The 114,687-nt window shown below is 70.4% G+C and carries 105 protein-coding genes and 1 pseudogene (2 of these 106 only partly in view); 61 read left to right on the forward strand and 45 right to left on the reverse strand.

What is annotated here, in order from left to right; translation table 11 throughout:
• Positions 1-44, forward strand: the 3' end of a protein-coding gene (locus tag OG943_RS08565; protein ID WP_328609161.1) for a macrolide family glycosyltransferase. It extends 1,138 nt beyond the left edge of the window; 44 of the gene's 1,182 nt are visible here — the last part of the coding sequence; its start codon lies off the left edge, out of view; it ends in the stop codon at positions 42-44.
• Position 45: 1 nt separating this feature from the next.
• On the opposite strand, the gene OG943_RS08570 is transcribed toward OG943_RS08565, so the two are convergent.
• Both OG943_RS08570 and OG943_RS08575 read right to left on the reverse strand, forming a co-directional pair.
• A complete protein-coding gene (locus tag OG943_RS08570; protein ID WP_328609162.1) occupies positions 46-777 on the reverse strand; it encodes an SDR family oxidoreductase in 732 nt (243 codons plus the stop codon).
• Between the two features lie 101 nt (positions 778-878).
• Entirely contained in the window at positions 879-1,688 is an 810-nt protein-coding gene (locus OG943_RS08575; protein ID WP_328609163.1) for a helix-turn-helix domain-containing protein, read from the reverse strand.
• 117 nt (positions 1,689-1,805) lie between these two features.
• On the opposite strand from OG943_RS08575, the gene OG943_RS08580 reads away from it, so the two are divergent.
• On the forward strand, positions 1,806-2,165 hold the full coding sequence (locus OG943_RS08580) for a nuclear transport factor 2 family protein (protein WP_328609164.1): 360 nt from the start codon (positions 1,806-1,808) through the stop codon (positions 2,163-2,165).
• Positions 2,166-2,168: 3 nt separating this feature from the next.
• Here OG943_RS08580 and OG943_RS08585 read toward each other — a convergent pair whose 3' ends face one another.
• Genes OG943_RS08585 through OG943_RS08600 form a run of 4 tightly spaced genes read right to left on the reverse strand, consistent with a single transcriptional unit; the run spans position 2,169 to position 5,544 of the window.
• Positions 2,169-3,251 (reverse strand): FAD-dependent oxidoreductase, encoded by a 1,083-nt coding sequence (locus OG943_RS08585; RefSeq protein WP_328609165.1) that lies wholly within the window; start codon positions 3,249-3,251, stop codon positions 2,169-2,171.
• Positions 3,248-4,327 carry an FAD-dependent oxidoreductase gene (locus OG943_RS08590; RefSeq protein ID WP_328609166.1) on the reverse strand — a complete coding sequence of 360 codons (1,080 nt, stop codon included), beginning with the start codon at positions 4,325-4,327 and terminating at the stop codon, positions 3,248-3,250. The genes OG943_RS08585 and OG943_RS08590 overlap by 4 nt, the downstream gene beginning before the upstream one ends.
• Positions 4,328-4,369: 42 nt before the next feature.
• On the reverse strand, positions 4,370-5,110 hold the full coding sequence (locus tag OG943_RS08595) for an SDR family NAD(P)-dependent oxidoreductase (protein WP_328609167.1): 741 nt from the start codon (positions 5,108-5,110) through the stop codon (positions 4,370-4,372).
• On the reverse strand, positions 5,107-5,544 hold the full coding sequence (locus tag OG943_RS08600) for a nitroreductase/quinone reductase family protein (RefSeq protein WP_328609168.1): 438 nt from the start codon (positions 5,542-5,544) through the stop codon (positions 5,107-5,109). The genes OG943_RS08595 and OG943_RS08600 overlap by 4 nt, the downstream gene beginning before the upstream one ends.
• 98 nt (positions 5,545-5,642) lie before the next feature.
• On the opposite strand from OG943_RS08600, the gene OG943_RS08605 reads away from it, so the two are divergent.
• Positions 5,643-6,230, forward strand: a complete 588-nt coding sequence (locus OG943_RS08605) for a TetR/AcrR family transcriptional regulator (RefSeq protein ID WP_328609169.1) — start codon at positions 5,643-5,645, stop codon at positions 6,228-6,230.
• Positions 6,231-6,245: 15 nt separating this feature from the next.
• Here OG943_RS08605 and OG943_RS08610 read toward each other — a convergent pair whose 3' ends face one another.
• A complete protein-coding gene (locus OG943_RS08610; protein WP_328609170.1) occupies positions 6,246-6,701 on the reverse strand; it encodes an NUDIX hydrolase in 456 nt (151 codons plus the stop codon).
• A gap of 133 nt (positions 6,702-6,834) precedes the next feature.
• Between OG943_RS08610 and OG943_RS08615 the strand changes: the two genes are divergently transcribed.
• The 8 genes from OG943_RS08615 to OG943_RS08650 all read left to right on the forward strand — a co-directional run bounded on the left by OG943_RS08615 (position 6,835) and on the right by OG943_RS08650 (position 14,097).
• Entirely contained in the window at positions 6,835-7,608 is a 774-nt protein-coding gene (locus OG943_RS08615) for a GntR family transcriptional regulator (protein WP_328609171.1), read from the forward strand.
• 90 nt (positions 7,609-7,698) lie between these two features.
• Complete coding sequence (gene tmpA, locus OG943_RS08620) at positions 7,699-8,790, forward strand: 2-trimethylaminoethylphosphonate dioxygenase (RefSeq protein WP_328609172.1); 1,092 nt, start codon at positions 7,699-7,701, stop codon at positions 8,788-8,790.
• Positions 8,787-9,359, forward strand: coding sequence for a phosphonate degradation HD-domain oxygenase (locus tag OG943_RS08625; RefSeq protein WP_328609173.1), 573 nt, complete (start codon positions 8,787-8,789; stop codon positions 9,357-9,359). The genes tmpA and OG943_RS08625 overlap by 4 nt, the downstream gene beginning before the upstream one ends.
• 9 nt (positions 9,360-9,368) lie before the next feature.
• The gene (locus OG943_RS08630) at positions 9,369-10,019 is read left to right on the forward strand and encodes a class I SAM-dependent DNA methyltransferase (protein ID WP_328609174.1); all 651 of its coding nucleotides are present in this window, start codon (positions 9,369-9,371) and stop codon (positions 10,017-10,019) included.
• A gap of 144 nt (positions 10,020-10,163) precedes the next feature.
• Positions 10,164-11,264 carry a sensor histidine kinase gene (locus OG943_RS08635; protein WP_328609175.1) on the forward strand — a complete coding sequence of 367 codons (1,101 nt, stop codon included), beginning with the start codon at positions 10,164-10,166 and terminating at the stop codon, positions 11,262-11,264.
• On the forward strand, positions 11,257-12,366 hold the full coding sequence (locus tag OG943_RS08640) for a hypothetical protein (RefSeq protein WP_328609176.1): 1,110 nt from the start codon (positions 11,257-11,259) through the stop codon (positions 12,364-12,366). The genes OG943_RS08635 and OG943_RS08640 overlap by 8 nt, the downstream gene beginning before the upstream one ends.
• Positions 12,348-13,007: a response regulator gene (locus OG943_RS08645; protein WP_328609177.1), complete on the forward strand. Its 660-nt coding sequence runs from the start codon at positions 12,348-12,350 to the stop codon at positions 13,005-13,007. Before OG943_RS08640 ends, OG943_RS08645 begins: the two co-directional genes overlap by 19 nt.
• 295 nt (positions 13,008-13,302) lie before the next feature.
• Positions 13,303-14,097, forward strand: coding sequence for a GNAT family N-acetyltransferase (locus OG943_RS08650; RefSeq protein WP_328609178.1), 795 nt, complete (start codon positions 13,303-13,305; stop codon positions 14,095-14,097).
• A 42-nt stretch (positions 14,098-14,139) separates the two neighbouring features.
• Here the strand turns inward: OG943_RS08650 and OG943_RS08655 are convergent, their stop codons facing one another.
• Genes OG943_RS08655 through OG943_RS08670 form a run of 4 tightly spaced genes read right to left on the reverse strand, consistent with a single transcriptional unit; the run spans position 14,140 to position 18,801 of the window.
• Entirely contained in the window at positions 14,140-14,874 is a 735-nt protein-coding gene (locus OG943_RS08655) for an ABC transporter ATP-binding protein (protein ID WP_328609179.1), read from the reverse strand.
• Positions 14,871-16,682, reverse strand: a complete 1,812-nt coding sequence (locus tag OG943_RS08660) for a branched-chain amino acid ABC transporter ATP-binding protein/permease (protein ID WP_328609180.1) — start codon at positions 16,680-16,682, stop codon at positions 14,871-14,873. Before OG943_RS08660 ends, OG943_RS08655 begins: the two co-directional genes overlap by 4 nt.
• Entirely contained in the window at positions 16,679-17,563 is an 885-nt protein-coding gene (locus OG943_RS08665; RefSeq protein WP_328609181.1) for a branched-chain amino acid ABC transporter permease, read from the reverse strand. Before OG943_RS08665 ends, OG943_RS08660 begins: the two co-directional genes overlap by 4 nt.
• A gap of 14 nt (positions 17,564-17,577) precedes the next feature.
• A complete protein-coding gene (locus OG943_RS08670; RefSeq protein ID WP_328609182.1) occupies positions 17,578-18,801 on the reverse strand; it encodes an amino acid ABC transporter substrate-binding protein in 1,224 nt (407 codons plus the stop codon).
• Positions 18,802-18,916: 115 nt separating this feature from the next.
• Here OG943_RS08670 and OG943_RS08675 point away from each other — a divergent pair, with 115 nt between their 5' ends.
• On the forward strand, positions 18,917-19,831 hold the full coding sequence (locus OG943_RS08675; protein ID WP_328609183.1) for a LysR family transcriptional regulator: 915 nt from the start codon (positions 18,917-18,919) through the stop codon (positions 19,829-19,831).
• 38 nt (positions 19,832-19,869) lie between these two features.
• Here OG943_RS08675 and OG943_RS08680 read toward each other — a convergent pair whose 3' ends face one another.
• Positions 19,870-20,334, reverse strand: a complete 465-nt coding sequence (locus OG943_RS08680; protein ID WP_328609184.1) for a MarR family winged helix-turn-helix transcriptional regulator — start codon at positions 20,332-20,334, stop codon at positions 19,870-19,872.
• A 182-nt stretch (positions 20,335-20,516) separates the two neighbouring features.
• Here OG943_RS08680 and OG943_RS08685 point away from each other — a divergent pair, with 182 nt between their 5' ends.
• Genes OG943_RS08685 through OG943_RS08705 form a run of 5 tightly spaced genes read left to right on the forward strand, consistent with a single transcriptional unit; the run spans position 20,517 to position 24,893 of the window.
• On the forward strand, positions 20,517-21,692 hold the full coding sequence (locus OG943_RS08685) for a DUF5624 domain-containing protein (protein ID WP_328609185.1): 1,176 nt from the start codon (positions 20,517-20,519) through the stop codon (positions 21,690-21,692).
• A gap of 13 nt (positions 21,693-21,705) precedes the next feature.
• Positions 21,706-22,509, forward strand: coding sequence for an HpcH/HpaI aldolase family protein (locus tag OG943_RS08690; protein ID WP_328609186.1), 804 nt, complete (start codon positions 21,706-21,708; stop codon positions 22,507-22,509).
• Between the two features lie 19 nt (positions 22,510-22,528).
• Entirely contained in the window at positions 22,529-23,404 is an 876-nt protein-coding gene (locus tag OG943_RS08695) for an amidohydrolase family protein (protein ID WP_328609187.1), read from the forward strand.
• Between the two features lie 4 nt (positions 23,405-23,408).
• Positions 23,409-23,762 (forward strand): DoxX family protein, encoded by a 354-nt coding sequence (locus OG943_RS08700; RefSeq protein ID WP_328609188.1) that lies wholly within the window; start codon positions 23,409-23,411, stop codon positions 23,760-23,762.
• A gap of 45 nt (positions 23,763-23,807) precedes the next feature.
• The gene (locus tag OG943_RS08705; RefSeq protein ID WP_328609189.1) at positions 23,808-24,893 is read left to right on the forward strand and encodes a hypothetical protein; all 1,086 of its coding nucleotides are present in this window, start codon (positions 23,808-23,810) and stop codon (positions 24,891-24,893) included.
• Between the two features lie 13 nt (positions 24,894-24,906).
• Here the strand turns inward: OG943_RS08705 and OG943_RS08710 are convergent, their stop codons facing one another.
• Both OG943_RS08710 and OG943_RS08715 read right to left on the reverse strand, forming a co-directional pair.
• Entirely contained in the window at positions 24,907-26,499 is a 1,593-nt protein-coding gene (locus OG943_RS08710) for an AMP-binding protein (protein ID WP_328609190.1), read from the reverse strand.
• Positions 26,499-27,371 carry an SDR family oxidoreductase gene (locus OG943_RS08715; RefSeq protein WP_328609191.1) on the reverse strand — a complete coding sequence of 291 codons (873 nt, stop codon included), beginning with the start codon at positions 27,369-27,371 and terminating at the stop codon, positions 26,499-26,501. The genes OG943_RS08710 and OG943_RS08715 overlap by 1 nt, the downstream gene beginning before the upstream one ends.
• 262 nt (positions 27,372-27,633) lie before the next feature.
• Here OG943_RS08715 and OG943_RS08720 point away from each other — a divergent pair, with 262 nt between their 5' ends.
• Positions 27,634-28,809: a PucR family transcriptional regulator gene (locus OG943_RS08720; RefSeq protein WP_328609192.1), complete on the forward strand. Its 1,176-nt coding sequence runs from the start codon at positions 27,634-27,636 to the stop codon at positions 28,807-28,809.
• A 7-nt stretch (positions 28,810-28,816) separates the two neighbouring features.
• Here the strand turns inward: OG943_RS08720 and OG943_RS08725 are convergent, their stop codons facing one another.
• Positions 28,817-29,803 carry an SMP-30/gluconolactonase/LRE family protein gene (locus OG943_RS08725; RefSeq protein WP_328609193.1) on the reverse strand — a complete coding sequence of 329 codons (987 nt, stop codon included), beginning with the start codon at positions 29,801-29,803 and terminating at the stop codon, positions 28,817-28,819.
• Positions 29,804-30,124: 321 nt separating this feature from the next.
• On the opposite strand from OG943_RS08725, the gene OG943_RS08730 reads away from it, so the two are divergent.
• A complete protein-coding gene (locus tag OG943_RS08730; protein ID WP_328609194.1) occupies positions 30,125-30,523 on the forward strand; it encodes a winged helix-turn-helix transcriptional regulator in 399 nt (132 codons plus the stop codon).
• Between the two features lie 36 nt (positions 30,524-30,559).
• Here the strand turns inward: OG943_RS08730 and OG943_RS08735 are convergent, their stop codons facing one another.
• The gene (locus tag OG943_RS08735; RefSeq protein WP_328609195.1) at positions 30,560-31,846 is read right to left on the reverse strand and encodes a hypothetical protein; all 1,287 of its coding nucleotides are present in this window, start codon (positions 31,844-31,846) and stop codon (positions 30,560-30,562) included.
• A gap of 134 nt (positions 31,847-31,980) precedes the next feature.
• Positions 31,981-32,913, reverse strand: a complete 933-nt coding sequence (locus tag OG943_RS08740; RefSeq protein ID WP_328609196.1) for a LysR family transcriptional regulator — start codon at positions 32,911-32,913, stop codon at positions 31,981-31,983.
• Between the two features lie 529 nt (positions 32,914-33,442).
• Between OG943_RS08740 and OG943_RS08745 the strand changes: the two genes are divergently transcribed.
• Positions 33,443-34,375, forward strand: a complete 933-nt coding sequence (locus OG943_RS08745; protein WP_328612032.1) for an NADP-dependent oxidoreductase — start codon at positions 33,443-33,445, stop codon at positions 34,373-34,375.
• Positions 34,376-34,532: 157 nt separating this feature from the next.
• Here the strand turns inward: OG943_RS08745 and OG943_RS08750 are convergent, their stop codons facing one another.
• Positions 34,533-34,997: a MarR family winged helix-turn-helix transcriptional regulator gene (locus OG943_RS08750; RefSeq protein WP_328609197.1), complete on the reverse strand. Its 465-nt coding sequence runs from the start codon at positions 34,995-34,997 to the stop codon at positions 34,533-34,535.
• A 126-nt stretch (positions 34,998-35,123) separates the two neighbouring features.
• Here OG943_RS08750 and OG943_RS08755 point away from each other — a divergent pair, with 126 nt between their 5' ends.
• The 5 genes from OG943_RS08755 (at position 35,124) to OG943_RS08775 (ending at position 47,982) form a co-directional block, all read left to right on the forward strand.
• Positions 35,124-35,693, forward strand: coding sequence for an NADPH-dependent FMN reductase (locus OG943_RS08755; protein WP_328609198.1), 570 nt, complete (start codon positions 35,124-35,126; stop codon positions 35,691-35,693).
• 33 nt (positions 35,694-35,726) lie between these two features.
• Positions 35,727-36,608: an NAD(P)-dependent oxidoreductase gene (locus tag OG943_RS08760; protein ID WP_328609199.1), complete on the forward strand. Its 882-nt coding sequence runs from the start codon at positions 35,727-35,729 to the stop codon at positions 36,606-36,608.
• Positions 36,609-36,951: 343 nt separating this feature from the next.
• Positions 36,952-39,342 (forward strand): HAD-IC family P-type ATPase, encoded by a 2,391-nt coding sequence (locus OG943_RS08765; RefSeq protein WP_328609200.1) that lies wholly within the window; start codon positions 36,952-36,954, stop codon positions 39,340-39,342.
• Positions 39,343-39,521: 179 nt separating this feature from the next.
• Complete coding sequence (locus OG943_RS08770; protein WP_328609201.1) at positions 39,522-44,363, forward strand: DUF6531 domain-containing protein; 4,842 nt, start codon at positions 39,522-39,524, stop codon at positions 44,361-44,363.
• Positions 44,364-44,544: 181 nt separating this feature from the next.
• Complete coding sequence (locus OG943_RS08775; RefSeq protein WP_328609202.1) at positions 44,545-47,982, forward strand: tetratricopeptide repeat protein; 3,438 nt, start codon at positions 44,545-44,547, stop codon at positions 47,980-47,982.
• A gap of 6 nt (positions 47,983-47,988) precedes the next feature.
• Here the strand turns inward: OG943_RS08775 and OG943_RS08780 are convergent, their stop codons facing one another.
• Together OG943_RS08780 and OG943_RS08785 are read right to left on the reverse strand one after the other, a co-directional pair.
• Complete coding sequence (locus OG943_RS08780) at positions 47,989-49,635, reverse strand: L-lactate permease (RefSeq protein ID WP_328609203.1); 1,647 nt, start codon at positions 49,633-49,635, stop codon at positions 47,989-47,991.
• Positions 49,636-49,791: 156 nt separating this feature from the next.
• On the reverse strand, positions 49,792-50,538 hold the full coding sequence (locus OG943_RS08785; RefSeq protein WP_328609204.1) for an IclR family transcriptional regulator: 747 nt from the start codon (positions 50,536-50,538) through the stop codon (positions 49,792-49,794).
• A 95-nt stretch (positions 50,539-50,633) separates the two neighbouring features.
• Here OG943_RS08785 and OG943_RS08790 point away from each other — a divergent pair, with 95 nt between their 5' ends.
• From OG943_RS08790 to OG943_RS08805, 4 genes are all read left to right on the forward strand, one after another.
• Positions 50,634-51,800 carry a pyridoxal-phosphate-dependent aminotransferase family protein gene (locus OG943_RS08790; protein WP_328609205.1) on the forward strand — a complete coding sequence of 389 codons (1,167 nt, stop codon included), beginning with the start codon at positions 50,634-50,636 and terminating at the stop codon, positions 51,798-51,800.
• 52 nt (positions 51,801-51,852) lie between these two features.
• Positions 51,853-54,792, forward strand: a complete 2,940-nt coding sequence (locus OG943_RS08795) for an FAD-binding and (Fe-S)-binding domain-containing protein (RefSeq protein WP_328609206.1) — start codon at positions 51,853-51,855, stop codon at positions 54,790-54,792.
• 16 nt (positions 54,793-54,808) lie between these two features.
• Positions 54,809-55,579: a fumarylacetoacetate hydrolase family protein gene (locus OG943_RS08800; RefSeq protein WP_328609207.1), complete on the forward strand. Its 771-nt coding sequence runs from the start codon at positions 54,809-54,811 to the stop codon at positions 55,577-55,579.
• A gap of 116 nt (positions 55,580-55,695) precedes the next feature.
• Complete coding sequence (locus OG943_RS08805; protein ID WP_328609208.1) at positions 55,696-58,830, forward strand: GH116 family glycosyl hydrolase; 3,135 nt, start codon at positions 55,696-55,698, stop codon at positions 58,828-58,830.
• Between the two features lie 23 nt (positions 58,831-58,853).
• Here the strand turns inward: OG943_RS08805 and OG943_RS08810 are convergent, their stop codons facing one another.
• From OG943_RS08810 to OG943_RS08845, 8 genes are all read right to left on the reverse strand, one after another.
• Complete coding sequence (locus OG943_RS08810; protein ID WP_328609209.1) at positions 58,854-59,285, reverse strand: hypothetical protein; 432 nt, start codon at positions 59,283-59,285, stop codon at positions 58,854-58,856.
• Between the two features lie 75 nt (positions 59,286-59,360).
• On the reverse strand, positions 59,361-59,957 hold the full coding sequence (locus OG943_RS08815) for a TetR family transcriptional regulator (RefSeq protein ID WP_328609210.1): 597 nt from the start codon (positions 59,955-59,957) through the stop codon (positions 59,361-59,363).
• A 37-nt stretch (positions 59,958-59,994) separates the two neighbouring features.
• Positions 59,995-61,161 (reverse strand): pyridoxal phosphate-dependent aminotransferase, encoded by a 1,167-nt coding sequence (locus tag OG943_RS08820; protein WP_328609211.1) that lies wholly within the window; start codon positions 61,159-61,161, stop codon positions 59,995-59,997.
• Between the two features lie 19 nt (positions 61,162-61,180).
• Positions 61,181-61,978: an SDR family oxidoreductase gene (locus OG943_RS08825; RefSeq protein ID WP_328609212.1), complete on the reverse strand. Its 798-nt coding sequence runs from the start codon at positions 61,976-61,978 to the stop codon at positions 61,181-61,183.
• Positions 61,979-62,034: 56 nt separating this feature from the next.
• Positions 62,035-63,027: a biotin-dependent carboxyltransferase family protein gene (locus OG943_RS08830; protein ID WP_328609213.1), complete on the reverse strand. Its 993-nt coding sequence runs from the start codon at positions 63,025-63,027 to the stop codon at positions 62,035-62,037.
• Positions 63,024-63,755 carry a 5-oxoprolinase subunit B family protein gene (locus tag OG943_RS08835; RefSeq protein ID WP_328609214.1) on the reverse strand — a complete coding sequence of 244 codons (732 nt, stop codon included), beginning with the start codon at positions 63,753-63,755 and terminating at the stop codon, positions 63,024-63,026. Before OG943_RS08835 ends, OG943_RS08830 begins: the two co-directional genes overlap by 4 nt.
• A 20-nt stretch (positions 63,756-63,775) precedes the next feature.
• Positions 63,776-64,582, reverse strand: a complete 807-nt coding sequence (locus OG943_RS08840) for a LamB/YcsF family protein (RefSeq protein ID WP_328609215.1) — start codon at positions 64,580-64,582, stop codon at positions 63,776-63,778.
• Positions 64,583-64,608: 26 nt separating this feature from the next.
• Positions 64,609-65,946, reverse strand: coding sequence for an MFS transporter (locus OG943_RS08845; protein ID WP_328609216.1), 1,338 nt, complete (start codon positions 65,944-65,946; stop codon positions 64,609-64,611).
• Positions 65,947-66,203: 257 nt separating this feature from the next.
• Here OG943_RS08845 and OG943_RS08850 point away from each other — a divergent pair, with 257 nt between their 5' ends.
• From OG943_RS08850 to OG943_RS08865, 4 genes are read left to right on the forward strand one after another with little or no spacing between them, the layout of a single operon-like run.
• On the forward strand, positions 66,204-66,848 hold the full coding sequence (locus OG943_RS08850) for an RraA family protein (protein ID WP_328609217.1): 645 nt from the start codon (positions 66,204-66,206) through the stop codon (positions 66,846-66,848).
• The gene (locus OG943_RS08855) at positions 66,848-67,915 is read left to right on the forward strand and encodes a D-2-hydroxyacid dehydrogenase (RefSeq protein WP_328609218.1); all 1,068 of its coding nucleotides are present in this window, start codon (positions 66,848-66,850) and stop codon (positions 67,913-67,915) included. Before OG943_RS08850 ends, OG943_RS08855 begins: the two co-directional genes overlap by 1 nt.
• 14 nt (positions 67,916-67,929) lie before the next feature.
• Positions 67,930-68,700, forward strand: coding sequence for an SDR family oxidoreductase (locus OG943_RS08860; protein ID WP_328609219.1), 771 nt, complete (start codon positions 67,930-67,932; stop codon positions 68,698-68,700).
• A 14-nt stretch (positions 68,701-68,714) separates the two neighbouring features.
• Positions 68,715-69,743, forward strand: coding sequence for an L-idonate 5-dehydrogenase (locus OG943_RS08865; protein ID WP_328609220.1), 1,029 nt, complete (start codon positions 68,715-68,717; stop codon positions 69,741-69,743).
• A gap of 14 nt (positions 69,744-69,757) precedes the next feature.
• Here the strand turns inward: OG943_RS08865 and OG943_RS08870 are convergent, their stop codons facing one another.
• Positions 69,758-70,495: a 3-keto-5-aminohexanoate cleavage protein gene (locus OG943_RS08870; RefSeq protein ID WP_328609221.1), complete on the reverse strand. Its 738-nt coding sequence runs from the start codon at positions 70,493-70,495 to the stop codon at positions 69,758-69,760.
• 71 nt (positions 70,496-70,566) lie between these two features.
• Here OG943_RS08870 and OG943_RS08875 point away from each other — a divergent pair, with 71 nt between their 5' ends.
• The 9 genes from OG943_RS08875 to OG943_RS08915 all read left to right on the forward strand — a co-directional run bounded on the left by OG943_RS08875 (position 70,567) and on the right by OG943_RS08915 (position 81,104).
• On the forward strand, positions 70,567-71,112 hold the full coding sequence (locus tag OG943_RS08875) for a CGNR zinc finger domain-containing protein (RefSeq protein ID WP_328609222.1): 546 nt from the start codon (positions 70,567-70,569) through the stop codon (positions 71,110-71,112).
• A gap of 126 nt (positions 71,113-71,238) precedes the next feature.
• Complete coding sequence (locus tag OG943_RS08880) at positions 71,239-72,270, forward strand: LacI family DNA-binding transcriptional regulator (RefSeq protein ID WP_328609223.1); 1,032 nt, start codon at positions 71,239-71,241, stop codon at positions 72,268-72,270.
• A 70-nt stretch (positions 72,271-72,340) separates the two neighbouring features.
• Positions 72,341-74,029 (forward strand): ribulokinase, encoded by a 1,689-nt coding sequence (gene araB, locus OG943_RS08885; protein WP_328609224.1) that lies wholly within the window; start codon positions 72,341-72,343, stop codon positions 74,027-74,029.
• Positions 74,029-74,715, forward strand: coding sequence for an L-ribulose-5-phosphate 4-epimerase (locus OG943_RS08890; protein WP_328609225.1), 687 nt, complete (start codon positions 74,029-74,031; stop codon positions 74,713-74,715). The genes araB and OG943_RS08890 overlap by 1 nt, the downstream gene beginning before the upstream one ends.
• Complete coding sequence (gene araA, locus OG943_RS08895; protein WP_328609226.1) at positions 74,712-76,205, forward strand: L-arabinose isomerase; 1,494 nt, start codon at positions 74,712-74,714, stop codon at positions 76,203-76,205. Before OG943_RS08890 ends, araA begins: the two co-directional genes overlap by 4 nt.
• A gap of 16 nt (positions 76,206-76,221) precedes the next feature.
• Complete coding sequence (chvE, locus tag OG943_RS08900) at positions 76,222-77,346, forward strand: multiple monosaccharide ABC transporter substrate-binding protein (RefSeq protein WP_328609227.1); 1,125 nt, start codon at positions 76,222-76,224, stop codon at positions 77,344-77,346.
• Positions 77,343-78,872: a multiple monosaccharide ABC transporter ATP-binding protein gene (mmsA, locus tag OG943_RS08905; protein ID WP_328609228.1), complete on the forward strand. Its 1,530-nt coding sequence runs from the start codon at positions 77,343-77,345 to the stop codon at positions 78,870-78,872. Before chvE ends, mmsA begins: the two co-directional genes overlap by 4 nt.
• A complete protein-coding gene (mmsB, locus tag OG943_RS08910) occupies positions 78,869-80,098 on the forward strand; it encodes a multiple monosaccharide ABC transporter permease (protein WP_328609229.1) in 1,230 nt (409 codons plus the stop codon). The genes mmsA and mmsB overlap by 4 nt, the downstream gene beginning before the upstream one ends.
• Positions 80,099-80,165: 67 nt before the next feature.
• Positions 80,166-81,104: a DUF222 domain-containing protein gene (locus OG943_RS08915; protein WP_328609230.1), complete on the forward strand. Its 939-nt coding sequence runs from the start codon at positions 80,166-80,168 to the stop codon at positions 81,102-81,104.
• 158 nt (positions 81,105-81,262) lie between these two features.
• Here OG943_RS08915 and OG943_RS08920 read toward each other — a convergent pair whose 3' ends face one another.
• The gene (locus OG943_RS08920) at positions 81,263-82,546 is read right to left on the reverse strand and encodes an IS4 family transposase (protein ID WP_328612033.1); all 1,284 of its coding nucleotides are present in this window, start codon (positions 82,544-82,546) and stop codon (positions 81,263-81,265) included.
• A gap of 587 nt (positions 82,547-83,133) precedes the next feature.
• Between OG943_RS08920 and OG943_RS08925 the strand changes: the two genes are divergently transcribed.
• Positions 83,134-83,403 carry a hypothetical protein gene (locus tag OG943_RS08925; protein ID WP_328609231.1) on the forward strand — a complete coding sequence of 90 codons (270 nt, stop codon included), beginning with the start codon at positions 83,134-83,136 and terminating at the stop codon, positions 83,401-83,403.
• On the opposite strand, the gene OG943_RS08930 is transcribed toward OG943_RS08925, so the two are convergent.
• The gene (locus OG943_RS08930) at positions 83,381-84,235 is read right to left on the reverse strand and encodes an alpha/beta hydrolase (protein ID WP_328609232.1); all 855 of its coding nucleotides are present in this window, start codon (positions 84,233-84,235) and stop codon (positions 83,381-83,383) included. The genes OG943_RS08925 and OG943_RS08930 overlap by 23 nt on opposite strands.
• A complete protein-coding gene (locus tag OG943_RS08935; protein ID WP_328609233.1) occupies positions 84,232-85,458 on the reverse strand; it encodes a metal-dependent hydrolase family protein in 1,227 nt (408 codons plus the stop codon). Before OG943_RS08935 ends, OG943_RS08930 begins: the two co-directional genes overlap by 4 nt.
• 94 nt (positions 85,459-85,552) lie before the next feature.
• On the opposite strand from OG943_RS08935, the gene OG943_RS08940 reads away from it, so the two are divergent.
• The 7 genes from OG943_RS08940 to OG943_RS08970 all read left to right on the forward strand — a co-directional run bounded on the left by OG943_RS08940 (position 85,553) and on the right by OG943_RS08970 (position 92,238).
• Entirely contained in the window at positions 85,553-86,128 is a 576-nt protein-coding gene (locus tag OG943_RS08940; RefSeq protein ID WP_328609234.1) for a TetR/AcrR family transcriptional regulator, read from the forward strand.
• A 48-nt stretch (positions 86,129-86,176) separates the two neighbouring features.
• A complete protein-coding gene (locus tag OG943_RS08945) occupies positions 86,177-86,773 on the forward strand; it encodes a TetR/AcrR family transcriptional regulator (protein WP_328609235.1) in 597 nt (198 codons plus the stop codon).
• 71 nt (positions 86,774-86,844) lie between these two features.
• Complete coding sequence (locus tag OG943_RS08950; protein WP_328609236.1) at positions 86,845-87,660, forward strand: SDR family oxidoreductase; 816 nt, start codon at positions 86,845-86,847, stop codon at positions 87,658-87,660.
• Positions 87,661-87,683: 23 nt separating this feature from the next.
• Positions 87,684-88,907, forward strand: a complete 1,224-nt coding sequence (locus OG943_RS08955; RefSeq protein ID WP_328609237.1) for a cytochrome P450 — start codon at positions 87,684-87,686, stop codon at positions 88,905-88,907.
• Positions 88,908-89,087: 180 nt separating this feature from the next.
• The gene (locus tag OG943_RS08960) at positions 89,088-90,113 is read left to right on the forward strand and encodes an NADP-dependent oxidoreductase (RefSeq protein WP_328609238.1); all 1,026 of its coding nucleotides are present in this window, start codon (positions 89,088-89,090) and stop codon (positions 90,111-90,113) included.
• A gap of 87 nt (positions 90,114-90,200) precedes the next feature.
• Positions 90,201-90,554 carry a VOC family protein gene (locus OG943_RS08965; protein ID WP_328609239.1) on the forward strand — a complete coding sequence of 118 codons (354 nt, stop codon included), beginning with the start codon at positions 90,201-90,203 and terminating at the stop codon, positions 90,552-90,554.
• A 109-nt stretch (positions 90,555-90,663) separates the two neighbouring features.
• Positions 90,664-92,238, forward strand: a complete 1,575-nt coding sequence (locus OG943_RS08970) for an AMP-binding protein (protein WP_328612034.1) — start codon at positions 90,664-90,666, stop codon at positions 92,236-92,238.
• Between the two features lie 6 nt (positions 92,239-92,244).
• Here the strand turns inward: OG943_RS08970 and OG943_RS08975 are convergent, their stop codons facing one another.
• On the reverse strand, positions 92,245-92,424 hold the full coding sequence (locus OG943_RS08975; RefSeq protein ID WP_328609240.1) for a hypothetical protein: 180 nt from the start codon (positions 92,422-92,424) through the stop codon (positions 92,245-92,247).
• A 2-nt stretch (positions 92,425-92,426) separates the two neighbouring features.
• Positions 92,427-93,035: a TetR/AcrR family transcriptional regulator gene (locus tag OG943_RS08980; protein WP_328609241.1), complete on the reverse strand. Its 609-nt coding sequence runs from the start codon at positions 93,033-93,035 to the stop codon at positions 92,427-92,429.
• Between the two features lie 155 nt (positions 93,036-93,190).
• Here OG943_RS08980 and OG943_RS08985 point away from each other — a divergent pair, with 155 nt between their 5' ends.
• Genes OG943_RS08985 through OG943_RS09005 form a run of 5 tightly spaced genes read left to right on the forward strand, consistent with a single transcriptional unit; the run spans position 93,191 to position 98,219 of the window.
• A complete protein-coding gene (locus OG943_RS08985) occupies positions 93,191-93,919 on the forward strand; it encodes an SDR family NAD(P)-dependent oxidoreductase (RefSeq protein WP_328609242.1) in 729 nt (242 codons plus the stop codon).
• 22 nt (positions 93,920-93,941) lie between these two features.
• Complete coding sequence (locus OG943_RS08990; protein WP_328609243.1) at positions 93,942-94,730, forward strand: enoyl-CoA hydratase/isomerase family protein; 789 nt, start codon at positions 93,942-93,944, stop codon at positions 94,728-94,730.
• 6 nt (positions 94,731-94,736) lie between these two features.
• Positions 94,737-95,726, forward strand: a complete 990-nt coding sequence (locus OG943_RS08995) for an LLM class flavin-dependent oxidoreductase (RefSeq protein WP_328609244.1) — start codon at positions 94,737-94,739, stop codon at positions 95,724-95,726.
• Between the two features lie 16 nt (positions 95,727-95,742).
• Positions 95,743-96,471, forward strand: a complete 729-nt coding sequence (locus OG943_RS09000) for an alpha/beta fold hydrolase (protein WP_328609245.1) — start codon at positions 95,743-95,745, stop codon at positions 96,469-96,471.
• On the forward strand, positions 96,468-98,219 hold the full coding sequence (locus tag OG943_RS09005; protein WP_328609246.1) for a CocE/NonD family hydrolase: 1,752 nt from the start codon (positions 96,468-96,470) through the stop codon (positions 98,217-98,219). Before OG943_RS09000 ends, OG943_RS09005 begins: the two co-directional genes overlap by 4 nt.
• A gap of 10 nt (positions 98,220-98,229) precedes the next feature.
• Here the strand turns inward: OG943_RS09005 and OG943_RS09010 are convergent, their stop codons facing one another.
• From OG943_RS09010 to OG943_RS09035, 6 genes are all read right to left on the reverse strand, one after another.
• Positions 98,230-99,198: an ABC transporter substrate-binding protein gene (locus OG943_RS09010; RefSeq protein WP_328609247.1), complete on the reverse strand. Its 969-nt coding sequence runs from the start codon at positions 99,196-99,198 to the stop codon at positions 98,230-98,232.
• 53 nt (positions 99,199-99,251) lie between these two features.
• Entirely contained in the window at positions 99,252-100,154 is a 903-nt protein-coding gene (locus tag OG943_RS09015) for a DsbA family protein (protein ID WP_328609248.1), read from the reverse strand.
• A gap of 2 nt (positions 100,155-100,156) precedes the next feature.
• Positions 100,157-100,585, reverse strand: a complete 429-nt coding sequence (locus OG943_RS09020) for a cupin domain-containing protein (RefSeq protein WP_328609249.1) — start codon at positions 100,583-100,585, stop codon at positions 100,157-100,159.
• 26 nt (positions 100,586-100,611) lie between these two features.
• Positions 100,612-101,034: an RrF2 family transcriptional regulator gene (locus OG943_RS09025; protein ID WP_328609250.1), complete on the reverse strand. Its 423-nt coding sequence runs from the start codon at positions 101,032-101,034 to the stop codon at positions 100,612-100,614.
• A 97-nt stretch (positions 101,035-101,131) separates the two neighbouring features.
• Positions 101,132-102,241, reverse strand: coding sequence for an LLM class flavin-dependent oxidoreductase (locus OG943_RS09030; protein WP_328609251.1), 1,110 nt, complete (start codon positions 102,239-102,241; stop codon positions 101,132-101,134).
• Between the two features lie 174 nt (positions 102,242-102,415).
• A complete protein-coding gene (locus tag OG943_RS09035) occupies positions 102,416-103,039 on the reverse strand; it encodes a TetR/AcrR family transcriptional regulator (protein ID WP_328609252.1) in 624 nt (207 codons plus the stop codon).
• A gap of 67 nt (positions 103,040-103,106) precedes the next feature.
• Here OG943_RS09035 and OG943_RS09040 point away from each other — a divergent pair, with 67 nt between their 5' ends.
• From OG943_RS09040 to OG943_RS09050, 3 genes are all read left to right on the forward strand, one after another.
• Entirely contained in the window at positions 103,107-103,508 is a 402-nt protein-coding gene (locus tag OG943_RS09040; protein ID WP_328609253.1) for a Dabb family protein, read from the forward strand.
• A gap of 231 nt (positions 103,509-103,739) precedes the next feature.
• Positions 103,740-106,124: a hypothetical protein gene (locus OG943_RS09045; RefSeq protein WP_442874700.1), complete on the forward strand. Its 2,385-nt coding sequence runs from the start codon at positions 103,740-103,742 to the stop codon at positions 106,122-106,124.
• A 109-nt stretch (positions 106,125-106,233) separates the two neighbouring features.
• Positions 106,234-107,694, forward strand: a complete 1,461-nt coding sequence (locus OG943_RS09050; RefSeq protein ID WP_328609255.1) for a hypothetical protein — start codon at positions 106,234-106,236, stop codon at positions 107,692-107,694.
• A gap of 51 nt (positions 107,695-107,745) precedes the next feature.
• On the opposite strand, the gene OG943_RS09055 is transcribed toward OG943_RS09050, so the two are convergent.
• The 5 genes and pseudogenes from OG943_RS09055 to OG943_RS09075 form a co-directional block, all read right to left on the reverse strand.
• A complete protein-coding gene (locus OG943_RS09055) occupies positions 107,746-108,774 on the reverse strand; it encodes an aldo/keto reductase (RefSeq protein ID WP_328612035.1) in 1,029 nt (342 codons plus the stop codon).
• A gap of 183 nt (positions 108,775-108,957) precedes the next feature.
• Positions 108,958-109,242, reverse strand: a pseudogene (locus tag OG943_RS09060) (nitroreductase/quinone reductase family protein); the annotation flags it as partial.
• A gap of 38 nt (positions 109,243-109,280) precedes the next feature.
• A complete protein-coding gene (locus OG943_RS09065) occupies positions 109,281-110,177 on the reverse strand; it encodes an AraC family transcriptional regulator (RefSeq protein WP_328609256.1) in 897 nt (298 codons plus the stop codon).
• A 69-nt stretch (positions 110,178-110,246) separates the two neighbouring features.
• Complete coding sequence (locus OG943_RS09070; RefSeq protein WP_328609257.1) at positions 110,247-110,555, reverse strand: hypothetical protein; 309 nt, start codon at positions 110,553-110,555, stop codon at positions 110,247-110,249.
• A gap of 45 nt (positions 110,556-110,600) precedes the next feature.
• Positions 110,601-112,337: an alpha/beta hydrolase gene (locus tag OG943_RS09075; RefSeq protein WP_328609258.1), complete on the reverse strand. Its 1,737-nt coding sequence runs from the start codon at positions 112,335-112,337 to the stop codon at positions 110,601-110,603.
• Positions 112,338-112,528: 191 nt separating this feature from the next.
• Between OG943_RS09075 and mpaB the strand changes: the two genes are divergently transcribed.
• The 3 genes in view from mpaB to mpaD are tightly spaced (each overlapping or abutting the next) and all read left to right on the forward strand, a layout consistent with a single transcriptional unit that may run on beyond the window.
• A complete protein-coding gene (mpaB, locus tag OG943_RS09080) occupies positions 112,529-113,611 on the forward strand; it encodes a daptide biosynthesis RiPP recognition protein (protein ID WP_328609259.1) in 1,083 nt (360 codons plus the stop codon).
• Positions 113,608-114,402, forward strand: coding sequence for a daptide-type RiPP biosynthesis methyltransferase (gene mpaM / locus OG943_RS09085; RefSeq protein WP_328609260.1), 795 nt, complete (start codon positions 113,608-113,610; stop codon positions 114,400-114,402). The genes mpaB and mpaM overlap by 4 nt, the downstream gene beginning before the upstream one ends.
• Positions 114,399-114,687, forward strand: the beginning of a protein-coding gene (gene mpaD / locus OG943_RS09090) for a daptide-type RiPP biosynthesis aminotransferase (RefSeq protein ID WP_328609261.1). It continues 959 nt past the right edge of the window; only the first 289 of its 1,248 coding nucleotides appear in the window; its start codon is at positions 114,399-114,401; its stop codon lies off the right edge, out of view. The genes mpaM and mpaD overlap by 4 nt, the downstream gene beginning before the upstream one ends.

Here is a 114,687-nt window from a genome sequence, read left to right on the forward strand (position 1 = left end):
GCGCGCCCGCCGCCGCCGACGCGCTCGAGCGGCTGCTCGCCTGATTCAGGACTGCGCGGTGGGCCGGACGACCAGCTCGTTCACGTCGACCTCGGCGGGCTGGGCGATCGCGTAGCCGATGGCGCCCGCGACGGCAGACGCCGGAATGGCGAGCTGCTCGGCCGCGGCGCGCACGGCTGCGCGAACGTTGGGATCGCCGCCGGAGTCGGTGAGCTCGGAGCGGGTGTAACCGGGGCTGACGACGGTGACGCGCAGCTCGGTGTTCTCCTGGCGCAGGCCTTCGGACAGGGCCCGGACGGCGTACTTGGTGGCGCAGTAGACGGCCGCGGTCGGGTCGACCCGGTAGGCCGAGGTCGACGCGACGTTCACGACGTGGCCGGTCCCGCGGGCGCGCATAAGCGGGAGGACGGCGGCGATGCCGTGCAGGGTGCCGCGCAGGTTGACGTCGATCATCCGGTTCCAGTCGTCGATCCGCAGCTGGTCCAAACTGGACAGTGGCATCACGCCGGCGTTGTTGACGAGCACGTCCACCCGGCCGTGCCGGTCGTGGGCGGCGTCGGCGAAGGCGCGCATGCTGCCGAGGTCGGTGACGTCGAGTTCGTGATGGTCGGCGTGGCCGCCGTCGGCCCGGATTTCCTGTGCCAGTGCGGAAAGCCGGTCGGTGCGGCGGGCGCCGAGGACGACGTGGTGGCCGTCGGCGGCCAGCCGCCGGGCGGTCGCTTCACCGATGCCGCTGCTCGCCCCGGTGATCAGGACGATCTTGCTCCCGGTGGTCATGCGGGTGTTCCCCTCGATCGGGTGACAGTTTCACGATCGAGCTTGCCGCGCCGCCCGGGGCGGAAGAAGGGCGCGTTTACCTGGGTGTGGCGCACCCTGGTTCAGGCGGTGGCGTGGAGGGAGCCGAGCAGGGCGAGCGCGTCGGCGCTGGGGCTGCCCGGCTCGGCCGTGCCGACCAGGAGGTACTGGCCGGACGCGCCGCGGACGTCGAAGGTCTGATAGGTCAGCTCGATACGGCCGACCTCGGGGTGATCGAACCGTTTGGTGGTCCCGGCGAGGCCCTGGGCCCGGTTGTCGTGCCACATGGCCGCGAACGCCGGGCTGGCGCCGCGCAGTTCGGCGACGATCTCCGCGACGTCGGCCCGGTCGTAGCCGCTGGCCAGCCGCAGCGCGTCGACCGCGCTCGCGGCGATGGTGTCCCAGTCGGCGAAGAGCGTCCGGGCGGCCGGATCGGTGAACAGCGCGTGCACCATGTTGGCCGGTTTGCCCATCGGCGCGAGCAGGGCGTCGGCGAGGGCGTTGGTGGCGAGCAGGTCGAGCCGGCGGTTGGTGACGTAGGCGACCGCGGCGGGGAAGGTGCCCATCAGCCGCAGCAGGGCCGGGTCGACGTCGTCCGGGGTGCACAGCCGCGTGCCGGGGGTGAGGCCCGCGAGCCGGTAGGCGTGCCCGAGCGCGTCCGGGTCCAGCCGCAGCGCGCGGCCGATCGCGTCGAGGACCGGGCTCGACGGATTGCGCTCGCGGCCCTGTTCGAGGCGCGCGTAATAGTCCGCGCTGACGCCGGCCAGCACGGCCACTTCTTCCCGGCGCAGGCCCGCGACGCGACGGGGGCCGTGGCTGGCCATGCCGACGTCGCCCGGGGTCAGCCGGGCACGCTGCGCGCGAAGGAATTCGCCCAGTTCGGAGCCGCTCACCACCTCACGGTAACAGCGTGCTTCCTAGGAGCCGCGCACCCAGGAAGCCAGGCCGTTCCGGGACTCCGGCCGCGTCGCGCATGATCGTTGCCGGAGTCCCGCCGTCGAGAGGAAACGATGAACGCCGTCACCGAGCCGGAGGTCCGGGCGTGGGTCGAGCGCTACGTGCACGCGTGGAAGACCCAGGCCGAGGACGACATCGCCGCGCTCTTCACCGAGGACGCCGAGTACCACGAGTGGCCGTACGAGACGGCCTGGATCGGCCGGGCGGAGATCGTGCGCGGCTGGCTCGACCGGCGGGAGTGGCAGGAAGGCGGCTGGGACTTCGAGTGGGCCGTGCTCGGGATCAGCGGGGACACCGCCGCGGTCGGCGGGACCGGGACCTACCGCAAGCTCGGCACGTTCGCGAACCTGTGGACCGTGACCTTCGACGACGGGGCCTGCAGTGTGTTCCGCATGTGGAACAACGAGGTCTGAGCCTCACCTGACGGCGGGACGGTCCTGGGTGATGAACTCGGGGAAGAGCTCGGTCGGCGCGGACTTGCGGCCGATTTTGAGACCGGCTTCATAGGACGCGCGCTGCATGGCCTGGGCCGGGGGCTTGCGGAGCTTCTCGTAGCTGGCCAGTGCGAGGGGCACCGGGAGGTCCGGCGTCGTGAGCAGCTCGGCCAGCACCGCGGCGTCCTGCAGGCCGACGCCGGTGCCCTGCGCGAGGATCGGGCTCATCGCGTGTGCGGCGTCGCCCATGAGCGCGACCCGGTTTCGCGTCCATTCGCCGACCTCGGCCTGGTAGATGTTGGCGTAGTAGCTCTTCGGGTTGGTGCCCATGAGGTTCTTGAAGGCGGTGAGCGGGCCCGTCACCCGGGGGAACAGCGCCGCCAGCTCGGCGACGCTCAGCTCCCGGCGGTTGTCCTCTTCGCCGGGCAGCATCACGATGCCGTGGAACTTCCGCCCGCCGTCCATCAGGAAGTACCCGAGAACCCCGGTGGAGTCGAGGGAAAGCGCGGTGGTCCTGAGCGTGGGGTCGGTGTTGGGCAGGTGGAACCGCGCGATGGCGACTCCGGTGTAGGTGGCGTCCGGTCCGCCGAGGACGTGGCGGCGGGTCCAGGAGTTGATGCCGTCGGCGCCGATGACGGCGTCGAAGGTTTCGTGGGCGCCGTTGTCGAATTCGACCTCGACCGCGTCACCGAGGTCGGTCAGGGCGCGGGGCCGGGTCCCGGTGCGGACGAGGTCGGCGACGGGTTCGTACAACGACTGCTGCAGATCCGTGCGGGAGAACAGCATCGCGGTCTCGTGGCGGATGGCTTCGAGCAGCCCGGTGTCGCCGTCGAACATGAGGTGCCGGTCCGGCCGGAACCTCGTCCAGTTGTCGCGATCGGTGATGCCGAGCCGGTCCAGCGCGGCGATGTGGGGGTCGCTGAGCCCGATGCCCCAGCCGGCCTCGGTGATGACCGGTGCCTGCTCGGCCACCACCGGGTCGACGCCCCGGTGGCGGAGCCCGGCCGCCAGCGCCAGCCCGGTGAGGCCGCCGCCCACGATGAGGATCCGGTTGCGCACGCTCATGCGCGGACACCGCCGGGACGGTCGGCGACCTGGCCGAAGATCTCGCCCGGCAGCGTGGACGTGCCCAGCGCCTGGCTGGTCGCGTGGGAAAGCCGTTGGAGGGACTGGGCTTCGGGCTTGCGGAGCTTTTCGTAGCTGGCCAGCGCGAGCGGGACGGGCAGCCGGGGCGTGGTGAGCAGTTCGGCCAGCATCGCGGCGTCTTCGAACCCGGCGCCGGCGCCCTGGCCGAGGACCGGGGACATGGCGTGGGCGGCGTCGCCCGCGACCGCCACCCGGTTGCGGACCCAGGTCTCCACCACGGCCTGGTTGATGTCGGTGAAGTAGCTGACCGGGTCGGTGCGCATCACCTCGGTCAGGACGGTCAACGGGCCGCTGATGCCCGGGAAGAGGTCCGCCAGCTGGGTCGGGCTGAGGTCCCGCCGGTTGCCCGGTGTGCCGTGCAGGAACACGACTCCGTGGATCTTCTTGCCCCCGTCCATGAGGAAGTACGCCAACGTCGCGTCCCGCCCGCCCGCGGCGAGGCCGGTCACGGTCAAGGCCGGGTCCGGGGTGGGGGCCTGGAACCGGACCACCGAGGTCCCGGTGTAGGTGGCGTCCGGCCCGCCGAGGACGTGGCGGCGGGTCCAGGAGTTGATGCCGTCGGCGCCGATCACGGCGTCGAAGGTGCCGCGCTCGCCGTTGTCGAACTCGACCTCGACGACGTCACCGGTGTCGGTCATCGCGCTCGGCCGGACCCCGGTCCGCACCAGGTCGCCAACGCCGTCCAGCAAGGCCGACTGGAGGTCGGACCGGTTGAACATGAGCGGGACGTCGTTCACGATCTTGTCGATCAGCCCGGTCCGGGCGTCGAACATCAGGTACTTTTCGGCCTGGTAGCCGGGCCAGTGGCCGCGGTCGGTGCGGCCGAGCCGGTCCAGCGCGGCGAGGTGCCGTGGGCCGAGCCCGATCGCCCAGCCCGCCTCGGTGATGATCGGCGCCTGCTCCACCACGACCGGGTCGACGCCGCGGTGGCGTAGCCCGGAAGCCAGGGCCAGCCCGGTCAGGCCGGCCCCGACGATGAGAATACGTGTGCTCATGTCCACCCCAAGGTGTCGAGGATCGTTGCTGGTGCTTGAAGATCAGGCGATGGTCATGCCGCCGTCGACCGCGAGGACCTGTCCGGTCACCCAGTCCGAGGCGGGGTCGGCGAGCAGGTGGATCCAGCGGGCGACCTCGCCGGGCTCGCCCATCCGCCGCAGCGGGAGGTTGCCGGCCTGTGCCTTCTTCTGCCGGGCGGTTTCCTCCGGCGACCCGCCCACCTCCTGGACGGGCGTGTCGGTCGGACCCGGGGCCACGGCGTTGACCCGGACCCCGGCGCCGGCCAGCTCCGCCGCCCACGAGCGGGTGAGGTGGTCCAGGGCGGCCTTGGAAGCGCCGTAGTAGGCCGCGCCGAAGGCCTGGGGCCGCTGGGCGACAGCGCTGGTGACGTTGACGACGGAGCCGCCGGTGATCTTGAGCTGGGGGAGCGCGGCCCGCAGCAGCTGCGCGGGGGCGAACACGTTGATCCGGAACAGCCGGGCGATCTGCTCGTCGTCGGCGGTGTCCAGGGTTGCGGCGAGGAACACTCCCGCGTTGTTCACCAGCGCGTCGAGCCGCCCGTGGACGTCGATGGTGTGCGCCACCAGCGTTTCCGCCTCGCCCGCGGCGGACACGTCGGCCACGTGATAGCGGATGTCCGGGTTCAGGCCGGCGACTTCCGCGAGCGGGGATTCACGCCGTCCGCTGATCATCACCTGCCACCCCCGCTCGGCGAACTGCTCCGCGGCGGCCCGGCCGATACCGGTCCCGCCGCCGGTGATCAGCGCGACCCGGGCGGTCACGGGGTCGCCTCGCCCGGGATCCGGGTGAGGGCGACGACGGGGATGACCCGCCCGGCCGCACCGGCCAGATACTCGGTCAGGCCGGGATTCTGCTCCTTGAACAGCTGCCAGAGCTCGTCCCGTTCGGCACCGGTGATCTCGGTCGCGACGGCGTCGTAAGTCTCCTCGCCGTCCTCGATCGTGACCCGCGGCTCGGCCACCAGGTTGAGGTACCAGCCCGGATTCGGGGCCCGGCCGCCGTTCCCGGCCACCACGACCAGCCGGTCGCCGTGGGCGTGGAACACCCGCAGGGGGATCGTCTGCCTGCGCCCGCTCGTGCGGCCGAGGGTGGTCAGGAGGATGTGGTTCTCCCGGGTCACCCCCGGCACGCCCTCGATCTCGCGACCGCTGCGGAACTGCTCGATCACCTGGGGGTTGATCGTCTTGAACTCCATCAGTGCGCTACCTCGCCGCCGTAAAAACGAATGATCATTCTTTTAGGCTAGCCCGGCCTGTCCCGGCCGTCAAGATCGCCGCCGGGTTACAGTGCGGTATGCCCCGTGTGAGCCAGGAGCACCGCGACAACCGTCGGCGGCAGATCCTCGACGCCGCCACCCTTTGCTTTGCCCGCAAGGGTTTCCACGCCACGTCGATGCCCGACATCTTCGCCGAGGTGGGGCTGTCCTCCGGCGCCGTCTACGGGTACTTCCCCAGCAAGCAGGCGATCATCGAAGCGCTGCTGGAGTCGGCGATGCGCCCGGTGCTGGCTGCCCTGCGCGACGCGGCGGACGCCGAGCCGCCGCTGCGGGTGCCCGAGATCATCGACGTGATCCACCGCGAGATGATCACGGTGCTCGACACCGACGAGGCGACGTCGCTGATCGTCCAGTTCTGGGCCGAGTCGATCCGGGTCCCGCAGATCCGGGACTCCCAGCGGCACGACGTGATCGAGCTGCACGACGCGCTGCTGACCCTGCTCGGCCGGCTTCAGCCCGGCGGGCAGGTCAGCTCCGACAGCGCGTGGGCGCTGATCGCGTTGGGGCTGGGGACTTTCATCTCCCAGACCGTGCTCAGGACCAACTCCTTGCCGACCGAGACGCTGGTGGACCAGCTCCGTCTGGTGCTGTCCGAGCCGGAGTAGCGGCGGGGTGGCCGGTCAGCCGCCGAACCGCTTCACGTAGTCGTCGACGATCGGCCGCTCCGGGCTGATGATGTCCCCGGGCAGCTGGTCCAGCTCGAAGAAGCGGTGGCCGGAGATCTCCGTCCCGTCCACCCGCACCGCGGTGCCGGCGACGGACGCGGTGAACGCGGCGGTGACGTTGTGCACCTCGTCCCCGTTCGGATAGCGGTAGTAGTACTCCGGTCCCGAGTAGACGCCGAAGAGCTGGAGCTCGTCCACCACGAGCCCGGTCTCCTCCCGCACCTCGCGCCGTCCGGCGTCCTCAAAGGACTCACCCGGGTCCAGGAAGCCGCCGGGCAGCCCCCAGTCGCCGGTGTCCACCCGCGCCAGCAACAACAGCCGGCCCCGCTCGTCGACGATCAGCACCGAGGTGCCGGGCAGGATGAGCGGCCGGGTGCCGACCAGGGTGCGCAACTCGGCGATGTAGTTCATCGGTCACTCCAGCGGGAACAGTAGGCCGGACAGGGCGAATGGTGGCTACCTCGACTCTAACTTGTACAGGCATGATTGACCGCGCTGGACAAGTCGATGCCCGGGACGCGCCGCCGGGCACTAGCCTGGGCGTATGGCCATCAAGGACGAACAGGGGCGGCCGTCGCTGTACCGGCGGATCGCCGACGATCTCAAGGCGGAGATCAGCGCGGGCACCTACTCGGCCGGGGACGCGCTGCCGTCGGAGAGCGAGCTCGCGCAGCGCTACGACGCGTCGCGCGGCACGATCCGGCAGGCGTTCGCCGCGTTGCGGACCGACGGGATCATCTCCTCACGGCGCGGCGCGCGGCGGGTGGTCCAGGGTGGACCGCGGCTGCAGGATTTCGCCGCGCTGCTCAGCTTTTCCCGCTGGGGCCGGGCGATCGGCGAAGAGCCGAGCGGTCGCGTCGTCAGCCTGGATCGCCGCGGAGCCACCGAGGGCGAGCGCGACCACCTCAACCTGCCCGACGGGGCTTACATCTACCACCTCACCCGCGTCCGCCTGCTCGACGACCGGCCGGTGATGGTCGAACGCACCGCCTACCCCGACCGGATCGGCGCGCTGGTCGCCGGGATGGACCCCGACCGCGAGTCCATCACCGAACGGCTCGCGGAGCTCGGCACGACCTTCGCCGACGCGGAGCACACGATCGACGCCGTGCGCGCCACGGCCGACGACGCCCGCCTGCTCGGCGCCCGGCCGGGCATCCCGCTGCTGCGCGAACGCCGCCGCACCACCGATCCGTCCGGCGTCCCGCTGGAGTGGTCCGAGGACCGTTACCTCGGCGACCAGGTCGCGTTCACCGTGCGCAACTCGGCGGACCGCAACACGTTGTCACGGTGGCACTCCGCGCCCGGGTCCGCCTGAGTCGGCCTCGTCACACGAGGGGACGACAACGGGTGCGGTCTGCGATAGTCTGAACATGTACAGCCAAGTTTGTACATGAAAGGACAAGTCATGACGACCACTGGTGCGCAAGCCGGCGGGGCCACCGCACGGGCGTTCCCGCCGATCTGGCTCCGGGACAACTGCCCGTGCGAGCGGTGCCGCGACCCCCGCAACGGCCAGAAACTGTTCGGCATCGGCGACCTCCCGGCCGACCTCACCGTTCGCGACACCACCGTGTCGGCCGATGCCGTCACCGTCACCTTCGGCCCCGACGGGCACCGCGGTGCCTTCTCCCGCGCCTGGCTCGAAGCGCAGGCCTCCCCCTCGAACGGCGATGGGCGCACCGAGGCCGCCAAACAGCTGTGGTCGGCCCGCGACCTCGACGGCCGCCTGCCGGCCGCGGATTGGGCCGCCTATCGCGACGATCCCGCCGAGCGGGCGCGGGTCCTTCGGGCCGTGCGCGACCTCGGATTCGCCCTGCTGCACGGCACCCCGACCGGGGAAGAGACCGTGCTGGCCATCGCCAGGACGTTCGGGTTTCCGCGCGAGACCAACTACGGCACGCTCTTCGACGTCCGCGTCGAACCGAACCCCAGCAACCTCGCCTTCACCGGGATGCGCATCGCGCCCCACACCGACAACCCCTACCGCGACCCGGTGCCGACACTGCAGCTGCTGCACTGCCTGACCAACGCGGCCGAGGGCGGCGACTCCGGCCTGCTCGACGGCTTCACCGCCGCTTCCCTGCTGCGGGCCGAGGACGCCGAGGCCTTCCGGGTCCTCACCACCACCCTCGTGCCGTTCGCCTGGTCCGACGCGAGCACCAGCCTCCGGGCCGACCGCCCCCTGATCGACGTCGACCCCGGCGGCCACATCCGCGAGGTCCGCTTCAACAACCGGTCCATGCAGGCCCTGCGCCTGGCCCCGGCCGCCACCACCGCGTTCTATGCCGCCTACCGGCGCTTCGCCGAGATCATCGCCCGGCCCGAACTGCTGCTGACCTTCCGCCTCGACCCCGGCGACTGCGTCATCTTCGACAACACCCGGCTGTTGCACGCGCGCACCGCGTTCGCCGAAACCGGCTCCCGGCACCTGCAAGGCTGCTACGCCGACCTCGACGCCCTCACCAGCGCCCTGCGCACCCTGGAGGAGACCGCGTGACCACCACGACGAACCCCGTCGACCTGATCGCCGACCTCTTCGCCGGCCCCGGCACCGAGGACTACCTCGGCGAGGCCGTCACCCAAGCCGAGCACATGCTCCAAGCCGGCGCACTGGCCGAAGCCGCCGGAGCGCCCGACACCCTCGTCGCCGCGGCTCTGCTGCACGACGTCGGCCACTTCCACGGCACCGTGACCGGTCACGACCTGATGGCCGGCACCGACAACCGCCACAGCGACAGCGGCGCCACCTGGCTCGGCCAATGGTTCGGCCCCGCCGTCACCGAACCCATCCGGCTGCACGTCGCCGCGAAACGTTATCTCTGCGCCGTCGAACCCGCGTACCACGCCCAGCTCTCACCCGCCTCGGTCTACACGCTCAGTGTCCAAGGTGGACCGATGACCCCTGCGCAAGTACGCGAATTCGAAGCGGAACCCCATTTCGCCGCCGCCGTCGCTCTCCGTCGCTGGGACGACGAAGCCAAGGACCCCACCATGAAGATCCCCGGCTTCGACCACTTCCGCCCGCTCCTGGACCGGCTCAACGGACGGCCTGATCCACAAGACTAGGGTTCCCGCGTGACCGAACCCTCCGTCCTGCACGACACCAAGGCCGCCTACGACTCCGTCGCGACCCGCTACGCCGAGCTTTTCAGCAATATCCTCGAAACCCTGCCGATGGAACGGGCGATGCTGGCCGCGTTCGCCGAACTCGTGCAGGCCCACGGCGCCGGGCCGGTCGCCGACCTCGGATGCGGCCCCGGACACGTGACCGCGCACCTGCACGCGCTCGGGCTGACCGCGTTCGGCATCGACCTGTCGTCGGAGATGGTCGCCCTGGCCCGCCAGGCCCATCCGGACCTGCGGTTCGACGAGGGGTCGATGACCGCCCTGGACCTCGCCGACGGAGGCCTCGGCGGCATTCTCGCGTTCTACTCCTTCATCCACACACCACCGCACCTGCTTCCGGTCGTGTTCGCCGAGTTCCACCGCGTGCTGGCGCCGGGCGGCCACCTGATGCTCGGCTTCTTCGCCGGTGACGATCCGCTGCCGCAGGAGTTCGACCACAAGGTCACGCTCGCCTATCGGTGGTCGCCGGACAGCCTCGTGGAACTGTTGCGCCAGGCCGGTTTCGTCGAGGTCGCCCGGTTGCTGCGCGAGCCGCACGAAAACGAGCGGCAGTTCCAGCAGGGCCAGCTGCTGGTTCGCAAGCCCCCGTCGCTCAGCTAGGCGATGTCCGGCGAGGTTGCCCCGAGCGGGTGATCCACGCCGGTCCGAACGGTCGGCGGCGGGGTGCCCGCTAGGGTCGGCCCGGTGTGGAGCGGGGCAGGGCGGGCACCGGATCCCCGGCCTCCCCGCGGGCGAGAGCCACGGGTGATCATCGGGCCCAGCGAGCGGGAACTCAACCGGGTGCTGGCCGGGTACGCGGTGCGGGTCCGGTCGGCGGTGATCGTGCCGTGCGCCGGGCTCGGCGTCGTGATGACCCCGGACTGGCGTACCGGCGGGCTGGCCGCGATCGCCGTCGGCTGGTGTGTCCTCCAGCTGTTCTGGCTGCGGAAACCGCCGCCGGGCCCGGTACCGGTGGCGATCGTGCACGCGGTGGTCGTGCTGGGCCTCGGGCTGAGCCAGTGGTGGACCGGGGCGCAGCCGGTGGAGAGCTGGCTGTTCGCGCTGGCGGCGGCGACCTCCGGCACCACGCAGTTCGAATGGTGTGCCCGGCCGGTCGCGGCCGCGGCCCTGTCCGCGACGACGATCGGCGGCTACGTCGCCGGGACCGCGGCCACCGGGGTGGACTGGGGCCTGGTCCTGCGGCTGGTGGTCGAAGCCGTGCTCGCCCGGCTCGGCTACCTGTTCCTGCGGCGGGCGGCGCGGGTGGTGGACCGGGCGAGCGAACGCGCGGCAGCCACCCGGCAGGCGGTCTCGGTCGCCGAGGCCCGACGCTCCGCGGAACGCGAGTACCTGGCGACGTTGCACGACACGGCGTCGGCGACGCTGATGATGGCCGCGGCGGGTGAGCACAGTCCGTCCTGGCTGCCGGAGCGCGCGGCCCGGGACCTGGCGGGACTCGCCGCGGCGCCGGAGCCGCTGCCCGGCGAGACCGATCTGGCCGTGCTGCTCGGACCGGTGGCCGACCAGGCCGCGGTCACCGTCACCGCGGACGTCCGCGGCCCGCTGGTCCTGCCCGCGGTGCCCGCGCGCGCCATCGTGCACGGTGTCCGCGAGGCGCTGACCAACGTGCAGCGGCACGCCGGGGTCGACGAGGCGGAACTGGCCGCCCGGCGGGACGGAAACGACCGGATCGTGGTCGAGGTCCGCGACCGCGGCCGGGGTTTCCCGCCCGGCGGCGCCGGACCGCACCGCCGCGGCGTGTCCGGGTCGATCGTGGGCCGGATGGCCGAGTCCGGCGGCCGCGCGGTCGTCGAGTCCCGGCCCGCCGCGGGCACGACCGTGCGCTGGGTGTGGCCGGATGGCTGAGCGAGCGTCCGCGGAACGGCTGCTGGGCGGGGCCAGGGCCACCGTCCTGCTGATCGCGGTGACCGTGCAGGTCTGCCTCTGCACGCTGCAGCTGCTCGGCAACCGGGCGCGTTACCACCCGTGGTGGCCGGAGCCGGCCGCGTACGGCGGGCTCCTCCTGGTCGCCGCGGGATGCGGCTACTTCCTGGCCCGCGGCCGGGCGGTGCCCCGGTGGGCGTCCCGGGCCGGCGTGGTGCTCACCTTCGGCGCGTCCGTGCTGGCCACTCTGCCGGTGGCCCCCGCGGACTACCTGAGCCCGGAGCACTGGACCTTCGGGCTGATCGGCTGGTACGCGCTGGCGCTGCTGTTCGACCGCCCGCCCCGGGTGCTGGGCGGTTTCCTCGGCGTGCACGTCGTGCTGACCGCGTCGACGCTGGTCCTGGCCGGGGGCGTGGCCGCGGGCCGGCTGGCGCCCATGGCGATCACCGCGATCTCGACGCTCGGCTTCCAGCTCGCGGTCGGCCTCGCGGCCGGGCTGATCCGGCGGATCGCGGCGCGGGCCGGGGAAGCGGCCGAGGCGCGGGAGCGGGCGAGCACCGCGGAGACCATCGCCGAGCGGATCCACCAGGACCACCGGGAGCGGTACGACGCGCTGCTCGGCACCACCGTGCCGTTGCTGCGCGGTCTCGCCGACGGTTCGCTCGACCCCGCGGACGAGGACGTGACCCGCCGGTGCGCGACGGAGGCCGCGCGCATGCGCCGGCTGTTCGCCGAGGGCGACGACGTGCCGGACCGGTTGATCCACGAGCTGGCCGCGGTCATCGACGCGGCCGAGCGCAACGGGGTTTCGGTCCAGCTGGCCGTCCGGGGCGAGCCCGGCGCGTCGGCCGAGCTGCCGAAAGAGGTGCGCCGGGAGCTGATCGACCCGGTCGCGGCGGTGCTCGCCTCGTCCGGCTCCGCGGTGCGGGTGACCGTCGTGCGCACTCCCGAACGGGTCCGGGTCAGCGCGCTCGGCGACGTGCCCGCGATGCCGGAGGTCCCTGAACCGATGCAGGTGCGGGTTTATAGACTGGCCACCGCATCGGGAACGTGGGTGGAGGCAGTGTGGCAGCCGGCGAACTGATCACGGCCGCCGTCGTGGACGATCACCCGGCCATCCGGGCCGGGGTGGAGTACTGGTACGCCACCGCCGATCCGCCGATCCGGGTGCTCGCCTCGGGCGCCACCGCCGCGGCGGCCTGGACGCCGCCGGGCGACGCCGCGCAGGTGGTCGTGCTCGACCTGCAGCTGCCCGGCCGGGAAGCGCCCGCCTACGGGGAGCTGCGGCGGCTGGTGGACGCCGGGCGCCAGGTGATCGTCTACACCATGCGCGAGGACGAGAACACCGCGCTGACCTGTCTCGACGTCGGCGCCTTCACCTTCCTCACCAAGGCCGAGGGCAAGGACCACCTCGTCGCGGCCACGGTCGCGGCCGCCCACGACCTGCCCTACACCCCGCCCGCGCTGGCCGGCGCGTTCGGCGCGAACCGGCGTTCGGACCGGCCCCGGCTCTCCGACCGCGAGGAGAGCGTGCTGATCGAATGGTTCCAGTGCGAGTCGAAGGAGCTTGTCGCGGCGAAGCTGGGCATCACCCCGCGCACCGTCAACACCTACCTGGACCGGGTGCGGATCAAGTACGCCAACGTCGGCCGCCGCGCGCGGACCAAGGCGGCGCTGGTCGCGCGGGCGATCCAGGACGGCCTCGTGCAGGTCGACGACCTCTGACCGGCGGTTGTGGGTGGAACGACCGGCACCGCGCGGCGCGCCCGTGCCCTACATTCGGCTGCACTGGGGGTCCGGCCGGCCCCGTCGTCCGCGGGGTGGGGACGTGGTCCGGCCGGGCGAAGCGAACCACGGAGCGGGGGAGCCCTCCGCGTGCGCCCGGGTTGAGGGTCCCGGGTGGGCGCGGGACGGAGTGCGATACCTGGTGCCGGCCGGGGACAGTCGGGGGACAGCCGGCCGGCACCAGGAGGCCGGTCGGGCCGGCGGGCGAAACCGGCGGCCCGGCGCGGGGGCGGCGATGACCGGCCCGTGGCCGCGGTGCCTGCTGGTGACGGAGACGATCTGGGAGGCCGCGCGGGCCCAGCTCGCCGACGGGCGCACCCGGGGCAATGCCGGCGGGCAGCCGCGCTGGGTGCTCACCGACCTCGACGATGCCGACTTCAACGGCGTTTACGACCCGGTGCTGCCCTCCGCCGAAGCGGACCGCGGCGCGGTGCTGGACCGGGTGATGGCGCCGTTCGAGGCGGCCGGGCGGCCGATGGCCTGGCACCTCGACCTCGCCCGGACCCGGCCGTGGCTGCCGTCGGCGCTCCGGGCCCGCGGACTGCGTTACTACGAGACCGAGCCGGGTTTGCTCGCCGATCCGATCCCGGACTTCGAAAGCTCCACAGTGGACGGACTGGCGATCGTCCCGCTGCCCGCCACCGAAGACGCCCTGCGCACCTGGGCCGAGGTGTACTGCGGGGAAGAGGGCACCGGGCAAGTCCAGCGCCTCACGCGGCTGCGCCTGGCCCGTGCCGCGGCGGAGGAGCAGCCGACCACGCACCTGCTCGGGTTCGCCGACGGCCGGCCGGTCTGCTGCGCCGCGGTCTTCCCTGGCACGCGGGCCGCGCTGGTGGAGCGCGTGGTGACCGCGGAAGCGTGGCGGGGCCGCGGTTACGGCACCGCGATCACCCGCGCGGCGATGGACGTCGCCCTTGGGCGCGGCTGCACCCGGGCGGTGCTCACGTCTTCGCCGGACGGGCAGAGGATCTACGAGCGGCTGGGCTTCCGGACGGAGTGCCGGGTGACCCGTTACCTCTGGCAGCCTTAGAGACACCGAAGAAGACCTTGCCGCGCTTCGTCTTCTGGCCGGTCATCCGCGTTCGCTCGCCGCGCGCGGGCCCGAGCCGAAGAACAGCTCGGAGATGTCCGGCCGGGCCAGGAGATTCGCGGCGGGCTCGGCGAGCAGCACCCGTCCGCTCTCCATCACGACCCCGTCCGAGGCCAGCCGCAGTCCGAAGCGGACGTTCTGCTCGACCATCAGCACCGTGACCCCGAGCTCCCGCAGTAGCAAGGTGGTGTCGAAGACGGTCTCGCACGTCTTCGGGTCGAGGCCGAGCGTCGGCTCGTCGAGGAGGACGACGCGGGGCTCGGTCACCAGCGCCCGCGCGAACTCGACGATCCGCCGCTGGCCGCCGGACAGCTCGGATGCCTTGTCCCGCGCCCGTTCCCCGAGGATGGGGAAGGCTTCGCCGAGTTCGGCGAGGCGACGGCGGAGACGCGTTTTGTCGCGCCGGATCGGGTAACCGCCGAGGAGCATGTTGTCCCGCACCGACAACCGGCCGAACAGCCCGCCCTGCTGGGGCACCTGGACGACCCCGGCCTCGATGACGGCCGCGGGGGAAAGCCCGCTCAGCACCCGGTCGCCCAGGCGGACGCGGCCTTCGCGCGGGGGAAGCAGCCCGCTGACCGTGCGCAGGACCGTCGACTTGCCCGCGCCGTTCGGGCCGACGACGCAGGTGATGCTGCCCGGCCGGACCTCGAGGTCGACGCCGCGGAGGACGTCGCCGCCGCCGTATCCCGCGTACACCGATTCCAGCCGGATCATCGTCCGGATCCCGTCGTGTCCGCCGCCAGGACGAAATCGTCGCCCAGGTAGGCCTCCAGCACCGCGTGGTCCGCGCTGACCTCGGCGGGCGGGCCGGCGGCGATGACCCGGCCGCGCGCCAGCACCACGGCCTGGTCGGCGAGCGAAAGCACGAACTGCATGTCGTGTTCGACGATCACGAACGTCCTCCCCGAAGCGTTCAGCGCGCGGATCAGGCCGGACAGGCGGCGCAGGAGCGTCGGGTTGATGCCCGCCGCCGGTTCGTCCAGCAGGATGACGTCGGGGTCGAGCATCAGCACCTGGGCCAGCTCGACGAGCTTGCGCTGCCCGTAGGACAGGTCGGTGGCCTTCGCGCCGGCGTAGTCGCGCAGGCCGACGAACTCGAGCAGCTCCAGCGCCCGCGCCGCCTCCGGGCCCGAGATCGCGCTGCGGGCGAGGCGCCGGAGCTTGAACTCGTCGCAGGCGGCGGCCACGTTCTCCAGCACCGTCAGCCCGCCGAACAGGCGCGGCAGCTGGTAAGTACGGCCCAGGCCGCGGAACGCGCGCTGCGGCCGGCTTGCCCGCGTGATCGGCGTGCCGCCCAGTTCGACGGTGCCCGAGGTGGCCGCGTACGTCCCGTCGATCACGTTGAACAGCGTGGTCTTCCCCGACCCGTTGGGGCCGATCAACGCGGTCGTGGAGTCCCGCGGGACGGCCAGCGTGACTCGGTCCAACGCGGTCAAGCCGCCGAAGCGCACGGTCACGCCGGAGACCCGGAGGGCCTCGGCCGTGCTCGTCGCCGGGCGCCGCCGCGGTGGGGCTTCAGGGATCGGCGTGTCTTCGAGGCGGGCGCCGGTACGGCCGGTTTCCCCGCGGCGGCGGGCGAGCCGGTCTCGCACGGTCGGCAGGATGCCGCGGGGGAGCAGCAGGGTCACCGCGAGGACGAGCCCGCCGAACAGGACGAGCCGGATCGCCCCGGCGTCGGCGCCGCCCAAGGTCGTGTTGGTCACCTCGGTCAGCGGCACCACGAGGAAGGCACCCAGCACCGGGCCCCAGACCGTGCCGCGCCCGCCGAGGAGCGCGGCCAGCACGACCTGCATGCTGAGCACGACGTCGAACATCGTGTTCACCGAAAGGGAGCTGACGTAGTAGCCGTACACCGCGCCGGCGACGCCGACCAGCGCCGCGCTCGCGACGAAGGCGAGTCCTTTGTAGACCGAGGTGACGACGCCGATGCCGGCCGCCTTGTCCTCGTCGTCCTTGATGGCCAGCAGGCCGAGGCCGAGCTTCGACCGCCGGATGGCGACGGTCAGCCCCACGCTGAGCAGGACGAGCGCGAACAGCGCGTAGTAGAACGGCCAGTTGTAGAACCGGATGTCCCACGTGGGCAGCGGCATCGGGAGGCCCTGGCTGCCGCCGGTGACCGACGACCAGTTCCGGGTGAGCAGGCCGAGCAGCTCCAGCACCGCGAAGCTGACGATCACGAACGCCGGCCCGCGGGTGCGGCGGGTGACCAGGCCGAGGACCACGGCCACCAGCGCCGCGGCCACACCGCCGAGCGGCGCCACGGCGAACGGCGAGACGTCCCATCGGGTGGCGAGGATGCCGCCGGTGTAGGCGCCCACCCCGACGAACATCCCGTGGCCGAGGCTGATGTACCCGGTCAGCCCGGCCATGATGTTCCAGCCGGACGCGACGACGGCGACCAGGAAGGTCAGGATGAGGACGTTCTGCACGTAGGTGTCCGGCGTCAGCAGCGGGACGAGCGCGGTGAGCAGGATCGCGGCCGCGAGCAGCAGCTTGCGGATCCGTTCCGTCCGGTGGGTCATGCCAGTGCTCCGTCCGCGCGCCCGCGCCCGCCCAGCAGGCCCTGCGGCCGGACCAGGAGCAGCGCGACGATCAGCAGGTAGGGGACCGTTGTCGCCCATCGGGTGTCCACATAGGACGAAGTCAGTGCCTCGCTCACCCCGAGGATCGCCGCGCCGAGGGCCGCGCCCGCGAAACTGCCGAGGCCGCCGAGGATCACGACGCACAGCACGCGGCCGATCCAGACGTAGTGCGAGTCCGGGACGAACTGGTAGAGCACCGAGAGCGCGGCGCCGGCGAACCCGGTCGTCGCGACGCCGATGGCGAACATCCGCGCCATCGTGCGTTCGACGTCGATGCCCACGAGCGCGGCGCTGTCGCGGTCCGCTGAGCACGCGCGGATCGCCCGGCCGACGAACGTCCCGCGCAGGAGGCCGTACAGGCCGAGGAGGAGCACGACCGCGCCACCACAGGCGTACAGCTGGGCGGTCGGCACCACCAGTTCGCCGAGGTGGAAGGAACTGTTGAAATAGGACGGTGTCGCCGCTTTCGCGTCGGTGCCCCAGACCAGCGCCATGACCCCGCCGAGGGCGGTCGCCACGCCGAACGAGGCGACCAGGGTCAGCTCGTGGTCGATCCGCTGGACCCTGGCGACGACGCCGCGGTAGAGCAGCCACCCGAAGCCGTACATCACCGGGCCGACCAGTACACCGGCGAGCAGCGGGTCGAGGCCGGTGCGCTGCCACACCCACCAGGTGAGGAACGCGGCCAGCACGATCGTCGAGGTGTGGGCGAGGTTGAGCACCTTCATCACCCCGAAGACCAGGGTGAACCCCGAGGACATCAGCGCGTAGACGCCGCCGGCCAGCAGGCCGAGGACGACCGTTTGGACGAGGAGGATCACGGGAAGCCTTTCGGTCAGCGCCAGCCGGGCTTGCTGAGGACGGGTTGCGCGGTCGCGGCCGCCGCGGGCGCGACGATCCTGATGGCCCCGCCCTGGAACTGGCCCAGCAGCAGCTCGCCCTGCGGGCGGCCGGTCCCGTCCCAGCGCAGCTCGCCCGAGATCGTCGGCACGGCGTTGCCGTGCAGCCAGGTCGCCATCGCGTCCTGGTCGAGGTGACCCACGGCCTTGACCGCAGCGGCGAGCACCTGGCCTGCGGTGTAGGAGTTCGCGGCGTCCTCGCTCGGCGGCGACCCGTACTTGCGGGTGTAGCCGTCCACGAACGCCTTGTTCCCGGGGAAGCCGGCTTCGGTGCTGTAGGCGATCGGGGTGAGGATGCCCTCGGTGTTGGCCGGGCCGACGGTCTGCGGGTACGACGGCTCGGTGGGTGAGTTCTCCTGGTAGAGCATCTTCGGGGAGAACCCGATCTTCTGGAACGCGCGCACGAGGGCGGAGCCGTCGCCCGCCACGGCCCCGCTGATCACCAGGTCCGGCGCGGCCTGCTTGATCGAGTTGGCGATCGTGTCGAAGGAGTTCGTGTCCGGCGAGTACGTCTGGTCGTAGACGGTCCGGACGCCGAGCGCGGCCAGCCGGGTCTTGAAGATCCCGGCGGCCTGGGTGGTGTTGGGGTCGTCGACCTGGACCAGCGCGAGGGTCTTCGGCCGCTCGGCCGCCGGCATCTTTTCGATCAGGCTGACGAACTGGTTCGGCAGCCGCTGCGTCGTGGCGGGCTGCGCGAAGAACAGGTGGGTGAAGTTCCGTTCGAAGATCTCGTCGGCGCCCCCGGAGGGCTGGACGTAGAGGTACCGGAACCGTTCGGCGACCGGGGCGACCGCGAGGTTGAGGTCGGACGAGAAGGTGCCCAGCAGCAGGTCGACCTTGTCCTGGGAGATGAGCCGGTTGTAGTCGGAGATGGCGGTCTGCTGGTCGAAGTTGTCGTCGAGGACCTTCAGCTGGACCTGCCGGCCGAGCAGCCCGCCCGCGGCGTTGACCTCGTCGGCCCAGTACTGGTAACCCTGCCGGCCGGGCTTGGACCGGTCGGCGACCGGCCCGGTCAGCGGCAGGGACATGCCGATGACGAGCGGGCCGGTGGACGGGGCTTGACCGGAAAGGCCGCACGCGGACGTGAGCAGAACGGTGGCGGCCGCGGCCACGCCGGACCATCGAAGGAACCCGAGGCGCCGGGGAACTTTTCCTGCCATCACGGACTCCTCCTGAGCGACATCGGCCATGGCGGGAACTCAACTCGACATTAAGTTGGTTGACAAGTAAACTTGAGTGACGCTTTCGGTCAACCGCCGTAAATGGATGTGACGCATGCTCGACGTCGAGAAGCTCCTCGCATTACGTGCGGTGGCCGCGCACGGGACCATCGCGGCTGCGGCCCGCGAGCTGGGCTACACCCGGTCAGCGGTGTCTCAGCAGCTTTCGGCGCTGGAGCGGGCGGCGGGCACGTCCCTGTTGCTGCGCAGCGGAAACAGCGTCACCGTCACGCCGGTCGGACGGTCCCTGCTGGAGCACACCGAGCGGATCCTCGTCGAATTGCGGGCGGCCGAGGCGGCGTTGCAGCGCAGTGACGGCGAGATCGCCGGCGAACTGCGGGTCGGGGTGCCGTTCCGCGAGGGGCCGCCGCTGATGAGCAGCGCGCTCACCGACGTCCGGCAGCAGCACCCGAAGCTGCAGCTGACGCTGGCCGCGACCACCGACAGCACGGGGGCCGAGGAGGTCCGGCGGGGGACGCTGGACCTGGTGATGGTCTCCCGGTTCGGGCCCGCGCCCGGGCCGGCCGAGCCGGGCCTGCGGCAGTGCGTGCTCAGCCGCGACCCGCTCCGGCTGTGCGTGTCCCGGCGGCACCGGCTGGCGGCCGAGCCGTACTGCCGGGTGGCCGACCTCGGCGCCGAATCGTGGGTGATCAGCCCGATGTCCCCGCTGGGGCGGCTCACCCTCGGCCTCTGCTCGAGCGCCGGCTTCCAGCCGGTGGTCGCGGCGACGGTGCACGACGTCGCCGCCGCGCTGGGCCTCGTCGAAGCGGACTGGGGGATCACGATCGCCCCCGAGCTGACCCCGTCCAGCGACGGGCTCCGGCGGATCGCGCTCCGGGACGTGGACGCGATGCGGCACAGCGTGCTGCTGATGCGGGACGGCGACGAGGAGTCGCCGTCGATCGCTGCGGTGCTGGCCGCGGTGCGGAGTGCGGTCAGCCGGGTTGCGCTGCAGGCGCTTGTTTCCTAGTACTCCAGTGTCCTAGTACTCCAGTGTCCTGAACGGACTCAGTACGGGACGCCCGCGTCCACGTCGTCCTCGATGCGCTTCGCCAGCCGGACCAGCACGGTCAGCTCCTCCGCCGTCGCGCGGTCCAGGAGGTGGCGCCGGACGGCCGCGGCGTGCACCGGCGCCACGGCCTCGATCACGGCGCGCCCTTCCTCGGTGATGGAAACGGCCACCTGCCGTGACTCGGGGTCGGGGGCGCGGGCCACCAGCCCGCGGTCCGCCATCCGGGCCAGCTGGTGCGACAGGCGGCTCTTCGACCAGAACATGGCCGACGCGAGCTCCTGCTGCAGCATGCGGCCGTCGCCGACCTCGGCCAGGTGCAGGAGGACGCTGTGGTCGGCCGGTGAAAGGTATGAGACTTCGCGCATGTCGGCCGAAACCCGGAACCTGAGCAGGTCCGAAAGTCCGAGCAGCGAGCGCCAGACGTGGGTCTCGTCGGCGGTGAGTCCAGCGGGAGCGGCCATGGAGCCACGTTACCTGCCGCTGCCCTCGCCGCGGCGAGGTGTCAGCACCGCTAACGGTGGCGACGGGGAATGGTAACGGCGGCTTACTTGCGCCTTCCCGGAAAAGGGACTTCTAATGGTCAGGCAGAAAGATCCAGTTTCCGGGAGGTTGATGTGACAACCGTCAGCGGTGCGGCGGCCGGATGACCGCGCACCAGAGTCCTGAGCTGATCAGGCTGTTCACCACCTACACTTCCCATCCGGAAGGCATCGGCCGCCGGCTCTCCCGGTCGTTCGCCGAGCGCACCCGGGACACCCCGCTGGTCGTCGCGACCGGGGCCGACTTCGCGCTCTACCCGGGCGGGGGCAAGCCGCCCGTGGTGGAGGGCTATCGGTGGTCGCCGCGCGGTTTCAAGGAGCTGACGGCCGTTTCGCACCTGGGCCCGGCGGTGGCCAGCCTGGTCTACCTGCGCACGGTCCTGGGCGACCCGGCCTGGCGGCCGGAAGCCGAGCGGCTGCTCGCCGAAACGAAGAACACCCGCGCCGCCAACACCGCCGGGCTGTGGCGCGACCACATCGCGGTCGAGGCCTACCAGGGCCGCGAGCAGGAGATCGCCGACCTGGTCGACTACTCCTGCGCGGTGACCGCCCGGTACCTCGCCACCGCCCTCGGCGACGAGGACTACCTGACGTGGGAGACCCTGCGGACGGACTACCTCGAAGGCGGCGGGGACGTCGAGCTGCCGGTGCCGGTCAACCACATGATGGTCGCGACGTTCTTCCTGGCCGGCCTGGACATCAGCTTCCGCATCTCCCGCTGGCTGCGGGCGCAGCGGATCGACTGGGCCGAGGCGATGGTGATCATCGCCGGCCGGCAGGGGCGCGCGACCGCCGGCGTCACGTGGACCACCAGCAGCGTCGCGACGATGATCCTCGGCGCGTCGGAGCACCGGCTGCCCCTGGAACGGATGTACCTCGCGCCGCACGCGCCCACGTTCGGGACGCCGACCGGCGGTGACCTGTCCGAAGTGGCCGCCCTCGAAGAGCCGCTGCGGAGCATGTGGTGCGCCACCAGGGCGACCGTCGAGCTCGGCGGCCTGATGTTCGACGGCTACCCGCGCTACAGCCCGGCCGGCGTCGTCTTCCCCGACATCGCCGACCCGGCGGTGACCGAGATCGGCGAGATGCCGGTCGTCCGGTCCGCGGCCGACATGCGGGCGCTGGTCACCCGGCTGCGGATCGTCATGGAGGACCCCCGGCAGCTGCTCTCCGGCGCCGTCATCGACGTCGCCGTCGAGGCACTGGCCGCGGCGGGCTGGGACCCGCGGCGCGTCGAGGTCCCGGGGCTCACCGGCGTCACCTATCCCACCGGACTCTGAGGTGAAGCGGACCATGGAACCACTGCACGGCGACGGCTTCCTCGACCGTCTCACGGCCGGCGAGCTGACCCTGATGCTGGCGCTGCGCGGCGCGCGCACGGGCGAAACCGTGCTCGTCGCCGCCTCGACCGGGCACCACTGCGTCATGGTCGACCTCGAGCACTCGACGATGTCCGTGGACACCGCGGCGGAGCTGTGCCGCACGGCGGCCCTGGCCGGGCTGATGGACTTCGTCCGGGTGCCCGAGCGGGAGTACGGCATGATCGGCCGGCTCCTCGACGGCGGCGCCAACGGCATCATCGCCCCGAGGATCGAGACGGCCGAGCAGGCGCGCGACGTCGCGCGGGCGTGCCGCTTCCCGCCGCGCGGCCAGCGGTCCCAGACCGCGATGACGCCGCAGTCCGGGATGCGGCCGGTGCCCGCCCGTGAGCTGAACCGGGACCTCGACGCCCGGGTGGTCGTGCAGATCCTCGTCGAGACCCCGGCCGGCGTCGCCCACGCGGCGGAGATCGCGGCGGTCGAGGGCGTCGACCTGATCGCGTTCGGCGCCAACGACTTCACCGCGGAGCTGGGCGTCCCCGGGCAGTACCGGGACCCGCGGGTCCCGGACGCGGTGGCCACGCTCGCCGAGGCGTGCCGCCGCCACGGCAAGCTGCTGATGGTCGGCGGGATCGGCGATCCCGGCCTCCAGCGGGAGCTGATGGCGCTCGGCGCCTGCCCGCTCGTGATGACCGGCAACGACCACGGCCTGCTCCACGAAGCCGCCTCGCGCCGCGCCGCCCAGCTCACCGAAGCCCTCGCCACCCACCGCCCCTAGACCGGATCAGGACGACGTCATGCGACCGAAGTTCGCGCACACCCTGCCCATGCGCCCGGCCGGCACGATCACGCGGCCGAGCCACCGGATCCCCGCCGGTGCCTGCGACACGCACTTCCACGTGTTCGAGCCCGGTTATCCCGCGGTGCCGGACCCGCTCTACACGTTCCCGGACGCCACCATCGAGGCGTTCCTCCAGGTCGCCGACCGGCTGGGCCTCGACCGGATGGTCCTGGTGCAGCCGACGTACTACGGCACGGACAACACCCTGCTCCTCGACGCGCTGCGCAAGATCGGCCCCCGCTGCCGGGGAGTCGCCCGGATCGGCGACGACACCACCGACGACGAGCTGGACCGGTTCCACGAAGCGGGCGTCCGCGCGCTGCGGCTGGACCTCTTCGCGCGCGCCGACTGGCCGGTCGAGGACCTGGCCGCCTACGTCCGCGCGATGGCGGAGCGCACCCGCCCGCGCGGCTGGCACCTCCAGTTCTACAGCCCCGGCACCGTTGTCCGGGCCCTGCTGCCGTTCCTGGCGTCGCTCGAAGACCCTTTTGTCATCGACCACATGGGCTACATGAAGGCTTCGGACGGCCTTACCGACGCGGACTTCGCCGGGCTGCTCGACGTCCTGCGCGGCGGCAGTTGCTACGTGAAGCTGTCCGGTCCGTACCGGATCGCCCAGGACGAGCCGCTGTCGACGGTCGAGCACCTCGGCCGCGCGCTGGTCGAGGCGCGGCCGGACCGGCTGATCTGGGGCTCGGACTGGCCCCATCTCCCCAACGGGCAGCGGGACACCGGCGAACTGCTCAACCTGCTGGCGGACTGGGCTCCCGAGGAGGCGGACCGGCACGAGATCCTGGTCGAAGCGCCGCGGCGACTCTTCTACGCGGACTGATCCCGTGTTTGTCCTCATTGGTCTGGTTTCCGTCCTGTTCAGCGGTCTTCTCGCGCACTCGGCGTACGGGAAGCTCACCCGGCAGGAGAAGCAGCTGGCCGGTATGCGGGCCGTGGGCTTCCCGGTCGAGCGGATCGGCTGGCTGGCCGTGGCCGAGCTGGCGGCGGTCGCCGGCCTGCTGGCGGGGCTCGTCTGGCGCCCGCTGGGCACGGCGGTCGCGATCGGCCTGGTGGTGTACTTCGTCGGCGCGCTGGGTTTCTTGCTCCGCGCGGGCTTGAGGAAGTTCGCGGCCTGGCTTCCGGCGGCGGTGTTCCTGGCGGTCTCCGCGCTGCTGCTGGTTCTCGGCTTGGCGACCTGACGGTGGCGAGTACCGAAGTTGATGGGTTGACAGTGGGAGGTCAGTGTGACCGGCAAGTATCTGCGTGAGGTCCAGCGGTTCGCGACGTCGGGCGCCCGCGGTGTCGCCGCCTTCAGCCTCGGGGGTGTCGAGCAGCTGGCGATCCCGCAGCTGGCCTACGACGCGCCGGATTCGCCGTCCGGCATGAACGGGGGCAACTCCAACACCGACATCCTGCTGCTGAAACGCGTCGGCGGGGAGTTCGTCCCCGACGGCCGACTGCCCGGCGTCGGCGCGGAGGACGTCGAATACTTCGAGATCGGCGGAACGCCGTTCCTCGCCGGTGCCTGCGTCCGCATGGGCAGCGGCCCGTACAACCACTCCGTCGGCCAGCCGATCTACCGCTGGGACGGGGAGTCCTGGCAGCCGTTCCAGACGGTGCTGGGCCACGCGGCGAAGCAATGGCGGCACTTCGTCATCGACGGCGAACACCACCTCGCGCTCGCGCAGGGCCGGCCGGGGGAGCGGGAGGCGTCCTCGGCCGTGTACCGGTGGACCGGCGGCGAATTCGAGCACTGGCAAGACATTCCGTCGCGCATCGGCTACAACTTCCACGCGTTCGCGATCGACGGGACCACCTACCTCGCGCACGCCGATCACCTGCTGCCCAGCCACCTCTACCGGTGGGAAGCGGGCAAGTTCGTCCCGCACCAGAGCCTGATGCCCGCCGGCGGCCGCGCGTTCGCCACGTTCTCCTCGGGCGGCGAGCGTTACCTGGCGATGGCGAACATCGAGTCCGACTCGGTTGTCCTGCGGTGGGACGGCGACCGGTTCGTCGACCACGCCGTCCTCGACGGCGGCGCCGGGGGACGGGAGCTGCTGGCCGTCGACACCCCGGACGGGCTGTTCCTGGTGCGGGTCAACTTCATCACCGGCGGCCCGCGAGATCCGCACCCGCTGCTGAAGTCGCCGCTCTACCGGGTCGAAGACGGAACCTTCCGGATCGTCGACGAGTACGACACGTCGGGCGGCACGGACGTCGCCCTGGTCGGCGGTGGCCGCCAGCTGGTCGTTTCGCACGGGCTCAACGGCGGGCTGGGCTTCGCGACCGAGTCGGTCGTGTACGAGTTCTCGCCGCGCGGCGACCTGTGACGGACGAGCCCCGTCAGCCCTCCGGAAAGTGGTCCCGGAGCGCGAACTTCCGGACCTTTCCCGACGCCGTCACCGGGAAGGCATCGACGAAACGCCAGACGCGCGGGGCCTTGTGCGACGCGAGGTGCAGGCGCGCGTAGTCGGACAGCTCGTCCGGATCCGGCGTGGCGCCCGGCGCCGGGATGACAAACGCCGCGACCTGCTCGCCCCAGACCGGGTCCGGAATCCCGAGCACGGCGACGTCGGCGACGGCGGGGTGGCCGATGAGCGCGTGCTCGACCTCGGGCGGGTAGATGTTCTCGCCGCCCCTGATGATCAGGTCCTTCAGCCGGCCCGCGATCCGGCAGTAGCCGCGGTCGTCCATCTCGGCGAGGTCGCCGGTGTGCAGCCAGCCGTCCTCGTCGACGGCGGCCGCGGTCTGCGCGGGATCGTCGAAGTACCCCGTCATCACGTGGTAGCCGCGGGTGCACAGCTCGCCGACCTCCCCGGGGGCGGCGAGGCCGCCGCCCGGCCGGACGATCTTGACCTCGATGCCCGGCAGCGGCCGGCCCAGCGTGCCCGCCCGGTCCTCGGCCGAGTCGTCGAGGCGCGTCATGGTGATGCACGGCGAAGCTTCGGTCTGCGCGTAGACGATCGCGAGCGGCACGCCGAGCGCCGACTCGACGCGCCGGACCAGATCCGGCGCGACCGGAGCGCCACCCGAAACCGCGTAGCGGACGGAAGACAGGTCAGTCGTGGGGAACGCCGGGTCGGCGAGCACACCGAGGAGCATGGTCGGCACGCCGCAGAGCTGGGCGCTGCGTTCGGACTCCAGCAGGTTCAGCACCAGGCCGGGTTCGAAGGCGGGCACGAGCACCTGGGTGCCGAGGCTCGCGATCGGCGCCAGCGTCCCCTGGACGCACCCCGCGGTGTGGAACAGCGGCATGGGGTTGACGAGCACCTCGCCCGGCTGCATGGCGAACGTGCGGACGTAGGAGAGGCGGGCGTTGTTGGTGATCCCACGGTGGGTCAGCACCGCGCCCTTGGGCCGCCCGGTCGTGCCGGACGTGTACTGGATCTGCGCCGGGTCGCCGGGGAGCACGGCCGGGAGCGGCTCGGTGGCGGAGCCGGAGCCGCGGATGGCCGCCCAGTCCTCGAACAGCAGGACCTCGCGCAGTTCCGGCAGCTCGTCCCGGATGCCGGTGAGCGTTTCCAGCAGGGGGTTGGTGCGGTAGTGGCGCAGCAGGAAGACGCCGGCGGCCCGGGACTGCCGCAGTACGTGCCGGACCTCTTCCCGCCGTAACGCCGGGTTGACGGTGACGAGGGTCAGGCCGGCGAGCGCGGCGGCCAGTTCGAGGATCACCCACTCGGGAATGTTGCTGGCCCAGACGGCGATCCGCTCGCCGGGGCGGAACCGGCCGAGCAACGCCCGGGCCACCTGCTCGGCCTCCTCGCGGAGTTCGGCGTACCGCCACCGCCGCCGGTCGGCCGGCTCGGGGACGCCTTCGACGAGCGCCACCGTGGCCGGCGCCAGCTCGGCGGCCTCCCGGAGGAGGGACCCGACCGTGGTGTCGCGCACGAGGTCACTGTCCGATGTGGACCAATAGGCCCGGTCCGGCGTGAGCATCAGGAAGCCTCCTGCGGTGTGGTGGCGCGGCCGTCGATCCACAACGGGTCCCGGGGCCGTTCGCCGGTGACCCAGTATGCGTCGAGGTCGCGCTCGGTCCAGCCGCGTTCGGCCAGGACCTCCTCGTCGGTGAGCATCCGGCCGGTGCACTCGCCGGGCTCGCCGGTCAGGATCTCCATGGCGGCGTCGACGTAGATCTGCGGCCGCCGCCACTGCCCGGGGTCGCCCATCTTGCCGCGGCCCCAGTTCCGGGTGGCCGCGGTGTCGATCGGCGCCGCCGGCCACAGGGCGTTCGCGGCGATGTTGTCGGCGCGGTGCTCCTCGGCGATGCCCAGTGCCAGCCGGGTCATGCCCATCTTGGTGGTCATGTACGCGGCCATGCCGGGCGTGGGCGCGTCGCTGATCGCCGGGCTGTTGGTCAGGATGTGGCCCCACCGCTGCCGGACCAGGTGTGGCAGCGCGTAGTAGGCCAGCAGGTAGGTCCCCCGGACGTTGACCTGCCACATCAGGTCGTACCGCCGGGGCGGGGTGTCGACCAGCCGCTCCCACCAGAGCGCGCCGGCGTTGCTGACCGCGATGTCCACCCGGCCCAGCTCGCCGACGGTCCGGTCGACCAGGTGCCGCACGTCGGTCTCGGCCCGGACGTCGGTCCGGATCGCCAGCGCCCGCACGCCGAAGGCCCGCGCCTCCGCCGCGACCTCGTGGATGGTGCCGGGCAGCCGGGGGTCCTCGGTCTCGCTCTTGCCGGCCACCACGACGTCCGCCCCGGCGGCGGCGAGCGCGAGCACCAATGCCCGGCCGATCCCGCGGCTGCCACCGGTCACCACGGCGACCCGGCCGGCCAGTTTTCCGGTGTGGTCCTTGCTGATCACCAGGTGCCTCCTCGGGGACGACGTCGTCCTGCGCAGCGTCGGCCACGGCGCGCGGGCGGGCAATGTGCCCCGTGAGCGAGTTACGGCCCGGTTCTTGTCACCGGTGCCAATTCAGGGGGTTTGAGCTGGCCGGGATCGGCCACGCGTCGTGCGCCCGCGAGTCGGGCCGGACCACGATCTCGCGCACGTCCGGGTGGCCAGGCGGGTGAGGAGTCCGGGATCGTTGTTGGCGGTGCCAAGACGTGCGGCCTAATCTGCGGGGATGCAGGAGCTGCCGGCGCTGGTGCACGGCGTCCTCGACCGGCTCGACGAGGTCGTCGAGGTCATGTGCCGCCGCGTCTACGACGAGCTCCCCTCCTACCGCGCGGGCACCGTGCCGCCCGCCGCCCTGCGCCGCTCGGTGCGTGACAACCTCGTGCCCATCCTGCGCAGCCTGAGCGCCCCGGTCCCGCTGGACCTCGGGCCCGCCCGCGCCACCGGCAAGGAGCGGGCCGAGCAGGACGCCCCGCTGCCGGAGGTGCTGCGCGCCTTCCGGATCGGTTTCGAGCACCTGTGGCAGGACCTCGTGGAAACCGCGCGGGAGACCGGGACCGCCAGCGACGCGAGCCTGGTGGACGCCGCGACGTCGGTCTGGCGCTTGACCGGCGAATGCACCGACGCCATCGCGGCGGCCTACCGCACGGCCTCGATGGAGCTCGCGGTCCGGCTCGAACACCGGCGCTCGGCCCTGCTGGACGCCCTGTTCCTCGGCACGCTCACCGACAAGACCACGCTGTGGGAGGCCGCGGAAGCGCTCGAAGTGCCGCTGACGGACCGGTTCCTGGTCCTGGCCACCGCCCCGGCGGATACGACCGAGCCGGTCCCGGCGAACCTCGACGCACGCCTGCGCCGCCGCGGTGTCCGTGCCACGTGGAGGTGGCAGCCGGACGCCCTGACCGGCCTGCTGGTGCTCGGCGCCTCGGTCGCGGAAGCCGCCGTCGTCGCGGACCTGGAAGCCGTGGCGTCCGGCGACATCGGTGTCAGCGGCCTCTTCGGGCACCTGCGCGAGGCGCCGGACGCGGTCCACGGCGCCCGGGTCGCGTTGACGACCCTCAGCCACCAGGGGCGCCGGGTCGTCCAGTACGACACGACGCCCCTGGCGATGCTGGTCAGCGCGGCCCCGGCGGAGGCGGAACGGGTCGCCCGGGAGGTGTTCGGCGCCCTGCTCGCGCTCAAACCGCACGAGAGCGCCGTCCTGACCCGCACCCTCCGGGCCTGGTGCGCGAGCGACGGTTCGCCGGGCCGCGCCGCCGAAGCACTGCACTGCCACGCCAACACGATCCGCTACCGGCTGCGGCGGATCGAAGACCTCACCGGCCGTTCGCTGCGCAGCCCGCGGGACCTGGCCGAGATCGTCACGGCGCTCAACGCTTTGCGTGTCATCCGCGAGAAGGAGTAGCCGGGAATCAGTGCAGCGGAAGGCTTTCGACGGTGAACACCGGGCTGGTCAGCGGAGTGCCGTACAGGTAGGTGTCCATCTGGGAGTTGGTCACCAGCAGCCGGTCCCCGCTCACGGCGACACCGGTGGTCGTATCGGCCCCCGGGTAGGAGCGTTCGGAGACGACGGTGGCCCGGGTGTTGTCACCGGAGAGCCGCACTGTGTCGATCTCGTTGTTCACGGAACGGGCGACGTACAAGGTGTTGCCTCGCAACGCGATGCCGTCGGCGCTGGTGAGGGCGGGGGCGGCGATCTTGCGGATTTCGCCGGTGGCGAGCGTGAGCCGGTAGAGCGCGCCGCTGTACCAGTAGCCGATGATCAGGGACCTGCCGTCGGGGGTGGCGACGATGCCGTTGCCGTTGGACTGGCCGGCCACGTAGTCCGGCAGGCGGTAGGCCTCCTGCAGGGTGTGCTGGGCGCCGGTGGCGGGGGCGTTCACCGCGGCGGCCGGGATCCGGTAGACCACGGCGCGGAAGGAGTCGGTGAGGTAGACGTCCCCGTTGGGTGTGACGGCGGCGTCGTTGACGAGGGTCGGGGCGCCCGTGCCGGGGACGGTGTAGGTGGAAACGAGCTTTCCGGCGTTGGTGTAGATGAAGAATCGACCGGTGAACGCGCCGGCGACCAGCAGCCGGTTGCCGGTGATCTTGATCCCGGTGGCCTGGGTACGGCCGTCCTGGCCGCCCGGCAGGAAGGGGTCGAGCGTCTTCGCCCCGGGGCGCCCGCGGTAGACGGTGCCGTCGGCGATGCTGGCGGTGTAGACGTAGTGGTTGTCGGCCGCGACGCTTTCGGGGAAGGCGTTGCCGCCGTTGATCGTGATCGTGCGGGCGCAGTCCTCCCGGCCATGGGACGGCGCGGCGGCGGCGGGAATCGTGAGGGCGGCCAGGGCGGTGGACGCCGCGGTGAGGATGAAGAGCGCGCGTCCCCAGGTGGCGTGTGCGGTGGTGCGGGTGGACATCGTTGATGGACCTTTCCGGTTGATTCGGAGGGAAGTGCTCTCTGGTGCTGGTAGGGCGGGGGTCGTCGGTTCGGATTCCTCGACCACGGCGCGTGCGGCGACCTGGGTCAGCGCAGCGCGTCAGCACGGCCGCGGCGTAGTCGGCCCGGCGCACCACGACACCGCGGTCCTCCAGTGACAACAATCGACATCGACGATCCTCATTCCCGCCGCGGCCTTCCGCGGCGTCACGGGGACCACGATGGCCTCATGACTTACTATCGGGAAGTAGCCACTTCTCGGTAAGGTAGCCACCTGTCGGAAAGCAATGAGGTGAGTGCAGTGTCAACCAGCAAGGCTGTGGCCGAGGCGACACCGTCGTGGGACCCGTACACGCGCGGCTGCCCGTCACGCGACCTGCTCGACCGGATTGGCGACAAGTGGTCGATCCTCGTGCTGGGCGAGCTCGGCAAGGAGGGGGCGTGCCGGTTCACCCAGCTGCGCAACCGGCTGTCGGGGGTGAGCGAGAAGATGCTCACCCAGACGCTGCGCGCCCTCGAACGCGACGGCCTGGTCCGGCGAACCGTCTACCCGGCGGTGCCGGTGCGCGTGGAGTACGAGCTGACTCCACTGGGCGTGACACTCCGGGCGCCGCTGAAGGCGCTCACGGAGTGGTCGGTGCAGCACCTGCCGGAAGTCCTCGCCGCCCGCGAGACGTACGCCGCCGAGCACACCGGCTGACGTCCGCCTGCGCGCAGGGCTCCGGAACAGCGGTGTTCACGGAATCTGTGCCAGCCGCTCCGCGATCGTGGAGGAGATCTTTCCGAGAACTGCCTGCACGGTGCTCAGCTGGGCGTAGTCGGCGCTGTTGAACGCGTTCATGCGGACGACGTGCCGCCCGGCCTTGAAGACGAGGTCGGAAGGGCCGTTGGGGGTCGAGACCCAGCACACGTCGCCATCGCCGAGCTGGGCGGTCTCGGCCTTCGGCGCGGCTCCGGGATGCGGGTAGTCCGGCGAGCACTGGGCATGGTTGTCGTAAGCCGCGCCCCGGACGGTGTTGTACGTGTCGATCGTGACCGAGATGCCGTCCTGCTTGCTGAGGTCGCCCGTGTAGGCGTGGTTCATGCGGTAGCAACTGCTCGAGACATAGCTCCACGGCCCCATGTCCGGCTTGCCGGAGTCCTGGGCGTCGGCGGTTAGCGGCATGGCGCCCACGCTCGAACTCTCCTTGACCCGGGCGGACGCGGTGTCGTTGGTGAACGACAGCGACCAGTCCTCCGGTTTGTAGACCGCACACGCCAACGGCATGTTCCAAGGCGACCCGAACCTGAAGTCGGACAACCCTACCTGGTCCGGGCCGGAGGCCAGCTTGTCCGCCACATGGCCGGTCAGGAAACCGATGATGTCGTCGGGATTCCTGGTGATGCCCTCGTGCCGGTCACCACCGGTGCGAACGGTCAAAGTGGCCCAGTACTGGTCACCGCCCCAGAAGTAGTACACCTGGTACTCGTCCGGAAAGACGAGCGTCCCCATGGTCACGTAGATCTGCAGATCGCCCCGGGTCTCCTGCCGGACGGCGTGGGAATGCACCTGGTCCTGGGTCTCCTTATTGGTGGCGTTGCGCCAGGCGCTCTCCCTGTCGCTGCTCATGTCATCGCTCTCGAACTGCTTCTGGCTGATGCTGAGCGCAATCTCGTCGCTGTCCTGCTTGCCCCAGGTTTCGCAGGTGGACGCCGGTTCCGGGGAGATGCTCGGACCGGTGGATTCGTAGGTGACGGCGCCGGGCGCCGGCGGCCCGTCGTCAGCGGTGAATTTCTCCTGCATCAGCTCTCGCGCCGGATTGATCTCGAACCCGGCCTGGGGCAAAAGGTCCGGGTTCACGATCGCGCAGGCGTCGTAGACCGGGTGCCCGGCGTACGTCTTGGCGTGGGCGGGGGCGGTGATCGTGCTGACCAGCCGGAGCCCGCTCTCGGCCCGATTCGCTTGCGGGGTACCGGCGGCCCGTGCGTTGCCGTCGATAGCCGTAGTGCACCCCGTGATCGCCATTGTCACCGACGCCGCCATGCAGATTCCCGCGGCGACCCTCCCGGAAAACCTCACCAAGCCCCCTGCCCCGTAATGGTCGACGTGCCGACCCTAAACCACGGCGCCTTCGGGAGATCGACAATCGCCGTTCTGGTGCGCAGCTTGCCCGGTTCTCAGCGGGCCCAGTCCGGGACCCACACGTCGTCGCGGGATGTTTCCTTGTACCTGGTGAAGAGGTATTTGAGGAAACTCGCGAGGACGGGGTGGGTATTGTCCGCTCGCCAGATCACGGACTGCGGGTAGACCGGAGTCGGGTCGACGACGGGAATCCGGCGGAGGTCATAGGTTTCCGGCCAGAGATATCGCGAACCTTCGCCGACGAAGGTCGCGAGGCGGGTCGAGTCGGCGATTTCGGCGAGGAGCGCTTCGACGCCGAAGCTCGGGCCGATCGTGTCGATGGTGAGCCCGAACGCTTGGGCCAGATCGTCGTAGTAACCGATCGGCTCGGCGTCGGCCATGCCGGGCATCCAGATGGGGTGCCCGGTGAGCTCGGCCAAGGTCACCGTCTTGGCGTTCGCCAACGGGTGCCGCGGGCCGACCAGCACCTCGTGCCGGTCGTCGATGACGCGCGACGACCGGAGGCCGCGCGGGACCGTGCGGGCTGACGCTCGCAAGGAGCGAAATGTGGCATCGAGAGTGCCGGCGCTGATTTCGGCCAGCGCCGATGCCGCGTCACCATGGGACAGGGCCACGACATCGAGCTCGATGCCGGGTTGCTGCTGGTAGAAGGCATGGAGGAGGCCGGACGGTGCGATCCTGCGGTTGACGACATCGATCCGCAGCGCCCGGCGTCCAGGCGTCACCGCCGTCGTGACGCGCTCGGCGGCCCGGAGCAGCTCACGTGCGTGGGGTAGCAGGGCGTGCCCGTCGACGGTGAGCCGGACACCTCTGGCGAGCCGCGTGAAGAGCTTGACACCGAGTTCTCGCTCCAGGCCGGCCACTCGTCTGGACGCGCCCTGCTGAGTGATGCCCAGATCGTCGGCCGCCGTCTGAAACTGGCCGGTGTCGGTGATGGCGACGAAGGTGCGAACCGCTTCGAGATCCACACCGGGGAACCTACTCCCACAACGACCGGTTGTGGCACGTGCCTGGATTCGTTGTGATCCACCTCCGGCCAGCAGCTCGGCTCGGACCGGTCAGCCCGTGCCGCGGAGCGGCGGACTGCCAAGCGATCGTGACGGTGGACTCCGATGGAGAGGTCGGGGCGGATGTCCTCGGCGGATTCGCCGACCGCGTGAAAGAAGCCGAACAGCGTCCGCCCGGCGCCGGCCACGCGAACCGCGGGGCCAGATCACGCGACGGGTGGCTACGGCGGGAAGCCGGATTACGGCCAGCGCGGCGGCAGCGCCGCTTCCTGGCGCGTCCACTGGGAAAATTCCGGCCACGACCGGGCTTGCGACATCAGCGGCGCCCACCCTGGTGCCCCTGCCGCGAACCTCCGCTGCCCGGCAGGCTCGCCATCCCCGGCCACCCGCAGCTGCCGTGGCCCCTGCGACCGGAATCCCGCCGGACCTGCGACTGCAGGCGCATCCTGACTGGGGAACATCAACCGGGGCCTGAATGTTGATGCCGATCATGAAGGCAATGGCGCTACAGCGCTACGGCGGTCCGGACGACCTGGAGCTGATGGAGCGGCCGACGCCGGCGGTCGCTCCTGGTGAGTTCCTGGTCCGGGTCAAGGCCGCGGGCGTGAACCCGGCCGACTGGAAGGTCGGCGGCGGCAGTCTCGACGGCGTCATGGAGGCTCGGTTCCCGCTCATCCCGGGCTGGGAGGTCGCCGGTGTCGTCGAAGCCCGGGGCTTCGATGCCACCGAGTTCGAGGTCGGCGACGAGGTCGTCGGCTACATCAGCAAGGACTGGGCGCAGAACGGCGGCTATGCCGAACTGGTCTCGGCGCCGGCTCGGACCCTGGCCCGTAAGCCGGAGTCCTGGGACTGGGCGCGTGCGGCTTGCCTGCCGCTGCCTGGGCTGACGGCGTACCAAGCCATCAAACGGATCAACGTCGGAAAGGGCGACACTGTCCTGGTCCACGGAGCCGCCGGCGGGGTCGGCTCGCTCGGTGCGCAGATCGCCGTCGCTCGCGGCGCCAGGGTCATCGGCACCGCCGGTGAGCGCAACCACGGCTTCCTGCGCGAACTCGGCGCCACACCAGTCACCTACGGCGAGGGTCTGGCCGAGCGGGTGCGCCAGCTGGCACCCGAGGGCATCAACGCGGCGCTCGACTGCTACGGCGGCGACGCGGTGGCAGTCTCACAGAAGGTCTTGAAGGACCCGGCGCGGGTCGTATCCGTGGCCGATCTCACCGTCACCGACCAGGGCGGCCACTTGGTATGGGCTCGCCCCAACGCCGGCGATCTGACCGAGCTGGTCGATCTCGCCGAGTCCGGGAAGCTGTCCATTACCGTGAACCGCTCTTTCCCGCTGGAGCAGGCGGCCGATGCCTGGCGGGCCCTCCAGGAGGAAGGCCGCGCCCGCGGCCGGATCGTGCTGGACATCGACGCGAGCTGACCTTCCCGGCCGCGGCGAAGGACGTGCAGACGGACTTCGCCGGGATCCGCACGCGTCGGCCGCGCAAGGACGTCGCAAAGGCGGCACCCGCGCCGGGCACGCCCTCGATGTCGAGAAGCGCATTGATGACAGCAACTGGCTGTTGCCGGTGCCTAGCTCACAGTGGAATGGCGTGCTGGGTGACGTAGTGCCGGATCAACGCTTCGATCGAGCGGCGAAAGGAATCCTGCCGGCTGTCGCTCAGAGTGCCCGCCAGCTGGCCGATCTCGGTTCGGATCGCCTCGCGCACCAGGTGCACGACGGCTCGGCCGGCGTCGGTGACGGTGACGTGGACGGCGCGCCGGTTGGCGGGGACCGCGATCCGTTGCACCAGTCCACGCCGCTCGGCGCGGTCGACCAGGCCGGTGACGCTGGACTTCTCCAGCTCCAGGATGCCGGCCAGCTGTCGCATGCCGATCTCGCGGTCGTCGAGCACGGCGAGCATCCGCAGCTGGGTGACCGACAGTCCTTGTTCTCCGGCGAGGCGCCCCAGGATCGCCTGCACGATGAACGACAGCTGGATAAGTCCGTCGATCAGGTTCAGGTCCGGCGCCTGGGCGCCTTCAGGTGCGGAAGCGGTCACAGCGACCAGGTTATCTTGACTGAGTTCGTGACACCAACTATGTTAGTTCGTGACACCAACAGTACGTGCAACCAACCTGCATGCGGACTGCTCATCGCCGTCCTCGAGACAGAGAAGAAGTACTCCGTGACAGGCAAGAAACGCATCGCTGTCGTCATCGGCAGCACCCGCCCCACCCGCATCTGCGGCGGTATCGCCGCCTGGGCACGCGACAGCCTGCAAAAGGACAGCGACCTCGACTACGACCTGATCGATCTCGCCGAGATCGCGTTGCCGTTTCTGGACGAACCCGTCAAGGCCGCGTTGCAGCAGTACGAGCATGAGCACACCCGGGCCTGGAGCAAGCTCGTACAGAGCTATCACGGATTCCTGTTCGTGTTCCCGCAATACAACTGGGGCTACCCGGGGGTACTCAAGAACGCACTGGACTACCTCTACCGGGAATGGCACGACCACCCCGCGAGCCTGCTCACCTACGGCACCCGCGGCGGCGGCAAGGCCGCTGAACAGTTCATCAGCATCCTGCACGGACTGCACATGCGAGTGCTCGACACACACGTCGAAGCCGTCATCACCGACCAAGACGTCGACGACGACTGGCAGCTGCGCGACCTCGACAGCACGCTGCGCCCGAATCGCGCGCAGCTGCGCAAGATCGACGAAGAGATGGCCGAAGCGCTCTCCGACAGCCAATAATCGCACCCTGTTACGAGAAATGGAGAAACAATCATGTCCGCAACATCGCGCCGGGTGGGCTTCATCGGGCTCGGGAAGATGGGCAGTGCCATCGCCGGGCGCCTGCTCGACGCCGGTTATGACGTCACCGTGTGGAGCCGCAGCCCGGGCAAAGCGGACGACCTGGTGGCGCGGGGCGCGACCCTGGGCGACGCGCCCGAGGACGCGATCGCCACCGGAACCGTCTTTTCCATGCTGAGCAACGAAGAGGCGGTGCGGCAGGTCTTCACCGCCGAGCGGATCCGCGCCGCGCCGGAGGGCTTCGTCCACGTCAACCACGCGACAATCAGCCCCGAGGCGGCCCGCGAATTCGCCGCGAACGGCGGGGGCTACCTCAGTGCCCCGGTGGTCGGCCGCCCGGAAGCCGTAGTGGCCGGGAAGCTGGCCGTGCTGGTCTCCGGCGGCGCGGACGTCCGCGCCGCGACGGCACCGATGCTCGCCGCGATCGGCCGGCGGGTCTGGGACTTCGGCGACGCTGTGGACGCCGCGCCGACGGCGAAGATCTCGGTCAACTACCTGATCATCCACGCGTTGCAAGCACTGTCCGAGTCGATCACCCTGCTGCAGCACGCCGGTCTGGACGCCGGGCGGTTCGTCGAGATGATCAACGATTCCGTCTTTCCCGGCCCGGTTTACCGAGGCTACGGCGACGCCATCGCCACAGGCTCCTACACTCCGCCGGGATTCACCACCACGCTGGGGTTGAAGGACCTGAATCTCGCGCTGGGCGCTGCCACCAAGCTCGGCGTCGAACTGCCCACCGGACCGGTCCTGCACGACGTGTTCGCCACCGCGGTCGAGCAGATCGGCGCGGACCTCGACTGGGCGAGCATCGCCGAGGTCACCCGGCGACGGTCCGGCGGCGGGCTCCCGTAAGGGCACACCGAGCTCAGGGAGACTCGGTCACCATGCCTGAGCAGGACGAAGCGATACTGTTCGCGCCTTGACCGACACTCACCCGTGCGTGCCCGAGCTGTCCAACTGGTGCGCCCTCGAGCAGATCGGCGGCGCGCAGCCGTCGCCCCGTGGTGCGGGCCGCCCCGCCCCGATGGCCCGGATCCCCCCGCCGAGAGCACGAAGCCGGCCGCGGTGGCCACCACGGACCACGAGATCAGTGTCGCACTGTGTCCATTCAGGACCCACTCGGCGGGGAGCCGCGGCTTCCCCATGGGGATTCTGAACAGGCGGGCTCGCCGGGACCGTGCGTAGAGTCGTGCCCATGCCAGGGGACGAACGCCTGCTCACCGAGGGTGTCACGCAGGGGCTGACCGCCGCCGAAGTGGCGGAGCGGGTCGCGGAGGGGCGGACCAACGAGGTGCCCTCGCGGGTCAGCCGCGGCACCTGGGAGATCGTGCGGGCGAACGTGTTCACCCGGATCAACGCGATCTTCGGGGTGCTGGCGGTGATCATCTTCTCGACCGGGTACGTGATCGACGGGCTGTTCGCCGGGCTGATCGTGGCCAACAGCGTGGTCGGGATCGTGCAGGAGCTGCGGGCGAAGCGGACGCTGGACCGGCTGGTGATCGTCGGGCAGGTGCGGCCGACGGTGCGGCGGGACGGGGTGAGCCGGGAGCTGCCGCCCGGGGAAGTGGTCGTCGATGACGTGGTCGAGGTCGGCGCGGGGGACCAGATCGTGGTGGACGGTGCGGTGCTGGCGGCGGAAGCCCTCGAAGTGGACGAGTCGCTGCTCACGGGCGAGTCGGACCCGGTGCTGAAGCAGCCGGGCGAGGAGGTCAGGTCGGGCAGCTTCGTGGTGGCGGGCAGCGGGGCGTACCAGGCGACGAAGGTCGGCCGGGATTCCTACGCGGTCCGGCTGGCCGAGGAAGCCGGGCGGTTCACTCTCGTGGATTCCGAGCTGCGCGGCGGGATCGACAAGATCCTGAGGGTCGTCACCTATGTGCTGGTGCCGGCCGGCGCCCTGTCGATCTACAACCAGCTTTCCGGCTCGCAGGCCTTGCCCGACGCGCTGCGCGGCATGGTCGCCGCGCTGGTCCCGATGGTGCCGGAGGGCCTGATCCTGCTGACCTCCGTCGCGTTCGCCGTCGGCGTCGTGCGGCTGGGCCGGCGCCAGTGCCTGGTCAACGAGCTGCCCGCGATCGAGGGACTGGCGCGGGTGGATGTCGTGTGCGCCGACAAGACCGGCACGCTCACGGAGAACGCGATGCGGCTGGCGGAGGTACGGCCGCTCGGCGAGCCGGGTGCCGCGCCCGAGATCGTGCTGGCCGCGCTGGCCGCCGCGGATCCTCGCCCGAACGCCAGCCTGCTGGCGATCGCGGAGCCGGGCCCGCCCGCGCCCGGCTGGGTCGCCGAGTCCGTGACACCGTTCTCCTCGGCGCGTAAGTGGAGCGGCGCGAGTTTCGGCGAACACGGCGACTGGGTGCTCGGCGCGCCCGACGTGCTGCTGAACGCGGGATCGGCGGAGCGCGCGGAGGCGGAGCGGATCGGCGCGCAGGGGCTGCGGGTGCTGTTGCTCGGCCGGGCCGGGCAGGCGGTCGATGCGCCGGGGGCGCCGGGCGAGGTGACCCCGGTGGCACTGGTCGTGCTGGAACAGAAGATCCGCGACGACGCGCGCGAGACGTTGGACTACTTCGCCGAGCAGGGCGTCGCGGTCAAGGTGATCTCCGGTGACAACGCTGTTTCCGTCGGCGCTGTCGCTCGTACGCTGGCGTTGCCGGGCGCCGACGCGCCGGTGGACGCCCGGACCCTGCCCGAAGATCCCGAACAGCTGGCCGGGGAACTGGAGGGCGCCTCCGTGTTCGGGCGGGTCACGCCGGCCCAGAAACGGGCCATGGTCGCGGCCCTGCAGTCGCGGGGGCACACGGTCGCGATGACCGGGGACGGCGTCAACGACGTCCTCGCGCTCAAGGACGCGGACGTCGGCGTGGCGATGGGCGCGGGGAGCCCGGCGACCCGTTCGGTGGCACAGATCGTCCTTCTGGACAACGCCTTCGCGACGTTGCCGTACGTCGTGGGGGAGGGGCGGCGGGTGATCGGCAACATCGAGCGGGTCGCCAGCCTGTTCCTGACCAAGACGGTCTATTCGGTGCTGCTGGCCCTGATCGTGGGTGTCCCCGGCCTGATCGGCTATGACGCGGTGCCCTACCCGTTCCTGCCCCGGCACGTCACGATCGTCGGCTGGTTCACCATCGGCCTGCCCGCGTTCGTGCTGTCCCTGGCGCCCAACAACGACCGGGCCCGCGGTGGTTTCGTGGGCCGGGTGCTGCGGACGGCGGTGCCGGCCGGGATCGTGATCGCGGCCGCCTCCTTCACCGCGTATGTGCTGGTCCATTCCGGCGGTGATTCCGGTGGGACCGAGCAGGTGCAGGCGAGCACGACGGCGCTCATCACCGTGATGGCGCTCGCGCTGTGGGTGCTGGGCGTCATCGCCCGGCCGTACACGTGGTGGAAAGCCGGGCTGGTCGCGGCGATGGTCCTGATCTCCGGGCTGATGTTCGTCGTGCCGCTGAGCCGGCGCCTGTTCCTGCTGGACCCGGGCAACGGCGGGTACACGCTGACCGCGCTCGCCTGCGCCGCGGCGGGTGTCGTCCTGATCGAACTCGGCCGGTGGCTCGGCAACCGGCTGGGCCAGGACCGGCGCGAGCCACGCTGACCGCGGCCCCGCCGCCCGCCGCGAGATGCGTGCTGGCCGTCCCCGGGCCAGCCGGGCAGGCTCGTTGCCCCGGGGTGCACCCGGGGCCGCGCCGCGGTGTCACGCGCAGTGACTGATGCTAGTTTCCGGGAGGCCGATGATCACCGGTGGTACCGGTTTGCTGGGTGGAGTTTCAAGTCGTGAGTAATCCGTTGGTTGCGCCGGTGAAGGATTCGACGACGTCGGTGTCGGGTGTGCCGTTGCTGGAGGATGCGACCGGGCTGAAGTCGGCGATCGAGAGCAAGGACTGGGCCGGGGTCGCGATGGGCGCGGTGGGGACTGCGCTGGACGCGTTGACGGCGGTGATGGACCCGTTCGGCGCGATCTTCGCGGCTGGGGTGGGTTGGCTGATCGAGCATGTGGGTCCGTTGAAGGAAGCGCTGAACGCGCTGACCGGGGATGCGGATCAGATCGCGGCGCAGTCGGAGACGTGGGCGAACGTCGCCAAGGAGCTTGAGAGTGTTTCGGCGGAGTTGACGGATCTGGTCAAGAAGGACTTGGAGAGCTGGAAGGGCGATGCGGCGGACGCGTATCGGAAGAAGGCGGAGGACACTTCGGCGCTGATCGCTAGTGCGCAGAAGGGTTGTGAGGGCGCGGGCAGTGGGGTCAAGACTGCGGGTGAGGTGGTCGGGGCGGTTCGCACGTTGGTGCGTGACACGATCGCCGAGTTGGTGGGGCACCTGATTTCGTGGGCGTTGCAGGTGGTGTTCACGCTGGGGATCGGGATGACGTGGGTGGTGCCGCAGGTTATCGCCGCGGTGGCGAAGACGGCGTCGAAGATCACGCAGGTCACCACGAAGCTGGTGAAGGCGCTGAAGGCGCTGGTGCCGCTGTTGAAGAAGGCCGGGACGCTGTTCGAGGACGCCGGGAAGGCGTTGAAGAACCTCAAGGGCGGCAAGGTCAAGCCGGCCGGCAAGCCCAAGGACATCACCACGCCCAAGGGGGAGCCGGGCAAGGGCGGCGGTAAGGGCGGGGACTCGACCACCCCGTCCGGTGACCACAAACCGCCGAAGGACGATTCGACGAATCCGTCCGGCGATCATTCCCCGCCGAAGGACGACTCGACGAATCCGTCCGGTGACCACTCCTCGCCGAAGGACGATCCCGGCGGCAAGTCCGGCGACCCCAAGGAGCCGAAGAACGACTCCGACGCGCCGCCGCCCCAGGACCGGCCCGAGGGTGGCGCCGGCGGTGGCGAGAAGAAGCCGCCACCGGAGAAGGACCGGTCGATCGACAACGAGAACGACCGTCCGCGGGCCGACGACAAGCAGGCCAAGGACCGGGACGACTGCGGCGACCCGATCGACATCGCCACCGGGCAGATGATCCTGAGCCAGGTGGACGTCGAGCTGGCCGGGCTGCTCCCGCTCGTGCTCTCCCGCACGCACATTTCGACCTACCGGCTCGGGCGCTCCTTCGGCACCGGCTGGGCGTCCACTGTGGACCAGCGGATCGAGGTGGCGCCGGACGAGATGGTGCACTTCGCCGCCGAGGACGGCATGCTGCTGCGGTACCCGGCGATGCCGGAAGCGGGCGCCGGGGTGCTGCCGGTCTCCGGGCCGAGGTGGCCGCTGCTGCGCACCGACCGGGGTTTCGCGATCCGGCGCACGGATTCCGAGAGCCTGCTGCACTTTGTCGACGACAACTCGGGCCGGCTGCCGATCAGCGGCGTGACCGACGGCGACGGGAACCAGTTCGACTTCCAGCGCGACGACGACGGCACGCCGGTGGGCATCGTGCATTCGGCGGGGTACCGCGTCGCCGTGGACACCGAGGACGGCTTGATCCGGCAGTTCCGCCTGCTGACCGGCGAAGGTGACGCGTCGCTCGTGGTCTTCGGCTACGACGAGCAGCGCCGGCTCACCGAGGTGGTGAACTCCTCCGGCTTGCCGCAGCGGTTCCGTTACGACGCCGGCGGTCACCTGGTCGGCTGGGAAGACCGCAACGGCATGTCCTACCGCTACCGCTACGACGCCGAAGGCCGCTGCGTCGAGACCGAGGGCGCGGACGGGTACCTCAGCTACCGGTTCGACTACGACCGCGAGCACCTCGTCACGCGGGTCACGGATTCTCTCGGCCACGTCAGCACTTTCGAGCTGGGCGAGGACTTCCGGGTGATCCGGGAGACCGACCCGCTCGGTCACGCGACACAGTCCACTTGGGACGAGACGGGCCTCCTGCTGTCCCGGACCGACCCGCTCGGGCGGACCACCCGCTACTCCTACGACGACGCCGGCCGCCTCGTCGAGACGACGAGGCCGGACGGAAGCCAGGCCCGCTCCGAGTTCAACGCCTTCGGCCGGCCGGTCACCCTGGTGGACTTCGACGGCGGGGTGTGGCGGCGGGAGTACTCGCCGGACGGCGTGCTCACCGCGGAGATCGACCCGTCCGGGGCCCGCACCGGCTACGCGCGTGACGACCGGACCACTTCGGTCACCGACGCACTCGGCCGCACCACCCGGTTCGAGCACGACGCCGCCGGGCTGCCGGTCGCGGTCACCGATCCGCTCGGCGCCGTCACCCGCTACCGGTACGACCCGCTCGGCCGGTCGGCGGAGATCACCGATCCGCTGGGCGGCACCACCCGGCTGGCCTGGAGCGTCGAGGGCACGCTGGCCGAGCAGGTCCTCCCCGACGGCAGCCGGCAGCTGCGGGCCTACGACGGCGAAGGCAACCTCAGGCGGACCGGCGAGCCGGAAACGGGGACCCGCACCGACATCGCGCACTTCGACCTGCCGGTGTCCCGCACCGGGCCGGACGGCAGCCGGCTGTCCTTCGGCTACGACACCGAGCTGCGGCTGACCTCGGTCACCAACGAGCAGGGGCTCGTCTGGCGCTACACCTTCGACCCCGCGGGACGGCTGGCCGAGGAGACCGACTACGACGGCCGGACCACCACGTTCGCCTACGACGCCGCCGGCGACCTGGCCGGCTACACGAACGGCGCGGGCCAGACCGTGCGGCTGGTCCGGGACGTGCTGGGCAACATCGTGGAGCGCCACAGCGACGGCGTGCTCACCCGCTACTCCTACGACGCCGCGGGCCGCGTCGTCCGCGCCGTCACCCCGCACACCGACCTGGTGCTGCAGTACGACCCGTCCGGGCGGGTGCTGTCCGAATCGCTGAACGGCCGGGTGCTGGCTTCGCGCTACGACGCGGCGGGCAACCGGGTCTGGCGGCGGACCCCGTCCGGGGCGGAGAGCACCTGGCAGTACGACCAGCGCGGGCGGCCGGTGTCGCTGCGCACCGGCAGCGGGCTGCTGCGGTTCGGCTACGACGCCGCCGGGCGTGAGGTCCAGCGCCAGCTCGGCCAGTCGGTGCGGCTGACCCAGACCTGGGACGAGACGCACCAGATGCGCGGGCAGACCATCGAGGCCGGTCCGGGCCGGGTGCTGCAGCAGCGCAGCTACGAGTACCGCGCGGACGGGCACCTCACCGAGGTCCACGACCGGCTGAGCGGGCCGCGGCGGTTCGACCTGGACGTGACCGGGCGGGTCACCGGGGTGACCGGGCCCGGCTGGTCCGAGCGGTACGCCTACGCGCCGACCGGGGACCTCGTGCAGGCGGCCTGGCCCAGCGCGCCCGCGACGAACGCGGAAACCTGGGCGGCGCACCAGGCCCAGGGCGCCCGTCAGTACGCCGGAACGCTGCTGGAGCGCGCCGGGAACGTGCACTACCGGCACGACGGCGAGGGCCGGATCGTGCAGCGGCAGGTGGAACGGGCACCGGGCGTCGTGGACTCGTGGTCCTACACCTGGGACGCCGAGGACCGGCTCGTCGGCGTGGTCACCCCGGACGGCACGGCGTGGCGGTACCTGCACGACGGCCTGGGCCGCCGGGTGGCCAAGCAGCGGCTCGGCGCGGACGGCCGCGTCGCCGAGGAGGTGTGGTTCTGCTGGGACGGGACCGATCTCGTCGAGCAGGTCAACGACGGCCGGCACGCGCTCGTGTGGGACTGGTCCCCGGACGGGATGCGCGTGCTCGGGCAGACCGAGCGGACCGCGGAGCCGGGCTCGGACCAGTGGCTGGACCGGCGGTTCTTCGCGATCGTGACCGACCTGGTCGGCTCGCCGGCCGAACTCCTGGACGCCCAGGGCATCGTCGGGCACCCCGCTCGCGCCACGCTCTGGGGCACCGCGGTGGCGGGTCCGGGCCCGGCGGCGACGCCGCTGCGTTTCCCCGGGCAGTACCACGATCCGGAGACCGGGCTGCACCAGAACTTCCACCGGTACTACGACCCGGCCACCGGCCGCTACTGCACGCACGACCGGCTGGGCCTTTCGCCGGGCCCGAACTCGCGCAACTACGTGCGTAACCCGACCGGCTGGACCGACCCGCTCGGCCTGACCCCGTGTGATGCCAAGAACTACGCCGAAGCGGTCAAGGACTACCGGACGGCACTGGGCTGGACCAAGGAGAACAGCCCGCACCAGCTGGGCGGGAAGCTGAACGAGGACTGGACGACCGTCGGCGTCGGCAAGCTGGCCTACGGCGAGAAGGACGACCTCAAGATCGTCGTGGACAAGGCCAACGGCTACCTGGTGGGCTACATCAAGAAGGGCGCCGACGGCGCGCCCGACGAGATCCACCACGTCGCCGAGGTGGACCCGAGCAAGGTCGCCCCCGGCGCGATCTCGAAGCCCTTCCACCCCAGCGAAACCCTGACCTACAAGGACATGCCCAACATGGACATCGGGCCCCGCGGGGTGAGCGGGGCGGTGACCAACATGATGGAGAAGAGCAAGGGCCAGATGGGCTCGCTGAAGACCCTCGCCGCGACCATCGCGGAGGGCGGCCGGTCCAACCACTACGCCAAGTCCGTGATCGACGACCTGAAGGCCGGCAACGAGGCCAAGGTCGGCACTTACCGTGACGACCTGGCCCATGACTGGGGGACGAAGAGCAACGACTACCGGGACACTGGCAACAACGCGGACAACGAGCTGGCCCTGCTGAACCGGCCCAACGGCCGGCCCAGCTGACCTGGAACCCGCCTGGTCCGGCCCTCGAAGCGGCCCGGGCCGGGCGGGTGTCGCCGCGCATCCGGCTCCGGCCGCGGGGCGCTAGCGGCACGATTGGGACACGACCGGGTCACCGAGGCGGGCCACGGCGTAACAGCGCGGCCGCGCCGCCCTACTCATGAGGTGAGTGGGGAGGTGCGCGATGAGCACCCGGCTTGAGGATGCCGAAACCGATCTGCGCCGCTTCGACGGTGCCGCCGCGTTGTCGAATTTCGATGAAGCGCTCCGGGACAACGCGAAGGACGTGCGTGCGTCGGCCGGACGTGTGCGCGCGTTGTGGATGCTCCGGCGCTGGGACGAGGCCCGCGCCCAGCTCGCGCTGCTCGATGAGCGGGATGACATCCAGGTGGCACTCGTGCGTGGTCTGGTCGCGCTCGGGCAGCCGGACGACCCGTCGTACCTCTCGGTCGACTGCGGATCCGCCGAGCGGGACGACGAAGCGGCCATCGAGGCGTTCAGGAGCGCAGTCGGGCTGGACGAATCTTCGGGGGAGGCGCTGGCCGGCCTCGCCGCGGCCTACCGGATGTCGGGGCAGCTCGGGAAGGCCGAGGAAGTCCTGCGTGACGCGCGGCCAAGTCTGCGTTCCTCGGCGCCGGTGCTGGTGGAAAGCGCGATGGGCAAGCTGGAACGGGACGACCTGCCGGGCGCGGAGGCCGACATCGAGCTGGCCATCGAGGACGATCCCGGGTGCCTGCAGGCGGAAGTGCTCCGGATCGAAGTGGCGCGGCAGGCCGACGACAACACCGAAACGCTGGTCGCCCTGACCGAAGCGCTGGTGAACCGGCGGCCCGGCCCGACCGCCGTCGTCCTCGAACTCCACGGCTGGGCGCTGCTCGACCGGGCGGAGGCGACCAACGACCGCGAGTTGCGTGAGCGGGCCGTCGAGGTGTTCGCCCGCTCGGAGGAGGCCGGGCCCGTCCTGCCGGGGGCGGTCAACGGGCGGACCCTGATCCACTTGGGCCGCAGCCGGTTCGAGAAGGCACTGGAAGTCGTCGACGCGGCGATCGCCCGTGAGCCGACCAGTCCGCAGCTGTACCTGAGCCGCGCGGAGATCCTGGCCGCGGCGGGCGAACCGCCCCGGACGCGGCTCGATACCTACCGCCTGGTGCTGGACCGGGATCCGCGCGACCTCAGCGCCCGGATCGCCCAGGTGCGCGCCTTGCTCAGTCTGCGGCGGATCGAAGAGGCGGAGGGAATCGTCGCCGTCCTGCGCCGGGAGCTGCCCGGCAATCGCCGGGTCGACGCGGCCGCGTCGTGGCTCCAGGAACCGTGGCAGCTGCCCGAATCGCGCACGATCGAAATGAACATCGACCGGCCGTGGGAGAACCGGAAGGACGATCCGGAACAGGTGCTGGACCTGCTCACCAACGAGGTGTGCGTGAAACTCGGGCTGGCGCGGCCGGTCGCGAGCCGGCTGCGTGAGCGCGTCGCGGAGGACGGCAAGGCGCTGCTGCAGCGCGCGTTCGAAGAGGAACAGGAGTACTTGCACGCCCGGGACCGGTTCGAGGCCAGGACGGTACGCGCCCGCAAGGGGGTCGTGTGGCGTCTCCTCGGCGCGGTGCTGTTCGAGTCGGCGCTGGTGTTCGCGGCGCTCGCGATCGCTCTGCTCGTGTGGCTGGCCGGCGGGCGGGCCGACCCGTTTTCGGGCTGGCGGCTGGGTTTGACGGCCGGTCTCCCGGCGGTGTTCCTCGCGATCGCCGTGCCGAACCGGAGAGGCAAGCTGCCCGTCGACCTCGACCTCGCTCTCGCGGGCCTCGGTGGTGCCGCGGTGCTGGCCGCTTCGGTATGGCTGGGCATCCTGCGGCTCGGCGCCGTTTTCGGCAGCTTGGCCGGCGTCGGCGTGACGCTCGCCGTCATCGGGACGGTTCTGGGTGGCTACCGGCTCCGCAACCGGTTCGCGAAACCGAGTGTGCGCGCTCCGCAGGGCGCGTTCGACCGATGGCTGGACAGTATCTACGGCAACGGGTTGCTGCCCTTGGCGATCGGGGCGCGGGCCAGCCTCAAGCGCGTCTACCGGACCTGCCTGCCGGTACTGGACGGGACGTACTCCGACGTGCCGGTGGAGATCGACACACCGGCCTCGGGTGAGTTGCGGCGGCTGCTCAAGCAACGCAGCAAAGGGAGTTTCGCGCTGGCGGGGCCCCGCGGGGTGGGCAAGTCGACGCTGCTCGAGCGGTGGTGCGCCGGGCAGTTCCTGCGGGACACGGGACCGGCGTCACAGGTGCGCCGAGACCTCACCATCAAGGTGGACGCCCCGGTCGGCTACCAGTCGAAGGAATTCCTGATCCACTTGTTCGGCAAGCTGTGCGACGAAGTCGAGAAGTACGTACCCACCTTGGAACGAGCGGAGAACCTGCCGATCGAGCCGGCCTCGCCGCGGCTGTCCCGGCTGACGAGCCCGGGCCGCCGCGACGGCGGCGTCCGGCCCGCCGCCCTGGTTTCCCGGGCGAAGGAAGAGCGGGAGAAGATCCGCTTTCTGCAGAGCCACACCAAGGAAGGGGAGTTCTCGCTGGGGCTCGCCCCGATGACGGGCGCGAGTATCGGGTACAAGGCCAAGGGCACCGTGCGCCGGGACGATGTGCCGCTCAACCACCCCGAGCTGGTCGACCGGTTCCGCGACTTCCTCGGCCAGACCGCGCAGCTGGTCGCGGAACTCGGCTCCAAGGTGCTGATCGGCATCGACGAGCTGGACCGGATCAGCGACGGCGAAGGGGCGCAACGCTTCCTGAACGAGCTGAAGGCGGTCTTCAACGTGCCCAACTGCTATTTCCTGGTGTCGGTTTCGGAGGACGCGCTCGCGGAGTTCGAACTCGCGGCGATGGGGATGCGGACGGTGCTCGACAGCGCCTTCGACACGATCGTGCGGGTCGACTACTTTTCCTTCGAGCAGGCCAGATCGCTGCTCAACCGGCGGATCCGGGACCTGCCCGAGCAGTTCGCCGCGCTGGCGTACGTCTTCTCCGGCGGGCTCGCCCGGGAGCTGGCCCGGACGGCGGAGACGATCGCGGGCGACTGCGAGTCCGAGCAGCAGCTGGCCGCCGTCACCCGGCACCTCGTGCAGCGCCAGCTCGATCGCACCACCCGCGCCGCGATGGACCGGGTCAGCCGGTCGCCCGACCGCCGCGCCGGCGCCGCCCTCATCCCGTTGCTCGACGAGCGCCCGGTCGGTGAGCTGACCAGCCGGATCCTGCGGGCCTACGCCGCGAAGGTGGCCGACGCCGGGCCCGACCGGGCGGACCCCGAGGTGCTCGCCGGGGTGCGGCTCGACGTCGTCGCGATGGTGGAGTACCTCGCCGTGGTCCAGGACATCTTCGACGGGCGGCTGATCGAGGACCGGATGGCCGCCGGGCTGGAACGGGGCCTCGGCGCGTTCGAGAACCTCGCCCGGGTCCGCCGCTATCTCGGGGCGAACTCCTCCGGCGCGCGGGAGCTGCTGCGCGGGTTCTGCGGGGCCTGGGGCATCGCCGGAGCCGCGCCGGCGCCGCCGTCGCGAATCTGCGTGTTGCCGCCGCGGCGGAACGGCGACGCGCGCGGTTCGGCGCGCCTGGGACTGCACCACACGAACGGGACCCGCCCGTAGCCGGGGTCAGACCACCATCCAGGACAGGACCGAGGTCTGGAGCCAGGCGAGGAGGCAGAACAGCACGAGCAGGCCGAGGCTCCAGCCGATCACCTTGCGCAGGATGTCACCCTCCTTTCCGGACAGCCCGACGGCGCCGGCGGCGATCGCCAGGTTCTGCATGGCGTCCGCCTTCCCCTGGACGCCACCGGTGCTGTTGCTGGCGGCCATGAGCAGCGGCGAGATGCCGATCCGGTGCGCGGCCGCCGTCTGCATGGCGCCGAACAGGGCGTTGGACGACGTGTCGGAGCCGGTGAGGGCGACGCCGAACCAGCCGAGGAAGCCGGACAGCAGGGCGAAGGCGCTGCCGATCCCGGCCAGCCAGGTGCCCAGGGAGACGGCCATGCCGGAGAGGCTCATGACGTAGGACAGCGCCAGCACGCAGGCGATGGTGAGGACGGCCCACCGGATCTGGTGGAACGCCTGGCCGAAGCAGCGCACGGCCCGGGGCAGGGGCACGCGCAGAATGAGCGCGGTGAGCATCCCGGTCAGCAGGAGCATGGTGCCCGCGGCGCCCAGCCACCCCAGGTCGTAGGTCGCCGCGCTCACCGGCTGCCCGGACGCGGTGCCGACGTGCAGACCGGGCCAGGGGAAGGAGACCGCCTGTCCCTGGACGAAACGCTGGACCGGGCCGTGGACGGAGACCAGTCCGAAAAGGACGGTGAGCAGCGCGTAGGGGGAGAACGCCTTGAGGACGTCACGCCGGGAATCCGGGGGAGGCGCCGCCTCGGGTTCGCTGGTGCTGCTTCCGGTCGTGGCGGTTCCCCCGTCGTAGGCCATCGCCGGTGACGTCCGTTCGGAGACGGCCGGGGACCAGAATCGCAGCAGTACCACCACGGCGGCGGTCGACACCACCGCCCCGACGAGATCGGTGAGCTGGTAGGCGAAGAAGTTGGAGCAGAGGTACTGGCCCACACCGAAACCCAGCCCGGCGGCCAGCGCGGCGGGCCAGACCTCGCGCAGGCCGCGGCGCCCGTCGAGGATCAGCAGCAGGACTAGCGGGACCAGGGCGGCGATGATGGCGGACTGGCGGCCGACCATCATGCCGAGTTCGTGTTCGGGCAATGACGTCGCCTTGGCGAGTGCCTGGATGGGGTTGCCCACCGAGCCGAAGGCCGCGGGCGCGGTGTTGGCGAATGTGGCGACCACCGCCGCCTTGAGCGGTTTCAATCCCAGGGTGAGCAGGATGAGCGAGGTGATCGCGATGGGGGTGCCGAATCCGGACAGCGATTCGAGCATCGCGCCGAAACAGTAGGCGATGAGGATGGCCTGGATCCGTTTGTCCCCGGACAGCGACGTGAAAGTGCGCCCGATGATGTCGAAATGCCCGCTGGCGCGCTGGAGTTTGTTGATCCACACCGCGTTGAGCACGATCCAGACGATGGGGAACAGCCCGAAAGCCGCGCCCTCCAAGGCACTGTCCGCGGCCTGTCCCGCCGGCATGTGGTAGACGGTGACCGCGATGAGGAGCGCGGCGGCGAGGCCGATGAGCGCCGCCCAATGCGATTTCACCCGCAGGACACCGAGAAGGACGAGCAGGACAATGAGGGGGAGCGCGGCGACGAGCGCGGTGAGCGCGGGATTTCCCAGTGGGTCCGGTATTTGACGGTACACGGATGAGTCTCGCTTTCTCGGTCGACGATGACCGTGGGCAAGAACGCTCGATCCTCGAGAGGATGAGCGGCTCCAGATTTCCGTGATATGGAATTCCGTGATGTGGAAGAGTATTTCCACTGACCGGTCAAATATGGGCGCGTTTCGGGCCTGTCGTCAAGAGGCAATCAGGGTGGCGCTGACCTGTGCCGCGGTGGCGCGCACCAGAACGCCGTACTCGGCGGCGAGTTCGTCGGTCATCCGGCTCGTCGGCATGTTGACGCTGATGCTCGCGACGGGCAGTCCGGCGTCGCCGATCACGGCCGCCGCGACGGCGGAGACGTCGGACCGCCACTCGCCACTGTTGGCCGCGTAACCACGGGTCCTGGTGGTGTCCAATTCGGCGCGCAGCCGGTCCGGGTCGTCGATGGTCGTGCCGGTGAACCGCGGCAGGCCTGTGGCGATGTACTCCTCGATCGCGGATTCGGGGCTGGCGGCGAGCACGGCTTTGCCGTTGGCCGAAGCGTGAAGCGGCAGATTCATCCCGAGCTGCATGAAGATCCGGACCGGTTTGGACGTTTCGAGCCGCTCGATCAAGACCATGTGGTCGAGGTTTTCGGGCACCGTCAGGTGAATCGTCTCGTCGGTGCGGCGGCGGAGTTCTTCCATGGCCGGCACGGCGACGTCGCGCAGGCTCAGCTCGCCGCTGGCGTGCCGGCCCACGTGCAGGGCTTTGGTCGTGACGACCCAGTTCGTGGACCCGCCGCCGACCTGCCGGATCCAGCCGGCGGTCTGCAGGGTGATCAGCGCGCGCTGGGCCGAACTCTTGGGAATGTCCAGTGCCCGCGCCAGATGCGCGACGCCGATCGGCTGACGGGCTGCGACCTCCTCAAGCACGCGCAGCGCATTCAGGACGCTCTGCATCCGTTGACTCCCTCTCCGGCCGGGGGTTATGGTCCGCTGTGTCGTCACACGGTACACGTGCCATGATACGGCACAACTGGAGGAATTCGAACCCCATGACCACTCACGCCGGTCGTCACTTCCTGCAGATCCCCGGACCGACCAACGTCCCCGACCGAGTGCTGCGCGCGATGTCGGCGCCGACGATCGACCACCGCGGGCCCGAGTTCTCGGCCCTCGCGCGCCACGTCCTCGATGCGGTGCGGCCCGTGTTCGGGACAACCGGGCCGGTCGTGATCTACCCCGCGTCCGGCACCGGCGCGTGGGAAGCGGCCCTGGTGAACACCCTGGGCCCGGGCGATCGAGTGCTGTGCTTCGAGACCGGCCATTTCGCCACCCTGTGGCAGGAAATGGCCCGTGGACTCGGCTTCACCGTCGACTTCGTGCCCGGCGACTGGCGGCACGGGGTTGATCCCACGGCGGTCGAGGAGCAGCTGGCCGCCGATACCGCCCATTCGATCAAGGCCGTCTGCGTCGTCCACAACGAGACATCGACGGGCGTCACCAGCCGCATCGCCGAGATCCGGCGGGCGATCGACGCGGCCGGTCACCCGGCACTCCTGCTGGTCGACACGATCTCCTCGCTCGGCTCCATCGACTACCGCCATGACGAGTGGGGAGTCGACGTGACGGTGGCCGGATCCCAGAAAGGGCTGATGCTGCCGCCGGGACTGAGCTTCAACGCCGTCAGCGCGAAGGCACTCGAGGCGTCACGGGCGACGTCCCACGCCAAGTCGTTCTGGGCTTGGGGACCGATGATCGAGGCCAACCAGCGCGGGTTCTTCCCGTACACCCCGGCCACGAACCTGCTCTACGGGCTCGCCGAGGCGTTGGACATGCTGCAGGAAGAAGGCCTCCCACAGGTATTCGCCCGTCATGCCCGCCACGCGCGGGCGACCCGGGCCGCCGTGCGGGCCTGGGGCCTGGAAGTGCTGTGCGCCGACGAACGGGAGCACTCCGGCTCGCTCACGGCGGTGCTGATGCCGGAGGGGCACGATGCCGACCGGGTCCGCGCGATCATCCTGGACCGGTTCGACATGTCCTTGGGTGCCGGGCTGGGAAAGCTCGCCGGCCGGATCTTCCGGATCGGGCACCTCGGCCACTTCAACGACCTGGCGCTGGCCGGAACCCTGGCGGGCGTGCAGATGGGGCTCGAACTGGCCGGCGTGCCCGTGAACCCGGCCGGGCTCAACGCCGCATTGGACGTGCTGCGGCCCGCGTGATCCGCACCGTCCATTCCTGCACGCCTTCCGCTCGCGGTAAGGAGAACCGACAATGAGCGTGGATACCCAGCACCAGCCCGGAGAGGGCCTCGCGCACCCGGATCTGGAGCGCCGCCTGCGGCGTGACCTCGAGGGTGAAGTCGCTTTCGACGACTACTCGCGGCACCTGTTTTCCCGTGATGCCAGCATGTACTCCATCACTCCCGTCGGGGTGGTCTTCCCCCGGCACGCCGAAGACGTGGCTGCCGCGGTGCAGGCCGCCGCCGAGCACGGGGTGTCGCTGGTCCCGCGCGGCGCGGCGACGAGCCTCGCCGGGCAGACGGTGGGACCGGGGCTGGTCATGGATCTGTCGCGGCACCTGAACCGCATCGTCGACATCGATTCCGACGGGCGGACGGCGCTGGTCGAAGCCGGCGTCGTCCAGGATCAGCTGAACCGGGCCGCGGCACCGTCGAGCCTGATGTTCGGCCCCGACACCTCGACGAGCAACCGCGCCACGATCGGCGGGATGATCGGGAACAATTCGGCGGGCAGCGGATCGATCCGTTACGGCATGACGATCGATCACGTCCGGGAGCTCGACGTGGTGCTGGCCGACGGCGGGCAGGCCCGCCTGGCGCCGTGGGACGAGGCCGAATGGGCGCGTCGCGCGGCCCTGCCCACCTTGGAAGGCGAGATCTACCGGGGGCTCCCGGACCTCGTCCGCGCGAACTCCGCCGCCATCGCCGAGGGGTTCCCGCGGTTCTGGCGCCGGGCCGGCGGCTATCGGCTGGACCGCGTCGCCGGGCAGGAACGGCCCAACCTGGCCAAGTTCGTCGTCGGCTCCGAAGGCACCCTCGTGGTGGCCACCCGCGCGCTGGTCGACCTCGTCCCCAAACCCCGCCGGACGGTGATCGCCGTCGGGCATTTCACCTCGACCGCCACCGCGATCGCGGCCACCGGGGACGCGATGGCGTGTGACCCGGCGGCGGTCGAGCTGATGGACCGGACCATCCTGGACCTCTCCCGCCAGAAGATCGAGTACGCCTCGCTCGGCCGGATTCTCTCCGGGGACCCGGGAGCCCTGTTGTTCGTGACCTTCTCCGGCGACGACGAGGCGGCGCTGCTCGCCCAGCTGGACCAGCTCACGACGTTGTGGGCGGACCACGGCCACGGCTACCACACGCTCCGGGCCGTCACCCCGGACCAGCAAGGCGCGCTGATGAAGGTGCGCAAATCGAGCTTGGGCCTGCTGATGGCCGCGAGCGAGGGCACCCGGCGCCCGCTGGCGTTCGTCGAGGACACCGCCGTGGATCCCGTGCACCTGCCCGAATACACGCGGCGTTTCCAGGAAGTGCTGGACCGCCACGGACTCACCGCCGGCTTCTACGGCCACTGCTCGGTCGGCTGCCTGCACATCCGGCCGTTTGTGGACCTCGGCGACCCGGCGCAGGTCACGACGATGCGGGTGGTGGCCGAGGAGATCAAGGACCTGGTCCGGGAGTACGGCGGGGCCAACTCCAGCGAGCACGGCGACGGGCTGGCCCGCAGCGAGTTCAACCGGGAACTGTTCGGAGACGGGCTGTACGAGGCCATGCGGCAGGTCAAGCACCTCTTCGACCCCGGCAACCGGCTGAACCCCGGCAAGATCGTGGACGCCCGGCCGATGACCGAAAACCTGAGGGACGCGGCGCTGCCGCCCGCCCCGCCGTTTCGCACGCGGCTGGACTTCGAGGTCGTCGGCGGCATGCGCGGCGCCGCGGACCGGTGCATGAACATCGGGGTCTGCCGCAAGACCGACACCGGGGCCATGTGCCCGTCCTACATGGCGACACGGCAGGAGGAGGATTCGACCCGCGGGCGCGCCAACGCCCTGGTCAAGGCGCTGTCGGAACCGGACCCCGGGGCGGCGCTCGGTGACGAGCGGTTGCACGAGGTGCTGGACCTGTGCCTGATGTGCAAGGCGTGCAAGAGCGAATGCCCGCTGGGCGTGGACATCGCCACCCTCAAGAGCGAAACGCTCTCGCACTACAACGACGCCCACGGGGTGCCGCTGCGATCCAGGATCTTCGGCTCCATCGGGTTCCTCAACAAACTGGGCTCGGCGACGGCGCCGCTGTCCAACCTGCCAGGACGGCTGAAACCGTTGCGCCGCTTGGCGGACCGCCTGCTGGGCATCGCGCCGGCCCGGCCGTTGCCGCAGTTCGAACGACGTAACCTCCGCCGATGGTTCCGCCGCCGCGCCGCCGCGCCGGCGTCGACTCCCTTGGGACAGCTGACCTTCCTCGCGGACTGCTTCACGACCTACACCGAGCCGGGCATCGGCCAGGCCGCGATCGAACTGCTCGAACAGGCGGGCTGGCAGGTCCGCCTGAGCGGGGACGGCTGTTGCGGCCGGTCCGCCCTGTCCAAAGGCTTGGTGGACAAGGCGAAGTCGAGTGCCCGCGAGCTGGCGCACGCCCTCACCGCCACCACGGAGCCGGATTCGCCGATCGTCGGCTGTGAACCGTCCTGCCTGATGACGTTGCGCGACGAACACCGGGCGCTGCTCCCGGATGATCCGAAGGTGACCGACATTTCCGGACGGGTGCGTCAGGTCGAAGAGCTACTGGCCACAGCGATCAAAGAGGGACGGTTGCCGCTGCGCGAGGACTCGTGGCTGGCGGGCCGCAGGCTGCTGTACCACGGGCATTGCCACCAGAAGGCCGAAGTCGGCACCGCCGCGACCGTGGGCCTGCTCAAGCTCATCCCCGGCGTCGAGGTGGAGGAAGTCGACGCCGGCTGCTGCGGAATGGCGGGCTCGTTCGGTTTCGAGTCCGAGCACTACGAGGTGTCCATGACCGTGGGCAGCGACCGGCTCTTCCCCGCCGTCGCCGCGGAACCCGATTCGACCGTCGTCGTCGCGTCCGGTGTCTCGTGCCGGCAGCAGATCTTCCACGGCGCCGAGCGTGACGCGTGGCATCCCGTGCAGCTGATCCGGGAGGCGATGGCCCGGCCGGAACCGCGGCAGTAGCGACGGCGGGGGAGTCGTGCGCATCGTCAGGTACCAGTGGGGACAGCACACGGCGGCCGGCGCGGTGGTCGGTGAGTACGTCCACGAACTGGCCGCCGGGCCGGACCGTCGGCCGGGGCGGCGGATCGCGCCGCTCGACGAGGTGAGCCTGCTCGCGCCGTGTGAGCCGCGGACGATCGTCTGCGCGGGCAGCAACTACGGCAGTCAGGTCCGGGAGAAGGACCGGCCCTGGCCGAGCCGGCCGGCCCTGTTCCTCAAGGCGCCGAACGCCGTGGTCGGCCCAAGGGCGGCGATCGTGCGCCCGGCGGAGGTGACGCGGCTGGAGTACGAGGGCGAGCTCGCGGTCGTCATCGGCCGCACGGCGCGTAACGTCCCCGAGCCGTCCTATGGCGATTACGTGCTGGGCTACACCTGTGTCAACGATGTGACCGCGGCCGAGTGGCGTGCTGACGGGCAATGGGCGCGGGCCAAGAGCGCGGACACCTTCTGCCCGCTCGGCCCGTGGATCGAAACCGAGATCCCCGACCCCGGGGCGCTCCGGTTGCGTACTCAGGTCAACGGCGTGACAGTCCAGGACGCCTCGACGAGCGAGATGATCTTCGGCGTCGGCGCCCTCGTCGCCTACGTCACCCAGTGGTTCACGCTGCGCCCGGGCGACGTGCTCCTCACCGGCAGCCCGTCCGGCGTCGGCCCCCTGAACCCGGGAGACGAGGTCGGCGTCGAGATCAGCGGGGTGGGAACGTTGTCAAACCCGGTAATCCAAGGGGGATCGGGCGCTGTCGGCTGATCGGGTGGCATTTCCCCACCGGCTTCAGGCCTACCGGGTCAGTCGTTGACAACCTGAGTCCGGCGACTCAAGCTTCGGAAGAAGTCGCATGAGAAATGGATTTCTCAGGAGGCGCAATGGCAGCGCACGGCCCCGGCCAACTGAGTGGTCGACAGTTTCTCGCCCCGGCTGACAAGCGGATCAGCACAGCCGACATCGCCGCGCTCTACCAGCGTGGCGCCCCGACCTCCTGTACCGGCACGGAATTGCGCTACATCGGGATGCCGATCGGCGGCGGTGCCTGCGGCCAGGTGTACCTCGGCGGCGACGGCAAGCTCTGGTACTGGGATGTTTCGAACGCGCCGGCCTCGCCGTGGGACAACTGCGGCGGGCCGGCCTATGCCGACCCGAACCTGCAGTTCTCCCCGTTCGGCAACGGTTTCGTGTTGCGTACCACCGCGCACGGCGCCAGCACGGCGCGGGCCGTCGACGCGACCGGATTCGCCGAGGTGACCTTCACCGGGCAATACCCACTCGGCCAGGTGGACTATCGCGATCGCGGTTGCCCGGTCTCGATGCACCTGGATGCCTTCGCCCCGTTCATCCCGGGCGAGGCGGACGATTCCACGCTCCCGGCCACCGTGGCCGCCTACACCCTGACCAATACCTCCGATTCCCGGGTCGTCGCCGAGCTGACCGGCTGGGCGGAGAACCCGGTGGCGTTGCGGGCCCGGACCGGAACGCCGATCACGTTGTCCAGCAACGAGATCGACGGTGCCGGTTATCGCGGCGTGCAGTTCACCGCCGCGAACGAGCCGGTGACCAGCACCCGGCCGGACATTCTCTTCGAGAGCTGGGAAAACCCCGGCTACCCCGGCTGGACGGTCACCGGCACCGCGTTCGGCTCGGGGCCGGTCCAGGTCAGCGCCGTACCCGACTACATGCTGCGCTTCGGCAACCTCAACGCGCAGGGCCCGCAGTTCGTCACCTCGCACGACTTCATCACCGCGGCCGGCGACGCGACCCTGGCCGACAGTTACGTCGGCACGCTGACCAGCGCCACGTTCACGGTGTCCCGCCGCTACGTCGCGGCCTGGGTCGGCGGCGGCAACGACCCCGCCGCGACCGCGTTGAAGGTCGTGGTGGACGGCCAGGTGGTCGGCGCGCTCGCCGGGGACGACACCGAGCCGATGCACCTGCGGTACCTCGATCTCCTTCGCTACCAGGGCAAGTCCGCGCAGATCAGCATCGTCGACTCGGCCACCGGCGGCTGGGGGCACGTCAACGTCAGCAACATCAGCTTCACCGACGTGCCGGCGAGCGTCCCGCCGATCGGCACCCTGCCCGACGGCGGCACGCAGAGCATCTCGGCGGTGCTCGGCGACGGTCTGCCCGGCGCCGCGTCGGCGGCACTCGGCGACATCACCGTCAGACCCTCGATCGCGGACTGGAGCAGCCCCACCGCGATCGCCACCTCGGGACCCGGACCGGCGAGCATCGACGGCGCGCTCGGCACGATCACCGGCGCGGTCACCGCGCGGTTCGCCCTGGCGCCCGGCGAGAGCCGCAGCGTCCGGTTCGTGCTCGCCTGGTATTTCCCGGTACCGGACCGGAACGCCCTGTCCTTCCTCACCGATATCGGCACCCTGCAACGGCATTACGCGAGTTCCTTCGCCTCGGCGCAGAGCGTGACCGCCTATCTGGCCGCCAACCTGGTCCGGCTGGAGACGGCGACCCGGCTGTGGGTGCGCACCTGGTACGACGACGCCACGCTGCCGCACTGGCTGCTGGAACGGACCCTGCACACCGCGGCGACGCTGGCCACCAACGTCGCGCTGCGCCTGTCCGACGGCCGGTTCTACGCCTGGGAGGGCGTCAACTGCGCGCCGGGCACCTGCGAACACGTCTGGAGTTACGCGCACAGCATCGCCCGGCTGTTCCCCACGCTGGAACGCGACACCCGGCAGCGGGTCGACCTCGGCATCGGCTTCCACCCGGACACCGGGGAGATCGGCAACCGCGCCGAGGCCGACCGGGCCTGGGCCACCGACGGCCAGTGCGGCACGATCCTGCGGATCTACCGGGAGCACCAGCTGGCCCCGGACAACGGTTTCCTGCAGGCCAACTGGCCGAGGATCAAGCAGGCGATCACCTGGGTGATCAGCAAGGACACCAAGCACAACGGGACGCTGGCCGGCGCGCAGCCCAATACACTGGACGCGATCTGGTACGGCGAGATCGCCTGGCTGACCGGGATGTACGACGCCGCCCTGTATGCCGGTGCCGCGATGGCGGCCGAGATGGGCGACACCGCGTTCGCGCAGACCTGCACCGGGCTGGCGCGGTCCGGGATCTCCTCGATCGCCACCGAGCTGTGGAACGGCGAGTACTTCATCCAGCTGATCGACCCGGCCGCGCCGGACGCGCCCAATTCCAATGCCGGCTGCCACATCGACCAGATGCTCGGCCAGAACGCCGCCTGGCAGCTCGGCCTGCCGAGGATCTTCGACCCGGCGCAGGCGAGCACGGCGCTGGCCAGTATCTACCGGTACAACTTCGTGCTCGACCCGGCCGCGTACCGGGAAGCGAACACCGCGATCCCCGGCGGCCGCTGGTACGCCATGGCCGGCGAGCCCGCGATGATCATGACCACCTTCCCGCACGGCGGTGCCGGAGAGGCCAACGGCAACCCGCCGGCCGGGGTCGCCATGTACTTCAACGAATCCTGGACCGGCCAGGAGTACCAGCTCGCCGCGCAGATGATCTACGAGGGTATGGTGGACGAGGGCCTGATCGTCACCCGCGCGGTGCACAACCGGTATTCGCCGGCGAAACGCAACCCGTACAACGAGATCGAATGCAGCGGGCACTACTCGCGGGCGATGGCCGGGTACAGCGTTTTCCTCGCCGCCTGCGGGTTTTCCTGTCACGGGCCGCAGGGCAAGCTCACCTTCGCCCCGAGGATCGGCCCGGAGGACTTCGCCGCCGCGTTCACCGCGGCCGGCGGCTGGGGCCTGCTCCGGCAGCGACGCACGGCCCGGCACCAGGTTTCCTCGGTCGAGGTGCGCTACGGCGAGGTCCGGCTGGCCGAGCTCCAGTTGCAGCTGCCGGCCGCGCCCGCGAGCAGTCCGCGGGTTCGGCTGCAGCTCGACCGCCGGGAACTGCCGGCGCCGGAGGTCACCGTGACCGGCGACCTGATCACCATCGGTCTCGCCACCCCGGTCACGCTACCGGCCGGCGCGACGCTCACGGCCACCGTTTCCCTTGGCTGAAAGCTCGTGAGTGTTTATGACGGTTAGAACCGTTCTAAACACTCACGAGTCTTGGCAGTAGCGCTGGTGATCTGGTTCAGGTGAGTCACGGTGACGGGCGGGATCAGCAGCACGTCCACGCTTTCGGGGGCCGAGTGCAGATCCACCACCACGTAGTCGGGGCCGAGCTGAGCGGACAGCGTTGTCCGGGCCGACTCCGACAGCTTCATCGCGGTGGCCACGAGTGTCACGTTCTCTTCGGCGAATGACGAGCGTCCGGCGGTCCCGCCGTTTCGGCTGCCCGGGTCACTGATTCCGGAGTGGAACGTGCTGGGTGCGCCGGAAATCGTGGCGATCGTGGTGCCATCGCTGACGATGCGCAGGTCCTCGTCCGGGCCGAGCGTGCGGACGAGCGCCAGAACGTCCTCGGGCAGGCGGTCGGCGTCGATCCACCGCGCGGGTTGATGTCCCGTCATCTGGCCCGGACCAGGCAGAGAGTGTCGTCCCCCAGCGGATTCCTCATGGGAACCGATGCTCTCACATCAGCCGGACTACCGGTCGGCGTCTTCCGGCGCGCCGTCGAGCGTCCAACCGCGGAGGCTGCCGCAGTACGCCGCGACGAGGCGACGGCTGAGCTGGGCTTCCGAGAGGCCGACGGTGTCCTTGAGGTCGAAGATCTCGCGGGGGTCGAACAGGATGTTCCAGAGGAAATGGCCTTCGTCGCCGGGGGCCGGGAGGCCGAGTTCTTCGGCGGCCTCGGCGATGGGACGGGCGAGCGCGTCGGCCTGGACCGTGAGGTAGTGCGCGCCGGACCGGAGCCGGGCCAGATAGCCTTCGCCGGAACGGGTGTGGACCATCGCCCGGCCGTGCTTGACGACCAGGCGCACCCACTCGCGGCTCACCTCGTCGAGCAGGGTGATGCCGTGGCTTTCGGCCCGCTGGCTGAACGTGAGCAACCGCAGGCCGACGTCGAACCGGTACTCCGCGAGGATTTCCTCGACCGAGCCGAAGTGCCGGTACGCGGTGGCGGCCGCGACTTCGGCGCGTTCGGCGACGTCGGCCATCTTCACGGCGGTGCCGTGCCGGCCGGCCAGGAAGGCCGCCGCCTTGACCAGCCGCCGCCGGTTTCGTTCCGTGTCACTGCGCACGACCCGGTCCGCTCCTCACTTCGGAATGGGGACGATCTTACGAGCCGCGCAGGGCGGCGAGTCCCTCGCCCAGTCGGGCGACCCCGGTTTTGATGGCTTCTTCGCTCGCCGCGTAGGAGAGACGCAAGTGGTACTCGCCGTGCGCGCCGAACTCGGCGCCCGGCCGGACCGCCACGCCGAACTCCGTGAGCTTGGCGACGAGGTCCGTGGACGGGAGGTCCAGGTCGTACCGCGGGAATTGGTAGAACGCGCCTTCGGGCGCGCTCAGCGTGAGGCCCGGGATCGCGGCGAGCCGCTCGCTCATGATCTGGCGGCGCCGCTCGTACGCGGCCCGCATCCGGGCGATGTCGGCGTCGCCGGTCCGCACCGCGGCGAGCGCGGCGTCCTGGACGAACGTGTTCACCGAACCGTTGAAGGTGTTGTGGATCCGCGCCGTCGCCCGGATGAGCGGCGACGGGCCCCACAGGTAGCCGACGCGCCAGCCGGTCATCGCGTAGCTCTTGGAGAAGGTCTGGCAGTAGAGCGTCCGGTCGCGCAGGCCGTCGATCGAGATCGCCGAGGTGAAGGGGCGGCCGGTGTAGTCGAGGTCGGCGTAGGCCTCGTCGGAGATCACGAGGGTGGGCGTGCCGTCGAGCAGCCCGGCGAGCGCTTCCAGCTCGGCGCGGCTGTGCACGATTCCGGTCGGGTTGCCCGGGTTGCAGAATACGAAGAGCTTCGCGCCGGCGAGGGCGTCGCCGAGCCGGTCGAGGTCCCAGTGCAGGTCGTCCGCGAGCGGCACGGGAACGACCACTCCGCCGGCCATGCTGACCAGGTCGGCGTAGAGCGAGTAGGTGGGATCGGGGATCACGACCCGGTCACCGGGGTCGACGATGCCGAGGATCGACGCGGCGAGGCCGGCGGTGCCGCCCTGCGTGACCAGGATGTCGGCGGCCGAAACCGGAGCCTCGGCGATCTTGGAAAGCTTGTCGGCGAGCGCTTCCCGGAGTGCGACCTCCCCGAGCAGCGGCGAATAGTGGGTGCGCCCCGCGCGCAGCGAGGCGGCGGCGGCCTCGGTCACCTGCTCCGGGGTGTCGAAGTTGGGTTCGCCCATGGCGAGCGACACGAGGTCGCCGGACGACTGCGGTTGCTGCTTGCGGCGGGAGGCCGCGACGATCCGGGTCACGGCTTCGGCGGGGGCGAACTCGGGCAGCAGGGTGAGGGTCACGCGGTTCTCCTGGGCTGGTTCAGTTGCGGGGCGCGGACGGGGCCGGAGCGCCCGTCCAGCGGCTGATCTCAAGGTCGGCCGAGGTGTCGCGCTGCCGGGTCGGGGCGACGACGATCTCCTGGAGGACCACCCGCTGGGGCAAGGTGACCGCGAGGCGGATCGCCTCCGCCACGTCGACCGGTTGCACCATGTGGGCACGTTCCTCGGCCGCCGGCGGCCGGGCGCGGTGATCGAGGATCGGGGTGTCCGCCTCGCCCGGCAGCACGGTGATGGCTCGCAGGCCCTGGCCGCGGAAAGTGTTGTGCAGGAACGTCATGAAGTTGCGGACGCCGGCCTTGGCCGCACCGTAAGCGGCGCCGCCGAGCAGGTTGGGATTGACCGCGGCGAGCGACGAGACGGTGACGATCGTCCCGGCGCCGCGGTCCAGCATGCCGGGCAGCACGGCCTGGGTCAGCTGGAAGACCGCGGTGAGGTTCACCTCCAGGACCTGCCGCCATTCGTCGTGCGGCAGCCACTGGGGGTTGAGCACCGCCGACGCGCTCCCCGCGTTGTTGACGAGGACGTCAACGGGGCCGAGGTCCGCGTGCACCCGGGCGAGCGCGCGGGACACGTCGTCCGCGCTGGTGATGTCCGCGGCGATCGGGAGCGCGGTTCCGCCGTCGGCGCGGATCTGCGCCGCGACCTCGTCGAGCGCGTCCTGCCGCCGGCCGAGCAGCACGACGGCGGCGCCCTCGGCGGCGAGCAGCCGGGCGGTCTCCCGGCCCATGCCACTGCCGGCGCCGGTGATGAGAGCGGTCGTGCCGACCAGTTTCGTCACGCTCTTCCTCTCCGAACGAAGTGACTGTCTGTTCTCATTTGAGACTACGTTCTCAGTTAGTCGGGGGCAAGTGCGCGGCGGAGCCCCCAGGCGCCGAACACGTCGGCCGCGGCCCGTTCGAGCGTGCGCACCTCGGCTTCCCGCTGGGCGGACCGGCGGACGGAGGTCTCGCGGTCGATCCAGCGGAACCGCAGTTCCCGGCCCGGGCCGGCTTGGCCGAGCAGGGGGAGTGAAGTGCGCGCGGCGACGCCGATGATCGGGTAGCCCGCGGTCAGGCTCCGGTACCGGCCGAGGACGATGAGCTCGTCCGCGTGCGGGATTTCCAGCGCTCCGACGGGCACGCCGTGCGACGCGATCTCGGTCTCGCCCTCCGGGTGGCGGACCGGGCCGCCGAGCCGGAGGCCGACGTGGTTGGAGCGGTCGGTGACCACATAGGACGACTCCGCGATCAGCTCGCGGATGCCGGGAATCGCCGTGCTGCCATGGCTTTCCACGACGTCGACGAGCCAGGGCCCCTGGTCGAGTGGCAGCGTGGGGACGGGCAGCCGGAACACCGGCTGGTCGAACGACCGGAAGCCGCCGAACCCGGACTCGACCATCACTCGCGTCCCCGGGCGGAGAACCTGGCCGAAACCCATGCGGGCATCGGGGGCCGCGCTGCCGAGGAACGTTTCCGCGGCGATCGCGCCGTGAACGGCCAGATAGGTCCGGGTGCCGTGCCGCACGTCGTGGACCCGCAGCTCCTGCCCGGCGGGCACCACCACCGGGGCCCAGCCGCCGGCGGGCGCGCCGCCGACGGTGACCCGGGACGGTGCCCCGGTGACGGCGACCAGGACGTCGTGGTCGGGCACGAAAGCCAGCTCGCCGCCGAGGTTTTCCAGCAGTGTCGCGCCGCGGTGGTTGCCGGCGAGGAGGTTCGCGACGACCGCGGAGTGCTGGTCGGCCGCACCGCCGGTGGGGACGCCGAGCCGTTCGGTGTCGCGCCGCCCGAGGTCCTGGAACGTCGTGAGCCACCCGGTTTTCGTGATCTCGAGCGCCACGTCCGTCATGTGGGCACCGCCTTCGGGAGCAGGAAGCTGCCCTGCAGGGCCGTCGCTTCGGCCGGGCTGACGGGCACGAACCGCACGAGGTCGCCGGTGCCGAACGACACGGGTTCCGGGCGCGTGATGTCGACGATGGTGTGCGGCGTGCGGCCGACCACCCGCCAGCCGGTCGGGCCGGGGAACGGCTGGATGATCGCGTGGGTGCCGGCGATCATGACCGCCCCCGGGGCGACGTCCGTGCGCGGCTCGGCGCGGCGGCGCACCGGCCGGGGCATCCGCAGGCCGTCCATCATCGGCGCCATTGCCGCCCCCAGCAAGGAAACCGTGAAGACGGACTCCGCGATCGCCTCGACCACCTCGCCGGGAGCCAGGCCTGCTTCGTCGGCGACGGAGACGAGGTCGGGGCCCGTCTCGTCGTCGAAGACGACCGGGATGGCGAACTCGTGGACCAAGCGGCGCTGCCCGGCGTCATCGGTTGCGGGGGACTCGGCCAGCAGGCGCGCCGCGTATTCGACGTGCCGGGGCGAGGTTTCCAGCGGGTCGAACTCGATGAGCAGGGATTCGAGGCCGGAGACGACGTCGAGCACCCCCGGCGGCCGGCGCGCGAGGAACCGTTCGCGGAACGCGACGATCGCGGCCCGGCGGACCGCCTGATCGGCGTGCGGAACCGTCACCATCACCGCCGAGTCGCCGAACGGCTCGACGGTGATGGTGGTGGGCTGTGCGGTGGTCATCTCGGCGTCCGTGCGCGGCCTCAGCGGGCGGCCGCGGCTTTCGCCTTCTCGGTCAGGACGTCCCGCAGGCCGGTGACCCGGACCCCCGCCGCGTCGAGCGCGGTGCGCAACGACGTGCCGTTTTCGAGCACGGCGGGGTGATCGCCGTGCAGGAGCAGGACATCGGCGTCGTGGCCGAGCGGCACGACGTTCCCGTCGACCGAGCGCACCGTGCCCTCCCGCACGACCTGGACGGCGCGCTCGCCGATGAGCGCCGGATCGTGGATCAGGCCGCCGGGGTGCGAGCGGGCGACGGGCATGCCGTCGTCGCCGTACCCGCGGTCGGCGAGGAAGACGTAACCGACATCGAGGCCGCGCTTGCCGGCCTCCTGCGCGAGCAGCCCGCGCTGGCAGATCACGACGTAGTCCGGGTTGTAGGCGGCGACCGCGTCGGTGATGGCGCGGGCGTGCTTGGCGTCGGTCTGGGCGATCGAGCCCATGCGGCCGTGGGGCGCCACGTGGCTGATCGCCGCGCCGTGCACCTTCGCGAAGGCGTCGAGCGCCCCGAGCTGGTAGAGGACGTCCGTGCGGATCTCGTCTTCGGACGCCTCGATCAGCCGGCGGCCGAACCCGACGAGGTCCGGGTACCCGGGATGCGCGCCGAGCTCGATGCCGCGGGCGACGCAGTCGGCGACCGTCCGGTCCATGACGCGGGGGTCGCCCGCGTGGAAGCCGCACGCGATGTTCGACGCGGTGACGAGCCCGAGCAGGGCGTTGTCGTCGCCGATCGTGTAGTTGCCGAAGCTCTCACCGAGATCGGCGACGACGGCCACTGAAGTGGTTCCCATGGTGGTGTCTCCCGGGGTTGTGCGGTTCAGCCGGCTGCCAGCGGCTGGCCCTTGGTCTCGCGCAGGAACGCGATGGAGACCAGGGTGATCAGGGCGGTCAGGATCGAGGCGAAGGCCGGGACCAGGCTGGACCCGGTGGACTTGATGAGCGCGGTCATCACCAGCGGGGCGCTGCCGCCGAAGATGACGGTCGAGATGTTGAAGCCGATGCTGTAGGCCGAATACCGCACGGTGGTGGGGAACATTTCGGCGAGCACGGTGTGGACCACCGCGGCGTGCCCGGAGAAGGCGATCGCGAGCACGACGGTGGCGATCGCCGCGAGCGCGAACGTGCCGGTGGTGATGAGCAGGAACATCGGGTAGGACACGACGGCCATCGCGACCGCCGAGACGGTGAGCACGGGCTTGCGGCCGACCCGGTCGGACAGGCGGGCCATCAGCGGGATGCAGATGACGATGGCGATCAGGCTGAACGCGGTGACGGCGAGCGCCGGCAGCATGGAGAAGTTGTGCCCTTCGCCGAGCGACGTCTTCAGGTAGGTCGGCATGTACACGAACAGCAGGTAGTACCCCGGGCCGTTCAGCGCGGGCAGGAAGATCGTGAGCGCGATCGCCTTCAGGTGGCGCCGCGAGGTGAACGTCGTCTTCAACGGGTTGCGCGGGACGCTGTTGCGCTCGCGCAACGCCTGGAAGTGCGGGGTTTCCTCCAGCCGGCGGCGGATGTAGAAGCCCACGTAGCCGAGGGGGACCGCCAGCAGGAACGGGAGGCGCCACGCCCAGGACGTCATGGTGCTGTCGCCGAGCGCGGTGATGAGGATGGCGGAGAAGACGCTGCCGAACATCAGCGCGACGAACGAGCCGACGGCGATGAAGCTCATCGCGAAGTTGCGCCGCGGGGTCGGCGCGTACTCGCCGACGAAGGACATCGCGCCGGCCACCTCCCCGCCGGCCGAGAAGCCCTGGAGCACCCTGAGCGCGACCAGCAGGACGGGGGCGGCGACGCCGATCATCGCGTGCGAGGGGATGAGGCCGATCGCGGCGGTCGAGGCGGAGATGAGCACCAGCAAGGCGGCCAGCAGCGACTTCCGGCCCAGCCGGTCGCCGAGGTACCCGCAGATGATGCTGCCGAACGGGCGCGCGATGAAGCTGACGAGGAAGCCGACGTTGGTGAGCAGCAGCCCGCCGGCGCCGGCTTCGCCCATGATGTTGATTGCCAGGTACGTCCCCAGCAGTCCGTAGATCCCGTAGTCGTACCACTCGACGAAGGAGCCGATCGCGCCCGCGATGGTGGCTTTCCGGACGACCTGCCCGGAGGGCGCAACGATGTCGACCGCTGGAGGGCCGAGCTGATCTGACGTGGTCATGAGTTCACCTTCGGTGTCGCGGACCCCGGGGAACGGTGTCCTGCCATCGTGCGCTGACCGCGGTCGGTGCCGGTAGCCACTCCATGTGACGGAGTGCGACCCGCATCGCAGATGAGACTAGATTCTCATTTTGAGGCGGTCAACCCTCTGCGTTAATGACCAGGTCAACTTTGGTTAGGGTCTTGTTTCCGGGCGATGACGAAGGCACAATCGCCACGACGAAACGAGAACGTATTCGCATTTCGAGACCGGACGGGATGGACTCAGTGACCCAGGACAACGTGCGCGTGGGCAGGGAGTGGGAGCGCGTCGAGGAGAGCGTGCTGGAGCGGTTCCGTGAGCACTCCGTGGCCAATCTCGGCGACGCCCTCGACCGCCTCAACATCGTCGACGGCGGCATCGTGCCGACCTGGAGCGGGGCGAAGGCGGTCGGCTCGGCGCTGCCGGTGCTCACCGTCGCCGGCGACAACAAGGCCGTGATCGCCGCGCTCGACCACATCCGGCCCGGGGACATCCTCGTCATCAACGCCTTCGGCTACGAAGGCCGCGCGATCGTCGGCGACAACCTGGCCCAGCGGTTCGCCGCGTTCGGAGCCGCCGGTGCGGTGATCGACGGCTACGTCCGGGACGGCGCGATCATCAAGGACCTCGGCGTCCCCGTCTTCGCCCGCGGGCTCACCCCGGCCGGCCCGTTCAAGAACGGGCCGGGCACGATCGGCGAACCGGTCGCCATCGGGGGCGTGGTCGTGCACCCCGGGGACATCGTCGCGGCCGACGACGACGGCGTGATCGTCATCCCGCAGCACCGCGTCGAAGAGGCCCTCACGGCGGTCAAGGAGATCGTCGCCCGCGAGGCGCGGCTGGACGCCGAGGTGGCCGAGCTGCGGAGCCGGCCGGCCTGATGGGAACCGAGGCCCACACACCGAACCGGCTCCGGGTCGCGGTCGCCGCGCCGTTGTCCGAGGCGAACCGCGCCCGCATCCGCGAACTGGAACCCCGTGTCGACTTGGCGCTCGACCACGACCTCCTGCCGCCGATGCGCTGGCCCGCCGACTTCGCCGGCGACCCGTCCTGGCGGCGGACGCCCGGGCAGCAGCGCGCTTACGAGGCGGCCATCGACTCGGCCGACGCCCTCTACGGCATTCCCGACGTCGATCCCGCGGCCCTGGCGCGAGCGGTCCGCTCGAACGACCGGCTGCGCTGGGTGCACACGATGGCCGCCGGTGGTGGCGGCCAGGTCCAGGCGGCCGGGCTCACCGCCGGCGAGCTCGAACGCGTTGTCTTCACCACCTCCGCGGGGGTGCACGGGGGACCGCTCGCCGAATTCGCCGTCTTCGGCGTGCTCGCCGGGGCCAAGAGCCTGCCGCGGCTGAACCGCCAGCAGCGTGACCGCGAGTGGAGCGGCCGGTGGACGATGAAGCAACTCGTTGACCAGACGGTGCTCGTGCTCGGCCTCGGCGGGATCGGCCGGGTCGTCGCGCGGAAGCTCCACGCGCTCGGCGTGACGGTGGTCGGGGTGAGCCGGCGCCAGGTCGCCGTCGAGGGGGTGGCCCGGGTCGTCCATCCCGACCGGCTGACCGAGGTGGCCCCGGACGTCGACGCCGTGGTGAACACCCTGCCCGGCACCGCGGCGACCGGGCACCTGCTCGGCCGCCGGGTGTTCGATGCCCTCCGGCCCGGCGCCACCCTGGTGAACGTCGGCCGCGGCAGCGTCGTCGACGAAGCCGCCTTGATCGACGCACTCGAGTCCGGACAGATCGGGTTCGCTGCCCTCGACGTCTTCGAAACAGAGCCACTGCCCGTCGACAGTCCACTCTGGACCCATGGGAACGTGCTGGTGAGCCCGCACACCGCCGCGCTCGACGTCGCGGAGGACCGCCGCATCGCGGAACTGTTCGCCGCCAACGCCACGCGCCTGCTCGACGGCGGTAGCCTGCTGAACCGCGTGAACACCCTCGAGTTCTACTGACCAGGAAAGAAAACATGCCTTCAGTCTTCGACCTCACCGGCCGCGTCGCCCTGGTCACCGGTTCGAGCCGCGGGATCGGGCTCGCCATCGCCGAGGGGCTCGCCGACGCCGGGGCCACGATCGTGCTCAACGGCCTCGACCCGGCCCGGCTGGAAGACACGCGCGCGAGGCTGGCCCAGCGGTTCGGCGACGACCGGATCGCGGCCCGGGCGTTCGACATCGTCGAGGAAGCCGCGGTGGCCGCGGCCGTCGAGTCGATCGAGACCGACGTGGGCGCGATCGACGTGCTCGTCAACAACGCCGGGATCCAGCACCGCGAACCCCTGCTCGAAGTGAGCCTCGCGGACTGGCGGCGTGTGGTGGACATCGACCTCACCGGCGCCTTCCTGGTGGGCCGCACGGTCGCCGCGCGGATGCTGCCGCGCCGGGCCGGGAAGATCGTCAACATCTGCTCGGTGCAGACCGACCTGGCCCGGCCGACCATCGGCCCGTACACCGCGGCGAAGGGCGCGCTGCGCAACCTCACGCGGGCGATGACCGCGGAATGGGCCGGCGACGGGCTGCAGGTCAACGCGATCGCACCCGGGTACATCCACACCGAGATGACGCAGAACCTGGTGGACGACGAGGAGTTCAACAGCTGGATCCTCGGCCGCACCCCGGCTCGCCGCTGGGGGACGGTGGCCGACCTGGTCGGTCCCGCGGTGTGGCTGTCCTCCCACGCGTCGGACTACGTCAACGGACAGGTCATCTTCGTCGACGGCGGCATGACCGTCGTCGTCTGAGAACGGAGCAGCACATGACAACCACCACCGCCGTGGTCGCCCACGCCGCCGACGACCTGCGCGTCGAGCCGATCGCCGTCCGCGCGCCGGGGCCGGCCGACGCCGTGGTCGCCATCGCCTACGGCGGCATCTGCGGGTCGGACCTCCACTACTGGCGTCACGGCGCCGTCGGCGAATCCGTCCTGCGCGCGCCGATGGTGCTGGGGCACGAAGTGGCCGGGACCGTCACGAGCGCCGCGGCCGACGGGACCGGACCGGCCGCCGGCACCCCGGTCACCGTCCACCCGGCCACACGTGAGCCGACCGGCGTCCGGTTTCCGGAGAACAGCCCCAATCTTTCGCCCGGGGTGCGTTATCTCGGTTCGGCCGCACGGTTTCCCCACACCGAGGGCGCCTTCGCCCGCGAGGTCGTGCTTCCGGCGACGATGCTGCGTGCCCTGCCCGCCGGCCTCGACCTCCGTGCCGCGGCGCTCGCCGAACCGGCCAGCGTCGCCTGGCACGCCGTTTCGCAGGCCGGAGACCTGCGAGGCAAACGCGTACTCGTGGTCGGGAGCGGCCCCATCGGCGCACTGGCCGTGGCCGTCGCCCACCGAGCCGGCGCGGCCGGGATCGTGGCGGTCGACGTGCACGACAAGCCGCTCGAGATCGCGGCCGCCGTCGGAGCCACGCGAGTGCTCAAAGCCACCGACGCCGAGGCCATCGCCGCGGTTGATGCCGACGTCGTGATCGAGTCCTCCGGCCACCACCGCGGCCTGGCCTCCGCCATCGCCGGCGCCACCCGCGGCGGCACGGTTGTCCTGGTCGGGATGCTGCCGCGAGGCGACCAGCCGGTACCGGTGGCGTCGGCGATCACGCGGGAGCTGCGGCTCGTCGGTTCGTTGCGCTTCAACGACGAGATCGACGAGGTGATCACGGCGCTCGCCGACGGCTCACTGAAGATTGACCCGGTCGTCACCCACGTCTTCCCGGTCGAGGAGGCTTTGACGGCCTTCGCGACGGCCGCTGACGCCTCGGTGTCCGGCAAGGTGCTTCTCGCTTTCTGACCTTCTTCGGCAGCTCAGTCCTGCCGGGCGAGGATGGCGGCCGCGGCCGCGACGAGTTCGGCGTTTCCGGTGGTGACGCGGCCGTCGGGCAAGGTGTGGGTGTCTTCGATGCCGGTGCGGATGCCGTGGCCCCGCGCCGCCGCGCGCCGGCTCACCGCCCACGAGGCGGCGCCGATGCCGTGGTGGAGCTGCTCCAGCGAAACCCCGGCCTTGGCCAGGATGGACTCCATCGCCGCCGCGGTCGCCAGGGCTTCCTCGGGATCGAGGACCAGCGCCTCGACCGCGACCCGCTCGTACCGCGAATACGCGCCTCGCGCGACGAATGTTTCCGCGTCGCTGATGGACAGAACGCAGGCTTCGACACCGACGCCGCGCCGGATCAGCAGCTCGCTCAGCTCGGTGATGCCGTCTTCTCCCTGATTGGCGGGGATCAGGTCGGGCAGGTCGGTCCACGCCGCGACCGTCGCGTAGCGGGCGTCCGGGTCCGGCTCGATCGCGGCGAAGGTCGTCATGGAGATCGGGATGTCCGGGCAGGCCCGCCGGATCGCGCGCAACGTGCGGGACACCGGCCCCGCCGCGAGCGTCTCCTCACCGTTGTCGTCGAACGCGTGCGCGTGGAGCATCGTCGCGCCGGCGGCGACCGAAGCCGCCGCGTCGGCGGCGATTTCGTCGGGAGTCTTCGGCATCGCGGGATGGGTGCTGTCGCCGTTGAGCGCGGCTTGCAGGGCCGGCGGCCCCGGGTGTGTTGTCATCGGCCTCACGTCTCGTCATGGTTAAACTGGAGTTTCAAACCTGACCCTAGCGGAAGTGTGCTGACGTGCAAGTGATCCTGGACGACTACGTGTGGTCCGCGGGGGTGGCGACCGACCTGGTGAACACCGCCGCGCTGGTCTGGAGCGACGGTCACGACCGCCTCCCCGATACGGCCGCGCTCCGGGAATTTCTGGCCGACCACGGCTTGCCTCCGCTCGGTGCCGACGGTGCGGCCGCCGATCGTGAGCTAGTCGCGGTCCATCGTCTACGCGATCGGCTTCGCGCCGTGCTGGAGCACCCCGAACCGGCCCGCGCCACCGATCTCGCCGCGGCTGCCGGGACCCTCACCATCAGCGCGCCTGAGCGGAGCTGGTCGCTCACGGTCCCCGACGGCACCCCGCCACGCGCGTTGCTGAGCACGGTCGCCGGCGCCGGCGTTCTCGGCGCCCTGCTCCATCTCGGGCCCGAGCGCTTCCGGCGGTGCGAAGCCGGTTGCCTGGGGTTGTTCATCGACACCAGCCGGGCCGGGCGACGCCGCTTCTGCATGCCTCGCCTGTGCGGAAGCCGGGTCAACGCGGCGAACTACCGCGCCCGGCAACGGAACACCCACTCCTGAATTGACTGACGCGGAGCCGGCCCAGCCGTGACAGGACCGTGACTGGAGGCCGGTTGACTCTCCCGGTGTTATCGCTAACACTGCTTTCGGTCCTCAAGCCCGGGGACGGCGTGGTGGAGGGGTGCGATGGCGAATCAGGTTCCTCCGGCCAAGCCGGCCGTGGCCCGGCCGCCGAGCTTGGCCGACGTCGCGGCCGCGGCCGGGGTGTCGCACATGACGGTGTCCCGGGTCGTCAACGGCACGGGTCCGGTGGGTCCGGACACCCGCGCGCGGGTGCAGTCCGCGGTGGAGAAACTCGGTTACCGGCCCAATTCCGCCGCGCGGGCGCTGGCCACCGGCCGGACCGGGGTGCTGGGCGTGGTCGCGCTGGAGTCCAATTTGTACGGACCGGCCAGCACGCTGTACGGCATCGAGCACGCGGCCCGTCAGTCCGGGTACTCGATCACCATCTCGAGCGTCAGCCGCCCTCGGCGGTCGTCGATCGCGGACGCTGTGGAGAGCCTGCGGCGCCAGGCGGTCGAGGGGATCGTGGTGATCGCCCCGCACGTGACGGCCGGGGCGGCGCTGGCCGCGGCGCCGTCCGACCTTCCGGTGGTGGCGGTCGGCGGCGGTGAGGCGGCGCCGGTGCCGGTCATCTCGGTGGACCAGTACGACGGGGCGCGCCGGGTCACCGAGCACTTGCTCGCACTGGGGCACCGCACGGTCTGGCACGTCGCCGGGCCCGAGGACTGGCTGGAGGCACTGGACCGGGAACGCGGCTGGCGGGAAACGCTGGCACGGCACGACGCGCCCGTGCCGCGGGTGTTCCGCGGTGATTGGAGCGCGCGCTCGGGTTACGAGGCGGGCCGGGCCCTGGCCGGGGAAAAGGGCGTCGACGCGGTCTTCGCGGCCAATGACCAGATGGCGCTGGGGTTGCTGCGCGCGTTTGCCGAGGCGGGGGTCTTCGCGCCGCAGCACGTGCATGTCGCCGGGTTCGACGACGTGCCCGAGGCCGCGTACTACTCGCCCCCGCTGACCACGGTCCGCCAGGACTTCATCGAGCTCGGCCGCCGGACGTTCGATCTGCTCTCCCAGCGGATCGACGGCGGTGGTGATCCCGGGGTGCGGCAGCTCGTCGTGCCCGAACTGATCGTGCGTGACAGCACCGGGCCCAGGTAACAGCTTTGACGACCGGCTTCGGCCGAGTTTCGCAGGTCGTGAATGTTAGCGCTAACAGTCAGGAGTCGGGATGGCGGACGAGGCACCGGTGCCACCGGCCGGCCCGCTCGTGGTCGGGGTGGACTTCGGCACGCTGTCCGGGCGGGCGGTGGTGGTCCGGGTGGCCGACGGCGCCGAGCTGGGCAGCGCGGTGACGGAGTACCGGCACGGCGTGATCGACGAGGTGCTGCCGTCGACCGGGCGGGAGTTGCCGCCGGAATGGGCGTTGCAGGTGCCCGCGGACTATCTGGACGTGCTGCGCATCGCGGTGCCGGCGGCGCTGGCCGCGGCGGGCGCCGACCCGGCCGACGTGATCGGCATCGGCACCGACTTCACCGCCTGCACGGTCGTTCCGGCCACTGTGGACGGTACGCCGCTGTGTGAACTGGCCGAGTTCGCAGACAACCCGCACGCCTATGTGAAGCTCTGGCGCCATCACGCCGCGCAGCCGCAGGCGGACCGGATCACCGCACTGGCCCGGGCACGCGGGGAGAAGTGGCTGCCGCGCTACGGCGGGCTGATCTCGTCGGAGTGGGAGTTCGCCAAGGCGTTGCAGGTGTTCGAGGAGGCGCCGGAGGTCTACGCCGCGATGGCGTGCTGGGTCGAGCTGGCCGACTGGATCGTCTGGCGGCTCACCGGCAGTTACGTCCGCAACGCGTGCACCGCCGGGTACAAGGGGATCCTGCAGGACGGCGAGTACCCGAGCCGGGATTTCCTGGGTGAGCTGGCGCCGGGTTTCGAAGGGTTCGTCGCGGAGAAGCTCGAGCAGCCGCTGGGCCGGCTGGGCGACCGCGCGGGCGGCCTCACCGCCGAGGCCGCGGAGTGGACCGGCCTGCCGGCGGGGATCGCGGTCGCGGTCGGCAATGTCGACGCGCACGTCACCGCGCCGGCCGCGCGGGCGGTCGAGCCGGGCCAGCTGGTCGCGATCATGGGCACCTCGACCTGTCACGTGCTCAACGGGGCCGAACTGCGTGAGGTGCCCGGCATGTGCGGGGTGGTCGACGGCGGGATCGTGGCCGGGCTCTGGGGTTACGAGGCCGGGCAGAGCGGCGTGGGCGACATCTTCGGCTGGTTCGCCGAGCATGGTGTGCCGAAGTCCTATGTGGAGGAAGCCCGGGCCGCGGGGGAGTCGGTCCACGAGCTGCTCACCCGGCGGGCCGCGCGGCAGGAGATCGGTGAGCACGGGCTGCTCGCGCTCGATTGGCACAGCGGCAACCGTTCGGTGCTGGTCGACCACGAGCTGTCCGGGATGGTGCTGGGCCAGACCCTGGCGACGCGCGCCGAGGACGTCTACCGCGCCCTCTTGGAGGCCACCGCGTTCGGCACCCGGAAGATCGTCGAAACGTTCATCGCCGCGGGCGTTCCGGTCACCGAGCTGATCGTCGCCGGTGGCCTGAAGCGGAACCCGCTACTGATGCGGATCTACGCCGATGTGCTGAACCTGCCGCTGTCGCTGGTCGGTTCGGAGCAGGCGCCCGCGCTCGGGTCCGCGATCCACGCCGCGGTGGCCGCGGGAGCGTATCCGGAGGTCCGGTCCGCGGCCGCCGCGATGGGCTCTGCCCGCCCGGTGGCCTATCGGCCGGATCCGGCGAACGTGGCTGCCTACAACGAGCTTTATGCCGAGTACACGGCGTTGCACGACTACTTCGGACGGGGCGGCAACGACGTCCTGCACCGGCTCGCCGCGCGCCGTCGCGCCGTCGCGAAAGGACGGTCCTGATGTCCCTGACCGACGAGGTCCTCGACACCGTCGCCGAACTGCGCCAGACCGTTTCCGACCTGCACGGGGAACTGACGCGTAACGCTTTGGTGATCTGGACCGCGGGGAACATCTCGGCGCGGGTGCCGGGGCGCGAGCTGATGGTGATCAAGCCGTCCGGGGTGGCCTACGACGAACTCTCCGCGGACACGATGGTGGTCACCGATCTGCACGGGAGGCTGGTGCACGGCGACCTCGCGCCGTCTTCGGACACCGCCGCGCACGCCTATGTCTACCGGGAGATGCCGGAGGTCGGCGGGGTCGTGCACACGCATTCCACCTATGCCACGGCGTGGGCGGCGCGCGGTGAGCCGATCCCGTGTGTGCTCACCATGATCGCCGACGAGTTCGGCGGGGCGGTCCCGGTCGGCCCGTTCGCGCTGATCGGTGACGACTCGATCGGCCGCGGCATCGTCGAAACCCTGCGGGCGGGGCGCTCGCCGGCGGTGCTGATGCGCAACCACGGGCCGTTCACCGTGGGCCGCACCGCGCGTGACGCGGTGAAGGCGGCGGTGCTGGTGGAGGACGTCGCCCGCACCGTCCACAAGGCATTCGAGCTGGGCACCCCGGCCCCGCTGGCGCCGGCGGACGTGGACCGGCTCTACGCGCGTTACCAGAACGTCTACGGGCAGCGAGGAGAACGATGAAACCCCAGCTCTGGTTCCTCACCGGCAGTCAGGCGCTGTACGGCGAGGAAACGCTGGACCAGGTCGCCGGGCAGTCCCTGGAGATCCAGCGGATGCTGGCTTCGTCCGGCGGGCTTTCCTGCGAGCTGGCCGGCAAGCCGGTGCTGACCGAGGCGGCCGCGATCCGCCGGGTGCTGCTGGAGGCGAACGCCGATCCCTCGTGCGTGGGCGTCATCACCTGGATGCACACGTTCTCGCCGGCGAAGATGTGGATCACCGGGCTGGCCGGGCTGCGGAAACCGTTGCTGCACCTGCACACCCAGCTCAACGCGGCGTTGCCGTGGCAGTCCATCGACATGGACTTCATGAACCTGAACCAGGCCGCGCACGGCGACCGCGAGTTCGGCTTCATCCAGACCCGGCTTGGGCTGGCCCGCAAGACCGTCGCCGGGCACGCGGCCGACCCGGCGGTGGTGCGGCGGATCGACGAGTGGGCGAGGGCGGCCACCGGCGCGGCGCATCTGCGTTCGCTGAAGCTGGCCCGGTTCGGTGACAACATGCGCGACGTCGCGGTGACCGAGGGGGACAAGGTCGAGGCCGAGCTGCGGTTCGGGGTGTCGGTCAACGCCTACGGGGTGGCCGAGCTGGCCGAGCGCGTCGACGCATCGTCCACTGTGGACGTCGATGAGCTGGTGGCGCGGTACGCCGACGAGTACGTCCTGGCGCCGGAACTCGCGTCCGGTGGGGAGCGGTACGAGGCCCTGCGTTACGCCGCGCGGATCGAGCTGGGCTTGCGCTCGTTCCTCACCGAGGGCGGGTTCGGCGCGTTCACCACGAACTTCGAGGATCTCGGCCCGCTGCGGCAACTGCCGGGGCTGGCGGTGCAGCGGCTGATGGCCGAGGGCTACGGGTTCGGCGGCGAAGGGGATTGGAAGACCTCCGCGTTGCTGGCCGCGGTCAAGGCGATGGGCCGCGGCAGCGATCGCGGCACCTCGTTCATGGAGGACTACACCTACCACTTCGGCCCGGGTGAGCCGAGGATCCTCGGCGCGCACATGCTCGAGGTGTGCCCGAGCATCGCGGCGGCGCGGCCGTCGTGCGAGATCCACCCGCTGGGCATCGGCGGCCGGGAAGACCCGGTGCGGCTGGTCTTCGACGCCGCGCCCGGGCCCGGCGTGGTGGCCGGACTGACCGACCTCGGGGACCGGTTCCGGCTGGTGGTCAACGAGATCGAGGTCGTCCCGCCGGACGCGCCGCTGCCGAACCTGCCGGTCGCGCGGGCGGTGTGGCGGCCGTCGCCGTCGCTGTCGACGTCGGCCGAGTCGTGGATCACCGCGGGCGGCCCGCACCACACCGTGCTGACCCAGGCGGTGGGCAGCGCGACCTTGCACGACTTCGCCCACCTGCTCGGGGTGGAACTGCTCGCCATCGACTCCGCGACCACCACCGCCGCGTTCGCCGACCGGATTCGCTGGAACCAGGCCTATTACCGGCTCGCTCAGGGCTTCTAGGGAAGGAGCACGAACAATGAAGTTCATCCGAGGGATCGCCGCGACCACCGGCGTCGCGGCCGCGCTCGCGCTGTCCGCGTGCGGTTCGAGCGTCAAGACCACCGACGAACAGGCCTCCGGGAGTGCCGCGGGCGCGCTGGTCGGGGTGACCATGCCGACCAAGTCGTCCGAGCGCTGGATCCACGACGGCGACAACGTCAAGTCCGCGCTGGAGAAGCTGGGCTACAAAGTGGACCTGCAGTACGCCGAGAACGACATCCCGACCCAGGTGAACCAGATCGAGAACCAGATCACCAAGGGCGCCCGGCTGCTGGTGATCGCCCCGATCGACGGCACCGCGCTCAGCACGCAGCTGCAGGAGGCCGGGGACAAGAAGATCCCGGTCATCTCCTACGACCGGCTGCTCCTCAACAGCCCGAATGTCGACTACTACGCCACCTTCGACAACTTCAAGGTCGGGGTCGAGCAGGCGACGTCCCTGCTGACCGGGCTCGGCCTGAAGAAGGCCGACGGCAGTGACGGCGAGGCCAAGGGGCCGTTCAACATCGAGCTGTTCGGCGGCTCGCCGGACGACAACAACTCGTCGTACTTCTACAACGGGGCGATGTCGGTGCTCAAGCCGTACCTGGACAAGGGCACGCTGGTGGTGAAGAGCGGGCAGACCACGTTCAGCGTGATGGCGATCCTGCGCTGGGACCCGGCCACCGCGCAGCGGCGGATGGAAGACCTGCTCACCAAGACCTACACCGGCGGCGCGAAGGTGCAGGGCGTGCTTTCGCCGTATGACGGGCTTTCGATCGGCATCCTGTCCGCGCTCAAGGGCAACGGCTACGGCACCGCGGGCCAGCCCTATCCGGTGGTGACCGGGCAGGACGCCGAGGTCGCCTCGGTCAAGTCGATCATCGCGGGGGAGCAGTACTCGACGGTCTTCAAGGACACCCGCAAGCTCGCGGACGTCACGGTGAAGATGGCCGACACCGTGCTCAAGGGCGGCAAGGCGCAGGTCAACAACACCGCCGACTACAACAACGGCAAGAAGGTCGTCCCCGCGCAGCTGCTGCAGCCGGTGGTGGTGACCAAGGACGACTACCAGCGGCAGCTCGTCGACTCCGGCTACTACACCGCGGACGAGCTGAAATGACCGAGCTGCTCGCCATGCGCGGCATCACCAAGACCTTCCCCGGCGTCCGCGCGCTCGCCGATGTCACCCTGTCGGTGCGCAAGGGCGAGGTGCACGCGATCTGCGGGGAGAACGGCGCGGGCAAGTCGACCCTGATGAAGGTGCTTTCCGGCGTCCATCCACAGGGGACATACGACGGCGAGATCGCCTTCGCCGGGCGGCCGTGCGCGTTCGGCTCGGTCCGTGACAGTGAGCGGCAGGGGATCGTGATCATCCACCAGGAGCTCGCGCTCTGCCCGCAGCTCTCGATCGCGGAGAACATCTTCCTGGGCAACGAAAGGGCGAAGCGAGGCTGGCTCGACTGGAACCGGACCAACCACGAGGCCGCCGCGCTGCTGAAACGGGTCGGCCTCCGGGAGAGCCCGGTGACCCCGGTGGTGGACCTCGGCGTCGGCAAGCAGCAGCTCGTGGAAATCGCCAAGGCACTGTCCAAAGAGGTCGGCCTGCTGATTCTCGACGAGCCCACCGCGGCGCTGAACGACGAGGACTCGGCGCACCTGCTGGGCCTGATCCGCGGCCTGCGGGACGAGGGGGTGACGTCGGTGATCATCTCGCACAAGCTGGGCGAGGTGATCGACATCGCGGACACCATCACGATCCTGCGTGACGGCCGGACCGTCGAAACCTTCCCCGCGGCCGAAGCGACCGAGGAGCGCATCATCACCGGCATGGTCGGGCGCGACCTCGAGCACCGGTTCCCGCCGCGGCAGCCGGAGATCGGCGAGGAGGTGCTGCGGATCGAGGACTGGACCGTGCACAGCCCGGTGGTCGCCGGCCGGGTCGTGGTCGACCACGCCAATCTCACCTTGCGGCGCGGGGAGATCGTGGGGCTGGCCGGGCTGATGGGCGCGGGCCGGACCGAGCTCGCGATGAGCGTGTTCGGCCGGTCCTACGGCCGGGACATCTCGGGCACGGTCTACAAGAACGGTGTCCCGGTCCGGCTCCGGTCCGTCCGGGAGGCGATCGGGGCGGGCCTCGCGTACGCGACCGAAGACCGCAAGTACTACGGGCTCAACCTCGTCGAGGACATCCGGCGCAACGTCTCCGGGGCGGCGCTGGGCAAGCTCGCCGCCCGTGGCTGGGTGAACGAGCACGAGGAGCACCGGGTCGCCGAGGGATTCCGCCGTGACATGAACATCAAGGCGCCCGGCGTGGCCACGCCCACGGGGCAGCTCTCCGGCGGCAACCAGCAGAAAGTCGTGCTGGCCAAGTGGATCTTCGCCGATCCGGACGTGCTGATGCTGGACGAGCCCACCCGCGGCATCGACGTCGGCGCCAAGTACGAGATCTACACGATCATCAACGAGCTGGCCGCGCGGGGGAAGGCCGTCCTGGTCATCTCCTCCGAGCTGCCGGAGCTGCTCGGCCTGTGCGACCGGATCTACGCCCTGTCCGCCGGCCGGATCACCGGCGAGGTGCCGGCCGCGGCGGCGACCCAGGAACGGCTGATGCAGCTGATGACCCAGAACGGGAGCAGGACCCCATGACCACGACCGAAACCGGCGCGCCGGTGGTTGTGCCGCCCGCGCGGAAGCCTCGGCGGCGGCTGCGCTTCAACCCGCGCCAGGGCGGCATCTACGTCGCGTTCGCGCTCATCCTCGTGCTGTTCGAAGTGCTCACCGGCGGCGCGCTGCTGGAACCGCAGAACATCTCGAACATCATCGTCCAGAACTCCTACGTGCTGATCCTCGCGGTCGGGATGATCCTGGTGATCATCTCCGGGCACATTGACCTCTCGGCCGGGTCGGTGGTCGCGATGACGGGTGCCGTGTCGGCGGTGCTGATGGTGAACTGGCACCTGCCGTGGGGCGTCGCCGTGGTGGTGACGCTGGCGGTCGGCGCGGCGATCGGCGCGTTCCAGGGCTACTGGGTGGCGTACTTCGGCATCCCGGCGTTCATCGTGACCCTGGCCGGGATGCTCGGCTTCCGCGCGCTGACCCTGACCGTGCTGGGGAACCAGGGGATCGGGCCGTTCCCGGACGCGATCCGGACCCTGTCCAACGGCTTCACCGGCGGCTGGCTGGGCAACGTCGGCCTCGGCCCGCTCGGCGGCGCGGACCTGGTGAGCCTGCTGATCGGGGTGGCCGCGGTCGCCGGGATCGTGGTGACCCGGTGGCGCAAGCGCCAGGCGCTCCTCGGCTACGGCCAGGTGGTCGACCCGCTGCCCGTGTTCGTCCTGAAGATCGCCGGCGCCGCGGTGATCGTGCTGGCGGTCGTGGTGCAGCTGGCGCGGTTCAAGAACCTGCCGTGGGTGCTGATCCTGCTCGCCGTGCTCGTGCTCGGCTACTCGCTGGTCGCCGGGAAGTCGGTGTTCGGGCGGCACGTCTACGCCATCGGCGGCAACCGGCAGGCGGCGATGCTTTCCGGGGTCCGGGTCAAGTCGGTGACGTTCTGGATCTTCGTGAACATGGGGGTGCTCGCCGCGCTCGCCGGGATCATCTTCGCCGGGCGCCTCAACCAGGCCGGCCCGACCGCGGGCGTGAACTTCGAACTCGACGCGATCGCCGCCGCGTTCATCGGCGGCGCCGCGGTGCAGGGCGGCGTCGGCAAGGTCGTCGGCGCGATCACCGGCGGGCTGATCATGGCCGTGATCAACAACGGCATGTCCCTGATCGGCTCACCGAGCGAGCGTGTCATGTTGGTCAAGGGCGCCGTTTTGCTGGCTGCGGTCGCCTACGACATCTGGACCAAACGGCGTGCGGCGGCCCGCTGATATGGGAGATGTTTTGTTCACTCGATTTGGTGAGGTTTTTGGTGGATGGTGTCGGTAAAATTGTGAGGTGAGTTGTTATGAGGATGCTTCTTCCGATGTTTTGTCTCGGATTCATGAACGGGCCGTCCGGGTGGCGCAGCTGGAGGCCGAGCAGGCCGCTGATGTCGCATTGTTCGCGGCGACAGGCGGGTCTGCCCGGTCCGTGGCGGCCGAGCTGGCGTTGGAGTTGTCGGTGACAGAGCGGCGCGCCGGGGCCGATGTCGCGTTGGCACAAGCATTGACAACCCGGTTACCGGCGACGTTCGCAGCATTCCGACGTGGAGAGATCGACGCTTTCAAGGCGCGGATGGTATTCGAGCCGACCATTGCCCTGTCCGATGAGATGGCCGGTCAGGTTGATGCGATTGTCGCGTCGCGGTTGGCGGGGAAGAATCCGTCGTCGTTGCGGGCTGCGGTGAATCGGGTGGTGCAGAAGGTGGATGCCGAGGGGTATGAGCGAAGATCCCGCGCGCGACGGCGCGACCGTAACGTCTGCTTGATTCATCAGGACGAGACGATGTCCACCTTGCTGTGCGACCTGCCCGTCGAACAGGCATCGGCGATCTACACCTCCCTCGACCAGGAAGCCCGGAGGCTCCGTCGCGGCGACGAAGACCGGGCACTGGACCAGTTGCGCGCGGATGTCCTGGTCGATCGGCTGCTGAACCGGTCACCGGGTGACAGTGGCATCAAGCCCGTGATCTACCTCTACGTGGACCTTGTGACGCTGGCCGGGTTGAACGAGGAGCCCGCCGAGTTGTCGGGTTGTGGCACTGTTCCGGCGTGGCTGGCGCGGGAGCTTGCGGCGGATTCGAATGCGGTGTGGCGGCGGATCGTCACCGAACCTGACACCGGGCAGGTCCTCAGTGTCGGCCGGACCCGTTACCGGCCACCGGCGGCGCTCGCTGACCTGGTGCGGGTGCGGGACCGGGTGTGCCAGCACCCGGGATGTCATCAATACCACTAAGTTAAGCCGCTGGAGGCTGTAGGGTAATGGTCGGCGGGCCGGCGTGTCGGATGCTGTGGTCGGTGGGTTTTTTGACTCTGTAGCGGTTGTATCTGAGTCTCCTGAGGGCGCGTGGGTTTGTTCGGTGTCGCCGCGGCCGGTGGCGACGTTCAAGAATTTCAGTCGTCGTCTCCGCGCGTGCCTTTTTCAGTTTTTGAGGGGGAAAAAGCCGCCTGGCTTGTGACCTGGCGGCGGATGACGCGGAGAGTGCGCATGAACGACAATCGGTCGGGATCGACATCGGCTTCGTCGGCAGCCCGGCACATGAGCGCCCGTATGCTGTAGTGAGTCAGCAGCAACGCCCATATTTCTTGCCTGACCATCTCCGGCGATTGAGACCTCAGCACTCGCCCTGGCCCGCGTTGATGAGTCTTGACCTCATCAAGCAGGCTTTCGTACTCCCAACGCTCACTATAGGCAGTAGCTAACTCGATAGCAGGTATGTCTTCAGGGTCGAGTATTGAGGTGATCAGGCGAATGGTGTCATGTTCCTCGGTTCGCTCACGGTCGGGAATCTCGTATTCGACGACACGCACCACCATGGCCTGAGTCGTGTGCGGCATGGCACCGTCTCGGATCCGTGTGAGGATTTCCTTCTTGTGGTAGTTGCGTAATTTCGGCGGGAACACGGCCGAGAGGTAGGAACCGTCCGGCAGGACACGCGCGACCGGCAGCAGAAGATCCGACTTCACCCGCCACAGGGCATCGGCGCCGGTCTCGAGCGTCTCCTGCCAGGCAGGGAAGCTGTAGAAGCTGCGGTCGGCGGTGATGAGCATGTCTGCCTCGAACGAGCGGGTCAGCTCCTTGGCCAGGGTAGTCTCTCCGACAGGCGCACCGCCAAGCGCGGCATCGACGAGGACATGTGAGCCGCATTCGCCAAGCCCGACGACCCGCACGATCGGGTAGGCACTCGCATTCGGACCGTTGTTGGACCGATCAAACTCGGCGACGTTGGCCGCAGTGTCCGGAATATTCAACGCGCACCCGTCAATCGACATCAACCGCCACGATCTCAGCCATGCGCCTTTCGTGCCCGGGCCCGCCACGGGAACCGCTATATCCTCGAACAACTCCCGCAACGGCTCATCGCCCAAACGCCGCCGAGCCTGAGTGATCGCCGAGGTCGAAGGAACATGCCACGAATCCGACCACGATCTCATATCCTTCAAAGATCCCACGAGCTTACGCATCACTTCCTCGTAGTCATCATCGAAGAACAAGCACATCGCCATACAAAAACGAACCATCACATGGGCTGGCAACAGTCGAGATCGCTGCTCGCGACGCCCAGTTCTATTCAGCACGTCCTCAATGAAATCTCTCGGCACCACATCAGCCAAGACCCCCAGTGAAATCCGGTCCGTCAACCGAACGCCCGCTCCACCGTTTCCCAGCAATTTCACATGCCCAGTTCGACTCACCACTCAATACTACTCAATCCCGATACCCAAGGAAAGCAATTGCCAGGCGTGTTGCCCAATCATTTCCACTGCGCAGACACCCTTAACTTAGTGGTATTGGGGATGTCATCGCCCGTCGCAGGACAGCGATATCGACCATACCCGCGACTTCGCGAGAGGCGGCCACACCGCCGAAGACAACCTGGGCCCGCGCTGCCGACGACACCACCGCCTCAAAGACGAACCAGACTGGTCCTTCACTTCAGCACCCGGCGGTCAAGGCACCATCACCACCCCGACGGGGCGGGTGTATGCGACAAAACCGCCGCCACTGCACGAAAGCCGAGTCAGGGACGCCACCGGTGACACCGGGACCGGGCACGAAGCAGCCGCCTGACCCCGGCGACGAACAGGGCCACCTCGCGCGCCACATCAAACGTGGCACCAGAGGAAACCACGTAGGGTCCCTCCCGCACCTCACTCCACGACAACACGCGCCCCGCCCAGCCCTACTGAGAAAACCGGCGAATGGCGAGGGCGAAGCGGATCTCCACTTTCCAGTCCTTGAGGGGAAGGGGCAACACTTGTAAGTGTCCTTTGTGGAGCTCCTGGGCGTCCGCGAAGCGGGGTACGACGGCGACGTCGCCGTTCTCGGTGGCAAGCTGGACGGCGCCCCACCGGTAGACCAGCACCGAGCTGTCCGCGAGGTCGCCGAACCGGAGCCGGGCGCGTCCGGCCAGCCGGTGCCGCGGGTGGCAGACGGCGATGATCCCGGACTTCCCGATCCGGACCGGCCGGACCTCGTCACCCGGCGGGTTGGCCAGGAGGAAACCGGCCTTACCGGGCCCAGCAAGTCCTGAGGTAGCTGAGGAACGAGGCCTGCAGACCGGTCACGTGCGTTTCGCGCAGGACCGCGCTGGTGACGGCTCCGCCGCGTGAGGTGAGGCGGTGCAGGAGGGTGGCCGTGTTCTTCGCGAGGTTTTGGTAGATGGCCAGGTCTCCGAGCAGCTCTTGGTCGTTGAAGGTCACGTGAAGCTTGGCGGCAGGCAGGCCTTCACCAAGCTCTCGGAGCTGAGCGAAGACTTGACTGTCTTCGCCGACAACGCCGGGGCTGCCCGCTCCGATGCTCTCGAAGAGCGTGTTGCCGGTGAGCCAGGCGTAGAGACTGAAGAGTCCGCCGTAGGAGTAGCCGAAGAGGCCGTGACCGCTCGCGGCCGTGCCGTAGTCGCGTTCGATCCGCGGGTGCAGTTCCGCGGTGAGGAAGCCCAGGAACGCGTCGGCGCGGGTGTCGCGTAATTCGGCGAGGTAGGCGTCGGCTTCCTCGCGGGTCGTCGCGCCCGTTTGAAGTCCCAGCTCCACGGCATCGATGAACTCCTTGGCGATGGGCTCGCCGGGCGGCACGAGGTCCCTGTTGCGCAGCCGTGCCCAGTGCTGTGCTTCCTCGCCCGCGTAGCCGACGCTGACCTGGATGTAGGGCTGGATCTTCTGCATGGGGTCCAGCTGGGTGACGACGAGCGGAGCCGTCATGCCCACGGCCCAGTTGCCGTCGAGCACATACACGACGGGCGCTTGTGACGTGGCGGGGTCGTAGCGCGGTGGCGTGGTGACCCAGACGCCGTAGTCGTGCCCACCGCTGGAACGCAGCTCGAAGTAGTCGGTGTCGGCGAGGCAGCCCTGCCACATAGTGTTCATCGGAGGTCCTTCACAACACGTCCGGCTTGGACGACGAGTACGGCGTTGACGGGGTCGGAGAAGAGCTTCGGATCTTCGAGCGGATTGCCTTTCCAGAGCACGAAGTCTGCCTGCAGCCCGGGAGCGATGACCCCCACCTGGCCGGAAAGGCCGAGGATCTCGGCGTTGGTCTTCGTGGCCGCCACGAGAGCTTCCATCGGCGTCTCGAGCTCTGCGCGTAACGTGAGCTCTTCGCCTCGACGGTTCTGCGCCGGGCCGATGAGATCGGAACCCAGCCCGATCCGCACTCCGGCCTCCTTGGCGACGGCGAGCGCCTCGGTCATCCGCTCACGAACACCCAGCACACGATCGCGGGTCGACTCGCCGAGGCCGGCTCCGGCGGTGTCGTGCAGCAGTTGCTCGACGACCGCGAACGTGGCCACCAGGTCGACCCCGCGAGTGGCCATCAGGATGGCCGTGGACTCATCGAGGTCGGTGCCGTGCTCGACACAGCGCACCCCGGCCTCGACCGCGTTCCGGATGCCTTCGTTGTTGTGGGCGTGAACCGTCACATAAGTGTGCCGTGCCGCAGCTTCTTGAACAGCGACGGCGATTTCTTCCACGGTGAACTGGGTGTCGGTCAGCCGGTCGTGCGCGCCGACCACTCCGCCGGTCACACAGAGCTTCAGGAAGGAGGCTCCGCGGCGGAAGGCTTCGCGCACGTTGCCTCGCAGCTCGTCCGCGTTGCCCGACATCATGGACAGCGCGCACAGGCCCGGAACGTGATGGCTGCTCCACAGCTCGGTGGGTTCCCAGTCGGCCCCGTAGTAGCCGTGCCCGCCGGTCTGGCACTGAACCGGTCCGCACGACAGCACGCGCGGGCCCCGGACCTTGCCCTTCGCGATCGTGGTGACGACGCCGCCGTCGATCCCGCCGGTGTCCCGGACGGTCGTGAAGCCGGCATCAAGCGCCGCGCCGGCCGTGGCGAAGATGTCGGCCGCGATCTCGGCGGCGCTGACCTGAAACGAGAACTGCGGCTGGATCGGGCTCGACAAGCCCAAGTGGACGTGAGCGTCGATCAGGCCGGGCGTCATCGTCAGCCCCCCGGCATCGAGGCGCTCGCCGGGTGCGCTGGAGGCACCGAGCCGGGCGATACGCCCGTCTTCGACGGTGACGGTGACGTCGGCGGGGTCGCGGCCCGACCCGTCGGCGACCGCCGCGCCGACCACCTGAAAACTTCCCACGAGTCGTTCCCTCCGCCGGTGCGAGCTGACTGCGACCATGGGTGACGCGCCACGGCGCCGCCAGTCGCTCTTTTCCAATGGATAAACTGTGGGAGTGATCCTGTCAAGCTCGGAACGCAAGGGCGACGCACGCGAGCGTCTCCTGGCCCGGCTTCTCGACGCCTTCGATGAGGCCCTTCCCTCGCCGGAGGTGTCGCTCCGTGAGGTCGCCGCCCGGGCCGAGACCAGCCACGCCCTCCTGCGATACCACTTCGGGTCACTCTCGGGCGTCTTGGTGGCCATGCTCGAGGCGCAGCGATCCCGTGACAACGAGACGCTTTTCGCGGCCGCCCGCCACGGCACCTTCGACGACCTCGTCGTGGCAATCTGGCGGGCCTACACCCGTCCGGAACAGCTGTCGCGTATCCGTGGCTTCTTTCACGTCGTAGGACTGGCCGCGTACAGCCCAGAGGACTTTCGTGAGTTCATCGACTCGCTCGACGACCTGACCAAGATGCTGGCCTCGCTCGCGGAACGCGAAGGGCTCGACGCCAAGGAAGCCCTGACCATGGCGACCGTCGCCGTTGCCGCGATGCGTGGCCTGCTCTTGCGGGAAGTTCTGACTCCAGGTGCCCACTCGGAGGACGCGGTCGCCTTGATCCTGCGCATGTCCCACCGCCGCGAAGAGTGAACTCCATCCAATGTTGCACGCCGTCCAGAGTTTTCGTACAGTGATGGAGTGGAGCACGACGAAGTCCTCGGCTTGCGGGAGCGCAAGAAGCTCGAAAGCTGGCGGTCCATCCGGGCCGCCGGGCTGCGCCTGATCGAGGAGCGCGGCTACGAAGCCGTGAGCGTTGACGAGATCGCCGCGGCCGCGAACGTCTCGCGCAGCACGTTGTTCAACTACTTCGCGTCCAAGGAAGCCATCGTCTTCGACCCGGACCCGCAGCAGCTTCAGATCTGGAGATCCCTGATGCGCGACCGCCCGGCTGACGAGCCGCTGTGGTCGTCGTTGCGGGAAATCTTTCTCCGGTACCTGTCCACGTTCTCCGATCGGGTGGCGGTGCAGAAGCGGCTCAAGGCGGCGTCACCGGCCTTGGCCGGATCCGCCCGCGACCACAGCGAACGCTTTGTCGCCGACCTGCGCGAGTGGGTCGCGTCCCGCACGCCGCCCGGTGAGGAGGCACGGAGCACCCTGCTGGTCAACGTCGCCTCGGCGGTGATGGCCACGGCCTACACGATGTGGTCGCCCGACGACGGCTTCGATCGCCTGCTCGAACTCGCCCGGGACAACTTCGCGCAGACGAGCCACGGACTGGGGCCGGCCGGGGACTGATCCCGGGCCGGCCCCGAAACCCCATTCCCTGATCAGCGCCGCGCGTGCCGCGGCGCGGAAGGAACACGTCCATGAGCAAGACCTGGTTCATCACCGGTGCTTCGCGCGGCTTCGGCCGCAACTGGACCGAGGCGGCGCTGCAGCGTGGCGACAAGGTCGCCGCGACCGCCCGTGACATCGACACCCTGAAAGACCTGGCCGACTCCTACGGCGACGCGATCCTGCCCATCGCGCTCGACGTGACCGATCACGCCGCGGCGACCGCCGCGGTCGGCCAGGCGCATGCCCACTTCGGCGGGCTCGACGTCGTGGTGAACAACGCCGGTTACGGGCACTTCGGGTTCCTGGAAGAGGTCACCGAGGCCGAGGCCCGCGCCCAGCTCGAAACGAACGTCTTCGGCGCCCTCTGGGTCACCCAGGCGGCGATCCCGCTGATGCGGGAGCAGGGCTCCGGCCACATCGTGCAGATCTCCAGCATCGGCGGCGTGGCCGCGTTCCCCGGCCTGGGCCTCTACCACGCCTCGAAGTGGGCGCTCGAAGGCTTTTCCGAAGCGCTGTCGTACGAAGTCGCGCCCTTCGGCGTCAAGGTCACCCTGATCGAACCGGGCGGCTACGCCACCGACTGGTCCGGCTCCTCGTCGGTCCGGTCCGAGCCCAACCCGGCCTACCAGGCCACCCGCGACGCCATGGACGCGCGCCGGCAGGGAAACCAGTCGCCCGGGCCGGAGGCCACCACCGCGGCCGTGCTGGCCGTCGTGGACGCCGAAAACCCGCCGCTGCGCCTGCTGCTTTCCGGCGGGGCCTACGACATCGCCCACGGTGTTTACCAGCAGCGGGTGCAGACGTGGTCGGAGTGGGAAGCCACGTCTCGTTCCGCCCAGTCCTGAAACCGTCGCAAAGGGAGGACAACATGCCGGAAAGCGAACTCGTCGACAGCACGACGCAAGTGACGTTTCCGCCGAAGCGGTACCGGTTCGGCGGGCAGGCGGAGTACGAGCGCCTGCGGGAGCAGGGGATCATCAGCAAGGTGCCCACCGTCGACGGCGGGGAGACGTGGTGGGCGACCGACCGCGCCGACGTCAAGGCGATCCTGGCCGATCGCCGGTTCAGCTCCGACCGGAGTAACCCGGGATTCCCGTTGATGCTGCGCGATCCGGAAGTCCGCCGGCAGAACCGGAACCAGCCGCCGATGATGATCAGCATGGACGGCGCCGAGCACGCGGAGGCCCGGCGGGCGGTGCTCGGCGAGTTCACCGTGAAGCGGCTGGCCGGGCTGCGGCCGAGGGTCCAGGAGATCGTGGACGGCTTCGTCGACGCGATGCTGGCCACCGAAGAGCGGTCGGCCGACCTGGTGCAGGCCCTGTCGCTGCCGGTGCCGTCACTGGTGATCTGCGAGGTGCTCGGCGTGCCCTACGCCGACCACGACTTCTTCCAGGAGCGCAGCGCGAAGGTGCTCAGCCGGACCATTTCGGCCGCCGAGCGGCAGGTGGCCGTCGACGAACTGCGCGGCTACCTCGACGGGCTGGTGACCGCCAAGGAGGCCGAGCCCGGCGACGACCTGCTCAGCCGGCAGATCGAGAAGCAGCGGGCGGAAGGCGAGGTCGACCACGAGTACATGATCGGCATCGCCATCCTGCTGCTGATCGCCGGCCACGAGACGACCGCGAACATGATCTCCCTGAGCGTCGTCGGCCTGCTGAACAACCCGGAGCAGCTGGCCGCGATCCGGGCCGACCCGGCCAAGATCCCGATGGCCGTCGAGGAGTCCCTGCGGTACTTCTCGATCGCGGACCCCATTCCGCGGGTGGCCACCGAGGACGTCGAGATCGGCGGGGTGACCATCAAGGCGGGGGAGGGTGTCATCGCCTCCGGCTACGCCGCCAACTTCGATCCCGGCGCGTTCCCCGACCCCGCCGAGCTCGACGTCGGGCGGGGCACCCGTTCGCACGTCGCCTTCGGCTACGGGCCGCACCAGTGCCTCGGCCAGAACCTCGCCCGGCAGGAGCTGGAGATCGTCTTCGGGACGCTGTTCCGCCGGATCCCCGACCTGAAGCTGGCCACCCCGGTCGAGGACATCTCGTTCAAGGTGGACGGCGCGGTCTACGGCATCCACGAGCTGCCGGTTTCCTGGTAGCGGAAAACGGCCCGGCCGGTGGGATCGACTTCCCGCCGGCCGGTTTTCGTTGGTGGGCAACCGCTTTCCGGTGGCAATGTTGTCCGACATTGACATTCCGATGCCAGGAGGGCAAGGATGATGTCGGTCGACATTGTGAGCGGTCCGGTTCTCCGGACCGGGGATGTGAGGGTTGTGCGCATGAGCGGGATCAGTGCTCGTCGGGTCGTGTTGGCGGGGCGTCCGTCCGGCTGGCCGACGCTGGACGACTTCCGGCTGGAGCGGTTCACGCTGCCGCCGGTCCCGGCGGGTGGCCTGGTGCTGCGGACGCGCTATCTCTCGCTGGACCCGTACATGCGCATGCGGATGGACGAGCACAGCGCCTACGCCGGCTCGGTCGGCCTCGGTGAGCCGATGCACGGCCAGGCGGTGGCCGAGGTTCTGCGGTCCGAGCATCCGGGCTACGCCGAGGGGGACACGGTGCTCGCCCCGACCGGCTGGGCCAGTCACGCCGTCTCCGACGGCACGGGGCTGCGCAAGCTGGACCCGTCACCGGCGCCGGTGACGACAAGCCTCGGCGTACTCGGTATGCCCGGATTCACGGCGTACAGCGGGCTGATGGTGATCGGCGTGCCGAAGCCCGGGGAAACCGTGGTCGTGGCCTCCGCGAGCGGACCGGTCGGTTCGGTGGTCGGCCAGCTGGCGAAGATCGCCGGGTGCCGGGCGGTGGGTATCGCCGGTGGCCCGGACAAATGCCGGTACGCACGCGAGGAGCTCGGCTTTGACGCGGTGGTGGACCACCGCGCGCCGGACTTCGCCGAACAACTGGCCGCCGCCTGCCCGGACGGTGTCGACGTGTACTTCGAGAACGTCGGCGGGCCGGTGTGGCAGGCGGTGCTGCCGCTGTTCAACAAGTTCGCCCGGGTGCCCTTGTGCGGCTTGATCGCGCAGTACAACGAGGCCGGTGACCGGCTCGCGGACGGTGACCTGGCGGAGACCATGCGCGTGGTGCTGACCAAGAACATGACGCTGCGCGGGTTCTTCAACACCGAGTTCGCCGAGGACCACTACGCGGAGTTCCTGCGCGTGGTGTCCGGCGGCGTCGTGGACGGGCGGATCAAGTACCGGGAAGACGTCACCGTGGGACTGGAACGGGCCCCCGAGGCTTTCCTCCGGATGTTGCGCGGCCAGAACTTCGGCAAGGTACTGGTCAAGGTGGGCGACTGAGCCGGCGGTCGGCTCCTGACCCGGGCCGCGAGGTGACGGTGTTCAAGTCTCGATATCGGTCAAGAATCGGTGAAAGGAAATCGCATCATGGCTCTGTCCGTCATCGGATTGAGTATCGACTGCTCCGACGCGATCGAGCTCGCACAGTTCTGGGCTCAGGTACTGGGCCGCCCAATCGCTGACAACCCCACCGCCGAGTCCGCAGCGGTCGAAGCAAGCGCCACGGCGACCGGTCCGCGGCTGTCGTTCCATCAGGTGCCCGAGTCGAAATCGGTCAAGAACCGGTTGCATCTGGACCTGATCACGCCGGATTTCGAGGCCGAGACCGCGCGCCTGCTTGCGCTGGGCGCTACCACGGCCCATCAGGTGGAAAAGAACGGTCGGCGGTGGACCACCTTCCTCGACCCCGACGGCAACGAGTTCGACCTGGTGGCCGGCTGAGCCTGGCCGGGGGACTGTCCTATGAGGACATCGAGTGTGGCGGACGTGCCGGGCGGCTGATACCTCGGTGTCGGCCCTTCCGGCCAAGGAGGCAACGTTGTCCGATCGTCTGGCCGAGCTGTCGTTCGAGCCCCTGACCCCGACTGCCTATCTCGACCGGGCCGCGGCCGCCCACGGTGAACGGGTCGCCGTTGTCGATGGAGAGCAGCGGTGGACTTACGCCGAACTGCACGAGCGATGCACCCGGCTGGCCGGGGCGCTGGAACCGCTGGCGCAGGGCCGCCCGGTCGCGGTGCTCGCGCCCAACACCCACGTATTGCTGGAAGCACACTACGGCGTTCCCTGGTCCGGTGTCCCGCTGGTCGCGATCAACACACGGCTCGCGGCCGCCGAGGTGGCCTACCTCCTGGAGCACTCCGAGGCCGCGGTGCTGGTGCACGATCCGGCGTTCGACGAACTGGTGGACGCCGCCGTCGCGCGGATGGCCGTGCCACCCCGGCGGATCCGGGCCGGGGACGGTGACGGCATGGAGTACGACTCCAGGCTGGCGGCCGCGGATCCGGTGCACCGCACGCCATCGGACGAACGGTCGTTGCTGTCGATCAACTACACGTCGGGCACGACGGGGCGCCCCAAGGGCGTGATGTACCACCACCGCGGCGCGTACCTGCAAGCACTGGCGATGGCCGGGCACACCGGGCTGACCCCGGGCGCGGTGCACCTGTGGACGCTGCCGATGTTCCACTGCAACGGCTGGTGCTTCCCCTGGGCGGTCACCGCCGCCGCGGCGACGCACGTGTGCCTGCCGAAGGTGGATCCCGCCGAGGTGTGGCGGCTGATCCGCCGGGACGGCGTCACCCATCTCAACGGGGCGCCGGCGGTGCTGTCGATGATCGCGTACGCGGAGGAGGCGGGCGAAGGGATACCGGGCGGGCGGCTGGTGCGGATTGCGACGGGCGGAGCTCCGCCGTCACCGGCGATCCTCCGCCGGATGAGCGAGCTGGGCTTCGAGGTGACGCACCTGTACGGGCTCACCGAGACCTACGGGCCGGTGATGCTGTGCGACTGGCGCCCGGAATGGGACCGGCTGGACGCCCACGCGCGGGCCCGCTTGAAGGCGCGTCAGGGGGTCGGGAACATGATCGCGTTCACGCCGCGGGTGATCACCGAGGACGGTTCGGACGTGCCGGCCGACGGCACCACCACCGGGCAGATCGCGTTGCGCGGCAACAATGTCATGCTCGGCTACCTGAAGGACCCGGACGCGACCGCGGCCGCGGCTCCCGACGGCTGGTTCCGGACCGGCGACCTCGGGGTGATCCATCCGGACGGCTACGTGGAGCTGCGCGACCGCGCCAAGGACGTGATCATCTCGGGTGGGGAGAACATCGCGTCGGTCGAGGTCGAACAGGCGATCATGGAGCATCCCGCGGTGTCGGAGGTCGCGGTGATCGCGGTGCCGGACCAGCGGTGGGGTGAGGTCCCGGCCGCTTATGTGACTCTGCGGGACGGGGAGTCGGTGACGGAGGCGGAGATCATCGACTTCGTCCGGGCACGGCTGGCTCGGTTCAAGGCGCCCAAGACCGTGACATTCGGTGACCTGCCGAGGACTTCCACCGGCAAGATCCAGAAACACGTGCTGCGGGACAAGGCCTGGGCGGGCGTGGAGCGCCGGATCCAGTAGCTCACTTCAGGGTATCGGCCCGGTAGAACACATCCGGCCCGACCGAGTTCCCCTCGAGAACATCGCCCCTTCCAGCCGCACCCGCGGCGTCACCACCATGCCGAACATCGCCCCGGACTTGTCACCCAGCGCCTCGCGCCAGACCGGCAGGATGGACTGGGCCGCACGATCATTCTCTTCCGTCATGCTCACGCCTTGGCCGTGCCGATGCGGTGGTGCAGGTCGGTGCGGGCGCTGTCGAGGATCTCGTCGGAGAGGGCCGGGTCGGCGTCGGCGACCGCGCGGGACAGGAGCAGCGAGCCGGCCATTTCGCTGAACAGCGCGATGGCCCGCGTTCGCCGCTCGCCCTCGCTGAGCCCGGTGGCGTCGACAGTCTGGGTGAGACGGTCGATATTTTCCGCGAGGCCCTTGGCGTAATGGCCGCGCGCGGCCGGGTCCAGCCGGCGGGCGTCGCCGGCGAAGCTCGCGTTGGGACAGCCCGACTCGATGTCGGCCCGGTGCTCGGGTGAGAGATACCAGTCGACGCGCTCGGCCAGTGGATCGCTGCCACGGGCCTGGGCGGCCGCGATGGCGCGCTCGAGGTTGCCGGCTCCGTCCGCCATCGCCTTGGCCAGCACGGAATCCACGAGCGCGTCCTTGGAAGCGAAGTGGTTGTAGAAGCCGCCACGGGTCAGGCCGGCCGCGCCCATCAGCTCGTTGAGGCCGACCGCGTCGACGCCGCGCTCGCGGAACAGACCGTCCGCGGCGGCGACGATCGCGTCCTTGTTCGCTGCTGTCTGCTGCTTCGTGATGCCCATCAAGCCTCCAAAACCTGTGCCTCGGCCCGAGCGTAGCGGGAGCGGACCAAGATCTCAATGTCGGTCGACCTTGACGTGGGCGCACCGGCGGGAGTAGAACAATGTCGAGCGACATTGTGATGGCGGTCCCATCACCACTATCGGGAGTAATGGCCATGGGCAAGTTGCAGGGGAAAGTAGCGGTCGTCACCGGCGGCACGGCCGGGATCGGGCTCGCGGTGGCGAAGCTTTTCGTCGCCGAAGGCGCCTATGTGTTCATCACGGGACGCCGGGAGAAGGAACTCTACGAAGCCGTGAAGGAGATCGGTGACAACGTCACCGGTGTTCAGGGCGACGTCGCCGACCTGGCCGACCTCGACCGCCTCTACCGGACCGTCGAGGCGAATGGGCGGATCGACATCGTCTTCGCCAACGCGGGCCTGGGCGAGTTCGTTCCGCTCGAAGACATCACGGAAGAGCACTTCGAAAAGATCTTCAACATCAATGTGAAGGGCGCCCTCTTCACGGTGCAGAAGGCGCTCCCGCTGCTGAACGACGGCGGATCCATCATCCTCACCGGTTCCGTGGCCGGCGCCAAGGGGACCTCGGGTTTCACCGTCTACGGCGCGAGCAAGGCGGCCGTCCGGAATTTCGTCCGGGGATGGACCGTCGAACTGAAGGACCGTCGCATCCGGTCCAACGTCCTGAGTCCCGGGCCGATCGCGACGCCGCTGACGGATTCGCAACCGCCGGACACCATCGCGACGATCGCGTCGACCATTCCGATGGGCCGCCTGGGCGAGTCCGGCGAAGTGGCCAAGGCGGCGCTTTTCCTGGCTTCCGACGACTCAAGCTTCGTCACGGGTATCGAACTGTTCGTCGATGGCGGCCGGGCACAGATCTAACCACGATCCGGAAGGAAGAATGATGGAAAACATCGGACTCGAAATCAAGTCGGGCGTCGCCACGGTCACCCTGCGGAGGCCGCCCGACAACCGGTTCCACAAGCCCATGGTCGACGAATTCGACCGCGCCCTCGACGAGGTCGTCAGCCAGAAGGCCCGCGCGCTGGTGCTGGCCGGTGACGGGCCGGACTTCTGCCACGGCGGGGACATCGTTCCCTGGGAGGCGCTGGAGCCGGGGGAGTGGGCGGCCCAGCTGGAGCACTTCGCCTACGTGTTCAACCGGCTCGAGCACCTGCCCATCCCGGTCATCGCCGCCGTCCAGGGCCTGTGCAATGGTGGCGCGTTCGAACTCGTCCTCCGCGCCGACATCATCTTCGCGGCGAAATCCGCGCGATTCAGTCATTCGGAGCAGACGCTGGGCCTCGTCACGGCGCTGGGCGGGGTCTACCGCTCGGCTGAGCGAGTGGGGCCGCTGCTGGCCTACGAATGGTCACTCACGTCCGAAGAAATTCCCGCCGAAGTAATGCATCGGCACGGCGGCGTGAATCGGGTGGTCGAGGATGCCGACCTGCTCACGGAAGCCACGCAGTTCGCGGAGAAGCTCGCCAACGGTCCGACGCTGGCCCACGGGGCGCACAAGGTACTGGTGCGGACCTGGGCGATCGGCGGCGTCGCGGCGGCCGACAATGTCGTGGCGGATGTGTACCTGCCCCTGTTGAAGTCCGACGACTGGAAAAAGGGCCTCAAGAACGGAATCGCCGCGTACCGCGCGGGCAAGCCGCGTCCGCTGATCGAATTCGAAGGGCGCTGAAGCGCGATGGATATCTCCTGCCAGTTCGCGACCTCGCTGCAGTCGCCCGAGCACATCGCGGTGGCGGAGGCGCTGGGTTACCGCCGGGCGTGGCTGTTCGACACTCCCGCGCAGAGCCCGGACGTCTGGGCGATGCTCGCGCTCGCCGCCCGGGAGACCGGGCGGATCGGGCTCGGCCCCGGTGTTCTCGTCCCCAGCCTGCGCCACCCGATGGTCAACGCGTCGGGCGCGGCGATGCTGGCGGCGCTGGCACCGGACCGGGTCGCGGTCGCGTTCGGGACGGGATTCAACGGCGCCCGCGCTCTTGGCGCGCGTCCGGTGACCTGGTCGTACCTGACGCGGTACGTCCAGGCCTTCCGCGGGCTGCTGCGCGGCGAGACCGTGGAGTGGGACGGCAGTCCGATGAGGATGCTGCACCCCGCCGGCTACGCGCCGGCCCGGCCCGTCGAGATTCCGGTGCTGATCTCGGCGCTCGGCCCGAAGGGGCTGGCCGTCGCCCATGAGCTCGCCGACGGCCTCTTCACCGTGAACAACGAGACCGATCACGCGGACGAGTTCACCTGGGCCGCCCTCGGCATCCACGGCACTGTGCTCGAGGACGGGGAACCGCTGGACTCGCCCCGTGTGAAGGCCGCGGCCGGGGCCGGGCACGCGCTGGCTTACCACGCGGCGCACGAATTCGGCGGCGACGTCACCCGGCTTCCCGGCGGTGACCAGTGGCTGAAGGTCATCACCGCCGAGCCCGGGCGTGAACGCCACCTGGCCATCCACGACCGGCATCTGATCGGGCTCAACCAGGCGGACGAAGCCGCGTGGGCGGCCGGTGGCTGGAGCGCGGTGCCCGCGACGACGGTGACCGGGTCGCCGGCCCACATCGCCGAGCAGCTCGCCCGTTACGCCGGCCAGGGCGTCACCGAGATCATCTATCAACCTACCGGGCCGGACATCGCCGGCGAGCTCGAGCGCTTTTTCGACGTCGCCCAGCGGCGGTCTTGATCCACCGGGAGAATTCATGAACCAGTCAGCGTCGACCGGTCACGTCAAACAACCGACCGTCGTCTTCGTGCACGGCTTCCTCGACGACGGGCACACGTGGGACGAGGTGGCCGCCGGACTTCCCTGGGCGAGCGCGCAGGTGGAACTCGGCGAAGTCCCGTCTCCCACCCTGGACGCCTTCGGCGAATACGTCACTGCCTTCCTGGACAACGAGGTGACCGGCGACGTCGTCCTGGTCGGCCAGAGCATGGGCAGCCAGGTGGCCGAGCTCGTGAGCGTGCGCCGCCCGGAGCGCGTCGTGGGCCTCGTCCTCCTGGCCCCGGTGCCGCTCGGGGGAATCAGCCTGCCCGCCGAGATGGCGGGCGCGCTCCGCACTTGCGGGGGACAGCAGGAGCAGCAACGCGGGATCCGGACGCAGCTCTCGGCGAACCTGCCGGAGGACAAGATGTCACGGCTGCTCGATTCGGGTCTGCGGCTCACGCCGGACTGGGTGGCCGCGACCTTCAACGCCTGGAGCGGCGGGCATCCGGAGGGCGCCGGGCCGACCCGGGCCGGTGCCCCGGTCGAGATCATCGTGGGCGACAGCGATCCGGTCATCCGCGGTGAGCTTCTCGACGACCTGATCCTGGCTCGTTTCCCCGGGGCAAGCCTGGTGACGATCACGTCCAGCGGCCATTGGCCCCACGTCGAGCAGCCGGCGCAGGTCGTGGACGCGCTCTCCCGGTTTGTGAGGAGGATGTCATGAGCCTGAGCGACCAACGTGGCCCCTTCGCGGTATCGCGCGAACGCGACGTGATCATGGTGACGCGCGACGGTAAACGGCTTCTCTCGGACATCTATCGGCCCGAGGGCGTCGAAGCCGCTCCGGTGCTCGTGCGGCGCACCCCGTATGGCAGCCGGAAAAACGACCTGGCCGACAAGTTCACCGAAGCTGACTTCTACGCATCACACGGCTACCTCACGGTCGTGCAGAACACGCGTGGCCGCTTCGGTTCGGAAGGTCTCTGGTACCCGTTCGTCTACGAGGCGAATGACGGGTACGACGCGATCGAGTGGGCCGCTCGTCTTCCCGGCTCGAACGGCCGGATCGGGACCTTCGGCCAGTCCTACGGGGCGTTGGTGCAGTACCTGGCGGCCGCCCAGCGTCCGGAGCACCTCATCACGTGCGTTCCCGTGTCGGCTCCGCTTGCCGCGTTCGAGAACTATTGGTACCAGCGCGGCGCCCTCGAACTGAACTGGACGTTGAGCTACTTCCTGAACATGGCGCTCGGCGCCTTGACCGGAAGCGAGGATGCCGATCGGGTGGCTCGGCTCGAGAAGCTCAAAGCCGATCCCTCGATGCGATTCTCGCCGCTGCGGGACGAGGCGCTGCGGCACCTGCCGCTGACTGACTGGATCGACGCCTTCGGCGACACCGCGCCGTTCCTGAAGGACGTGCTGCACCACTCGGCCGACGGCGCGTACTGGTGGGCGGTCGACCTGCGCCGCCAGCTCCGCAACATCGACGTTCCCATGCTCCATCTCGGCTCGTGGTACGACATCGCGAACTGGGACACGCCGCAGTACTTCAACGGTCTGCGCGAGCACGCGATGTCCGCACGCGCGCGGGAGAACCAGGCGATGATCATGGGCCCGTGGGCGCATCTGCTGCCGTACAGCCAGCCGACCTCGAAGGGCACCGGCGACATCGACTTCGGGCCGGAGGCCGCGACGTCCTTGGTGGCCGTGCAACTCGCGTGGTTCGACCACTACCTCAAGGGCGACGGACGGGATCTTCCCCGGGCGCCCGTCCGCGTCTTCGTCATGGGTGAGAACCGCTGGCGTGACGAGGCGCAGTGGCCGCTGGAGCGGACCACGTTCACCGCGCTCTACCTCCACAGTGGAGGATCGGCCAACACCGCGGCCGGGGACGGGACGCTGACCACGGTGGCGCCGGGCCCGGAAGATCCCGACCGCTACCACTATGACCCGGATAATCCCGTCCCGACCGCCGGTGGGCGATACGTGGGCGGCGGCGTCCACGACCAGGCCAAGAACCAGGCTCGGCCCGATGTCCTGGTCTACACCGCCCCGCCGCGGGATTCGCCCATTGAGATCACCGGCCCGATCGATTTGTCTCTGCACGCCGCGACCGATGGCGTCGACACGGATTTCGTCGCGGTCCTGTGTGATGTTCACCCGGACGGTTTCGTGCAGAACCTGGCGGAGGGGATCGTGCGCGGGCGGTTCCGTGACTCGTTCGACGATCCGCAGCCGATGCGGCCGGACGTGGCCTACGAACTGCGCGTGCCGCTGGGCAATGTCAGCCACGTCGTCGCCGCCGGACATCGGATTCGGCTGCAGGTCACGTCGAGCAACTTCCCGCGATGGGACCGCAATACCAACACGGGCGACCCGATCGACCAGGCGACGCGTACCCGGGTCGCCGGACAGTCCGTGTTCCACGACGAGCTACGGCCGTCCCGCCTCATCCTGCCCGTCGTGCCGGCGTGAGGCGGGTGCCTCATCGCGGATCGATGCCGGAGTCGAGGTACTTGCTCAGGTCCTTGCCGCCGGGGAAAAGCCCTTGCCGGACCCAGGTGTCGTAGGTCTTCTGCAGCTGGCCGGCGAGCGCGGCGTCGACCGGGATGCGCTGGTAGGTCGTCTCGTCCGGGCGGACCTGGGTGGCCACCGCGATCGGCTGATGCGCGAAGCCGGCGTACCACTGGTCGAACGCCGCGGGGTTGTCCTTCGACCAGGTGTAGCCCTTGTCGACGCGGCTCGCGAAGTCCTGGATGGCGGTTCGCTTGCGCGGGTCGGCCAGCGCGGTGTCGGTGGCGGACAGGACGTTCAGCCCGCTGTTGATGCCCGCGCCGTCGCTGAGCACCCGCGCGCCGAGCTCGCCGCGGGCGCGGGCCGCGTAGACGCTCCAGGTGGCCCAGGCGTCGATGCTGCCGGTCGCGAACGCGGAGTTCGCCTCGGACGGGGCGAGGAAGTTCAGCGTGACGTCCTTGTCCGAGAGCCCGGCCTGCTTCAGCGCGCCGATCACCAGGTAGTGCGCGACGCTGCCGCGGGTGGTCGGGGACACCCGCTTGCCCCTGAGGTCGGCGAGCGTGTGGATCGGGCTGTCCTTCGGCACCAGGATGTACGTGCCCTTGCCGCCGTTGCTCCAGGCCGCCGCGACCTTGATCTTCGAGCCGCCGGCGATCGCGGTGACAGTGGGGGAGTCGTTGGCGCCGCCGATGTCGATCGCGTCGGCGCGCAGGGCCTCGTTCAGGTTGACGGCCGCGGCGAACTGCGTCCACTCGATCTTGTACGGCAAGTGGTCGAGCAGCCCGGCGGCCTTCAGCCGGGACTGCGTGGCGCCGGTCTGGTCGCCGACGCGCAGCACCACCTCGCCCGAAGCGTCCGAAGTGGATGATCCGCACGCGGTGAGCGTGGCGAGGCCGACCAGGGCGGCCACGAGCAGGGCGAGCCGGGGTTTCGGAGACATGCGGGAACTCCCCCATGAAATGGTCACCGTCAGGTGTCCATTGTGCCCAGCGGTCAGGGAGAGTCAATGCGCGCGGCCGAGTTCCCACGGGCCGGGACGTAGTGGGCCGCGTTGTGCCGATCGGTCCACAGTGGACCAACTGCCACCGCCTCCCGTGGCGCCTCCGGCCGCCCGGTCAGCAGGACGAGCTCGGGCTCGGTGAGACTGCCGAAGCGGTCGAGGGCTTCGGCCGGGGTCAGCGGGGGAGCGGCGTCGAGGACGACGTCCGTCGCCGCCCGGACCGCGCCGGCGTATTCGTCCAGCGGCCGCCAGCCGGGGACCACGAACCGGCCGCGAGGTCCGGTGAACGCCAGCGTCGGCAACGCGTAGCGCACGTGGTGTTCGAGGTGCTTCGCGCGGCCGCTGTGTGGTCCCGGCGCGCTGATGTCGAGGACTTCGGCGCACGGGCGGCGGGTTTCGCGCCAGTCGTCGCGGACCGCCTGCCGCACGGGCTCGCTGTCCATGGCCGCCAGCAGCAGCCCGACGTCCAGGCCGGGCAGGTCGCCGACGGCGGCGAGCACGCCCGGGGTGTCGTCGGCCGGGGTGCCGAGCACAAACGTCGTTTCGCGCAGCCGCCGCAGGACGCGTTCGGCGAGCCGCGAACCCTGGGCTTCGGCCGCCTTCGCCGCCGCCGACGCGGGCCAGCTCGTGCGCGTCACCCAGGCCAGCCGGGGCGCGTGCGGCGCGGCGGTGTGCCCGGCGACCCCGGCGACGAACTGGTCGTACCAGGCGGCTTCGGCGGCGGGGTCCGGCGCGGGGTCCTCGTTGTCGTCGAAGAGGATGCCGTACACCCGGCGCCAGCGGAGGTCGAGCCCGGGCCGCGCCTCGAGCTTGGCGCGCAGCCACCGGAACTTCGGCTCCGAACCCCACGCCCACGGGCAGGCCGGGTCGGTGTACTCGACGACTTCGAGCGCCACGGTCAGTCCGCGGGGACGTCGACCGGGGACCAGAGGCTCGGCAAGTTGACCACGATGCCTTCCTGACTGCTGCGCGCGATGACCACGACCGCCTCTTCGTCGGCCGGGTTCTCCTCGCGGTGCGGCACGTACGGCGGCACGAAGATGTAGTCGCCGGGCCCGGCCTCGATGCGGATCTCCTCGTCGCCGTCGGCGAAGACGAACACGGGGTGGCCGGACTTGACGTAGATCGCCGTCTCGGCCTCGCCGTGGTGGTGGTCGCCGGAGTTGGTGACCGGCGCGACGTGCGTCTCGCCCATCCAGACCTTCCGCGATCCGACGGTCTTGCCGGAGATCGCCTCCAGGCGCTTCATCCCGGTCGTCTGGTTGGTGTCGCCGGTGAGGTCCGCGCCGCGGATGTGCCGCAGGGGCTGGTGCCAGAGGTCGGTCATTCGGGGTCCTTCCGTCAGGGGGCGGTTCAGGTGGCGACGCGGCCGGTGGCCGCGCCGGTGAGCAGGTCGGCGATCGTCGTCGCGCGCAGGATCGCGGCCAGGCCGGACTCGACGCCGGACCAGAACGGCGTGAGGCCGGCGGCGGTGCCGTGGTAGGCCAGTGCCGGCCGCGGTTCGCCGCGGACGGAGAGGAACTCGCCGTCGACCGCCACGACGGCGTCGCGCACGGTGATCTCCGCCGCGTCCCCGGCCAGCCAGTAGCCGCCTTCGCAGCCGCGCTGGCTGCGGACCAGCCCGGCCTGGCGCAGGTCGCGCAGGACGGCCTTGATGAACCGTGCCGGAATGTCCTGGGTGGACGCGACGGCCTCGCAGGTGATCGGCCGCGAGGTGTCCGCGGCCAGCTCCAGCAGGACCCGGATCGCGTAGTCCGCCCTGGCCGAGATGCGCATGCCCGCCATCATCCCCGGACCGGCGCCGGTGTGCCCGTTCCGGCCCGTGGCCGTTCCGGGTACTGGACGACCGGGCCCGTGGCCGGCGGGGCGAGCGTCATACGGCGGCCGCCGCGGCCGGCTGCCGCTCGCGGCGGGCGAGCTCCGAGCGGACCAGCGGCAGCAGGTGCCTGCCGTAGTCGATCGCGTCGTCGAGCGGGTCGTAGCCGCGGATCAGCAGCGTGGTGACGCCGATGTCGACGTAGTCCAGCAACGCCTTGGCCACCGTCTCGGGGGTGCCGACCAGCGCGGTGGAGTTGCCGGCGGCGCCGGTGGCCGTGGCGGTGGGAGTCCACAGTGCACGGTCGTGGCGTTCGGCCTTCGCGGCCGCGGCGAGCAGCCGGACGCTGCCGGCGTTGGTCGGCTTCCCGCCGTCGCGCCACTCGCGGGCCGCCTTCGCCGCGCCGGACGCGGTGATGGTGTCGAGGATCCGCTGCGCGCGTTCCCAGGCGAGGTCTTCGGTGGGGCCGAGGATCGGGCGGAACGACACGCTGATCCCCGGGAGCGTGAGCCGTCCGGCGGCCTTGGCCGCGGCCCGGACCGCGGCGATCTGCTCGGCCGTCTCGGCCAGCGGCTCGCCCCAGAGCGCGAACACGTCGGCGTGCTTGCCGCCGACCCGGTAGGCCGCTTCCGAGGAACCGCCGAAGTACACCGGGATCCGGGGGTTCTGCAGCGGCCGCACCTGCGGGGTGTAGCCGTCGAGCCGGTAGTGCTTGCCGTGGTGGGAGAACGCGTCGGCGGACGTCCAGGAGCGCTTGAGGATCTCCAGGTACTCGTCGGTGCGTTCGTAGCGCTCGTCCTTGCCGAGGTAGTCGCCGTCGCGGGCCTGCTCGACGTCGCTGCCGCCGGTGATGGTGTGCACCGCGACGCGGCCGCCGCTGAAGTGGTCGAGGGTGGCGAACGCGCGCGCCGCCAGCGTCGGCGCGACGAACCCCGGGCGGTGGGCGATCAGCAGGCCGAGGCGCTCGGTGTGGGCGGCGGCGAAGGCCGCCACCTGCTGGCCCTCCGGCCAGCCCGCGCCGTAGCCGATCAGCACGCGGTCGAAGCCGCCGTCCTCGTGGGCGCGGGCGAACCGCCGGACGTAACCCGGGTCGATCACCGGTCCCCTGGCCGGCCGGGTCTCGCTCGCGTCCCGGGTGCCGATCATGCCGACGAACTCGACGGGCATCTTCTTTCCTTTCGCCGCAAGACAAACTCTGGCGGTAGGGAACGGCACGAGCGCCCGCGCTGTCAATTGGGCATCTCCAGGTGTCCAATTGCTGGACGCCCCTGGCTTCCGGCGGGGCGGGCGGCTTATCGTGCCTTCTCGCCCGGAGCTCGTGACGGAACCGCGAAGGGTGGCTCAGGCCGCGAAGGCCCGGAAGAACGTGTCGGCCGCCTGGTCCGCGACTTCGTCGACCTCGGCCGCCGGCAGTGGCCGCGTGCCCAGCCGCGAGCGCCGTTCGAGGGGGCCGGTGAGCAACGCGAGGAACTGCTCGGCGGCCTGCGCCGGATCGCAGTGGCGAAGGTGCCCGGCGACGACGAGCCGGGCCAGGCGGTCGGCCAGCGCGTCGCCCAGCCGTCCCGCCGTGACCGCGTGGACGTCGGTGAGCAGCTCCGGGAACCGGCCCAGCTGGACGTGGGTCAGGCCGCGCAGCGCGCGGGACTGCTCGTCGCAGCACCGTCGGGCCAGCGCGCGGGCCGCCCGGCCGAGGGTCCGCCGCGGGTCGCCGTCCGGCGTGATCCCTTCGACGACGGCGAGGTTGGCCGCCGCCACCTGCTCCGCGGCGGCCGCCAGCGCGGCCCGGAAGAGCGTCTCTTTGTCCTGGAAGTGGTTGTAGACGGTGGGTTTCGCGACGCCGGCCTCGGCGGCGATCTCCTGCACGCCGGCCGGGTCGTAGCCGAGCCGGGCGAAGACGGCGAAGGCGGCGGTGAGGATCGCCTCGCGTTTGTCGATCCGGCCGCGGGACCCGGTCGCGTTGGTCACCCGCGCAGTTTACAACGGACCCGTCGGTTCGCTAAATTGAACTCACGCGTTCACTCTGGAGGATTACATGATCGTCAACCTGTTGCGGTTCAGCTTCCGCGAAGACGTCGGGGAGGCCGGCCGCGAGGCCGTGCTGGCCGCCATGCGGCGCACGGCCGGCGTGGAGTCGGCCGCCTTCGGCACGGTCGGCCGGGACCTCGGCGACCCGGCCGAGGGCTACACCCACGCGTACTGCGTCGGCGTCGAAGGCCTCGAAGCCCTGGAGCGGTACCTGCACGACCCGGTGCACCTGGCCGGCGACCACGAGATCCTGCCGCGCCTGGCCCGGTTGTCCGCGGTGCGGTTCACCGACGACGGCGACCCCGCGGTCGGTGCGAAGATTGCCGGGCTGCACCAGGCGAAACTGGCGAAGTACCCCGAGTGGGCTCGCCTGCTCGACGCCATCCCGCGGGCCGACGTCCGCGCCTGAACGCCGCGCGGTCGGCTTCCCCGACGGCGGTAGGCCCCACGTCTACGACCGGGCACTGTCCGATGCGGACGTGGGCTTGGCGCCCGAGCGGTAAGTAACCAACCGGAACTCGGGGCGGTCGAAGAGATTCGTCCGCCCCGAGCCCGTTTCGGGGCAACCGTCCGCCTCCTTCGCGCGTGTCGGTAGCGGATCGGCCGCATCGGCGGCCGCCGTACACTGGGGGTGAGCCTCTTGGGCTCTGGAAGATCGACCCTGCCCGCGAGAGCGGGTGTCCTCGCCGTCGCCGCGGCGCTGCTCACGACCGGGGCCGCGGTGCTCGCGGCACCGGCGGACGCGACCATCGTCACGTCGATCCAGTCGACGTCGTGGTCCTACACGGACTCGGCCCAGCCGAGGAAGAGCTTCGTCAACCCGGCCGGGGACGCGCCGATCGGCGCGAAGGTCACGGCTGACCACCAGAAGCACGTTTCGAAGTCCTACTTCACCTTCGACCTTTCCGGACTGCGCGGCGCGAAAGTGATTTCCGCGGAACTGTCCGGAAAAGAGACCGCGGTCGCCGACTGCTCGGCGCCGCGCGGCACCGAGCTGTGGGTGACGGCACCGGCGAAGAAGGCGCCGACGTGGGACGACCAGCCCAAGGAGCTGAGCAAGCTGCCCGGCCCCGGCAGCCTCGACGTCTGCCCGTCGGACTACCTCGACTGGGACGCCGCACCGGCCCTGCAGCAGGCGATCGACGCCGGCCGCACCTCGTTGACGATGGTCCTGCGCCTGCCGGACGGCCAGCAGTACAACCCGCGTTTCGGCCGCGCCTACCGGCCGCTGCTGTACGTCAGCATGCAGAAGAACCAGCCACCGGCGACGCCCACCGTGTTGAAGACCGGGACGCACGCCTGCGCGGACGCCCCGCTCGTCCGCCACGGTGACGCCAACCTGTCGGCGACCGTCGGCGACCCGGACGACCCGAACTTCATCACCGAGTTCGCCTGGTGGCCGGTGGACCATCCCGACCAGCGGGCCACCGGCAAGTTCGGCGTCTACGGCGGCACCACCGCGCACTACGACCCCGACGCGCGACTCGCGGACGGCGTCACCTACGCGTGGCAGGTCCGCGCGACGGACTCGCTGGTCTCGAGCGCGTGGAGCGAGACCTGCCGGTTCACCACCGACTTCACGGCGCCGGTGACGGCACCGGTGGTCACCTCGACCGACTACACCTACGAGGGCCCCGGCAAGGGCGGCATCGGCATCCCGGGTGACTTCACCCTCGACGCCGGCGGGAACACCGACATCGCCGGGTTCCAGTGGCAGGCCGGTTACACGGACAGCGGCTACATCGCGGTCGACCGGCCCGGCGGCAAGGCCACGGTCCGGTTCACCCCGCGCGCCGACGGGCCGATGAGCATGTCCGCGTACGGAGTGGACGTCGCCGGGAACAGCGGGCCGTCGGGCGACTACCGGTTCTTCGTGGGCGACGACAGTCCTTCGATGGCCTGCGCGCCGTCCGGGGCCTACCTCGGTGAGACCCGGCAGTGCCGGTTCAGCCCGCACGGCCAGGACGGCGCCACCGAGTACCTCTACAAGATCGACGACGAGCCCGAGGTCACCCTGCCCGCGGGCCCGGACGGCACCGCCACGATCACGGTCACGCCGACGGACGCCGAGAAGCGCTACGACGTCAGCGTGCGGGCGCGGATGACCAACGGGAACCTGTCCGGCCGGAGCAGCGAGCAGATCGCGATCGACCGGGGCCTGCCCGCGGTCGACGTGCCCGACGGCGTCATGACCGCCCACCCCGCCGTTTTCACCCTGCACGCCACGCTGCCGGGTTCGGTGTCCTTCACCTACGACTGGGACTACGGGGACCCGGTGACGATCCCGGCGGGACCGGACGGCACGGCCCAGGTCACCATCGTCCCGGCGCAGGTGGGCCAGCACTGGCTGCACGTCCGCACGACGACCGCGGCCGGGCTGGTGTCGGCGACGAACGAGGTCAACGTCGTGGCCGAAACGAACGGGCCGACGATAGCGAGCGTGGAGTTCCCGAAGTGGGCGGTCGGGGCCTACGTCACCACGCCGGGCACGTTCACCTTCACGTCGCCGATCCCGGGTGCGGTGAGCTACACCTACCGCTACCGCGGCGGGGACCCGGTCACCGTGCCCGCCGGCCCGGACGGGACGGCGAGCATCGTGCTGACGCCGCTCACCACCGATTCGGAGTACCTGAACGCGACCACCACGTTCGCCGACGGCACGGTCTCGGAAGCCGGGTATTACTCGTTCTCGCCCCGCTCGGCGGCCCCGCCGCTCACCTGCGACGCGAGCGGGGACGTCCGGCCCGGCCAGGTGATCAGCTGCACGGTCACCCCGGTCCAGCCGGGCCTGGCGTCCTACGGCTACGTCGTGGGGACGGCGAGCGGGCCCGGTCCGGACGTGACCGTCCAGCCGGGCGCCGACGGCACGGGGACGTTCGAGTTCACGGTGCCGGCGGACCAGGCGCAGTACGTGATTTCCGTCCGGGCCTGGAGCGCCAACGCGGCCGGGCAGCGCACGGACACGTCGTACACCAGTTACTGGGTCCCCGCCGCCTCGGCCAGCCGCAGCCCGAAGGCGGTCTGACCCACCACCCCGAGATGGCCACCGCGGCAGCCCGCCGTGGTGGCCGTCACGGGTGACCTCGAGGCTATTTCGGATGACCGCCGGCCACGGAACCACCAGAATCGACGGCATGCTCACCCCATCACAGATCCGTCAACGGCTGAGTAACGCTGCCGTGGCGGCCATGCGGGGCGACCGGGTCGCCTTGGCCGAGACCACGGCCTGGCTCACCGCGGTCACGGCACGGGAGCTGCTGCGGATCGACGACCACGCCCGCCGGGACCGCTATGAAGGGCCGGCGCTGGGGGAGTCGCGGTTATGGAAGCGGAAAGTTCTGGCGAGCCCCCAGCCTGTTGTCGCCGCGCTGGCCGCCCTGCACCCGGACGGATACGTGCGCGAGCGCGCCGTGCGGTCGTTGATCACCTCTGCTGACCCGGTGAGCGATCGTGTGCTGGCGATCCGGGTCAGCGACCACGTCGGGGTGATCAGCGAGCTGGCCGTGCGTGAGGTGCTGCGGCGGTCGACGGTGGAGCACGCCGAGCACATCGTGCCGCTGTTGCGCCGGATCGAGCGGTGGGAGCGGGGCTCGGAGGTCCTGGCGCAGTATCTGCGGGCGCTGGCCGCCGAATACGGCGAGGCCGAGGTGTGGGCCCGCTTGCGGAATTCCGCGGACCACGAACTCCGGCGCGTCGCCTTCCGGCGCAGCTTCGACTCCGGGCTGCTCGGATTGACGGACGCGGTCAGGTCGTTCCCCCGGGAGCGGGACCAGATCGTCCGCCGGCTGCTCATCGGCGTCATCACCGACGCGGCGGCGCCCGAAGTCATCGCCGGGGTGCTGCTCCGCGGCCGTTCGGCCGAGAGCCGCGCACTGGGCTTGGTGAAGCTGACCGCCGCGCAGCTGGACCCGGCCGACGTGCGGCGGCTGCTCGTCGACCGCTCGGTGGTGGTGCGGTTGTGGGCGCGCCAACGGTGGCAGGAAATGGGCCACGACCCGGCCACCGTCTACGCCGCGGTCGCGCGTTCCACCGCCGAGGCGAGCGTGCGCGCTCGCGCCTACACCGGGCTCGTCGAGACCGGAACCACGATCGACCGCCCCGAGATCGTGGACCTCGTCCACAGCGCGGAGCTTCCGCTGCGGAAAGCCGGCTTGTCCTTGCTCCGGGGCCGCGCCGTCGCCGAGGACGTCCCGTCGCTGTTCCGGTCGGTGGCGGACGCCCACTCGCGAGTGGCCAGGCTGGCGAGCGAGGTCCTGGCCGGCAGCCCCCAGCTGTGGTCCCTGGCCGACCTGGCCCCGCTCAAGGCCGCGGCCGCCCCGGAACTTCGTCGCCGGGCCTGGTGGATCCACCGGCACCGCGGCGGCTGGGAAGCGGTCATCGCCGATCTCGAACTCCTCCACGACCCCGACCCGCGGCTGGCCGCCCTGGGGCGGCAACCCGTGCTGCCGATGTACTTCCAGCCGACCGACCCGCAGAAACTGCGTCTCACCGACCTGCTCTCCGCCGGCCCCACCGACCGCCGGCTACGGCTCTCCATCGCCTTCGCCGCGGGACTGCCTGACCCGGAGCTATGCCGGACTGTCCGAAGTGACTGACCACATCGGACAGTCCGGCGCTTGGGGCGTGAACGCTCGAACGACGGTTGCTCAGGCGGCGGAGCGATCGGCGGCGTCCCGGCGGCGCAGGTTCACGTCCGAGACGGCTGCCGGTGTGTAGGCCACGTCGTTGGGCCCGGCGTCGGTGCCGGGCGGCGCGATCTCGTCGATCCGGTCGAGGACCTCGTCCTCCAGCGTGACCATGGCGCCGGCGAGCAGGTCGTCGAGCTGTGCCATGGTGCGCGGCCCGATGATCGCCGACGTGACGCCCGGGTGGGCGATCGCGAACGCCATCGCGAGGTGGGTCATCGGCAGGCCGGCCTTCTCGGCGAGCGGGATGAGCTGTTCGACCACGTCGAGTTTGCGCTCGTCGCCGAAGTGCTGCGGCATACCGCCGGACCGGTGGGTGTCGAGCGGCTGTCCCTTGCGGAATCGGCCGGTCAGCAGGCCCTGGCCCAGCGGGCTCCAGACCAGCGTGCCCATCCCGTAGCGCCGGCAGACCGGCAGCACCTCGCGTTCGATGCCCCGGTTGATGATCGAGTACGGCGGTTGCTCGGTCCGGAAGCGCTCCAGGCCGCGGCGCTCGGCCACCCACTGGGCCTCGACGATCTCCGAAGCCGGGAAGGACGACGCGCCGATCGCGCGCACCTTGCCGCTGCGGATCAGGCCGGACAGGGCCGAGAGCGTCTCCTCGACGTCGACCGCCGGGTCGGGCCGGTGGACCTGGTAGAGGTCGAGGTGGTCGGTTTGCAGGCGGCGCAAGGAGTTCTCGACGGCGGTGGTGATCCAGCGCCGTGAATTGCCCTGGTGGTTCGGGTCGTCGCCCATCGGGTAGTGCACCTTGCTGGCGAGCACGACGTCGTCGCGGCGGCCTTTGAGCGCTTTGCCGACGATCTCCTCGGATTCGCCGCCGGAGTACACGTCGGCGGTGTCGACGAAGTTGATCCCCGCGTCCAGTGCTTTGTGGACGATCCGGATCGACTCGTCGTGGTCGGGGTTGCCCATGGCGCCGAACATCATCGCGCCGAGGCAGTACGGGCTGACCTTGATCCCGGTCCGGCCCAGCGTGCGGTACTTCATGCTTCTTCCCTTGACGGTGTCGGGTGCGCGGCCGCGGCTGGCGGCCCGCAGCTGCTCGTCGTCGAACACGATCTCGACCAGCGGGCTGTGCGCGTACCAGTCGTCGAAGTCCTGGCGGGTGCTGACCCTGGCCGCGATTTCGGGCCGGTTCTGCAGGTCCAGGACGGCGGTGATCACCTGCCGCCGGGTCGCGTCGTCGACCGGTGCCGCCGTCGCGGGCAGGTCGGCGGTCACCCCGTGCTTGAGGTGCACGACGAATCGTGGCTGGGCGCGCAGGTTCGCGTACCAGTTCCGGGGTCCGGGCAGGCCGGTCAGGTACCAGCGGCCGTGGACCTGATGGAACCAGACCTCGATGCGCCGCGGGACACCGCTGCGGGCGCCTACTGTCGTGATGTCGATGGTGCGCTCGGCCGCGGCGGAATCCGGTCCGATGTCGAGGGCGCGGAGGACGGCGGCGTCCACGGTCATGGTTCAGCTCCTGTTTCGTGGTGACGGTCCAGCCGGATTCATGGCAGCGCGGGAGCGGTTCCCCCGCGCATGCGCACGGCATCGACGCTGGGCGGAGTACCGAACTGGCGCCGGTACTCCCGGCTGAACTGGGACGGATTGTCGTAGCCGACGCGATGACCGACGCCGGACACGTCGTTCGGGCGGTTCGCCAGCAGCAGTCTCGCCGCCTGCAGCCGGATCTGCTTCTGGAACTGGATCGGCGTCATCGCCGTCACCGCTTGGAAGTTCCGGTGGAAAGCCGAGACGCTCATCCCCGAAAGCCGGGCGACTTCTTCGACCCGGAACGGCTTGGCGTAGTTCTCCCGGATCCACCGCACCGCACCGCTGATGTGCGTCAGGCTGCTGTCGGCCAGCCCGAGCTGGCGGACGGCCTCGCCCTGGTCCCCGGTCATCAGCCGCCAGAGGATCTCGCGCTCGACCAGCGGGACCAGCGCCTTGCGGTCCCGTGGCCGGTCGAGCAGGCGCAGCAGCCGAACAATCGCGTCGATCAGCTCGTCCGGGGCGTCGCTGACCGCGATTCCCGGGCCCGCGGATCCGGGGGAGCGCGGGAGATCCCCCGGTCCGGCCCGCAGCAGCAACTCGGCGATGTGGGCGGGCTCCAGGGTCATCCCGAACCCGAGCGTGGGCCGGCCCGGATCGGGGTCGATGACGTGCCCGGTCACCGGGAGGTCGACCGAGGCGACGAGGTACTGGCCGGCGCCGTACTCGTAGACGCGCTCGCCCAGCGCCAGCCGCTTCCTGCCGTGGGCGACGACCGCCAGCACCGTGCCGGACATCGAGGATTCCGGGTCGCCGGCGTGGTCGATCCGGCAGATCCGGACACCGTCGACGGCGGTGGTCCCGTCGGGTCGCGCGTGCCGCTGCAGCAGGTCGCGAAGCTCGTCGAGGGGCATGGCACCAGTGCAGCACGAGACGCACGAAGATGCCCGGCCGCGAGAGGAATGTGCAAGAAGCCGCGACTTTCACTCAAGCGGCCGCGACGACCGCGACTCGTCACAGGCGACGGCGACGGCGAGGTACGGGGCGGCCTCCAGCAGATGCCGGTGCAGGCATCGGACGACGAAGCTCAGCACCACGCAGCCGCCCGCGAAGAAGCCGGTGATCACCGTGAAGACCCAGAGATGGGCCTTCTCGTGGTGCACAGTGTTGATCACGATGAAGAAGACGGTGAACGACACCATCAGCAGTGAGCAGCTGTCCGCGATGCGGCGCACACGGCGGGAGAGCCCAGGCACCGGCTCGAACTCTTCCCCGTGGTGGAGATCTTCCATGGACCAAGCCTAAGGTTGTCTCGCCACTGTTCTTGTGGCCGGTGGTCAGAGGTTCAGCTTCCCGGCGAGTTCGGCGGTGAGCTGCCGGCTGTCGACCAACGGGTTGCTCGCGGCCTTTTCCTTGGCGGTGTCGGTCTTGCCGTCGGCGGCCGGGACCGGGAGTGGTTTGCGCACGTGGAGATCGCTGTCCCGCGGCGGGGTGGCGCCGTCGAGGTAGAAGCTCTCCACCAGGTTGTCGATTTCCGGGACGCCGTCGAGGTAGACGCAGTGGTCGCCGACGCCGTCGATGTGCACCATGCGGGAGTTCGCGAACGCCGCGTGGGCCTTGACCGCGCCTTCGTACGGGGTGGCCGGGTCGAGCCGGTCCTGCACCATCAGGACCGGCGGCAGGCCGTCGCCGGTCGGGGTCGGCAGGGCCAGGCCGGCGGGCGGCTGCCAGGTGTCACAGATCTGGCCGGCCCAGCTCCAGCCGATCAGCGGGTACCGCAGGCCGAGCCGGGCCGACTGCACGATGCGCGAGGCGCGGGTGCCGTGCCAAGGGGTGTCGTTGCAGAGGATGGTGTTGAACACCGTGCTTTCGGCTTCCTGCTCCTGGGGGTCACTCCCGGCGGCGCCCGCCTTCCGGAGCTTGCCACGCGGGCCGAGCAGGCCCAGTTCGCTGAGGCCGGCCTGCAGTTGCTGCTTGGCGCGGACGAGTTCGTCACCGCCGTCGCGCTGGTCGAGGACCTTCCGCAGCGCGCTGAGTGAATTGCCCAGCTTCACGAACTGCTTGTCCGCCGAGTACAGGTTGAGCGTGATCAGGCTGTCCAGGTCGTTCGGCCCCATCTTTCCCAGCTCGGGGTCGTCGATCGGCTGGTCGGCCAGCGCGGCCCGCATCCACTCGTACGACGCGGTGATGTCCGCGGACGTCCTTCCCAAGTGGAAGACGTTGTCGTACTTCGCCGCCCACGGCCGGAAATCCTGGTCGAACCGGCGCTGGAACCCCATCGGCTGAGTGCTCCACGACGTGTCCAGGTCGGTGGTGAAGTCCGTGTTCGAGTCGAGCACGAACTTGTCCACTCGCGACGGGAACTGGGTCGCGTAGTGCGCGCCCATCCAGGTGCCTGCCGACCAGCCGAGCCAGCTGATCTTCTCCCGGCCCAGCAGGGCGCGCAGCAGGTCGACGTCGTCGTCGGTCTGCTCGGTGGTGATCGTGGGGCCGAGGTCGCCCTCGGCCCGCTGGCAGTCGCGCTGGTTCTGTTCGCTGGCGTCCTGGATGGCGGTGAGGTTGGCCCAGCTGCGGTTACGCGGGTCCAGGTCGGCGCCGTTGGCCAGCGCGCCGCCGCAGCTGACGTGGGTGCTCTTGCCGACGCCGCGCGGGTCGAAGCTGACGAGTTCGAAGTTGTCGAGCATCCGGGTGCGCGCGTTCTTGCTGAACAGCAGTGGCATCGTCAGGCCGGGCTCACCGGGGCCGCCCGGGTTGATCACCAGGCTGCCGTGCGGGGCGCCGTTGTCGTTGCGGATCCGGCTGACCGCGACCGTGATCGTCTTGCCGTCATCGGGATGGTGCCAGTCCTGCGGGACGGTCATGGTCCCGACCTCGTAACGGTCGACGCCCGGCTTGCCCTGGTAGCCGGCCGGGGTCTGGCCCGGCTTGAACCCGGGCTTCCAGTCGATCTTCTGCTGCAGAAACCGTTGCGGGACAGCCGGTTGCCCGGACGCGTCCGCCAGCGCGGGCCCCGCGGCGGCGATCAGCGCGCCCACCACGACCACTGCACCGATGGCCAGTTTCGAATTGGTCATTCCACCTTCTCCGGTTTCTCTTCCCTCGCCCGGGACCCGCCGACGGAGATCGTGTCACGGCGGTTTTCCCGGCGCTACCGGAGAACTTTGATCGTGAATAATTCATCATCCGGGGGTGAGCGCAGGTACTGGTCCGGCCGGGGGCCGGCTGTCAGGATTGCCGCATTGCAGGTGGGGTAGGCCTGTGCTCGATGGGGGAACGGGAGCTGGGGCTCGTGAGCGGGATTTCGCACGACTTGATGCGCTGGGCGCTGGGCCGGGACCCGGTGCGTGACGCTTTCGCGGAACAGCGGTTCTGCCGCGCGGTGGTACTGGAGAACGGCGAACACCTCGCCGCGGTCCTGGCGACGGACGTGGCCGGTCCGGGGACGACGCTGTTCGTCCCCGGTGCGGACGCGGCGCCCGCCGGGGGACCGGTGGTCGTGGGGTACGGCGGATCGCTGGGGGAACCCGGCGCGGAACTGTCGCTGAACGACGAGTTCTATCTGCAGACCCAGGCGTACGGGGTCAGCGAATACATTTCCGTGCTCGGCCCGACCGTGGTCCGGATAGCCGAACCCGGCGATTTCCCCGCTTATCTGGCCGACGCCGACCGAGCGCGCGCCGAGGGCGTTTTCGCGGATTTCCTCACCCATCCCGCCATCCAGCTCGCGGACCTTTCCGCGCTGGGTGCCGGTCCGCGGCAGGACGGTCCCCGGACGCGGCTCTACGTGGCCGCGGACGGCGGTGTCAGCACGGCCCCCGGCGGACGCCGGATCGGTGAAATCGGTGACGGGCTCGACCGGCTCGAGGCGGCATGGGCCGCGATCAACGCCGAGAGCGACCAGCCTTGCGCCGTTTGCCTTGGCGCGGTGGTCGACGAAGCCGAGCGGGCCCGCGCGCTCGCCGAGCGTCCTTGGCTGGGCCGGTACCTGGCCGCGGTCGCGGGGATCCGCGATCTGCGCGCCCGTGGCTCCTTCGACGTGCGGGTCTCCGGGTTCGGTGACCGCCTGCTGCCCGCGCTCGCCGAAGTGCCCTCGCCTGCGGACGCGACGTCCAGCGAGCTGCCGCTGCTGTTGTGGACGCGCGACGCCGCGTACGTGACCGGTGAACGCACCTTCAAGCTCGATCTCGACGCCGGGAAGCTGGCCGAGGCGCTGCTCGTCACCGGTTCGGTCGACGCGGCCGCCGGGCACGTGACGTCGTCGCTCGGCCTGACCGAGGCCGCGGCTCGCGAGGCCCTGCACCTGGTGAACGGTGCTCGCCTGACCGCGGAACCGGCCGGTGCCCGATGAGACCCCCGGCCCCGCCGGGCACCGCCGGGCGGCGGCTCGCGGAGCTGGGCGACGGCGTCGTCCTGCGTGACCTGTACGACGAGCACGGCTCGGCCGTCTACCACAGCCTGGCGGGCGGTGACACGCACGAGATCCGGGAGCTGGTCCGCGCGGTCCGGCCGCATCCGGGCCCGGTGCTCGAACTGGGCGCGGGGTCCGGGCGGCACACCCTGCCGCTGCTTGCGCTCGGCCGGGAGGTCACCGCGCTCGACCTGTCCGAAGGCATGCTGGAGCTGCTGTCCGCGCGCTTGCGTGACGTGCCGGCGCTGCGTGACCGCTGCACGGTCGTCCACGGTGACATGACCGCGTTCTCGCTGGGCCGGCGGTTCGGGGTGATCGTGCTCGGCACGACGTCCGTCTCCTTGCTCGACGAACGCGGACGCGCCGGGCTCTACGCCGCGGTGCGCGAACACCTGGCGCCCGGTGGGGTCTTCCTGCTGTCCACAGTGGAGGTGACGCCCGAAGCGGCCGAGCAGGTCGAGTTCGAGCAGGCGTTCCTCGACCCGCGGACCGATCGCGGCCACGTGCTGTACGAGTACATCGGAGCCGGCTCCCGCACGGTCACGATCCTGCCCGCCGAACCGGGCCCCGGTCCGGTCGACGTCTACACCACGACGATCAGGATGCTGCCCGCCGAGCTGCTCGTCGCGGAGCTCGCCGACGCCGGGATCGCTGTCCGCACAACACATCCGCTGCCCGCGCCGAGCGACCGCCATCGCGCGGTGCTGCTGGAAGCCGAGGTGTCCCGATGACGCTCTGGCCCTCGCTGCTGCCGCCTTCGCAGCACGGGGACGACGAGCTGTGCGCCGTTTCGGCGGAAGGGGTCCGGGTCCGCTTCGCCGACGGGCGCGAACTGCTCTGCGGGACCAGCGGGCTCTGGAACACCAACCTCGGCTACGGCAACCCGGTGATCGCGCAGGCGTCGGCCGACGCGTTGCTCAAGGCGTCCTACCTGACCGTCTTCCGCTACGAGAACTCCTATGCGCGGGCGGCCGCCGAGGCACTCGTCGAGGTCTGCGGCGGCGAGCACTACGGCA

Source organism: Amycolatopsis sp. NBC_00345 (assembly GCF_036116635.1).
In the GTDB taxonomy this organism is placed as follows: Bacteria; Actinomycetota; Actinomycetes; order Mycobacteriales; family Pseudonocardiaceae; genus Amycolatopsis.

Coding starts and splice junctions, on each gene's coding strand:
- OG943_RS08570 (WP_328609162.1), bottom strand. CDS start 777: ATGACCACCGGGAGCAAGATCGTCCTGATCACCGGGGCGAGCAGCGGC.
- OG943_RS08580 (WP_328609164.1), top strand. CDS start 1,806: ATGAACGCCGTCACCGAGCCGGAGGTCCGGGCGTGGGTCGAGCGCTAC.
- OG943_RS08585 (WP_328609165.1), bottom strand. CDS start 3,251: ATGAGCGTGCGCAACCGGATCCTCATCGTGGGCGGCGGCCTCACCGGG.
- OG943_RS08590 (WP_328609166.1), bottom strand. CDS start 4,327: ATGAGCACACGTATTCTCATCGTCGGGGCCGGCCTGACCGGGCTGGCC.
- OG943_RS08600 (WP_328609168.1), bottom strand. CDS start 5,544: ATGGAGTTCAAGACGATCAACCCCCAGGTGATCGAGCAGTTCCGCAGC.
- OG943_RS08605 (WP_328609169.1), top strand. CDS start 5,643: ATGCCCCGTGTGAGCCAGGAGCACCGCGACAACCGTCGGCGGCAGATC.
- OG943_RS08610 (WP_328609170.1), bottom strand. CDS start 6,701: ATGAACTACATCGCCGAGTTGCGCACCCTGGTCGGCACCCGGCCGCTC.
- OG943_RS08615 (WP_328609171.1), top strand. CDS start 6,835: ATGGCCATCAAGGACGAACAGGGGCGGCCGTCGCTGTACCGGCGGATC.
- tmpA (WP_328609172.1), top strand. CDS start 7,699: ATGACGACCACTGGTGCGCAAGCCGGCGGGGCCACCGCACGGGCGTTC.
- OG943_RS08640 (WP_328609176.1), top strand. CDS start 11,257: ATGGCTGAGCGAGCGTCCGCGGAACGGCTGCTGGGCGGGGCCAGGGCC.
- OG943_RS08650 (WP_328609178.1), top strand. CDS start 13,303: ATGACCGGCCCGTGGCCGCGGTGCCTGCTGGTGACGGAGACGATCTGG.
- OG943_RS08655 (WP_328609179.1), bottom strand. CDS start 14,874: ATGATCCGGCTGGAATCGGTGTACGCGGGATACGGCGGCGGCGACGTC.
- OG943_RS08660 (WP_328609180.1), bottom strand. CDS start 16,682: ATGACCCACCGGACGGAACGGATCCGCAAGCTGCTGCTCGCGGCCGCG.
- OG943_RS08670 (WP_328609182.1), bottom strand. CDS start 18,801: ATGGCAGGAAAAGTTCCCCGGCGCCTCGGGTTCCTTCGATGGTCCGGC.
- OG943_RS08675 (WP_328609183.1), top strand. CDS start 18,917: ATGCTCGACGTCGAGAAGCTCCTCGCATTACGTGCGGTGGCCGCGCAC.
- OG943_RS08680 (WP_328609184.1), bottom strand. CDS start 20,334: ATGGCCGCTCCCGCTGGACTCACCGCCGACGAGACCCACGTCTGGCGC.
- OG943_RS08685 (WP_328609185.1), top strand. CDS start 20,517: ATGACCGCGCACCAGAGTCCTGAGCTGATCAGGCTGTTCACCACCTAC.
- OG943_RS08690 (WP_328609186.1), top strand. CDS start 21,706: ATGGAACCACTGCACGGCGACGGCTTCCTCGACCGTCTCACGGCCGGC.
- OG943_RS08695 (WP_328609187.1), top strand. CDS start 22,529: ATGCGACCGAAGTTCGCGCACACCCTGCCCATGCGCCCGGCCGGCACG.
- OG943_RS08710 (WP_328609190.1), bottom strand. CDS start 26,499: ATGCTCACGCCGGACCGGGCCTATTGGTCCACATCGGACAGTGACCTC.
- OG943_RS08720 (WP_328609192.1), top strand. CDS start 27,634: ATGCAGGAGCTGCCGGCGCTGGTGCACGGCGTCCTCGACCGGCTCGAC.
- OG943_RS08725 (WP_328609193.1), bottom strand. CDS start 29,803: ATGTCCACCCGCACCACCGCACACGCCACCTGGGGACGCGCGCTCTTC.
- OG943_RS08735 (WP_328609195.1), bottom strand. CDS start 31,846: ATGGCGGCGTCGGTGACAATGGCGATCACGGGGTGCACTACGGCTATC.
- OG943_RS08745 (WP_328612032.1), top strand. CDS start 33,443: ATGAAGGCAATGGCGCTACAGCGCTACGGCGGTCCGGACGACCTGGAG.
- OG943_RS08760 (WP_328609199.1), top strand. CDS start 35,727: ATGTCCGCAACATCGCGCCGGGTGGGCTTCATCGGGCTCGGGAAGATG.
- OG943_RS08765 (WP_328609200.1), top strand. CDS start 36,952: ATGCCAGGGGACGAACGCCTGCTCACCGAGGGTGTCACGCAGGGGCTG.
- OG943_RS08775 (WP_328609202.1), top strand. CDS start 44,545: ATGAGCACCCGGCTTGAGGATGCCGAAACCGATCTGCGCCGCTTCGAC.
- OG943_RS08785 (WP_328609204.1), bottom strand. CDS start 50,538: ATGCAGAGCGTCCTGAATGCGCTGCGCGTGCTTGAGGAGGTCGCAGCC.
- OG943_RS08790 (WP_328609205.1), top strand. CDS start 50,634: ATGACCACTCACGCCGGTCGTCACTTCCTGCAGATCCCCGGACCGACC.
- OG943_RS08795 (WP_328609206.1), top strand. CDS start 51,853: ATGAGCGTGGATACCCAGCACCAGCCCGGAGAGGGCCTCGCGCACCCG.
- OG943_RS08805 (WP_328609208.1), top strand. CDS start 55,696: ATGGCAGCGCACGGCCCCGGCCAACTGAGTGGTCGACAGTTTCTCGCC.
- OG943_RS08810 (WP_328609209.1), bottom strand. CDS start 59,285: ATGACGGGACATCAACCCGCGCGGTGGATCGACGCCGACCGCCTGCCC.
- OG943_RS08830 (WP_328609213.1), bottom strand. CDS start 63,027: ATGACGGACGTGGCGCTCGAGATCACGAAAACCGGGTGGCTCACGACG.
- OG943_RS08835 (WP_328609214.1), bottom strand. CDS start 63,755: ATGACCACCGCACAGCCCACCACCATCACCGTCGAGCCGTTCGGCGAC.
- OG943_RS08840 (WP_328609215.1), bottom strand. CDS start 64,582: ATGGGAACCACTTCAGTGGCCGTCGTCGCCGATCTCGGTGAGAGCTTC.
- OG943_RS08845 (WP_328609216.1), bottom strand. CDS start 65,946: ATGACCACGTCAGATCAGCTCGGCCCTCCAGCGGTCGACATCGTTGCG.
- OG943_RS08850 (WP_328609217.1), top strand. CDS start 66,204: ATGGACTCAGTGACCCAGGACAACGTGCGCGTGGGCAGGGAGTGGGAG.
- OG943_RS08855 (WP_328609218.1), top strand. CDS start 66,848: ATGGGAACCGAGGCCCACACACCGAACCGGCTCCGGGTCGCGGTCGCC.
- OG943_RS08860 (WP_328609219.1), top strand. CDS start 67,930: ATGCCTTCAGTCTTCGACCTCACCGGCCGCGTCGCCCTGGTCACCGGT.
- OG943_RS08865 (WP_328609220.1), top strand. CDS start 68,715: ATGACAACCACCACCGCCGTGGTCGCCCACGCCGCCGACGACCTGCGC.
- OG943_RS08870 (WP_328609221.1), bottom strand. CDS start 70,495: ATGACAACACACCCGGGGCCGCCGGCCCTGCAAGCCGCGCTCAACGGC.
- OG943_RS08880 (WP_328609223.1), top strand. CDS start 71,239: ATGGCGAATCAGGTTCCTCCGGCCAAGCCGGCCGTGGCCCGGCCGCCG.
- araB (WP_328609224.1), top strand. CDS start 72,341: ATGGCGGACGAGGCACCGGTGCCACCGGCCGGCCCGCTCGTGGTCGGG.
- OG943_RS08890 (WP_328609225.1), top strand. CDS start 74,029: ATGTCCCTGACCGACGAGGTCCTCGACACCGTCGCCGAACTGCGCCAG.
- araA (WP_328609226.1), top strand. CDS start 74,712: ATGAAACCCCAGCTCTGGTTCCTCACCGGCAGTCAGGCGCTGTACGGC.
- chvE (WP_328609227.1), top strand. CDS start 76,222: ATGAAGTTCATCCGAGGGATCGCCGCGACCACCGGCGTCGCGGCCGCG.
- mmsA (WP_328609228.1), top strand. CDS start 77,343: ATGACCGAGCTGCTCGCCATGCGCGGCATCACCAAGACCTTCCCCGGC.
- mmsB (WP_328609229.1), top strand. CDS start 78,869: ATGACCACGACCGAAACCGGCGCGCCGGTGGTTGTGCCGCCCGCGCGG.
- OG943_RS08930 (WP_328609232.1), bottom strand. CDS start 84,235: ATGAACACTATGTGGCAGGGCTGCCTCGCCGACACCGACTACTTCGAG.
- OG943_RS08950 (WP_328609236.1), top strand. CDS start 86,845: ATGAGCAAGACCTGGTTCATCACCGGTGCTTCGCGCGGCTTCGGCCGC.
- OG943_RS08955 (WP_328609237.1), top strand. CDS start 87,684: ATGCCGGAAAGCGAACTCGTCGACAGCACGACGCAAGTGACGTTTCCG.
- OG943_RS08960 (WP_328609238.1), top strand. CDS start 89,088: ATGAGCGGGATCAGTGCTCGTCGGGTCGTGTTGGCGGGGCGTCCGTCC.
- OG943_RS08965 (WP_328609239.1), top strand. CDS start 90,201: ATGGCTCTGTCCGTCATCGGATTGAGTATCGACTGCTCCGACGCGATC.
- OG943_RS08975 (WP_328609240.1), bottom strand. CDS start 92,424: ATGACGGAAGAGAATGATCGTGCGGCCCAGTCCATCCTGCCGGTCTGG.
- OG943_RS08980 (WP_328609241.1), bottom strand. CDS start 93,035: ATGGGCATCACGAAGCAGCAGACAGCAGCGAACAAGGACGCGATCGTC.
- OG943_RS08985 (WP_328609242.1), top strand. CDS start 93,191: ATGGGCAAGTTGCAGGGGAAAGTAGCGGTCGTCACCGGCGGCACGGCC.
- OG943_RS08990 (WP_328609243.1), top strand. CDS start 93,942: ATGGAAAACATCGGACTCGAAATCAAGTCGGGCGTCGCCACGGTCACC.
- OG943_RS08995 (WP_328609244.1), top strand. CDS start 94,737: ATGGATATCTCCTGCCAGTTCGCGACCTCGCTGCAGTCGCCCGAGCAC.
- OG943_RS09000 (WP_328609245.1), top strand. CDS start 95,743: ATGAACCAGTCAGCGTCGACCGGTCACGTCAAACAACCGACCGTCGTC.
- OG943_RS09005 (WP_328609246.1), top strand. CDS start 96,468: ATGAGCCTGAGCGACCAACGTGGCCCCTTCGCGGTATCGCGCGAACGC.
- OG943_RS09010 (WP_328609247.1), bottom strand. CDS start 99,198: ATGTCTCCGAAACCCCGGCTCGCCCTGCTCGTGGCCGCCCTGGTCGGC.
- OG943_RS09020 (WP_328609249.1), bottom strand. CDS start 100,585: ATGACCGACCTCTGGCACCAGCCCCTGCGGCACATCCGCGGCGCGGAC.
- OG943_RS09025 (WP_328609250.1), bottom strand. CDS start 101,034: ATGCGCATCTCGGCCAGGGCGGACTACGCGATCCGGGTCCTGCTGGAG.
- OG943_RS09030 (WP_328609251.1), bottom strand. CDS start 102,241: ATGCCCGTCGAGTTCGTCGGCATGATCGGCACCCGGGACGCGAGCGAG.
- OG943_RS09040 (WP_328609253.1), top strand. CDS start 103,107: ATGATCGTCAACCTGTTGCGGTTCAGCTTCCGCGAAGACGTCGGGGAG.
- OG943_RS09050 (WP_328609255.1), top strand. CDS start 106,234: ATGCTCACCCCATCACAGATCCGTCAACGGCTGAGTAACGCTGCCGTG.
- OG943_RS09055 (WP_328612035.1), bottom strand. CDS start 108,774: ATGAAGTACCGCACGCTGGGCCGGACCGGGATCAAGGTCAGCCCGTAC.
- OG943_RS09065 (WP_328609256.1), bottom strand. CDS start 110,177: ATGCCCCTCGACGAGCTTCGCGACCTGCTGCAGCGGCACGCGCGACCC.
- OG943_RS09070 (WP_328609257.1), bottom strand. CDS start 110,555: ATGGAAGATCTCCACCACGGGGAAGAGTTCGAGCCGGTGCCTGGGCTC.
- OG943_RS09075 (WP_328609258.1), bottom strand. CDS start 112,337: ATGACCAATTCGAAACTGGCCATCGGTGCAGTGGTCGTGGTGGGCGCG.
- mpaB (WP_328609259.1), top strand. CDS start 112,529: ATGGGGGAACGGGAGCTGGGGCTCGTGAGCGGGATTTCGCACGACTTG.
- mpaM (WP_328609260.1), top strand. CDS start 113,608: ATGAGACCCCCGGCCCCGCCGGGCACCGCCGGGCGGCGGCTCGCGGAG.